Origin of the sequence: Butyrivibrio sp. NC3005, from assembly GCF_000424545.1 — a bacterium.
In the GTDB taxonomy this organism is placed as follows: Bacteria; Bacillota; Clostridia; order Lachnospirales; family Lachnospiraceae; genus Butyrivibrio.
Genome location: NZ_AUKC01000005.1, coordinates 57,672 through 158,754, shown reverse-complemented (window position 1 = coordinate 158,754; position 101,083 = coordinate 57,672). Strand labels below are relative to the sequence as shown.

At 35.7% G+C, this 101,083-nt stretch carries 92 protein-coding genes, 1 tRNA gene and 2 pseudogenes (1 of these 95 running past the window's edge); 75 read left to right on the top strand and 20 right to left on the bottom strand.

Annotated features, from left to right (window positions below; genetic code table 11):
• Positions 1 to 66: 66 nt before the first annotated feature.
• The 18 genes and pseudogenes from G634_RS17680 to G634_RS0102360 all read left to right on the top strand — a co-directional run.
• Positions 67 to 381: pseudogene (locus G634_RS17680) on the top strand (transposase); the annotation flags it as partial.
• A gap of 160 nt (positions 382 to 541) precedes the next feature.
• Positions 542 to 1,597, top strand: coding sequence for a Fic family protein (locus tag G634_RS0102440; protein WP_026503966.1), 1,056 nt, complete (start codon positions 542 to 544; stop codon positions 1,595 to 1,597).
• A 381-nt stretch (positions 1,598 to 1,978) separates the two neighbouring features.
• Positions 1,979 to 2,209 carry a hypothetical protein gene (locus tag G634_RS0102435; RefSeq protein ID WP_026503965.1) on the top strand — a complete coding sequence of 77 codons (231 nt, stop codon included), beginning with the start codon at positions 1,979 to 1,981 and terminating at the stop codon, positions 2,207 to 2,209.
• Positions 2,210 to 2,216: 7 nt separating this feature from the next.
• Positions 2,217 to 3,557 (top strand): ATP-binding protein, encoded by a 1,341-nt coding sequence (locus G634_RS0102430; RefSeq protein ID WP_026503964.1) that lies wholly within the window; start codon positions 2,217 to 2,219, stop codon positions 3,555 to 3,557.
• 291 nt (positions 3,558 to 3,848) lie between these two features.
• A complete protein-coding gene (locus tag G634_RS0102425; protein WP_026503963.1) occupies positions 3,849 to 4,382 on the top strand; it encodes an RNA 2'-phosphotransferase in 534 nt (177 codons plus the stop codon).
• Positions 4,383 to 5,108: 726 nt separating this feature from the next.
• The gene (locus G634_RS0102420; protein ID WP_026503962.1) at positions 5,109 to 6,572 is read left to right on the top strand and encodes an ATP-binding protein; all 1,464 of its coding nucleotides are present in this window, start codon (positions 5,109 to 5,111) and stop codon (positions 6,570 to 6,572) included.
• A gap of 600 nt (positions 6,573 to 7,172) precedes the next feature.
• A pseudogene (locus G634_RS20685) lies at positions 7,173 to 7,463 on the top strand (group II intron maturase-specific domain-containing protein); the annotation flags it as partial.
• Between the two features lie 188 nt (positions 7,464 to 7,651).
• Positions 7,652 to 7,825 (top strand): hypothetical protein, encoded by a 174-nt coding sequence (locus tag G634_RS21085; RefSeq protein ID WP_155830490.1) that lies wholly within the window; start codon positions 7,652 to 7,654, stop codon positions 7,823 to 7,825.
• Positions 7,806 to 8,126, top strand: coding sequence for a nucleotide pyrophosphohydrolase (locus G634_RS0102410; protein WP_026503961.1), 321 nt, complete (start codon positions 7,806 to 7,808; stop codon positions 8,124 to 8,126). The genes G634_RS21085 and G634_RS0102410 overlap by 20 nt, the downstream gene beginning before the upstream one ends.
• Positions 8,127 to 8,146: 20 nt before the next feature.
• On the top strand, positions 8,147 to 11,290 hold the full coding sequence (locus G634_RS0102405; protein WP_242826749.1) for a DEAD/DEAH box helicase: 3,144 nt from the start codon (positions 8,147 to 8,149) through the stop codon (positions 11,288 to 11,290).
• A 12-nt stretch (positions 11,291 to 11,302) separates the two neighbouring features.
• Positions 11,303 to 11,704, top strand: coding sequence for a (deoxy)nucleoside triphosphate pyrophosphohydrolase (locus G634_RS0102400; RefSeq protein ID WP_026503959.1), 402 nt, complete (start codon positions 11,303 to 11,305; stop codon positions 11,702 to 11,704).
• Between the two features lie 11 nt (positions 11,705 to 11,715).
• Positions 11,716 to 12,849, top strand: coding sequence for an HNH endonuclease domain-containing protein (locus tag G634_RS20075; protein ID WP_026503958.1), 1,134 nt, complete (start codon positions 11,716 to 11,718; stop codon positions 12,847 to 12,849).
• Entirely contained in the window at positions 12,830 to 13,147 is a 318-nt protein-coding gene (locus tag G634_RS0102390; RefSeq protein ID WP_330364735.1) for a nucleoside triphosphate pyrophosphohydrolase, read from the top strand. Before G634_RS20075 ends, G634_RS0102390 begins: the two co-directional genes overlap by 20 nt.
• A gap of 302 nt (positions 13,148 to 13,449) precedes the next feature.
• The gene (locus tag G634_RS0102380; RefSeq protein ID WP_026503956.1) at positions 13,450 to 14,298 is read left to right on the top strand and encodes a hypothetical protein; all 849 of its coding nucleotides are present in this window, start codon (positions 13,450 to 13,452) and stop codon (positions 14,296 to 14,298) included.
• A gap of 198 nt (positions 14,299 to 14,496) precedes the next feature.
• On the top strand, positions 14,497 to 16,053 hold the full coding sequence (locus G634_RS0102375; protein WP_026503955.1) for an SIR2 family protein: 1,557 nt from the start codon (positions 14,497 to 14,499) through the stop codon (positions 16,051 to 16,053).
• A gap of 315 nt (positions 16,054 to 16,368) precedes the next feature.
• Positions 16,369 to 16,587, top strand: a complete 219-nt coding sequence (locus tag G634_RS17670; protein ID WP_026503954.1) for a hypothetical protein — start codon at positions 16,369 to 16,371, stop codon at positions 16,585 to 16,587.
• A gap of 205 nt (positions 16,588 to 16,792) precedes the next feature.
• Complete coding sequence (locus tag G634_RS0102365) at positions 16,793 to 19,297, top strand: DUF262 domain-containing protein (protein ID WP_026503953.1); 2,505 nt, start codon at positions 16,793 to 16,795, stop codon at positions 19,295 to 19,297.
• A gap of 4 nt (positions 19,298 to 19,301) precedes the next feature.
• Positions 19,302 to 22,064 (top strand): DUF262 domain-containing protein, encoded by a 2,763-nt coding sequence (locus G634_RS0102360; RefSeq protein ID WP_026503952.1) that lies wholly within the window; start codon positions 19,302 to 19,304, stop codon positions 22,062 to 22,064.
• Positions 22,065 to 22,633: 569 nt separating this feature from the next.
• Here G634_RS0102360 and G634_RS0102350 read toward each other — a convergent pair.
• Together G634_RS0102350 and G634_RS0102345 are read right to left on the bottom strand one after the other, a co-directional pair.
• Positions 22,634 to 22,837 (bottom strand): helix-turn-helix transcriptional regulator, encoded by a 204-nt coding sequence (locus tag G634_RS0102350; RefSeq protein WP_026503950.1) that lies wholly within the window; start codon positions 22,835 to 22,837, stop codon positions 22,634 to 22,636.
• A gap of 36 nt (positions 22,838 to 22,873) precedes the next feature.
• Entirely contained in the window at positions 22,874 to 23,626 is a 753-nt protein-coding gene (locus tag G634_RS0102345; RefSeq protein ID WP_026503949.1) for an XRE family transcriptional regulator, read from the bottom strand.
• Between the two features lie 411 nt (positions 23,627 to 24,037).
• Here G634_RS0102345 and G634_RS0102340 point away from each other — a divergent pair, with 411 nt between their 5' ends.
• The 27 genes from G634_RS0102340 to G634_RS0102210 all read left to right on the top strand — a co-directional run bounded on the left by G634_RS0102340 (position 24,038) and on the right by G634_RS0102210 (position 51,542).
• Entirely contained in the window at positions 24,038 to 24,244 is a 207-nt protein-coding gene (locus G634_RS0102340) for a hypothetical protein (protein ID WP_026503948.1), read from the top strand.
• 174 nt (positions 24,245 to 24,418) lie between these two features.
• A complete protein-coding gene (locus G634_RS20070; protein ID WP_051233632.1) occupies positions 24,419 to 24,748 on the top strand; it encodes a helix-turn-helix domain-containing protein in 330 nt (109 codons plus the stop codon).
• A 312-nt stretch (positions 24,749 to 25,060) separates the two neighbouring features.
• The gene (locus G634_RS0102330; RefSeq protein WP_026503947.1) at positions 25,061 to 25,528 is read left to right on the top strand and encodes a sigma-70 family RNA polymerase sigma factor; all 468 of its coding nucleotides are present in this window, start codon (positions 25,061 to 25,063) and stop codon (positions 25,526 to 25,528) included.
• Between the two features lie 102 nt (positions 25,529 to 25,630).
• The gene (locus G634_RS0102325; RefSeq protein ID WP_026503946.1) at positions 25,631 to 26,011 is read left to right on the top strand and encodes a type II toxin-antitoxin system PemK/MazF family toxin; all 381 of its coding nucleotides are present in this window, start codon (positions 25,631 to 25,633) and stop codon (positions 26,009 to 26,011) included.
• The gene (locus G634_RS0102320) at positions 26,008 to 26,244 is read left to right on the top strand and encodes an excisionase (RefSeq protein WP_330364734.1); all 237 of its coding nucleotides are present in this window, start codon (positions 26,008 to 26,010) and stop codon (positions 26,242 to 26,244) included. Before G634_RS0102325 ends, G634_RS0102320 begins: the two co-directional genes overlap by 4 nt.
• Before the next feature lie 82 nt (positions 26,245 to 26,326).
• Positions 26,327 to 27,457: a tyrosine-type recombinase/integrase gene (locus tag G634_RS0102315; RefSeq protein WP_026503944.1), complete on the top strand. Its 1,131-nt coding sequence runs from the start codon at positions 26,327 to 26,329 to the stop codon at positions 27,455 to 27,457.
• A 115-nt stretch (positions 27,458 to 27,572) separates the two neighbouring features.
• On the top strand, positions 27,573 to 28,667 hold the full coding sequence (gene ychF, locus G634_RS0102310) for a redox-regulated ATPase YchF (RefSeq protein WP_026503943.1): 1,095 nt from the start codon (positions 27,573 to 27,575) through the stop codon (positions 28,665 to 28,667).
• A 72-nt stretch (positions 28,668 to 28,739) separates the two neighbouring features.
• Positions 28,740 to 29,630 carry a prolipoprotein diacylglyceryl transferase gene (gene lgt / locus G634_RS0102305; RefSeq protein WP_242826748.1) on the top strand — a complete coding sequence of 297 codons (891 nt, stop codon included), beginning with the start codon at positions 28,740 to 28,742 and terminating at the stop codon, positions 29,628 to 29,630.
• Positions 29,631 to 29,891: 261 nt separating this feature from the next.
• Complete coding sequence (mraZ, locus tag G634_RS0102300; protein ID WP_026503941.1) at positions 29,892 to 30,317, top strand: division/cell wall cluster transcriptional repressor MraZ; 426 nt, start codon at positions 29,892 to 29,894, stop codon at positions 30,315 to 30,317.
• A gap of 45 nt (positions 30,318 to 30,362) precedes the next feature.
• Positions 30,363 to 31,298 carry a 16S rRNA (cytosine(1402)-N(4))-methyltransferase RsmH gene (gene rsmH / locus G634_RS0102295; protein WP_026503940.1) on the top strand — a complete coding sequence of 312 codons (936 nt, stop codon included), beginning with the start codon at positions 30,363 to 30,365 and terminating at the stop codon, positions 31,296 to 31,298.
• Between the two features lie 103 nt (positions 31,299 to 31,401).
• Complete coding sequence (locus tag G634_RS17660; RefSeq protein ID WP_051233631.1) at positions 31,402 to 31,872, top strand: hypothetical protein; 471 nt, start codon at positions 31,402 to 31,404, stop codon at positions 31,870 to 31,872.
• 112 nt (positions 31,873 to 31,984) lie between these two features.
• A complete protein-coding gene (locus tag G634_RS17655) occupies positions 31,985 to 34,330 on the top strand; it encodes a penicillin-binding transpeptidase domain-containing protein (RefSeq protein WP_081676424.1) in 2,346 nt (781 codons plus the stop codon).
• A 155-nt stretch (positions 34,331 to 34,485) separates the two neighbouring features.
• Complete coding sequence (gene mraY / locus G634_RS21325; RefSeq protein ID WP_026503939.1) at positions 34,486 to 35,451, top strand: phospho-N-acetylmuramoyl-pentapeptide-transferase; 966 nt, start codon at positions 34,486 to 34,488, stop codon at positions 35,449 to 35,451.
• A gap of 12 nt (positions 35,452 to 35,463) precedes the next feature.
• Positions 35,464 to 36,825, top strand: a complete 1,362-nt coding sequence (gene murD / locus G634_RS21320) for a UDP-N-acetylmuramoyl-L-alanine--D-glutamate ligase (RefSeq protein ID WP_026503938.1) — start codon at positions 35,464 to 35,466, stop codon at positions 36,823 to 36,825.
• Between the two features lie 37 nt (positions 36,826 to 36,862).
• Positions 36,863 to 38,038 (top strand): FtsW/RodA/SpoVE family cell cycle protein, encoded by a 1,176-nt coding sequence (locus tag G634_RS0102270; protein WP_242826747.1) that lies wholly within the window; start codon positions 36,863 to 36,865, stop codon positions 38,036 to 38,038.
• Between the two features lie 5 nt (positions 38,039 to 38,043).
• Entirely contained in the window at positions 38,044 to 39,141 is a 1,098-nt protein-coding gene (locus G634_RS20065) for a cell division protein FtsQ/DivIB (RefSeq protein ID WP_051233630.1), read from the top strand.
• A 78-nt stretch (positions 39,142 to 39,219) separates the two neighbouring features.
• Positions 39,220 to 40,461: a cell division protein FtsZ gene (gene ftsZ, locus G634_RS0102260; RefSeq protein WP_026503936.1), complete on the top strand. Its 1,242-nt coding sequence runs from the start codon at positions 39,220 to 39,222 to the stop codon at positions 40,459 to 40,461.
• A 236-nt stretch (positions 40,462 to 40,697) separates the two neighbouring features.
• A complete protein-coding gene (nrdR, locus tag G634_RS0102255; RefSeq protein ID WP_026503935.1) occupies positions 40,698 to 41,153 on the top strand; it encodes a transcriptional regulator NrdR in 456 nt (151 codons plus the stop codon).
• A 104-nt stretch (positions 41,154 to 41,257) separates the two neighbouring features.
• A complete protein-coding gene (locus G634_RS0102250) occupies positions 41,258 to 42,853 on the top strand; it encodes an ABC transporter substrate-binding protein (RefSeq protein WP_026503934.1) in 1,596 nt (531 codons plus the stop codon).
• A gap of 151 nt (positions 42,854 to 43,004) precedes the next feature.
• Positions 43,005 to 43,943 carry an ABC transporter permease gene (locus G634_RS0102245; RefSeq protein WP_026503933.1) on the top strand — a complete coding sequence of 313 codons (939 nt, stop codon included), beginning with the start codon at positions 43,005 to 43,007 and terminating at the stop codon, positions 43,941 to 43,943.
• A 274-nt stretch (positions 43,944 to 44,217) separates the two neighbouring features.
• Positions 44,218 to 45,330: an endonuclease/exonuclease/phosphatase family protein gene (locus tag G634_RS0102240; protein ID WP_026503932.1), complete on the top strand. Its 1,113-nt coding sequence runs from the start codon at positions 44,218 to 44,220 to the stop codon at positions 45,328 to 45,330.
• A 22-nt stretch (positions 45,331 to 45,352) separates the two neighbouring features.
• A complete protein-coding gene (locus G634_RS0102235; RefSeq protein ID WP_026503931.1) occupies positions 45,353 to 46,171 on the top strand; it encodes an ABC transporter permease in 819 nt (272 codons plus the stop codon).
• Positions 46,172 to 46,212: 41 nt separating this feature from the next.
• Entirely contained in the window at positions 46,213 to 47,817 is a 1,605-nt protein-coding gene (locus tag G634_RS0102230) for a dipeptide ABC transporter ATP-binding protein (protein ID WP_026503930.1), read from the top strand.
• Between the two features lie 22 nt (positions 47,818 to 47,839).
• Positions 47,840 to 49,255 carry a shikimate dehydrogenase gene (gene aroE / locus G634_RS0102225; RefSeq protein ID WP_026503929.1) on the top strand — a complete coding sequence of 472 codons (1,416 nt, stop codon included), beginning with the start codon at positions 47,840 to 47,842 and terminating at the stop codon, positions 49,253 to 49,255.
• On the top strand, positions 49,252 to 49,683 hold the full coding sequence (locus G634_RS0102220; RefSeq protein WP_026503928.1) for a type II 3-dehydroquinate dehydratase: 432 nt from the start codon (positions 49,252 to 49,254) through the stop codon (positions 49,681 to 49,683). The genes aroE and G634_RS0102220 overlap by 4 nt, the downstream gene beginning before the upstream one ends.
• A 163-nt stretch (positions 49,684 to 49,846) precedes the next feature.
• The gene (efp, locus tag G634_RS0102215) at positions 49,847 to 50,404 is read left to right on the top strand and encodes an elongation factor P (RefSeq protein WP_026503927.1); all 558 of its coding nucleotides are present in this window, start codon (positions 49,847 to 49,849) and stop codon (positions 50,402 to 50,404) included.
• 142 nt (positions 50,405 to 50,546) lie between these two features.
• Positions 50,547 to 51,542, top strand: a complete 996-nt coding sequence (locus G634_RS0102210; RefSeq protein WP_026503926.1) for a DUF5688 family protein — start codon at positions 50,547 to 50,549, stop codon at positions 51,540 to 51,542.
• 80 nt (positions 51,543 to 51,622) lie between these two features.
• Here G634_RS0102210 and G634_RS0102205 read toward each other — a convergent pair.
• Positions 51,623 to 51,694, bottom strand: a tRNA-Arg gene (locus G634_RS0102205).
• Between the two features lie 267 nt (positions 51,695 to 51,961).
• Between G634_RS0102205 and G634_RS0102200 the strand changes: the two genes are divergently transcribed.
• From G634_RS0102200 to G634_RS0102180, 5 genes are all read left to right on the top strand, one after another.
• Entirely contained in the window at positions 51,962 to 53,491 is a 1,530-nt protein-coding gene (locus tag G634_RS0102200) for an SH3 domain-containing protein (RefSeq protein WP_026503925.1), read from the top strand.
• An 886-nt stretch (positions 53,492 to 54,377) separates the two neighbouring features.
• The gene (gene gdhA / locus G634_RS0102195; RefSeq protein WP_026503924.1) at positions 54,378 to 55,712 is read left to right on the top strand and encodes an NADP-specific glutamate dehydrogenase; all 1,335 of its coding nucleotides are present in this window, start codon (positions 54,378 to 54,380) and stop codon (positions 55,710 to 55,712) included.
• A gap of 292 nt (positions 55,713 to 56,004) precedes the next feature.
• The gene (locus tag G634_RS17645) at positions 56,005 to 57,093 is read left to right on the top strand and encodes a DUF4422 domain-containing protein (protein WP_051233629.1); all 1,089 of its coding nucleotides are present in this window, start codon (positions 56,005 to 56,007) and stop codon (positions 57,091 to 57,093) included.
• A 43-nt stretch (positions 57,094 to 57,136) separates the two neighbouring features.
• Positions 57,137 to 57,688 carry a hypothetical protein gene (locus G634_RS0102185; RefSeq protein ID WP_026503923.1) on the top strand — a complete coding sequence of 184 codons (552 nt, stop codon included), beginning with the start codon at positions 57,137 to 57,139 and terminating at the stop codon, positions 57,686 to 57,688.
• A 25-nt stretch (positions 57,689 to 57,713) separates the two neighbouring features.
• Positions 57,714 to 59,741 (top strand): methyl-accepting chemotaxis protein, encoded by a 2,028-nt coding sequence (locus tag G634_RS0102180; RefSeq protein WP_026503922.1) that lies wholly within the window; start codon positions 57,714 to 57,716, stop codon positions 59,739 to 59,741.
• Positions 59,742 to 59,812: 71 nt separating this feature from the next.
• On the opposite strand, the gene ptsP is transcribed toward G634_RS0102180, so the two are convergent.
• The 5 genes from ptsP to G634_RS0102155 form a co-directional block, all read right to left on the bottom strand.
• On the bottom strand, positions 59,813 to 61,519 hold the full coding sequence (gene ptsP / locus G634_RS0102175) for a phosphoenolpyruvate--protein phosphotransferase (protein ID WP_026503921.1): 1,707 nt from the start codon (positions 61,517 to 61,519) through the stop codon (positions 59,813 to 59,815).
• 81 nt (positions 61,520 to 61,600) lie between these two features.
• A complete protein-coding gene (locus G634_RS0102170; protein WP_026503920.1) occupies positions 61,601 to 61,864 on the bottom strand; it encodes an HPr family phosphocarrier protein in 264 nt (87 codons plus the stop codon).
• 196 nt (positions 61,865 to 62,060) lie between these two features.
• A complete protein-coding gene (locus tag G634_RS0102165; RefSeq protein ID WP_026503919.1) occupies positions 62,061 to 64,088 on the bottom strand; it encodes a PTS fructose transporter subunit IIABC in 2,028 nt (675 codons plus the stop codon).
• 123 nt (positions 64,089 to 64,211) lie between these two features.
• On the bottom strand, positions 64,212 to 65,120 hold the full coding sequence (gene pfkB, locus G634_RS0102160) for a 1-phosphofructokinase (RefSeq protein WP_026503918.1): 909 nt from the start codon (positions 65,118 to 65,120) through the stop codon (positions 64,212 to 64,214).
• Between the two features lie 36 nt (positions 65,121 to 65,156).
• Positions 65,157 to 65,897: a DeoR/GlpR family DNA-binding transcription regulator gene (locus tag G634_RS0102155; protein WP_026503917.1), complete on the bottom strand. Its 741-nt coding sequence runs from the start codon at positions 65,895 to 65,897 to the stop codon at positions 65,157 to 65,159.
• 566 nt (positions 65,898 to 66,463) lie between these two features.
• Here G634_RS0102155 and fliY point away from each other — a divergent pair.
• The 6 genes from fliY to G634_RS0102125 all read left to right on the top strand — a co-directional run bounded on the left by fliY (position 66,464) and on the right by G634_RS0102125 (position 73,579).
• Entirely contained in the window at positions 66,464 to 67,093 is a 630-nt protein-coding gene (gene fliY, locus G634_RS17640) for a flagellar motor switch phosphatase FliY (RefSeq protein ID WP_035798587.1), read from the top strand.
• Between the two features lie 149 nt (positions 67,094 to 67,242).
• Positions 67,243 to 68,379: a DUF4317 domain-containing protein gene (locus G634_RS0102145; RefSeq protein WP_026503916.1), complete on the top strand. Its 1,137-nt coding sequence runs from the start codon at positions 67,243 to 67,245 to the stop codon at positions 68,377 to 68,379.
• 120 nt (positions 68,380 to 68,499) lie between these two features.
• Positions 68,500 to 68,997, top strand: a complete 498-nt coding sequence (locus G634_RS0102140) for a MarR family winged helix-turn-helix transcriptional regulator (protein WP_026503915.1) — start codon at positions 68,500 to 68,502, stop codon at positions 68,995 to 68,997.
• A 67-nt stretch (positions 68,998 to 69,064) separates the two neighbouring features.
• Entirely contained in the window at positions 69,065 to 70,819 is a 1,755-nt protein-coding gene (locus G634_RS0102135) for an ABC transporter ATP-binding protein (protein ID WP_026503914.1), read from the top strand.
• A gap of 18 nt (positions 70,820 to 70,837) precedes the next feature.
• Entirely contained in the window at positions 70,838 to 72,823 is a 1,986-nt protein-coding gene (locus G634_RS0102130) for an ABC transporter ATP-binding protein (RefSeq protein WP_026503913.1), read from the top strand.
• A gap of 21 nt (positions 72,824 to 72,844) precedes the next feature.
• Positions 72,845 to 73,579 (top strand): hypothetical protein, encoded by a 735-nt coding sequence (locus tag G634_RS0102125; protein ID WP_026503912.1) that lies wholly within the window; start codon positions 72,845 to 72,847, stop codon positions 73,577 to 73,579.
• A gap of 41 nt (positions 73,580 to 73,620) precedes the next feature.
• Here the strand turns inward: G634_RS0102125 and G634_RS0102120 are convergent, their stop codons facing one another.
• From G634_RS0102120 to G634_RS0102080, 9 genes are all read right to left on the bottom strand, one after another.
• Positions 73,621 to 74,109 carry a hypothetical protein gene (locus tag G634_RS0102120; protein ID WP_026503911.1) on the bottom strand — a complete coding sequence of 163 codons (489 nt, stop codon included), beginning with the start codon at positions 74,107 to 74,109 and terminating at the stop codon, positions 73,621 to 73,623.
• A gap of 11 nt (positions 74,110 to 74,120) precedes the next feature.
• Positions 74,121 to 74,672 carry a hypothetical protein gene (locus G634_RS0102115; protein ID WP_026503910.1) on the bottom strand — a complete coding sequence of 184 codons (552 nt, stop codon included), beginning with the start codon at positions 74,670 to 74,672 and terminating at the stop codon, positions 74,121 to 74,123.
• 27 nt (positions 74,673 to 74,699) lie between these two features.
• Positions 74,700 to 75,218, bottom strand: coding sequence for a DUF4860 domain-containing protein (locus G634_RS0102110; protein ID WP_026503909.1), 519 nt, complete (start codon positions 75,216 to 75,218; stop codon positions 74,700 to 74,702).
• 50 nt (positions 75,219 to 75,268) lie between these two features.
• On the bottom strand, positions 75,269 to 75,568 hold the full coding sequence (locus G634_RS20060) for a hypothetical protein (RefSeq protein ID WP_242826746.1): 300 nt from the start codon (positions 75,566 to 75,568) through the stop codon (positions 75,269 to 75,271).
• Positions 75,569 to 75,639: 71 nt separating this feature from the next.
• Positions 75,640 to 76,701, bottom strand: a complete 1,062-nt coding sequence (locus G634_RS0102100) for a type II secretion system F family protein (RefSeq protein WP_242826745.1) — start codon at positions 76,699 to 76,701, stop codon at positions 75,640 to 75,642.
• A gap of 62 nt (positions 76,702 to 76,763) precedes the next feature.
• Positions 76,764 to 77,945: a transglutaminase-like domain-containing protein gene (locus G634_RS17630; protein ID WP_051233627.1), complete on the bottom strand. Its 1,182-nt coding sequence runs from the start codon at positions 77,943 to 77,945 to the stop codon at positions 76,764 to 76,766.
• A gap of 19 nt (positions 77,946 to 77,964) precedes the next feature.
• Positions 77,965 to 78,528, bottom strand: coding sequence for an RNA polymerase sigma factor (locus tag G634_RS0102090; protein ID WP_026503907.1), 564 nt, complete (start codon positions 78,526 to 78,528; stop codon positions 77,965 to 77,967).
• On the bottom strand, positions 78,525 to 79,253 hold the full coding sequence (locus G634_RS20055) for a GGDEF domain-containing protein (RefSeq protein ID WP_026503906.1): 729 nt from the start codon (positions 79,251 to 79,253) through the stop codon (positions 78,525 to 78,527). Before G634_RS20055 ends, G634_RS0102090 begins: the two co-directional genes overlap by 4 nt.
• Before the next feature lie 146 nt (positions 79,254 to 79,399).
• Positions 79,400 to 80,230 carry a histidinol-phosphatase HisJ family protein gene (locus tag G634_RS0102080; RefSeq protein ID WP_026503905.1) on the bottom strand — a complete coding sequence of 277 codons (831 nt, stop codon included), beginning with the start codon at positions 80,228 to 80,230 and terminating at the stop codon, positions 79,400 to 79,402.
• 332 nt (positions 80,231 to 80,562) lie between these two features.
• Between G634_RS0102080 and gap the strand changes: the two genes are divergently transcribed.
• From gap to G634_RS0102020, 12 genes are all read left to right on the top strand, one after another.
• Entirely contained in the window at positions 80,563 to 81,591 is a 1,029-nt protein-coding gene (gene gap / locus G634_RS0102075) for a type I glyceraldehyde-3-phosphate dehydrogenase (RefSeq protein ID WP_026503904.1), read from the top strand.
• A 133-nt stretch (positions 81,592 to 81,724) separates the two neighbouring features.
• Positions 81,725 to 82,960, top strand: coding sequence for a phosphoglycerate kinase (locus tag G634_RS0102070; RefSeq protein WP_026503903.1), 1,236 nt, complete (start codon positions 81,725 to 81,727; stop codon positions 82,958 to 82,960).
• 53 nt (positions 82,961 to 83,013) lie between these two features.
• Positions 83,014 to 83,760, top strand: coding sequence for a triose-phosphate isomerase (gene tpiA / locus G634_RS0102065; RefSeq protein ID WP_026503902.1), 747 nt, complete (start codon positions 83,014 to 83,016; stop codon positions 83,758 to 83,760).
• 149 nt (positions 83,761 to 83,909) lie between these two features.
• On the top strand, positions 83,910 to 84,350 hold the full coding sequence (locus tag G634_RS17620; RefSeq protein WP_051233626.1) for a GNAT family N-acetyltransferase: 441 nt from the start codon (positions 83,910 to 83,912) through the stop codon (positions 84,348 to 84,350).
• A gap of 130 nt (positions 84,351 to 84,480) precedes the next feature.
• Positions 84,481 to 84,978 carry a metallophosphoesterase family protein gene (locus tag G634_RS0102055; protein ID WP_026503901.1) on the top strand — a complete coding sequence of 166 codons (498 nt, stop codon included), beginning with the start codon at positions 84,481 to 84,483 and terminating at the stop codon, positions 84,976 to 84,978.
• 12 nt (positions 84,979 to 84,990) lie between these two features.
• Positions 84,991 to 85,506, top strand: a complete 516-nt coding sequence (locus tag G634_RS0102050) for a shikimate kinase (RefSeq protein WP_026503900.1) — start codon at positions 84,991 to 84,993, stop codon at positions 85,504 to 85,506.
• Between the two features lie 47 nt (positions 85,507 to 85,553).
• Positions 85,554 to 86,102 carry a TetR/AcrR family transcriptional regulator gene (locus G634_RS0102045; protein WP_026503899.1) on the top strand — a complete coding sequence of 183 codons (549 nt, stop codon included), beginning with the start codon at positions 85,554 to 85,556 and terminating at the stop codon, positions 86,100 to 86,102.
• A 102-nt stretch (positions 86,103 to 86,204) separates the two neighbouring features.
• Complete coding sequence (locus G634_RS0102040) at positions 86,205 to 87,509, top strand: NAD(P)/FAD-dependent oxidoreductase (RefSeq protein WP_026503898.1); 1,305 nt, start codon at positions 86,205 to 86,207, stop codon at positions 87,507 to 87,509.
• Positions 87,510 to 87,529: 20 nt separating this feature from the next.
• Positions 87,530 to 88,189 (top strand): (d)CMP kinase, encoded by a 660-nt coding sequence (gene cmk, locus G634_RS0102035; RefSeq protein ID WP_026503897.1) that lies wholly within the window; start codon positions 87,530 to 87,532, stop codon positions 88,187 to 88,189.
• Between the two features lie 16 nt (positions 88,190 to 88,205).
• Positions 88,206 to 89,060, top strand: coding sequence for a 4-hydroxy-3-methylbut-2-enyl diphosphate reductase (ispH, locus tag G634_RS0102030; RefSeq protein ID WP_026503896.1), 855 nt, complete (start codon positions 88,206 to 88,208; stop codon positions 89,058 to 89,060).
• On the top strand, positions 89,035 to 90,156 hold the full coding sequence (rpsA, locus tag G634_RS0102025; RefSeq protein ID WP_026503895.1) for a 30S ribosomal protein S1: 1,122 nt from the start codon (positions 89,035 to 89,037) through the stop codon (positions 90,154 to 90,156). The genes ispH and rpsA overlap by 26 nt, the downstream gene beginning before the upstream one ends.
• 165 nt (positions 90,157 to 90,321) lie before the next feature.
• Positions 90,322 to 91,104 (top strand): CheR family methyltransferase, encoded by a 783-nt coding sequence (locus G634_RS0102020; RefSeq protein ID WP_026503894.1) that lies wholly within the window; start codon positions 90,322 to 90,324, stop codon positions 91,102 to 91,104.
• Between the two features lie 152 nt (positions 91,105 to 91,256).
• Here G634_RS0102020 and G634_RS0102015 read toward each other — a convergent pair whose 3' ends face one another.
• A complete protein-coding gene (locus G634_RS0102015) occupies positions 91,257 to 92,438 on the bottom strand; it encodes a ribonuclease H-like domain-containing protein (RefSeq protein ID WP_026503893.1) in 1,182 nt (393 codons plus the stop codon).
• A 339-nt stretch (positions 92,439 to 92,777) separates the two neighbouring features.
• Between G634_RS0102015 and rsxC the strand changes: the two genes are divergently transcribed.
• Genes rsxC through G634_RS0101985 form a run of 6 tightly spaced genes read left to right on the top strand, consistent with a single transcriptional unit; the run spans position 92,778 to position 97,924 of the window.
• A complete protein-coding gene (gene rsxC, locus G634_RS0102010; RefSeq protein ID WP_026503892.1) occupies positions 92,778 to 94,094 on the top strand; it encodes an electron transport complex subunit RsxC in 1,317 nt (438 codons plus the stop codon).
• A 22-nt stretch (positions 94,095 to 94,116) separates the two neighbouring features.
• Complete coding sequence (locus G634_RS0102005; RefSeq protein WP_026503891.1) at positions 94,117 to 95,064, top strand: RnfABCDGE type electron transport complex subunit D; 948 nt, start codon at positions 94,117 to 94,119, stop codon at positions 95,062 to 95,064.
• Positions 95,061 to 95,717: an FMN-binding protein gene (locus G634_RS0102000; protein ID WP_081676420.1), complete on the top strand. Its 657-nt coding sequence runs from the start codon at positions 95,061 to 95,063 to the stop codon at positions 95,715 to 95,717. The genes G634_RS0102005 and G634_RS0102000 overlap by 4 nt, the downstream gene beginning before the upstream one ends.
• An 8-nt stretch (positions 95,718 to 95,725) precedes the next feature.
• On the top strand, positions 95,726 to 96,511 hold the full coding sequence (gene rsxE / locus G634_RS0101995; RefSeq protein WP_035798611.1) for an electron transport complex subunit RsxE: 786 nt from the start codon (positions 95,726 to 95,728) through the stop codon (positions 96,509 to 96,511).
• Positions 96,511 to 97,095, top strand: coding sequence for an RnfABCDGE type electron transport complex subunit A (locus G634_RS0101990; protein ID WP_026503888.1), 585 nt, complete (start codon positions 96,511 to 96,513; stop codon positions 97,093 to 97,095). Before rsxE ends, G634_RS0101990 begins: the two co-directional genes overlap by 1 nt.
• Positions 97,096 to 97,120: 25 nt before the next feature.
• Entirely contained in the window at positions 97,121 to 97,924 is an 804-nt protein-coding gene (locus tag G634_RS0101985; RefSeq protein ID WP_330364733.1) for an RnfABCDGE type electron transport complex subunit B, read from the top strand.
• A gap of 48 nt (positions 97,925 to 97,972) precedes the next feature.
• Here G634_RS0101985 and G634_RS0101980 read toward each other — a convergent pair whose 3' ends face one another.
• Together G634_RS0101980 and G634_RS0101975 are read right to left on the bottom strand one after the other, a co-directional pair.
• Positions 97,973 to 99,040, bottom strand: coding sequence for an FAD:protein FMN transferase (locus G634_RS0101980; RefSeq protein WP_035798582.1), 1,068 nt, complete (start codon positions 99,038 to 99,040; stop codon positions 97,973 to 97,975).
• 5 nt (positions 99,041 to 99,045) lie between these two features.
• Complete coding sequence (locus G634_RS0101975; protein ID WP_051233625.1) at positions 99,046 to 99,867, bottom strand: hypothetical protein; 822 nt, start codon at positions 99,865 to 99,867, stop codon at positions 99,046 to 99,048.
• Between the two features lie 223 nt (positions 99,868 to 100,090).
• On the opposite strand from G634_RS0101975, the gene thrC reads away from it, so the two are divergent.
• Positions 100,091 to 101,083 carry the 5' portion of a threonine synthase gene (thrC, locus tag G634_RS0101970; protein WP_026503884.1) on the top strand. It continues 504 nt past the right edge of the window, so only the first 993 of its 1,497 coding nucleotides appear in the window; it begins with the start codon at positions 100,091 to 100,093; the stop codon falls past the right edge of the window.

Sequence of the window (101,083 nt, the reverse complement as noted above, 5' to 3'; positions counted from 1 at the left end):
TTCATGGTAAAATTGAGTTGTCGAAAAACAATCAACCACGCCCCAAAGAAAGGAGTTGTCACCCATATGATACCATATCATCAGATGACTTTGGCCGATGTTTTTACAGAAACTCAAAAACTTTTTGAATCTGATAAACCCGAGTTTCTGAAGCTGCTCAAATCTTCCATAGATCTCAGTGAATTAATACCGTTTTCTTTCGTAAACCATTTCTATTCTTCTACGGGAAGACCACGTGCATACTCATTGACGTCTTTGCTTTGGGCTCTAATTATTCAACGGATTTTCTCCATCCCAACAGACTCTCTTCTCCTGACTTTTCTTGAATACTCCAGGGATCTTCGCGAATTCTGCGGTTTTTCCAAGGTTCCGGACGCATCCCCACTGGACCAAAAGTTGAATAACCCTATTAAAGGTACCAAAGATTAACGCCTAAGCATGCATTTATCGCCTAAAACAAGAAAGAAATAGGCGAATAATCGCCTAAACTGTTGATTATCGCCTAATATGTGATATAATTTAGGTGAAAAGGAGTGGCGCTATGCGAGAATTTAATTACGGTAAGTATAAAAATTACAAATGGGATAGTGAAATATTAGGTTTAGTCTCAGGTATACATGAATACAGAGGAAAGCAAGAGTTGTATTTAACTCAGAAACCAGCTGTTTTAGATAAGCTTGTTGAGGTTGCAAAAGTTCAAAGTACTGAGAGTTCAAATGCTATTGAGGGAATTTTTACTTCGAATACAAGATTGAATCAATTGATGCAGTCAAAAACTACACCAAGGAATCGTGATGAAGAGGAGATTGCTGGCTATCGATTTGTATTGGATATGATTCATGAAAGTTATGAGTATATTCCAATTTCTTCAAATTATATTCTTCAGTTACATCAGAATCTTTATCGTTTTACCAACAGAAGTATAGGGGGTCATTTTAAAAACAGTGATAATCACATTGTTGCCAGGGATGAGAATGGCATTGAACATGTTATATTTGAACCACTTAGTCCCTTAGAGACACCTATTGCTATTGATAGAATATGTGAAGAGTTTAATAGAGTGTCTGCTACCGAAGAAGTAGATACATTACTTTTAATACCAATATTCATTCATGATTTTTTATGTGTGCATCCTTTTAATGATGGCAATGGACGAATGAGTAGATTGTTGACAACATTGCTACTCTATAGAGCTGGTTATGTTGTGGGTAGATATGTATCTTTGGAAAAAAAGATAGCTGACTTAAAAGATTTGTATTATGACTCGCTTAACATGAGCCAAAATGGTTGGCATGAAGGAGAAGATGATCCGACTCCTTTTATCAAGTATATACTAAAGACCATAATTGCAGCTTATAAAGATTTTGAGGAGCGAATTGAAATTATTGATATAAAGGAACCTGCAATTGAACAGGTAAGAGCTGCCGTTTATAAAAAAATTGGCAAGTTTACAAAAAGTGAAATAATGGAAATGTGCCCAAAGCTAGGGCGTGCATCGGTGGAAAACTCGTTAACAGCACTTGTAAATGAGGAAGTGCTTGAACGTCGAGGACGTGGCAGGGGCACTTATTACGTAAGAAAAGATGCGCTTGTTTGATTATTGAACTTATTTGCAGTAGTAGAGATTCACTTCAAATATGCTGTGACTGAGAATTGCGAGAAATTTCTAAATGAAGTCCAAAATTAGATTAGGCAATTTTAAAAAATTCTTTCCTTACATATCGTTACGTAAAATCACGTGAAGTGGTTTTTAATGGCAAAAAATGGCACATATTAATCAATTTGGAAACGTTTCATGCAAAATAGAATAGGTAAACCTAGGAGGGGAAGATACGAGCTTGGTTTCATATATTTTTATAAATCCCCATAAAAGTTTATATATGCCGATAGCTAGGGCATTTATGATTCAGGTGTTTTCTATATAAGTTCATATAAATTCTTATATCTTTCAAAAAATTGGTACACTAAATGGTATACCTTGAAAGATTGTAACTGTTGGCATGAAGCTCTGAAACAGTATCAAAAATATAACGAAAAAGAACCTGCCGAAGAAGTTAATTCCTCGACAGGTTTTCTTTATGGAAAAATCTACGGTTATATAATCGATAAAAAGCAGAAAACTTTGAAAAAAATCGATTTTAATCATGGCATTTATTCTGATATGTGCTATAATGTAATCGATAAAAGTCAAAGTTCTTTGGAAAAATGAGGTTTGTATGGAGTATTCTAGAGAAATATATGTTAATAGATTGATTGCGCGTAAGGAGAATGGGTTAATAAAGGTAATAACAGGAGCTAGACGTTCTGGTAAATCGTATTTGATGAACGAATTGTTTTTTAAACATTTGCTGAATACAGGTATTCCAAGCAAAAATATAATTAAGTTTGCATTTGATTCGGACGAAGATATAGATTTACTTGATGCATACTTTCCTGAAGAGCCGACAAGGATTGTTATTAATCCAGATGTGTTTTATGTGAATGCTAAGAAATTTAGGGCATACATGAAGGATAGAACAAACGATGCAGAAAAATACTATTTACTATTAGATGAAGTGCAATTGCTTGATAATTTTGTTGGAACCCTTAATGGCTTATTAAGACATACTAATTACGATGTCTATGTTACAGGCTCTAATTCAAAGTTTCTATCTTCTGATATAGCAACTGAATTTAAAGGCAGGGGTTCAGTAGTCCATGTGTTGCCGTTAGCTTTTTCGGAGTATATGCAAGGGGCAGACCTTTCTCCAGAAAAGGCTTGGAGGGAATATGTTGTAACTGGTGGCATACCTCTTGTGGCACAAATGAAAAGCGAAGAAGAAAAAGCCTCATATCTGAAAGGTTTATGTGAAGAAACATATTTAAAGGATATCATTACTCACAACAAGATTAAGAAAAAAGTTGAACTTGGAGATACATTTGATATTTTGGCGTCTATGATCGGTAGTCCTGTGAATGCAAGGAAAATTACAGATACCTTTAGAAGTGTTTTGGATAAGAGTATCACTGCTGATACAATTGGTGATTATGTTGACTACTTCCAAGATGCATTTGTTGTGTCGAAGGCTAAAAAATATAATATTAAAGGCAGAAAATATATTGGTTCCCCATTCAAAATCTATTTTGAGGATATTGGTGTGAGAAATGCTAGACTCAACTTTAGGCAGATAGAAGAAACGCATATCATGGAGAACATCTTATACAATGAATTGCGTTTTAGAGGATTTAATGTTGATGTGGGAGAGCTGAACGTTAGTGAAAAAACAGACAGAGTGGATGTAAATGGTAAGGCTATATATGCACAGAAATCGCTTGAGGTCGATTTTGTAGCATCAAAAGGAAGTCAAAAAATATATATTCAATCAGCTTTGTCAATGGAATCTCCTGAAAAACAGGCACAAGAAAAAAGAAGTTTGTATTATATTAATGATTCTTTTAAGAAAATAGTCGTTGCAAAAACAGGGTTGAATCCGACGTATGATGACGATGGCGTAATGACAGTTGATTTATTCGACTTTTTGCTTAGTGATAAAATATTGGAAACAGAGGCGTTTTAACTGTTTTTTAGAAATATGTCTGGATAGTTGGTGTTTATTGACAGTAGATTATTGAGTGTTGGTCTGCTGTCTTTTTGTCTTACATTGTCTTGTTTTGTCTCGTTTTGACTTATAAAAGATATTTACACAGAAAAGCAGCTTAGATAGTATAATGTTACGGAATGTTATCTTCGCGTTATAGATTGTAAATTACAATCTGATTTCTGAACTGGTATTATTGACCATTTGCGATAGATTAAATTGTGAAATAGGCGATATAGTCGAAATTGTCGAAAGGAGAAATGAAAAAGCATGAGTAATAATGAAGTGAGTAAGTTTATTGCACTTATTCTCCGGCATAAACCAGAGACTATTGGAATATCGCTGGATGAACATGGCTGGGCAAATGTTGATGAATTGGTAGCTGGAATAAATAGAACTACGCCATTTGATTTGGAAATGCTTGAAGAAATTGTTAGTACAGATAATAAGCAAAGATATTCTTTTAATGAAGATAAAACGCTTATTAGAGCAAATCAAGGACATTCAATTCCTGTTGATGTGGAATTGGAAGGGTGTATGCCACCAGAATATTTATGGCATGGGACTGGAGAAAAATATGTTCAGTCAATTGATAAAGAGGGATTGATTCCAAAAAGCAGGCTGTATGTGCATTTATCTGTGAATATTGATACTGCGACTAAAGTAGGACAGCGACATGGAAGACCGGTAATATATAAAGTAAATGCGTTAAAAATGCATGAAGAAGGATATAAGTTTTATCTTTCTAAGAATGGAGTATGGTTAACGAAATGTGTACCAATCCAGTATTTAGAGCATATATAGTAAGGTAATAAAACAGGTTTCAAGCGTATTGATTTTGTGTTTTAGAGGTGGAGATATTCCTATTAATGTGATAATATACTTTAGGCTTTTGGTGGTTTACACCAGCCATACACCAATTCTACACCAATAATGAATGGCTATTGTTCCTTGAAAAATTAGGCTTTTTGCTTGAACGTGTTCTTTTAAGGTACACATAGTGGTGTAAAAAATGCTGATGAAATTAGTAAGCCCGTACATACGGCGGAATGGAGAAATGATATGAAACTAGGAATCGAGGCAACTAGCTCATTTCACGTGTTGTCACGCCTGGTTACATATCTTCATTTTTCCTAACAATTCCCAAATCTTAATTTTACATAATTTCACGTAAATTCACGTGAAGTAGGAAATGCTGGTACATAGCTGGCACAAATTTGGTACATAGAAGCGTCCCTACGCCATTAAAGCTTGGTAAGCCTAGGAGTGATAATTTCACCCGGGTTTTTTACATAGAACTTACATAAAAGGGCAGTTGTTCTTAATAGAATGACTGCTCTTTTTTGCCACTTGCTAATAAACGTGGGGGAGATGTTTGACGATTATTATCGGTAAACAAATACGTAATGAATTAAGTGAAGTATGCAGTGAAGCATAATGAAGTTTGCAATGAAGTGCAGTGAAGTTTTTGTTTACAACTTCATTTCCTTTTTCTATAATTCATATTATAGAGAGAATAGGAGGCTTTGTATGCGAATTGAAGAAATGTTTCCACAATATGGACTGGAAGATAAAAAGACTGAGTACAAAGGAATCATAAAAGAGGGGAAAAGCGATAATGGTAAGAGTCTTGAAGTTGGCTGGCTTAAAACAATTGTTGCTTTTGCTAATACGGATGGCGGACGTCTTTTGGTTGGAGTAGAGGATAATACGCATAAAATTGTTGCTTTAGATAAGAAAACAGCTGATAAAACAATCTTAATGATTCATCGACAAATTAAAGAGCGGGTGGAGCCTGAGATTTCATATGATATAAATGGAATTGATGTGAATGTAGGAGATGGAATCAGATACATTATCGAAGTTATCGTGAAAAAAAGTAAGAATCTGCCTGTTACTTTGCATGAGGACGGATTACTTGGAATCTATGTGAGAAACTTCGGACGTACGGATATTGCGTCATCAGAGCAGATTAAAGATCTTATTTTGCTTAGTGATAATATTCCTTTTGATACTGCTAAAACTGATATTCTGTACAGTGAGAATAATTATAAAAAACTGCATGTAGTTGCAGAGGAAAGAAAAACAAAGATAACTGAAAAGGAATTGATTTCAAAAAGTGCGATTACTGAAGATAAATTGGTTACAAAGGGTATGCAATTATTTGCGGATGATTATGATGGTCTAAGAACAAAGGTTGTTGCTACTGTTTGGCCGGGATTAACAAAAGGAGGATCAATTGTTACAGCGTCAGAAGAGTATACCGGAAATCTGTTATCGGTTTTAGAAAAAACAATTAGTTTTATAAGTGCACATTCTGCAAATGGTTTCAAAAAAATGGATACAAAAACTGTACCATATATCTCGTTTCCAGCTCGTGCTGTGACTGAAGGTGTTGTGAATGCTATAGGCCATAGAAACTATTACATGTATGGGACTCAAATAGAAGTAAACATATTTCCAGATCGCTTAGAAATTACATCTCCTGGAGCTCTTCTTGGTGTAAGAGAATTATATAAAGAAAAGAACATTGCATCTATTATTCCGCGTAGAAGAAATGAAGTAATATGCAATATTCTTGAAATGTGTAAGTACATGGAGAAAAAAGGTTCTGGATTTGATTTTATAGAAGAAGATTATGCAAAAGCTGGCGAGGAATTTGCACCATTTATTACTGCTGATGCCAATTCGTTTACATTAACGCTTCCGGATTTGACGTTTGAAAAAGGAGTAATAGATATTACAGCAGATTCTCCGAATGTGTATGTTGAGGAAATACTGGAAGGAAAGAATGATTTAAGAATTCTTTCATATTGCTACAACAATAAACGTACAGTGAAAGAAATAGCATCCAATATAGGTGTTACTCCTTCAACTTATTTTAGAAGTAGGGTTATTGATAGATTGGTTGCAAAGGGAATGCTATTAGAGATAAAGCAAGCGCCAGCTAATCTGTACACATCTAATTTGGAAAAAGTGAAAATTAAACTTTGATAGATACATCCAGATGTGGAAGATTTTAGCAAACTTAAATTGCTTCCAACAATTGATACAATTGTTGGAGAGGTGGAATTTGATGAGCTGAGAAAAAATATGATTCATTTGATAAATTGTTAAAGTTTCTGGAAAGATAAACTTCCCAAAATCTCATGATTCATCAAAAAAATGCTTATTTCTTTCATACAGTCTCCATAGCAAAAAAATGGTGTGGGACACCCACACCGTATCGTTGGACCCGGGTCTTACGACCAGCCCCAGTAGTATCATGTACTACCTTGTACATGTATATTAACGTGTTTCGCCGATAAAAACAATGGATTTAACATATATTTAAGTATTTTGAATATTACATAGAGCAGTTATCTCAAACGAGGTAGCTGCTTTTTTTGCGCTCATTTTGAGCCTGAAACTATTTACTTTCAGAAGGAGGTAGGCGATGAACTACGAAGAATTCAAAGACAAGGTAGTAGGGTGTCCCCGATAAACCATTTATCCTCTCATTTTAGCTTAATAATGAGGTTGGAAAACTGAATGATAAATATTTTTATATATCCAACAATTACATTGTAGTAGGCGTCTGCTAAGACATTCAGAGACAAGGTCAAAGCATTAGAAATCCATAAGAGAACGGGCTGTAAAATCAACATGATTGCGGAACTTCTTAACCCCATGCTAAGAGGCTGGACTAATTACTTTGGGAAGTTTAATCCCTCAGCTATGAAATATACGTTACAATGCGTAGAGCGTAGATTGGTTAAATGGGCAATGTGCAAATATAAGAATTTCCGTGGGCATAGACGTAGAGCTGAAAAATGGCTCTCGTCTGTGAGAAAACGAGAGCCTAGGTTATTTGCTCATTGGAGCTATATGTATTCGTATTGTTAAATGATAAGAGCCGTATGAAGGGAGATCTTCACGTACGGTTCCGTGAGAAGTTTGGGGTGAAACTCCCCTTACTTACTCGACTGAGAGGTCGGGAAAATGTATTTAATTTTCCCTCCTACTCGATTACCCATTATCCGTTACTGATGTGTTAAAATATGTATAATAAGCATATTTGGAGATTATGATGTATGGGGCTTTTGGACAAACTATTTGGAAATAGACAACAGGATATCGATTACCAGATAGGTGATGCTGTCTTAAGAAACGATGCTCGAAATGAAAGAGCAAATCGTTTGCTTGAGTACGGTAAGTTTCTTTATGCCCTAAATGCCGAGGATACTAATGAATCAGGAAACAATTAATCGAATTAGAAAATTTACAGAAGATCGAGACTGGAACCAGTTCCATTCACCGGCTAATCTGGCAAAGTCTATAGTGATTGAAGCGGCAGAATTATTGGAGTGTTTTCAGTGGTCTGAAGAAGAATATGACTTGGAGCATGTTAAAGAGGAGCTTGCTGATGTCATGGTTTACTGTCAGAATCTTGCAGATAAGCTTGGACTCGATCCAGATGAAATCGTAAATATGAAGATGGCGCAGAACGAGGCGAAGTATCCGGTAGAAAAAGCAAAAGGAAGTGCAGCGAAGTACGATCAATTATAAAAGATTCATGTGGAGGCATTATGAAACCTGGGTTATATGAGCAAATTATAAATGGACAACTTAATAGTGAGCTTGAGCTGCTTCCAGAAGAATGTAAGTATAAGGAAAAAGTTGATTCAGCCGAAGCTTCAAGAGTTTTGTCTACATATGTTGCTGAACTCTTAAAGAAAAAAATGGATGAAATATATGAGAATTCAGGGGATGATGCGCTCAGTAACCAGATTGAGTATATTAATAGTGTTATTGGGATGGTTGATTCGGAATCAAAAAATCAGCTTATGATTGGATCGGAAGGCGACCAGTTATTGACCTTGCTAAATGAGAATGATGAGAGAATATTGCTGGGAAAGAAAGCAAAAGATATTAATCGACCTGAGACATCTATAGCATATAGTAGTTTATTTACCGGTGCAGTAAGAGAACCTCAAATGCTTACCGAACTGAAAAAAGAAATAGTATCGGCAAATAAAATTGATATGTTGGTTTCATTTATTAAGTGGAGTGGCCTGAGAGAACTTCTTGAAGAATTAAAAGAGTTTACAAGTAACGGGGGACAGTTGCGAGTTATCTGTACCTCATACATGGGGGCAACTGATGTAAAAGCGGTTGAGGAACTATCCAAATTAATCAACACTGAGATTAAAATTTCATATGATACAAAGAGAACTCGTCTTCATGCTAAGTCATATATGTTTTACAGAGACACTGGATTTACAACCGCGTATATTGGATCGTCAAATATGTCTAATGCTGCCCTTACAAGTGGCTTAGAATGGAATGTAAAAGCGGCAGAAAAGGATATGGCGGCAACAATAGAAAAGGTTGCAGCTACATTTGAGAGTTATTGGAATGATAGAGAATTTGAGACTTATGACGAATCTCAAAAAACTAGGTTAATCCAAGCTTTGAAAAATGAAAAATATATTGGGGAAGGTGAGGGACGAAGATTTGTATTTGATATCAGGCCGTATTCTTATCAGCAGGAAATTCTAGATAAGCTTGATGCCGAAAGAAAAATATTAGGCTATACAAGAAACTTGGTAGTTGCGGCGACTGGATGTGGTAAGACGGTTATATCAGCATTTGACTATGCAAGATTTTGTCAGGAAAATCCCGGCAAGAAGAATAGACTGCTATTTGTTGCACATAGAGAAGAAATTCTAGAGCAGAGTATAGAAACTTTCAGAGGAGTTTTAAAGGATTTAAATTTTGGCGATTTATGGGTTGGTAATCATAAGCCTGAAACATTGGATTATTTGTTTGTATCAATACAGACATTGAATTCAAGAAAAATATATGATGAATTGGTAGAAGACTATTATGATTTCATAGTGGTTGATGAATTTCATCATGCCACAGCACCAATTTATAAAGAACCATTAGCTAAGTTTAACCCTCAAATACTATTAGGGCTAACTGCAACGCCAGAACGCATGGATGGGGAAGATATTCTTCAATATTTTAGTGGTCGAATTGCAGCAGAAATACGTTTGCCTGAGGCAATTGATAGAAAATTGTTGTGTCCGTTTCAGTATTTTGGAGTATCAGATACTGTAGATTTATCGGATGTAAAATGGGCTCGAGGAGGATATGACAGGCATGAGTTAAGTGATATTCTTTCTTTGAGTGGTGCAATTGCGACCAAAAGAGCAAAACATGTAGTTGAAAATGTTGTGAAATATACAGCATCTATTGATGAAATGAAAGCTTTGGGATTCTGCGTATCGAAAGAACATGCAAAATTCATGGCAAATTTCTTTAATGATAATGGAATTTCATCTTTAGAATTAGATTCAGATTCGAGTAAGGAAGCTAGAGCTACAGCTAAGAAACGATTGGAGGCAGGAGAACTAAAAGTAATTTTTGTGGTTGATTTGTACAACGAGGGTGTTGATATTACGTCTGTAAATACTGTCTTGTTTTTGCGCCCGACAGAATCGCTTACTATCTTTTTACAACAGTTGGGAAGAGGTTTACGATTAGACGATAGCAAAGATTGCTTGACAGTTCTTGATTTTATTGGACAGGCTAATAAAAAATATAATTACGAAGAAAAATTTAATGCACTATTATCGAACACAAAGCATAGCGTAGAATATGAATTAAAGAAAGGCTTTGTATCTGTCCCAAAGGGATGCTATATACATCTAGAAAAGAAGGCAAGAGAATATGTTCTTCAGAATATAAAATGTTCAATTGAAACTAGAAACGGTATTGTAAGTAAAATAGCTACATTTACTGATGACACTGGGAAAGAACTCACAATGGCCAATTTCCTTAAACATTATCGAATGGATCCAAGGGCCATATATAAAAAGGATAATTTCTCTAGACTTTGTGTAAATGCCGGCGTGATGGAGGATTTTAATGAGTCCTCAGAAAAAGATATAACAAAGGCATTATCAAGATTAGCATCAATTGATTCAAGACGACTAATTAGTTTTGTGATTGGTTTGTTGGAAGATATTGATAATATGGACTTTAGCAAGTTAACAGAGATCGAGAAACGAATGCTTCAAATGTTTTATGTAACAGTTTGGATGGATGTGATTGATTTTGTATCTCCAGAAAAAGCTTATGCAAACATTGGGAATCTGGCTTCAAGTCCTGTGTTGCTGAAAGAAATGAAAGAGCTACTTAGCTATCTATATGAAAATATTGATTTTATTGATAAGAGTATGGACTTCAAATTTGATTGCCCAATAGATTTGCATTGTACATATTCAAGAGATCAGTTATTGGTAGCACTTGATTATTTGAAACCGACGACTGTTAGAGAAGGTGTCAAGTGGTTACCGGAAAAGAAAATAGATGTGTTATTTGTTACGTTGAATAAGTCGGATAAGGATTACTCTCCAACTACAATGTACAACGATTTTTCTATTAATGAGACATTGTTCCATTGGCAGAGCCAGAGCACTACAAGTGGTCATTCATCTACAGGCCAACGATATATTCATCATAGATCAATGGGAAGTAAGGTTCTTTTATGTGTTAGAGAGGCAAAAAAAGATGCTTGGGGGAATACTGCGTCCTATTGCGTCTTAGGATTCGTTGATTATGTAAAGCATACAGGTAGTAATCCTATGAATATTACCTGGGAATTAGAAGAAGCAATTCCAGCAAAATATATTAAGCAAACGAAGAAGCTAATTGTAAGCTAAAGGGTGTTTTGTATGAAGATAATAAGAGTTGTTGCTGCTGTAATTAAATCAATAAATGACGCTGGTGAACCTATCATCTTTGCAACACAAAGAGGTTATGGAGAATATAAAGATGGATGGGAATTCCCAGGAGGAAAAATTGAAGCTGGAGAGACACTACAAGAGGCTTTAAAACGTGAGATTTTAGAAGAACTTGAGACCGTGATTGCTGTCGAAGGATTAATCGATACGATTGAATATGATTATCCAACTTTTCATTTGTCTATGGATTGTTTTTGGTGTGAGGTTAAATCCGGAGAACTAAATCTACTTGAAGCTGAGGCAGCTAAGTGGCTTACAAAAGATGAACTTGATTCAGTTGAATGGCTTCCAGCAGATATCACATTGATTGATAAGATTCGAAGGGAAATGTAAGAGTGAAAAATATGCAGTTACCATATTCAGAAGAACTAAATATTGGTTATTTGAGTAGACTGTTTGATAATACCACAAACTGCTATAAGTTCTTTTGGTTTCAGGCCATTCTTCACAAGTTAGATGGACAAAAGAACCGCTTTACATTTGAGAAATTGATTAATGAAATGATAGCAGACGCTTGGTATATGGTGACCGAGTATCATCTTCGTCTTGGTCCGCTTGGAATAACAGATAATCTGGAAGAAGTTGTTAAATATATTCATACAGAGTATGGATTCCGTTCATCAGAGAAAAGAGAAAAGATTATAGCTTTTCTTCAAGATACAGATGATAAAGTTATTAAAAAGTATAAAATAGATTTGACGCTTAATGTGCCTTATCGTCTTCAAGTGCCATTTTATGATGAGATTTCTATCGAAAGAAATATGTGGAATGGTTCGAAAAAGAATCTTACAGATGAAATAAATCGTCAGCGAAGACTTATGTATTATTTTATTGCCATTAGTGGACTTGGCACGGTGATTGAAGTAGATGCATTATGGGCAGAATACTTATTTAAGCATAAGGACATTCTGAAAGGATGGACGCAGCTGAAGTTGATTCAATATCTGCAAAACAAAAACCCTAGTGTGCCTGGTATAGCGGATAAGATTGAGGCGCCGATTGCAAGAGATATTGAGCGTGTGAGAAAGTACTGGAACCTTATTGCACAGATAGATCCGTCAATAAGAGATATCTATGGCGATGTTGTGTTAAATGACGTAATTATATCAGTTGATCATTTTGTTCCTTGGCAGTATGTGGCACATGATGAATTGTGGAATCTTCACCCTACGACAAGGTCAATTAATAGCAGTAAAAGCAATTCGTTACCTTCGTGGAAAATGTATTTTGAACCGCTTGGAGAATTAGAATACAGAGCATATAGAATGAGGTTGGAGAATGAAGTGATTGCTCATGAATTTAACAAAATAGCACCATATCATTTAAATAATCAAGAGATTCGCAATCAGCTTTATGCAGATGGATTGGATAGAAATGCTTTTATAGCACGGTTGGAGCATGTATTGAAGCCGGTATATGAATCGGCACAGACGTTAGGATTTAAGGAGTGGGTTTACAATGGCGATAATAACATATAACAAACTTGTAAGAGATAAGATTCCGGAGATAATTGAAGCGGACGGAAAAAATTGTGAAACTGAGATTCTTTCAGATGAGGATTATCTAAAGGCGCTAGATGCCAAATTAGATGAAGAACTTGCTGAGTATCATAAGGACCAGAATGTTGAGGAACTAGCTGATTTGCTTGAAGTGATTTATGCCTGTGCTGTGGCGAGGGGGTATTCGAAGGAAGAACTTGAAATGACGCGAATAAGGAAGGCTGAAAAGCGCGGGGGGTTTAAGAAGAAGTTATTATTAAATACGGTTGTTGATTAGGATTATAAGATTGCATTAAATATTTCGGTTGATGATAAAGATAAAAAAATATATTTAACATATTTTCCAGAACAGATAGGAGCTGATGCGTATTTAGAACTTATAAAATCCCAGGAAAGTCGAAGAATATATAATACATTTTTGGTGACAGAGCGTGATTATTATAAAACGGATTTGGATGATTTGTTCTTTGTAATGGGAGAGGAACAGGGTGACTAAGCGTATATTTGTAGTCTTTGAAACAATTAGTGAATTGGGGAAAGAATTAAGGAAAAATGATTTACGTGTCTTTCTGGAGAATAATGATAATTAAAGAAACCTACTGTTGGCTTCTAGTACCATTTATAGATCAGTATGTAGATATGAAGACTATTCAGTGGGAACCTAGCAATATTGGCGGAAGCGATGAAAGCATTGTTGCCAAAGCAGCCAAGAAGATGGTTCAGAATGAACAGGTGATTACAAACTGGGCTCCAGCACTTCTGCAGATGTCACTTGATGAACTGCTTTGGAAAGACAGCAATGATATTCAGGTAAAGAAATTATGGGAGTATCTGAGCACTTATTGTTACCTGCCTCGACTTGCAAATTATAGTGTTTTGGAAGATGCAATTCTTCGAGGTGTAGCATCAGATGAGTATTTTGCACTGGCCGGAGCATATAGCCAGGAACGATACGTTGATTTGAAATATAACAAATCAGTATTTTCTCTTAATCAGTCAGATCTTCTTGTTAAGATAAATGTTGCTTTAAAGCAGATTGCAGCAGAAAAGAAAGATGAACCTAGGAATTCAGGGGATGATATGTCCAATTCAGGAGAAGGAGATTCTGCTACAGGTGGTGGAAGTACTGATACTCCTACAGGAAGTCAAAGTTCCACAGGAAGTCATACTGGTAGTGGTTCTTCTGAAACGCCGCAGAATACAAGATTCTTTATGAGTGCCAAACTGGATAATACCAGAGTAAATCGTGATATGAACAATTATGTCCAGGAAATCATTCAGCACTTGATGGCTGTTGAAGGAAGTGAAGTTGAATTGACACTGGAAGTGAATGTAAATGCACCGAAAGGTATCCCTTCTTCAACTGTAAGAACTGTATCTGAGAACTGTCGTACTCTGAAAATTACCAACTTTGGATTTGAGGATTAATAGGTATCACAAAGAGAATATATTATTTGATAGAAGCAAATCATAAGGATATCAGATTAAATTCATTCGATATAGTAATAGGTTATGTGCAGTAATTTCTAGGATGACTCATATATTTGTGGTGAGTCATCCTATGCAAGGCAATGTTATCCGACGTTTTCATAGGAAAAACTTAATATGCGTGGAGGAGACGTAAAAGTGACTTTAGAAGAGCTAGTAGAAAATTTTAATACAACTCCCTTTTTATTTGTGGGCTCAGGTATGTCAAGACGGTATCTGAACTTACCTGATTGGAAGGGGTTATTAAAACACTTTGTTGATGTGATCGGCAAGGATGAATTTGCATATAATGCATTTGAAAACAAGGCAAAAGCCCTGGAATGTAAGGCTGGGATCATGCCTAAGATTGCAGAACTGATTCAACATGAATACGATGAAAAATGGTTCGCAGATCCAAGCATAAGAACTGTTGAAGAAGCTGGTTTGCAGGAGATTCAAAATGGAGTATCTCCTTTTAAGGCAGAAATCGCAGAGTTCATTCGCAAAAACTGCTTAGTACAAGGTGCTTATAAGGATGAATTAGATGAGCTAAGATTCCTATCAGAAAAAAGCATTTCTGGTGTTATAACGACTAACTATGATAAGCTTCTAGAAAATGTATTTAGCGGATATTCAACATATATTGGACAAAGTGAACTTATTTTTTCTGCATTGCAGGGAGTAGCGGAAATATATAAGATTCATGGCGATATAGATAAACCTAATAGTATTGTTATAAATGAGGAAGATTATTCTGAATTTGATTCAAAAAGTGCGTACCTTGCCGCAAAACTGCTTACTATTTTTATGGAGTATCCTATAATTTTCATGGGATATTCTATAAGTGATGCCAATATTATTAAGATTATAAGATCGATAGTTCAGTGCTTGAATGATGAGCAGCTTAAAATGCTGGAAGACAGATTCATTTTTGTAGAATATAAAGAAAACTTTGTTGGGGCGGAAATTACACCTTATGTAATTATGGCAGGTGACAAACCACTTTCTATGAAAAGGGTTACTTTGTCAGATTTTATGCAATTATATAAAGCCTTGGAAAATAAAAGGGCAAAACTTCCGGTTAAGATTCTTAGAAGATTTAAGCAGGAAATATATGATTACACTCTCACCAGTGTTCCAACAGGTCATTTGCGTGTAGCGGCGCTTGATGATAAAAGGGTTGGCGATGAGGAACTCGTGCTGTCAATTGGTAAGATGTCAGACTTTGGCTTAAAAGGTCTTAGTGGCTTAAAGCCAAACGAATGGTATAGAAGTATAATACTTGATGATTTAGATGTTGCTGCCGACGATCTTTTGGAATACGCTTTTCCTTCAGTGATAAAACAAAACTCTGGTAGGCTTCCGCTCAATAAATACTTAAGTAAGGCAACAAGGGTATTTAAAAATTGCGAAGAGTTAGCTAAAAAACTAGATTTTGATCATATTATTTCGAACTCTATTAAGAAAAACAGACAATGTCTTGGAGAGTATACATCGGTTATTCAGATTTGGAATCAGGAAAAGTCATCTTTGGAAAGAGCAACGAGATTGATTTCACATCTCACTGAGGACCAAATAGATGTCAATGAGTTAGAAAAAGTTCTTCTAGAGATTTTTACTAATGATGTAAATGTCTTGGAAACAGCATCAAGTGGAACAAGAACCAATATAAGAAGGCTTATCATGTTTTATGATTATTTGAAATGGGGAAAATAAAAAGAACTTCACGACTAAAGCATTTGTAAACAAACACCGTTCGTGAAGCCCTTATAATTTCAAGATCACCGCTTTTGAATTAAGCATTTATAAATAAACACCGAATTCAAAAACGCTTAAACTTCTAGTTCTTGCTAATTATACAATCATATAAGTCAGTTGTAAATGATTTTTTTATTAACATATTTTGAAATAAATATAAGACGAGTATGAAAAAATGTTTTGGGAGATGTACTGTATATGATTAAATGATTCAAAGAATTAAATGGCTTTTGCATAGAGAAAATATACGGTCAGGACCGACTCGCTTATGCCATGTCAGATTCAAGTGATTTATATGACCTGATAGAGTATGCAGATTGTGGTGGATACCCGGGTTCCATCATAAAATTTTATGATCTCAAGAGCGGAGCGGTCTATACGCCCTTTGATAAGAAAAGGGATATTATGTACGGAAGACCGGTATTTTCAGAAGGATTTTATTATTTCCTTCAGGCAGATTATGCCCTGTTGAGATTATCTGCTTGTAAATGATACTAAAAAGAATGCTTACTATATCAAACTAAAAGTCAGGATATTAGAAAAGATGTAAATCAAGTAATCGCTGCAGGGCAGATTTGTAAACTTGAGTTAGCTGGATATAATTCGTTTTACAGGATAATACTAGGAAAAGTACAGGCTGAATAACTATCGAATAGATATTGGAGTTTTTTAAAGAAATGGTAGGAGAGGTATTCTTATGGATGAAAATTATAAATTACTAAAGGATGTAGTTGGTTTTTCATATGTTATCGGAAGTTATCAGCGTGGTTATCGTTGGGATGAAGTAAATGTACGAGAATTACTTGAAGATATTTTTGAAGATAGACTGGTTGAAGATCATAGATTCTTAAAGAATGATTATATGGATGAAAATGAAGTAATTACAGAACTCAATTCTTGTGTTCGTGATACTGAATATTGTCTCCAGCCATTGGTATTAAAAAAGACTGAAAATGGATATAGCGTAATTGACGGTCAGCAGAGATTAACAACGTTGTATATTATTATGAAAGCACTATGTTCTCTTTCAGATAAAAAATTCCCATTGAAATTCTCAATTGAATATGAGTCGAGAAAAAAATCGAGGGAATTTTTACAAACATTGTCTGATGATTCAGAGAGTACAAATATAGATGCTGCATATATTCTACAGGCTTATTATTTTGTGAAAAAATGGCTCTTGAAAAGGAACAATGCATTTATAGAGCTACTTGATGAAAATTATGTAGAATACGATGAGAATAGATTAGTAAGTGCATTTGCTACATATCTTTATAAAATATTGCTTGAAAAGACCAAGTTCATTTGGGACGAAATTGATGAGTCCTCTGCGGATATGAATAAAAAGGAGCAGAAGATTTTTGCAGATAGAAATACAGGAAGACTGGAACTTACAGATTCGGAGCTTATAAAATCACTCTTTATGAATCCGGAGTATTATGGAAAAGGAGAGATTAACCTTAAGGATCGACAGACGCTTATTTCAGAAATATGGGATATTTACGAGAATGAATTACACAATGATGAACTTTGGAAATTCCTGCCAATAGGTTCATCTGTAAAAACAGAATATGAGCAGTTGACAAGGATTGATGCTATTTTTCTTTTGTTAATAAAGAAGAACAATATTGAACGAAATCAATATGAAGAGAATTCTTTATTTAAGGCTGTTAAACAGTGGATTGATAGTGAACTTAGAGATGCTAAATATTCGGATGAAAATGTTGATGAAGTATCTGCTTCAGTAATGATAGCAGCTTGGAGGGAAGTGTGTGATCTTTTTGACGGAATAAAAGAACTCTATGACAATAATGAAATTTATAATTTACTTTCTTTGTACAAAATGATCGAGCTAGATGATGGAAAGGTCTTGGACAAGTATTTGGAGGTGCTGGCATCTTCTAAAAATACAAGAACTGAGATTATTAAGAATGCTGTTTGTGAATTACTGTTTGCTGATGGTATTGCTGATACAGTAAAGAAGGTAAGGTATCCGAATGATACTATTAGAAATATTCTTGTTGCTCATAATGTTGCAATTACTAATTCTTCAAATCCGATTAATAGATTTGGATTCAGCTTTTTTGATAAAATCACTGGTAAATGGGATATAGAGCATATCTATTCTACGAATGAGGGTTACATTGAAAAAGCACCCTTAGAAGAAAAAGTTAGACTATTGGAGATTTTCAGCAATCCTAACAATAATATATATAAGGGGTATATTGAAGCTTTGTATGAGATAGATATCGATGAGATGCAAGGAGAGACTGAAGAAAAGGAATATACGGATCAGTGCTTTAAGAATGCTAAGAATCGTTATGATATGTATTTTGATATTTGGAGATATTTCAAGATTAAGGAATTTACAAGAGATTTATTGTTTAAATATAACGTGAGTGTGAGAATAGCTGAAATCCTTGCAAGCGAACATTTTGATACGGAAGCAAATGAATTCTTTCATGATGAAAAATATTATGATCAAGAAGTTTGCATGCTTTTTAGAAGCGACTATTTATTCTGGGATAACAAGATTGATACTGAATATCAACGTTTGAAAAAAACATCTCCTTTGCCAAGTTTAATCTCATGGCATGGCATTGACATTAAAGTTGCGGACCCATCTGGATTTTGGGCAGAAGACGCAGAAGAAAAAAATGTTAAATCAAATTTTATCAGAAATTATTACAGAGACTTATTGAATATAGTATATGATAATTCTGGTATACCTGCCCAGGATATATCTTTTGGTAATCATGGAACGAAGAGAGCACAAATCGTAGATGATACTTCACGAGAGAAAATAAGATCTTTCTTAGTAGGAACAAAGTACCGTATTGAAGATCAGATTCGTGCTTTTTTTAAGAAAGATGAAAGTATTAATCCATCGGATTATAGTCTGGGTGTTCAGACAGACTATGTGACTCTTGCTGCGTTTATGAATGATAATTCGATGGGAAACATGATGTTACTTCCGGTTTCTATTAACAGAGCAGGTAAATATAGAGATGTAAATTTTAGTGGAAAGAGAAAGTATGTTGTTGATAAGGGAACTGTATTTTTACCGATTGCCACTTCAAATGTTTTAATGGGTAAATATATTGATTTAGAAACTTCTACTGAACAGTGGCTTATGAATGAACGAAAAGAATACATTATGGATATGATTAGTTCAATGAGTAAGTATTACGGAAGGGAATAGGACTATGAGAAGAGAAGATAATTTTCAAGAATTAGTTAAAAATAAAAAAATCATTATTCCTATTATTCAACGTGATTATGCTCAGGGAAGAAATGATCCTAAAGCTATTAGCGTGAGAACACGATTAATCGATGAATGGATTGATATTTTGCAGAATCCTAATCTTAGAATGGATTTTAATTATATTTATGGTAATGAAACAGACAAGATTTTCTATCCTGTTGATGGGCAGCAAAGATTAACATCTTTATATTTATTACATTGGTATTTGGCTATGGCAACAGATAATACCGGTGAGATAGATGAGTGGAAATTTGATTATAAGACAAGAAATTCCGCATCAGAGTTTTTTGCATTTTTACATAACGTAGAGAAGTCGGATGAGTTATTTGAAATCCTGCATTCAGATAAATCAGAAGCAGATAAGCAAGCAGATATAAGAAATGAAAGCTGGTTTAAGAATAAGTGGGAAAACGATCCTACAGTAGTATCATGTGTGAATTTTTTATGCATGTTATCCGGAAAACTCTCAGATTATGAAGAAAAGTTTGGGACGTTTTGGGCAAGTTTAAATAATACGTCTTGTCCTGCAGTTTATTTTACGTGCTTAAGTGATTGTGATGATAAGTATGCGGAGATAGATGCTGCAAAAAAGTACACACGAATGAATGCACGTGGTAAGCGTTTAACAAATTTTGAGAATCTCAAGGCTATGATAGATGAGATTGAGACGAAGCATATTAAGGATTTAGCATACTGTGCAGATGATGAGCAGGAAGCATTAGCAGATACAATTTCTTGGTCATATGATAGAGCTTATATTGATTGTCTTTATAACAGTATGCAAGAAAACTCACTACTAGAGAAGACTAATGCAATTAATGAAGAGAGCGAGAAATGGTTTAGACTAGTTTATTATGTATATTCATTAGTGAATGAGCGCAATATTCCTTCTGACCTGAGTGTTTCTACTATCAATTCTAATGAGTCGTATGAGGATGTTATTTATAAGATAAGCCAGGAACGAGTTAGCGATGATAAAATTTCAAAGTATCTTTATATGTTAAAATCAGTATTTGAAGTTCTTTGTAACAGTGGGACGGAATTATCCTTTAAGTATAAAGACTTTAATATTAGAGAAGAATATACTAGGATACATGCAATTGCATTTGTGCTGTTTGTTTCAAGATTATGGAATAGGAATAACAACAAAGATGATAATTCGCTTATTGCTACTAAGTGGGAACAATTTAGAAGTGCTTTGGGCGATTTGGGGTTTGATAGTTGGAAGACAGCCGGTGAAAAGGCGCTTGCAGATATTATCACGAGGATGATAGAAGGAATAGCTAACACCAGCAATACATCTGTAGATGAATATTTTGTGAAAACCGACTTTGAAATTGATTCTCCATTTGTATCATTTGAAATAATGGATGATCTGAAGTGTAGAGTTATAGAACGAAAAATAAAGTCAAAGATTATCTTAGATGGAGCTGCATCAGAAGTAGATATTGATGAAGTTCCAATAGGCAGATGGAGATGGGGTTACTTATATTATATATGTGGGTTCTTGGGAAAATGGGACTTGGGAGACTGGAGTGGAAGAGCAAAATGGGATGGTGCCAAACTTAAAGCGTATATAAGCCTCATAAAAGAAACTGATTCGTTCAAAGAACTTATGCGTACTAGAGAGGCAAAAGCGGTATTTGCGTATGCTTCACAATTTGATTCAGTAAAGAAAAGTCTTTTAGATGCTATTAATATTAACGCATGTAATAATGAGCATGTCTGGAATCATTCATTCCTTGAATGGGATGATGATGAGTATGGCAATGTTGCAGAAGAAAAAATCAAACAGTTAAATCATATGAAGATAATGTTTGATCTTCTCCTTGATTTTAAGACAAATAATAATGTAACTGATGAAAAAATAATCGAGAAATTCTTAGATAATATTAACAAATTTTTTGATACCACCAAGGGATATGAAAAATGTTGGCTTAGGTTTGCTACCAAATATGCTGTTGGCGGAAAGGAACTTCTGGATTATGAACTGGAAAATGATAAAGGCATTGTTACATTGAAATCTGTACCTGTTATCATAAAAACTTATTTGGTCGAAAACGGACACACCTATATCGATAGAATACCGAAATTAAAAGATTTCAATAAAAAGAGTAACTATTTTACTGGTGATGAAAATAGAATATTATTTTCTTCTACTGATAGTACATATACATTTGCACCTGACGCGGAAAATTCCGGTAAGTATCAGCATTCAAAAAAAACTTCATGGGGATGGGATTTGTCAGGAAATACTGTCAATCGTAACATGGATTTGAGTTATAGGGTTTATTTTAATCTGTCAGGAATTGGTAGAAAAATTAAGAATAATTTCTGGACAATTGATATCGATGATGGGAAATACAGTATTAGAGTGTATGAGTTTGGCGGAATTAAAAATTGTAAGTTTGCGGTAAATGTGAGTGAAGCACAAATTGATACTAATTCAATTGCTCTTTCAGAAAAGAATGTTTTACAGTGGAAGAGCAAGTTTGAAAGCTTAGAAAAAGAACCAAAGAAAATAGGTAATTATGACCATTGGATTGAATTGTGGAATAATGAGTATCAGACTGCCTTTGGATCTTCATTTGTTCCAGGAAATGTTACGTATGATAAATACGGTGGTCAGAGACCGAGAAAAATTTGGAGTGAGGTTATTGTGGTTCCTGCACTAAGCTGGAAAGATTATACTGTTGAAATATAATGTATGTTGCTTATGGTGTCATGCTATTGATTTTTGATAGCTGTGATGCAATTGACGGGACATAGAATCAGTCGGGAAAGATGTACCGTGTTACTTTATAAAAAATTAAGCATATAATAGGTTCTTAAAGTAACACGGTTCCTAAATTTAAGTTTTTTTGACATATAACTTTTGAGAGATTAGAAGAAAATTTCGTAGAATCGGAATAAAAATGTAATGGGTTTGATCCTTCAATCAAACCCCAGCTTCCATTGAGACCTATCGACGAAGTAATATAGCCGCACGAATTTCTTATATCCCAGCACATCTATCTTGCATTCATATATATTTGTGCCGCGTGAGACGTAGAGACAGTCTTTGGTTGTGTAGGCTCCGTCTACTTCATTTAGTTTATATCCTTTTATGTTGAATCGCTGATAGGCTCCGTCTTCATCGAGAATCTGAAATCTCAGAGGAATGATGGAACCATCGGATTTGTGTTCGCATATTACATCAACTTTATTTATAACCATAACAACACCTAAGCTTTTGGAAAAATGATCTTGCATTAACTATGACACTGCCGGAATTTAATCGGCAGCAACGTCATATAGAATTTCCATTGAAACTTCTAAATATTTACTGAGTCTGATCGCAACATCAAGCCTTGGATCCTGCTTTCCGGTTTCGTACCGGGATAGGGAGTCCTTGCTGATAGAAAGTGCATCAGCTACTTCTTTTTGGGTGAGCCCTTTACCTGTACGTATTTCTCGAAGATGATTTATGACTGACATATCTATAACCTCCCCGATTGAAATAAAATAAAAATGTTAGCTGAGTACGCGTCCAAAAGTCCGGAAGAAATCACCTTCTTTGACTGTTATGGGAGCGTATTCTTTATTTATGGATATGAGCTGAGCCTGTTGGTTTTCATAATGAAGCTGCTTACAGTAGCAGTCTCCATTCAGCTCAAAAATACCTATTTGCCCTTCTTCAAGTGTTTCCTGCTGATGAACCCATACGATTTGACCGTTTATATATATTGGCTGCATACTGTCGCCGGTGATACGGACACCGAAATCGGCATCTGCCGGAACATTGTGGTCTTTGCGGCTTAATTCATCATAAGAATCACTTTCTAGGAAATTTCCAAGACCGGCGGATACACGATTATCATAAACACGGATAAAAGAAACCGTAGATGTCGGGAATTCTACTACGTGTAAGTGCTCATCATCTTCTAAACTTTCTTCAACAGTTTTTTCCTTCAGGTATTCGCCATTATTATATCCTTCTAGAAGCGCTATATATTCCATAGCCTTTTTTCGTCCAGCTTCATTCAGGTTATTGAATGGATTACTGGTATTTTCTCCAAAGTACGCTTCCATCACATCGGAGATATTCAGGATCTTGCATATATTCAAAAATACTGTGACTGTTGGCTCGCAGACGTTTTTCTCCCAACTGGATACGGAACGGTATCCTATCTTTACTCCGTTTTTCTCTAATTCCTGAGCAAGTTTAAGCTGTGTAAGACCCGACTTCTTACGAAAATGGCTCAGGAGCTCTCCAACATCTTTCATGGCATACCTCTTTCTAAAAAATGAGAATTATTTTCCTATATAGTACCACTTTTTTAAATCATCGGCAAATAATTTGGTATAAGTAGACTAAAGTGACTATTGATTTGCCAAATATTTGGTATTAAAATAAGTACATCAGTTCGATATAGTGGATGTGACAACTGAAGAAAGATATTAGTAGGGAGGCAACATACAGGCAGCACAACCTCAGTGCATTCGGAACTTGTCTGTATAGATCAGGGAATATGGAGGGAAGAGGCTAATGATGAATGATGTTTACATGCGTAGGGGGCAATGAAACATCTACCCTCTGCGCATTCTGTACCAAATCAACAACTTGCAAAGGTGACTTTCCCTTTCCTTTTCAAGCTTCGGATTACAACCATACTGAATCGGAGGTGAGGAGTCAGAATGCAGGAGATAGAATTTTATTGTAAGAAGTGCAAAAAGTCTATGAAGATGGCTTATGCAGTTACCGGAGACATGGATACTCCGGCAATGAATGGAATCATCATAAGATGTCATACCCACAAATGCACCAGGGCTGTGACTCTTAAGAATTTTACTGAAAGAGATATTCTTAAGAGAGCAGATTTACATGGTAAATGTTACTTGTAAGAAAGACCTGTAACTGGCACAGTATATGTGCTGCACAAAAATGAATTAGGGCTTCATGATATGGGGGCTTGACCCACCGCGGACGCATGAAAAGATAATCGGCATTAAGCTGACTCTTTTCATGCGTCTTTTATTTTGTCCTTTTTTCCGGTTATCACCCGGAAAGAGGAAGAGATGAAAAACGTTAAGGAAGAGACATTGGGGCAGCGTATCAGAGCAGCAAGGATCAGAAAAGGTATTACACAAGAACAGCTTGCGGAAGCAATGCTTACCAAGAAAAGCATGATTTCCTATTACGAAAATGATCACGGAGATATGAAACAGAGCATGATCGCGGAACTTGCGAAGACTCTTGGAACTACTGTGGAATATCTGGTTTGTGGTACGCAGAAGACGCCTAATCTTGATGCTGACTCCGCAGAATTATTGAAATTGTTTGCTTCTCTCGATGAAAGCACGAGGCAGATCATGCTTCTCCAGATGAGAGCAGTTGCAAAAAGATAAGTTCGATTTTTTCGAACTAAAAGTTTGATTTTTGGGGGAACGTATTATTTCTCCATTTTTCTTAGAATTACATATGTAAACAAGATTTACACCGCAATCTACAGAGTCGATTCCCAAGCGCTTTAAGGAATTCTTCATCCCTCTGCAGGTAACGGCAACTAAATAGCAAGCGACACGAATGAAGACGGGTCACTGCAATCTGAAGTGGAGAGCACCAGCTCTCGCACCTGATAGTCAGTGTGTCCGTCTTTCTTTGTTTTTATGGGGTTCTCCGCTTCGTAACCATCAATTTTTACGAAATGGAGGTCCTGTATGTGCTTCAATCATGGTTTAGAGAAAAAGAGATTTGAGAAGGAGTGGGGAAAATTACGTGCTGAATATGCAGCTGCAGGAATGAGCGAAGATGCAATCCAGAAAATGTATGAATATGACTGCAAAGTCTTCAACAGAGACAGATCCTTCTATGAACATTCTCAACCGTTAGATGTTGGCGGGAATGATGATGAAAGCGAAAGTCCTTTAATAGCTATTTCCGCTAATATGTTCACTCCGGCAGCAGAATCAGATCCTGATCGTCGGGGGAGCTGGATAGATGAGATTGAAAATGAGGTTTTGTATGGAGTTCTCGTTAAGCTTCCAAAAGATGAAATCGAACTTCTTACCCTCTATGTGATGGAAGGCTTTAATCAAGCTGAAATTGCAGTGATTATGAATATTTCACAGCAGGCAGTAGCGAAGAGATTCCGAAAGATAAAGACAAAATTTAGTGCAGCTAAGTGAAATTCTGCATCGTTTAACAAAAGGTTGTAAAAATGTTTTTCTTACCGGCTACCAAGTGAAAGGGGCATCTCTTTGAAAAAATTGTATAAGGAGTATTCGCATATGAATAATTACAAAGATGTAAGACGTGGCGATGTTTGTATCGCAGATCTTGGGATGGATGGTATCGGATGTGAACAGCAGGGAAAAAGACCGGTGCTTATTCTTCAGAATGATGTCGGAAATTTCTTTTCTCCGACAGTAACCATTGTTCCTATAACCTCTTCTTTGAAAAAGAAAGATCTTCCAACCCATTATGTACTTCAACATGCGGATTTTATGAACAGGACATCAATGCTTCTTGCAGAATCTGTCAGAACTATTGATAAACGCAGGCTGGGAAGAGTAATTGGTCATCTTGATGATATGGACATGAACGGAGCTGAGAAAGCAATTGAAAAACAGTTGGGATTCACTATTCCTGACGCAGTGGAGGCACCATGATGAATAATGAATCTTATGAAAGAAATGCTGAGATGGAAAAAGAAGTTCCTATCTGGGAAAAGTATTTACTAACCATTGAAGAAGCTGCTTTGTATACCAATGTAGGACAGAATCGTTTGGCTGCGATGCTTAGAAAACCTTCCTGCAGCTTTGTGCTTTATTGTGGGAGGAAAAAGCTGGTTAAGCGCAAAGAATTAGAGAAATTCTTAGATGAAAACATCAAATTAGATTAAAGAAATATAAGACAAAGAAGCCTATGTATGGTATTATATAAGATACTGTATTTAGGCTTCTTTTAATTTAAAGGAGCTTATTATGGGAAAAGACTTAAAAGGAAAAGAACTGGGTGTAGGCATCACCCAGCAGAAAGATGGTCTTTATAATGCTGGCTTTGTTGATAAGCTGGGAGTAAGGCGGGTAAAGCGCTTTAAAAAGCTGCAAGAATGCAGAAAGTGGCTTGATCAGGCAAGGTATATAAATGAGCATAGCAGTATAACAGAAGCGAATTCTATGATGGTAGATGCCTTTTTTGAATACTGGATCTCTATAAAAGAAAAAACAGAAAGACCCAATACTGTTCGAAATTATAGAGAACGTTATCGTCATAATATTAGCAAAGTTATAGGGAAGATGCTATTGGTTGAAGTTGGACATATTCATTGTCAAAATATATTTACTATTATGGCAGATGAAGGTTATAAGACATCAACCATGTATCAGACAAGAATTGCTCTATATAACATGCTGGAGTTTGCAAAGGAAAATGATATCATTACGTCTAATCCTTGCAAAAGATCGGTACGAAGCGATATTGGAAAGCCTTCGGAGGAGAAAAGGGCTTTGAAAATTAATGAGCAGAAGAAATTTTTAGAGTATGCTCGTGATCAAAGCTATGAAAATCAATATAAGTTTATTTTACAGACTGGGTTGAGAACAGGGGAACTTGTTGGATTAAAATGGTCTGATATTGATTTTGAAGAGAGGATTCTCAAAGTTAGCCGTTCCATGGAGTATAGACACTCAACAAAAGAATGGCGGGTTGGACCACCCAAAAGCAAGTCTGGATATAGAGTTATTCCGCTTACGGATGAAGCCATAAGGATTTTGAAAGACCAAAAACTTAAGAACAGTACGATCAAAGTGATTCCTATGGAATGGAGAGAATTTGTTTTTCTCTGTCGAAAAGGTACTCCTATTAAGAACAGTACTTACGATACAGGATTGTATAAAATATGTGGCAAGGCATCAATTAGGCCGTTTTCTATGCACATTTTGAGGCATACGTTTGCTACTCGTTGCATTGAAGCAGGAATGAAGCCTAAGACACTTCAAAAGATTCTGGGTCATTCAAACATTGGGATAACAATGAATTTGTACGTTACAACTACAGAGGATGAAAAGCAAAAAGAAATCGAGCTGGTTGCAGAAGCATTGATGGTTATGTAAATTTATAAAAGTCCTTATAATTATCAAAAAAATGTAACACTAATTGTAACACCAAGTAATTGGAATGCTCGAAAAAGCTTATAAAATCAATACTTTTAAAGGAGATATATGAGATATGAAACTAGGAATCGTCGGACTTCCAAACGTTGGAAAGTCAACACTTTTTAATTCACTTACAAAGGCAGGAGCACTTGCAGCAAACTATCCATTTGCTACAATCGAGCCGAATGTTGGTGTTGTTGCAGTTCCGGATGACAGATTGAAGGATCTGGGAAAACTGTATAATACAAAGAAAGTTACGCCGGCAACAATTGAATTTGTTGATATCGCTGGTCTTGTAAAGGGAGCTTCAAAGGGTGAAGGTCTTGGAAACCAGTTCCTTGCAAACATCCGAGAATGTGATGCAATTGTTCATGTCGTTAGATGCTTTGAAGATACAAATGTAGTACATGTTGATGGAAGTGTTGATCCTGTAAGAGATATTGAGACTATTAATCTTGAACTTATTTTTGCAGATCTAGAAGTATTAGAGAGAAGAATTGCCAAAGTTACAAAGACTGCAAGAATGGATAAGGATGCAGCAAAAGAACTTGAACTTTTAAAGAGAATTAAAGAAGTTCTTGAAGCAAATAAGCCTGCCAGCGCTCTTGAAGTTGATGATGAAGATGAGAAGAAGCTTGTTAGCTCTTATGATCTTCTTACATGGAAACCTGTTATTTTCGCTGCTAATGTTAAGGATGACGACCTTGCAGATGATGGAGCATCTAATCAGTATGTACAAAAAGTTCGTGACTGGGCAGAAGGCAGATCTGAAGTGTTTGTAATCAGTGCTCAGATTGAAGAAGAAATTTCAGAACTCGATGATGATGAGAAGGCAGAATTTTTGGAAGGACTGGGACTTACAAAGTCTGGTCTTGATAAGCTTATTGAAGCTAGCTATCGTACTCTTGGTCTTATGAGTTTCCTTACTGCAGGTGAAGATGAGTGTAGAGCATGGACTATTAAGATTGGTACAAAGGCACCTCAGGCAGCAGGTAAAATTCATACTGATTTCGAACGTGGATTCATTAAGGCAGAAGTTATTAACTATGCAGATCTCCTTCGTGAAGGTTCTTTATCTAATGCAAGAGAAAAAGGACTTGTTCGTATGGAAGGAAAAGAGTATGTCGTTCAGGATGGCGATGTTATTTTATTCCGCTTTAACGTTTAATATAATTAAATAGCGCACAATAATTACTGCTTGCAAAAAAATCTGCAAGCAGTAACTGATGGGAGAGAATTTATGCCTGATACAATGAACGACATGTCGATAGCTTTTCCTCATCTACATTTGTATTTGCCATATGTTCCAAAAGATTTTACTATTTTTGGATTTAGAATAGCGATGTATGGAGTGATTATCGGCATTGGGATGATGTTGGCTGTTTCTCTGGCTGCATATGTAGCCAAAAAAACTGGTCAGAAACCTGATGATTACTGGGATTTATCAATCTATCTGGTTATCTTTTCTGTTATGGGTGCCAGATTGTATTATGTTATTTTTTCCTGGGATTTATACAAAAATGATTTGCTGCAGATTTTGAATATCCGAAATGGCGGACTTGCAATATATGGAGGAGTCATTGTGGGATTTATAACTTTGTTTGTATATGTCAAAAAGAAAAAACAAAGTTATTTTTTAATGGCAGATACTGGCGTATATGGACTTATCCTTGGGCAAATAATCGGAAGATGGGGGAACTTTTGCAACAGAGAGGCTTTTGGAGATTATACTGATAATCTTTTTGCAATGAGACTTCCGCTTTCTATGATTCGTCCAAATGAGATTACTACTTTGATGCGAGAGCATATCGTAGAAGGAACCAACTATATTCAAGTTCATCCGACTTTTCTATATGAGAGTCTTTGGAATCTTATGATTCTGATACTTATGCTTTTGTATCTTCACCATAAGAAATTTGATGGTGAGCTTATGCTGTTTTATCTTGGAGGATATGGACTAGGGAGAGGTTTGATTGAGACGCTTCGTACAGATCAGCTTCATTTATGGAATACTAATATTCCGGTTTCACAGATGCTTGGATTTTCTCTGTTTGTGCTTGCAGTTGTTGCTGATGTTGTCGTCCGATATAGAATGCATGCAAAAATAATCGAAAAACAGAATAAAAAATAAAAAATTTCAGTTTATTTTTTGTGGATGCAAAGAGTTGTTTTTAGATAATGAAATGGAATATATTGTGTTTTGTGATATTTTTGAATACAATATGCTGTAAAAAGGCGTTTGGCATTAATTTGCGGAGCGCCTTTTTTTATGCGGCTTTGAGGCTGATTTGAGGTTGTCAATTAAAAAAAACTGTTATAAAATTAGTTTAAGTGGTGAAGAGTGGTAGTAAGTGGTGACAAATGCCAGTTTTTATTTTTAAGGAGAATGTGAATGCTTACGGGTGAGTACAGTCACTCAATTGATGCTAAGAGCAGACTCATCATCCCAGCTAAGATACGCGATGAGATAGGAGACAGATTCGCGCTCACGAGGGGACAGGATGGGTGTCTTTTGCTGTACCCCGAAAGCGAATGGGAAGAATTTGTAATGAAACTGCAGAAACTTCCAAGCTCCAAACCACAGGTCAGAACAATTCGAAGATTTTATATTGGTGGTGCTATGGAATCTGAATTTGACAAACAGGGAAGAATTCTTATTCCGGCTAATCTATTGGAATACGCAGGTATTGGTAAAGAAGAGGAAGCAATTGTTGTGGGTGTCGGCTCGCATGTTGAAATCTGGAGTGCAAAGAAATGGAGCGAGGATTCCTTTGATGACATTGGAGCTATAGCAGAAGAGTTGGATTTGGACTTTTAGAGTTGGAAGCTGACAACGATTATTAAATGAAAGAGAAGAAATAAAATGGAGTTTAAACATATTTCTGTCCTTTTAAATGAAGTGATAGAAAATTTAAATATAAAACCTGATGGAATATATCTTGATGGAACTTTAGGGGGAGCAGGTCACTCTAGTTGCATTGCTGAAAAGCTTTCCGAAAAAGGTCATCTCTATGGAATTGATCAGGATGCAGATGCTATTAATGCTGCTAGTAAGAGGCTTGAACCGTTCTCTAATAGAGTTACTATTATTAGAGATAATTATGAAAATGCAGTGAAACGCCTCAAAGAGTTGGGAGTAAAGGGCGTAGATGGAATTTTGCTTGATCTTGGAGTTTCATCTTATCAGCTGGATGAAGCTGATAGAGGATTTAGCTACAAGGAAGATAGGCCACTTGATATGCGCATGGATCAGCGTCAGAGTCTTACTGCAAGGGATATTGTTAACGAGTGGTCTGAGATGGAACTTTATCATATTATAAGAGATTATGGAGAAGATAAGTTTGCTAAAAATATAGCAAAGCATATCTGCATTGAGAGAGCAAAAAAAGAAATTGAAACAACCGGAGAACTTGACAGAATTGTTCATGAGTCTATTCCGGCTAAGCTTCGAACAAAAGGTGGTAATCCGAGTAAGAGAACATTTCAGGCAATACGTATTGCCTGCAACAGAGAACTGGATGTTCTTCAGGATTCACTGGATGAAATGATTGATTTTTTGAATCCTGGCGGAAGAATATGCATCATTACTTTCCATTCTTTGGAAGACCGCATTACAAAAGTTAATTTTAAGAGAAATGAAAATCCTTGCACTTGTCCTCCGGAATTTCCGGTATGCGTATGTGGCAAGAAGTCAAAGGGAAAAGTAATTACAAGAAAACCAATTTTACCTTCACAGGAAGAACTTGATAATAATAAAAGATCAGCTAGTGCTAAGTTGAGAGTTTTCGAGAAAATATAGATTTTTTAGTCTTATTGATGAAACTTATATACAATGCGAATTTAGTTAGAGAACAAGCTTAGAAGCAAACTGGATGGGGTAAAAACGAAAAAGGAGAAATGCGATGAAGGATTCAAAAAGAAATGCATCTTTTCGTAAAACTGGATATACGCATGGAAGTGTTGCATACTCTACTTCAGTTAGACAGAAGCAGAGGCGTGAAAGTGACCGTTTTCGCGAAATACAGACCCAGTACAGACCAAGAAAAGACAGCCATCCGTATGGACATATGTTCATTTTGATGATGGGTATTGGCATATTTGTAGCAATTACTGTAAGTTTTGTATCACTTCGTTCTAAAGTTACTAATAGTGTAAATGAAATTTCGCAGCTTCAGAGTCAGCTTCATGAGCTTAAACAAAGTAATGATGAAGCTTATAATAAAGCAAACAGTAATGTGGATCTTGAAGTGATAAAAAAGATAGCAATTGAAGAATACGGAATGACTTATGCAAATCAGGATCAGGTTATCACATATTCTGACGAAGGCGGCGATGATTTTGTAAGACAAAAGCATGCAATTCCGGAGAATTGATAAATGTTATATTTCCTATAAAAAGTGCCGGAGGGGTAGTTGGTTCCGGCATTTTTCTATGTTTTTTTCTAGCACTAATTTTAAAAAGTGCACGTAAGGTAGAGGTCTATATATGGCAAGAAAAAAGAAAAAAGTTCAAAGATTCAACAAAAGAATGAAAAGGAGACTTAGCGAGGTTTTCATAATAGTTTTTTTGATATTTGTTTTTTTGGGCGCACAGGTTGTTAGCATTACTAAGCATGATGGAAAAGATTATGAGAAAGTAGTTCTTTCTCAGAGAAAATATGATTCTAAGACCTTGCCCTATAGACGAGGGGAAATATTAGATAAAAATGGCACAGTTCTAGCAGTAAGTGAGAAAGTATATAATGTTATTCTGGACGTACGCCAGCTTGTGTCATCTAAGAGTACTAATAAAAAGGATCCAGATGAAATAGTAAATACTACTGTTGATAATCTTGTGAAATATTTCGGATTTAATGGAGATGAAATAAAACAGTACATCAAAGATAATAAGACATCGGCATATCATATACTAGCAAAGGAGCTTCCGTATGATAAGGTTGAAGAATTTGAAAAAGTCATAACTCCAGGAGCAGACAAATATAATGCTAAGGTAAAAGGTGTCTGGCTGGAACCAACCTATATCAGAAAATATCCCAATAATATAATGGCATGTGATATCCTTGGATTCACTAACAAGGATAATGATGGACAGTTTGGTCTTGAGGAATATTATAGCAATACTCTTAATGGTATCGCGGGAAGAGAATACGGATATCTTGATGATAATAGCGATTTAGAGAGAACAACAATACCTGCTCAAGATGGTAACAGTATTGTTACAACAATAGATGGTAATATTCAGGGAATTGTAGAAAAGTATCTTCAGGAGTTTAATGATACTTATGCAAATGCTGTACATGAAGGTAATGCGGCAGAAAATGTCGGATGCATAGTTATGAATGTTAACAATGGTAATATTTTGGCTATGTCAAGTTATCCGTTTTATAATCCCAATACACCAAAAGATACTTCCAGACTTCTAGGAATGAGAATGGTGGATATGGATGGCAAGAAAGTAAGTATTGATGCTGAAACAGGCGGATATATAAATGAAGCTAATCTTGCAGGAATGTCTGATGAACTGGTACTTAAGAATCTTAATGCATTATGGAAGAATTTCTGTGTATCAGCTACCTATGAACCTGGATCAGTTGCGAAACCTTTTACTGTAGCAGCAGCTATTGACTCGGGAAAGATAACAGGAAACGAAGTCTATACATGTAATGGTGGTCTTGATGTTGCAGGTACTACCATTAGATGTCATAACAGATTTGGTGATGGACAGGTTTCTGTTGAAAGATCAATTGAGATTTCTTGTAACGTAGCACTTATGCAGATGGCTCAGGCTTGTGGACCGGAAATATTCGCACAATATCAGCATACATTTGGTTTTGGCTTAAAAACAAATGCTGATATTGTGGGTGAGGCCAGAACTGCAGGGCTTGTTTATCCAGCAGATAAGACTGGTCCAACAGAACTTGCAACCGGAAGCTTTGGTCAGGGCTTCAATGTGACTATGATTGAAACTATTGCAGCTTTTTCGTCTTTGATAAACGGAGGCTATTATTATCAACCTCATTTTGTAAGTGAGATTTTGTCGCCTAATGGTGCTACTGTAAAGAATATAGAGCCGCGTATCATAAGGCAGACAATATCAGAATCGACTTCAAAGAAAATCGTTCAATATTGTAATGCAGTAGTTTCTGGTGAAGAAGGTACTGGTAAAACGGCAAGACCAGCTGGATATATGATAGGTGGAAAAACAGGTACGGCAGAAACTATACCAAGAGATAAAAAGAACTATGTAGTTTCTTTTATGGGATATGCACCGGCCAATAATCCACAAATCGCAATTTATGTTGTTGTAGATAGACCAAATGCTGCTTTTCAGGCTGACGCAAAGTTTGCAACCCGTATTGTTAGAAAAGTATTGACAGAAGTTATGCCATATCTTCATTTTCCTATGACGGAAGAACTTAGTGATGAGGAAAAGCAGGAACTTGAAAGCATGAAAGTTAAGCAGACACCTTCAAATGAAGCTTCGTCTAATAGTTCCTCTGACGGCTCGTCTAGTGAAAGTGGTGAAAACTCAAGTACTTCGAAGGCTTCTAACGAAGATAATGCAGCAAAGTCAGCTACAAGGGTATGGGAATCATTTAAAAAAGATCCTAATACAGGATATTATATTGACCCTGAAAATGGAAATTTAATAAATCCTGAAACAGGAGAAGAAACAGGAGGAGAATCCTCACTTCCAAATTCAACAGCTGGCTCAGCTGAGGGATTGGATGATGGAGATACAGGAAATAATGCATCGCAGAAAAGCTCCAATGAAAATGTAGAATCTGTACCTACTTCTTCCGAAGGTAATAGCGTTGCTGGAAACCCATAAATGACTACTATGATAAAAGTTTTTATGAAAAGGCTTTGACTTTATTCAAATAAAATCATAATATGGAGCGTAGGGTTAATTCTTATTGGCAAAATGCGCACCTTATATGTATTTTGCCAATAATAAAAATACACATGTAATAAAAGAGGTTTGAAATGGAAAACGTAGTTTCGCAGGTAATAATTCCTGTATTACTCAGCTGGATTTTGGCTCTGGCTGCCGGAAAAATTATTATTCCATGGCTTAAGAGACTTGGAATTAAAGATTCAGAAAGAGAAGAAGGGCTTGAATCGCATAAGAAGAAAGCTGGAACACCGCTTATGGGCGGAATTATCTTTTTGCTTCCTATGTTCATAGTGTCAATTCCTTCCGCTTTTAAGAATAGGTCTATTCTACTTGTACTTATTCTTACATTGGGATTTTACCTTGTTGGAGTAACTGATGATTATATCAAGGTTGTAATGAAGAGGAACCTGGGTCTTAGAGTTTGGCAGAAATTATTATTCCAGTTTGTGATAATGGTTATTTTTACTGTTTATTTTACTAAATTTACTGACCTTTCTTTTGCAATGAAAGTACCATTTACAGGTATTGTTTTTGATTTGGGAATTTTTAATATACCGTTTTTGTTCATTGTGGCGCTGGCTACAACCAATGGAACCAATTTTACTGATGGTGTTGATGGTCTTTGCGGAAGTGTTACAGCAGTAGTAGCAGCGTTTTTTGTATTTGCATCATTTTATCTTAATGGAAACATTTCTCTTGTTTGTGCAGCTATGTTTGGCGGACTTTTGGGATATTTGTTCTATAATGTTTATCCGGGAAAGGTGTACATGGGTGATGGTGGCTCACTTGCTATTGGCGGATTTGTTACAGCTGCAAGTCTTGTGATGGGAATACAGTTGTGGATTCCTATTATTGGTATTATTTATGCTGTAGAAGTAATATCTGTTGTTTTACAGGTTGGATACTTTAAACTTACTCATGGTAAGAGGATTTTTAGAATGGCACCGATTCATCATCATTATGAAAAAGGTGGATGGTCTGAGACTAAGGTTGTTAATGCGTTTACTACAGTGACAATTATTGGCTGTCTTATTGGTGCTTGGGCTCTTTTGTAATTGGAGGATCAGATGGATTTAGTAGGAAAAAAGGTTCTTGTTATTGGAACAGGTGTATCAGGTATAGGATCAGCTCATTTACTTTGCCAAAATGGAGCAATTCCGGTTCTTCTTGATGAAAACATAAAAGTTAAAGAAGATGATGTTAGAAATAAACTTGATGAAGCAGACAGAGATAAAGCTATTATTGTTATTGGAGCTTTGAGTGATGAACTTATAAAGGAACTTGTGCTTGTAGTACCAAGTCCTGCAGTTCCGCTTGATTCTCCGACTATAATGAGATTAAAAGAAAAGTCTCTTCCGATTTGGAGTGAGATAGAACTTGCTTATAATTTTGCAAAAGGTAGTCTTATAGCTATTACAGGTACAAATGGAAAGACAACTACAACGACGCTTGTAGGTGAGATAATGAAAGCTTTCTATGAAGAAGTCTATGTCGTTGGTAATATTGGAAAGTCTTATGCTCTTGAAGCTATGAAGATGACTGATAAAAGCGTTTCTGTTGCAGAAGTAAGTTCATTCCAGATGGAAGCTGTCGAGAATTTTCATGCAAAAGTATCTGCTGTACTTAATGTAACACCTGACCATCTTAATCGTCATCATACAATGCAAGAGTATGCAAGATGCAAATTTAATGTTACAAGTAATCAGACAAAAGATGATACATGTGTGCTCAATTATGATAATGAGTATACGAGACAGTTTGCATCAAGATGTCCTGCAAAGGTTGTTTTCTTTTCATCAAAAGAAAAGCTTGAAAATGGTTTTTATGTTGATGGAGATGTGATTGTTTATGCAATAAATGGCGAGAAGATGCCTGTTATGAACATTCATGACATGAATCTTGTAGGTACCTGTAATGTTGAAAATGTTATGGCGGCTATTGCGATGTCACTTGCAATGGGTGTTACTCTTTCTACAATTCTTCGTGTAGTAAGAAAGTTCAAAGCTGTAGAACATAGAATAGAGTTCTCTGGAACAAAGAATGGTGTAGACTACTATAATGATTCAAAGGGAACAAATCCAGACGCTGCTATACAGGGAATTAAAGCTATGAGTAAGCCAACTTACCTTATTGGCGGAGGATATGACAAAGGAAACGAATATGACGAGTGGATTGAAGCTTTTGATGGAAAAGTAAAGGAACTCGTTTTAATAGGTGCAACCGCACAAAAAATTGATGAATGTGCAAGAAAACATGGTTTTAATAATATTCATCACGAAGAAACTTTTGAAGGGGCTCTTAGATACTGCTCTTCAAATGCACAGGAGGGAGAAGCGGTTCTTCTTTCTCCAGCCTGCGCAAGCTGGGATATGTTCCCTAGTTATGAGGTTAGAGGAAAGATTTTCAAGGAGTATGTAGCCTCCTTATAATTATTTAACCTGACAAGTATGGAAAGTAGGTGGAAGTATGGCAATGGATGCAAAGCAAAGAGTAAAAGCTAGATTTAAGAAAAGATATTATTTTGATTTTGAGCTATTGACAATAGTTTGTTTTTTGCTTGCATTTGGTCTTGTCATGCTTCTTTCTACCAGTAATTATGAAGCTACAATAACTTTTCATAATCCATATTATTATTTTAAAAAACAAGTTATATCCATGGCGTTTGGACTTGTGTTGTTCTTTATTTTGACATTTACCAAAGATTATCATATCTTATATAAAAAGTTCATTTTATTATCGTATGTTGCTTCAAATGCAGTTCTGTTTTTGGTTAAAACAAGTTTGGCGTATTCGGCTAATGGTGCTACCAGATGGATTAGAATTTTCGGTCTTTCTGTTCAGCCTTCTGAGCTTACTAAATTTGGAATGATAGTTTTTTTGGCAGGTTTTATCAGTAAGATTGGTAAAAAGATTTCTACCAGAAATGGTCTTATGCTCACGAGTGTTTTGGTTTTGATCCCAGTTTTTTTGGTTTATAAAGTAACTAGAAACCTTAGTACTGCTATTATTATCGCAGGAATTGCGTATGTCATGCTTTTTATTGCCTGTGAAAAGAAATTTCCATTTATTGCTCTCGTTGTTATTGTGGTTGTCATGGCTGTTGGTCTGGTAGTGTATGCAAAGGCAAACATAAACGGAAATTTGGATTTCCGAATGTTAAGAATTTTGGCATGGCTTGATCCACAAGCATATGCAAGCACAAAAGGTCAGCAGATATTACAAAGTCTATATGCAATTGGTTCAGGAGGCTTGTTTGGAAAGGGGCTAGGTGAGAGCGTTCAGAAGTTAGGTCCCCTTCCGGAAGCACAAAACGATATGATTTTTGCAATTATCTGCGAGGAACTTGGATTCTTTGGAGCAGCAGTAGTGCTTATAATGTTCATGATACTTATCTGGAGATTAAAAAAAATTGCTGATAGTGCACCTGATATGTTTGGAGCACTTCTTGTAATTGGAGTAATGGCACATATATCGATTCAGGTTATGCTGAATCTTGCTGTTGTCACAAATACGATTCCGAATACTGGAATCACACTTCCGTTTATCAGTTATGGTGGCTCAGCTATAGCTATTCAGTTAGCTGAACTTGGGATTGCATCCAATGTTGCAAGATTTACACCAGTCTATGATGATAGAAGGTGATAGAAATGAATAGGGCAGTTAAAAAGCGGCATAACGTCAAGAAAAAGCCAATTGGGACAAGGAAAACAAAAAAGAAAGTCTCGTCCAAAAAAACAGTGAAAGTCGAATCGTTCCCTAAAAAAGGAAAGACTTTAGAAGAACGTTTTGGACCATTGCCGGAAAAAGATACTAATGCTTATTCTATTCTTTTTAAAAGAATAAAAAGAACAATAAAAGAAAAGCTTTTGGCAAAAAATAAATATTTTAAAAGTGTCCGAGGGAGCCCGGATAGTGTAGGTAGATATATAACTAAGAATGGAAAAATAATAAGGACTAAAAAGAAAGTAAGAAAGAAAGTAAGAAAGAAAAGAGAACCTTTTTCTCTTAAGAAATTTATGCACTTGCATAAAAGTCTTGTGGTACTGGGATTTACAATACTTGCTGTTTTTCTGATATTTGTAAGCATAGTTTTATTTATCAGAATGAAATATAGAGTGACAAATGTATATGTAGATGGAAATTCCTACTATTCAGATAAAGAAATTTCTGATATTGTAATGAAAGGGAGTTTTTCACATAATTCACTTTATCTATCCTTGAAATATATGGACAAGGATATTGAGAATATTCCGTTTATTCAGAAAATTACAGTCAATATTGAATCTGCAAATACCGTACGTATTAACGTTTATGAAAAGGCTTTGGCAGGGTGCATTTTCTACATGGATCGATATATGTATTTTGACCGTGAAGGAATAGTTGTAGATTCTTCTGTTGAACAGCTTAAAAGTGTGCCACTGGTCATGGGACTTAAATTTGACAGTGTTGTCATGTATGAAGCATTACCGGTTGAACGAGCAAAAGTGTTCGATGAAGTATTGGATATTACACAGCTTTTGACCAAACACAAACTTAGTGCTGACAAAATTTATTTCGATAAAAATTATAACGTTTATTTGTTTTTTAAAAATGTTAAAGTTGCTATTGGAACAGAAGAAAATATTGACGAAAAAGTGACACAATTAGAGTATATTCTTAAGAGATTGAGTGGCAAAAAAGGCACGCTGCATCTAGAGGATTATGACGAAAATAAGGAAACAATCAGGTTTGAGGAAACATATTAGTTTTGTATTGCTAAATCGTCAAAAAAATCGTATCATATATTAAGGAAAAGAGTGATTACTCGTGAAGGAGGAGCCGTTTTGCTGGAAATCAAGTCAAATGAGGCTGAGTCTGCTTGCAAGATTATCGTTGTGGGAGTCGGTGGAGCAGGCAATAACGCTGTAAATAGAATGGTAGCTGAAAGTATTACAGGAGTTGAGTTTATCGGAATGAATACCGATAAGCAGGCTTTGCAGTTGTGCAGAGCACCAAAACTTCTTCAGATTGGTGAGAAGCTCACTAAAGGTCTTGGCGCTGGAGCTAAGCCTGAAGTTGGTGAGAAAGCAGCAGAAGAGAGCGTAGAAGATATTTCTGCATCTATTGAAGGCGCAGACATGGTATTCGTTACCTGCGGAATGGGTGGCGGAACCGGAACAGGTGCAGCGCCTGTAGTTGCACGCTGTGCAAAAGAAAAAGGCATTTTGACAGTTGGAATTGTTACAAAGCCTTTTAGTTTTGAGTCGCGTGCTAGAATGCAGAATGCATTGATGGGAATTGAGAATCTTAAGAGTAGTGTAGATACTCTTATCGTTATTCCAAATGATAAATTGTTACAGATAGTTGATCGTCGTACATCTATGCCTGATGCACTTAAGAAGGCTGATGAAGTTCTTCAGCAGGCAGTTAGAGGTATTACTGATCTTATTAATGTGCCTGGTCTTATTAACCTGGATTTTGCTGATGTTCAGACTGCAATGAAGGATAAAGGAATCGCACATATTGGTATCGGTGCTGGAACAGGCGACCATAAAGCTTCTGATGCTGTTAAGCAGGCTGTAGAAAGTCCTCTTCTTGATACAACAATTGCTGGTGCGTCTGATGTTATTATCAATGTATCCGGTGATATTGCACTTACAGATGCTTCTGAAGCTGCAAGCTATGTTCAGGAGATGGCAGGAGACAGAGCTAATATCATTTTCGGTTCTGTTTATGATGAAACTCAGGCAGACAGCTGTAAAGTTACAGTTATTGCTACCGGTATTGAGGATAATAGTAATAGCATGGCAGCACCACATATGGCAACTGTAGCACAGCCTGTAAATAGGCCTATTCAGACAAATGCACAGCCTAGACCACAGGCACAGCAGGTATTTGGTCGTCCTACTACAAGTGCAGTTCCTCAACCAAAGCCTTTTGTATCTCCGCAGCCAAATGGAATGCAGCAGATACAACCTGAGACAACTACAAATGATAATCAGCAAAGAACATCGTTTTTAAATGGAAATGTGGGCTCTAAAGTTGAACCTAAAACATTAAAAATTCCGGATTTTCTTAGAAAATAATTGGAAATTCGTTACTGTTTAGGAAAAGTAAACAGTAACGAATATAAGAATCGAGTAGGAGCATATATTGCAGCGAATTATTCTATATATAGGTTATTACTAATTATAAGTTATAACTTATATATATAACTTATGGCGGGTAGTTTGTGGCATATATTTTCTACTCGATTAGTTATTTATAATATTTTTTATGTCAGATGTAACTTACTGTTCATTTGAAAGGAGTTTTAGCAGTTATGAAATGCCCTTTTTGTGGTTTGGATAATTCAAGAGTAATCGATTCCCGCCCAGCTGATGATAATACATCTATCCGAAGGAGAAGGGTATGTGATTCATGCGGTAAAAGATTTACTACATATGAAAAGGTCGAGACAATACCTCTTATAGTAATTAAGAAAGATAATAATCGTGAATCTTTCGATAGATCAAAAATTGAGGCCGGAGTTCTTAGAGCGTGCCATAAAAGACCTGTTAGTGCAGAGCAGATTACAAAGCTTGTAGATGAAGTAGAGAGCGAAATATATAATCTTGAAAAGAAAGAAATCTATAGTATGACAATTGGAGAAATGGTAATGGATAAGATAAAAGATCTTGATCCTGTTGCATATGTTAGATTTGCGTCTGTATATCGTGAATTCAAAGATGTTAACACATTTATGGATGAATTAAAGAATGTAATTAATAATAAATAAAAAATATATGAGTCAAGATTTGTCTTGACAATCTTTTAACAAAAGCGTAATATCCTCTTGTTACGAAAAAAATTTGCGCTTATGCGCTGAAGAGGAGTGAAAACATGAGAAAGAAAAATATTGCTATTCTTACTGTGCTTTCAACATTGGCTATTGCACTGAGTGGATGTTCAGGCGACAAGACAGCGAATCCTTCTTCTACATCAGAACAAACAACCGGTGCAGAAGCAAATGGTGCTGATTCTAAAGCTGATGCTAGTAAAGACAGCAAGGCTAGAACAGACGAAGAAAAAAATGCTACACTTACGGTTGGTATACCTCAGGATCTTGACGGATTAGATCCTCATATTGTCAAGGCTGCAGGTACTAGGGAAGTATTGTTTAACGTTTATGAAGGTCTTGTAAAGCCAGACAGTGAGGGAAATATAAATCCAGCAGTTGCAAGTGAATATAAAGTATCAGAAGATGGCAAAACATATACATTTACAATTCGTGATGGAGTAAAGTTTCACAATGATGCTGTAGTAACAGCTGACGATGTCGTATTTTCTCTTAATCGTTATAAAGAAACTGGAGCATCTATATTTGAGAATGTAAAATCAATTGAAAAAGCGGATGATAAGACTGTTAAGATTGAATTAAACGAAGCTAATTCTGAATTTATTACATATATGACAGTTGCTATCATGCCAAAGGATTATAAGCTTGCTGATAGCATGCCTGTTGGAACTGGACCATATAAATATGTATCTCGTTCACCACAGGAGAATGTTGTATTAGAGAAATTTGATGATTATTGGGATGCAGATAACGCAGCTCATATTGGGCATGTTGTTTTCAAAATTGAATCTAATCCAGATTCTGTTGTAATGGATCTTGAAGGTGGTTCAATAGATATGTTTGCTCGTGTTACTAGTACGCAGGAAGCGCAGCTTTCAAAAGAAAATTTTGAAACTTACAAGGGTAGTATGAACCTAGTTCAAGCGCTTTATCTGAATAATGAGTCTAAGCCTTTTAATGATGTTAAAGTTCGTCAGGCTCTTTGCTATGCAGTTGATCCTTCTGAGATTATGAGCTTTGTATCAGACGGAGAAGGATATGAAGTGGGAAGTGCTATGTTCCCGGCATTTAAGAAGTATTTCATGGAAGAGCTTAATGATGTATATAAAAAGGATACAGATAAAGCTAAGAAACTTCTTAAGGAAGCTGGATATCCAAATGGATTCAGTTTCACAATTACAGTTCCATCCAATTATACGCAACATGTTGATACTGCAGAAGTAATTGCTGAAGAACTTAAAGAAATTGGTGTAACAGCCAAGATTCAGCAGGTAGAATGGAATACGTGGCTAGAGAATGTTTATAATGGAAGAAAATTTGAGTCAACTGTAGTTGGTATTGATGCTTCTACACTTAATGCATCATCACTTCTTGCCCGTTATCAGTCAGATTCTAGTGGTAACTTTATAAACTTTAAAAATGATGATTTTGATAAGAAGTTTAAAGAAGCACTTGCAACAGTTGATGACGATAAGCAGACAAGTGCCTATAAGGAATGTGAAAAGATTTTGGCGCAGCAGGCAGCAAGCGTTTATATTCAGGATCTCCCTTCTTTTGTTGTTTTGAACAAGAAATTTACTGGATATCAGTTCTATCCGTTATATGCTCAGGATATTGCCAAGATTCGCCTTGCAAATTAATGTTTATTTTTTATAAGGTGTAAATTATAAGCGTTTTCGAAACTTGAATTCTAGGTAATATTTAAATGTAATTTATGTAAATAAAAAGGGGTCTGACCGAAAGGCCGGACTCTTTTTTTAAATAATTCTACGAAAAGAAAAAGGTATTTTCATGAAATATATTCTGAAAAAAACTTTAATGATGTTAATAACACTAATTGTCGTTTCAATGTTAGTATTTCTAGCGTTCAATATTATTCCGGGAGATCCCGCAGCTAGAAGACTTGGAACGGAGGCTACACCACAGCAACTTGCTGCGTTAAGAAAGGAAATGGGATTGACAGATCCGTTGTTTGTCCGTTATATACGTTGGGCAACTGGCTTTATTCATGGTGACTTGGGGCAGTCATACTCGTATGGATCAGTATCAAAACTTCTTATAGATAAGATCCCTATTACTATTTCTATGGCACTTATGGCTTTTTTGATAATGGTGGTAGTGTCTATTCCGCTTGGAATATTTACAGCCAGACATCAAGGAAGTGTAGTAGATCATGTCCTTCTTGTAGTTGATCAGGTAGTAATGGCAATACCTCCTTTTTTTTCAGGAATATTACTTACACTTATATTTGGTCTGACATTCAGACTTTTTGTGCCTGGAAGCTTTGTGTCATGGAAGACAGATATGAGAGGATTTATAAGTTATCTTATATTTCCTGCAATTGCTGTAGCGCTTCCTAAGATTGCTATGAGTGTAAAACTTCTTCGAGGAAGTGTAATTGAGGAAATGCGCAAAGATTATACCAGAACTGCTTATAGCAGAGGTAACACTGTTAGAGGTGTGTTATATCTTCATGTTCTTAAAAATGCTTTAATACCAGTAATAACTTTTATGGGAATGGCATTAGCAGATATGGTTAGTGGAAGTATAGTAATCGAGCAGGTTTTCAGTATCCCAGGGCTTGGAAGAATGCTACTTGTGTCGATTAACAATAGGGATTATCCGGTTGTACAAGCTATAATTATGGGAGTAGCTATTCTAGTAATGATTGTTAATTGGATGGTGGATATAATTTATCGAATAATTGACCCTCGAATTGAAAGTCTATAAGAATAAAATGAACATAAAAAGAAGGTATGACTTCTTGTCACTTATATTCAGAAACTCGCATTTACTGCGAGTTTCGTGAGAACAAAAGTCAAGCGGCAAACTGGTCCAAGGCGAAGCCTTTTTAAATGGCCAGTTTGCGTAGTTTTTGGAGCGTAGTGACAAAAATCTATAGGTTATTGTTTTCATCAGGAAAAACAAGAACCTATAACAAAGATAATAAAATTAGTAGTTGCCCCAAAATGGCTTTCTAAAAGAAAAATGAAAGGAAAATGCTATGAAAAAAGACAATGTTCTAAAAAAACTTATCAAGATTTTAGTTGGAATTGTTTTATTTTTTGTGGCCAGTTTTTCTGCATTGATTCTTTTTTTGACTATCTTTGAATATCGACCACAAGAAACTACATTTCTTGAAATCTTTTCTACTTTGGAGGATGAGAATTATCCAAAAGTTGGAAAAACTTTTTCTATATTAAGTTGGAATATTGGTTATGGAGCTTTAGGAGATAATGCTGATTTCTTTATGGATGGAGGAAAAAGTGTTAATACTTCAGATAAAGAAAGAGTGGAATTGAATGTTCAGAAAATTTCAGAAGTTGTAAATAAACATAATCCCGACATTTGCCTAATGCAAGAAATGGATAGAAATTCGACACGTTCTTACAAAACAGATGAATACAGGGAAATATTGAACAATTTGAGTGGGAATTTTGATTCATCATTTGCATATAATTACAAAACTTTTTTTGTACCTTATCCTATTCCGCCAATTGGTAAAGTTAATGCCGGACTTGGGACTTTCTCAAAGTTTACTATAGGACAGGCAGTTAGGACATCACTTCCATGCCCGTTTAAGTGGCCATCTAGAGTTGTGAATTTGAAAAGATGTTTAATGACAGATAGAATGAAGGTTGTGGATGAAAATGGTCAGGATACAGGGAAAGAGCTGGTTGTTATAAACCTTCATCTCGAAGCTTATGACAGTGGTGAAGGAAAAATTGCTCAGGCTAACCTTTTAAAAAACTATTTAAAAGAGGAGTATCAGAAGGGAAATTATGTCATAGCCGGTGGAGATTTCAATCAAAGTTTTTCTAATATTAATATTAGTAAGTTTCCTGTAATGGAAGGAATATGGGTATCAGGTGTGTTTGATATAAATGAGTTTGAAAAAAATTGGCAGTTTGTGATGGATAAAGATACACCCTCTTGTCGTTCATTAGATAGACCTTACAAAGGAGCAGATACATCTGTTGATAAATTTCAGTACTATGTTATTGATGGTTTTATTGTTTCACCTAATATCAAAGTTGAGTATATGAAGGTGCAGGATTATTCATTTGAAAATTCTGATCATAATCCGGTAATTTTAAAAGCAGTTTTATTAAAATAAACTTAGAAAAAGAGTGTTTGATATGAAAAGTTCGAAGCGCAGAATTAAATGGAATGCATATTTAATAACAGGATCAATACTTATGGGAGTATGCCTTATTGTTGTTCTTGTTGGTGTTTTCTGGACACCATATGATCCAACTAAAATGAGTGCATCAGAGAAACTACAGGGGTTGTCTGTAAGGCATATCATGGGAACAGATAATAAAGGAAGAGACATATTCAGTAGAGTTATGTACGGCAGTAGAATAACACTTCTTATTGCATCTGGAACTATGATTATAGGAGCTGGAATAGGTTCTGTTATTGGAGCATTGGCAGGATATTTTGGAGGTTTTTTTGATGAGATAGTTATGCGCATAATTGATGCGATGTTGGCGTTTCCATCAATTCTTCTTTCTCTTATTATTGTAAGTCTATACAGAACCGGAAATATTGAAGTAATGATTGCTCTTGGAATAGCATTTATTCCGTCATTTGCCAGAATAGTTCGTTCTGAAGTATTGAGGTGTCGTGATACTGACTATGTTAGAAGTGCAAGATTACAGGGTGTTTCTAATCTTAGAATTATCTTTTGGCATATCATGCCAAATATTCATGGTGTTTTATTGTCATCTATACTTATTGGTTTTAATAATGCAGTTCTTGCAGAGGCAGGATTGTCATACCTTGGAATAGGTTCACAACCACCTTATGATAGCCTTGGAAGCATGCTTTCAAGCGCACAGCAGTATATGCTGACAAATCCAGCTTGTGTTATAGGACCTGGATTTGCAATTGTCTGGATTGTTCTTGGCTTTTCTTTTCTTGGAGAAGGCATAAGAATGGATAAAGAAAACTAATAGTATTTTTGAAGGTAACCTTCTGAAAGGCAAACAAGAAAATGGGAAATAAATCAAATAGAGAGCCTATTTTATCAGTTGAAAATTTAAAAATCGAATTTCATGACCATGCATCTCCAGAAACAGCGGTTGAGGATTTTGATCTTGAACTGTTTCCAGGAGAAATAGTTGGATTTGTTGGTGAATCCGGTTCTGGCAAAAGTCTTAGCGCAATGGCTATTGCAGGTCTTTTAAATAGAAAAAGCTTGACCAAAAGCGGAAGGATAATGTTCCAAGGTAAAGAACTGCTTACTTGTTCAAGAAGTGTTCTTAGAACTTTTCAGGGTGATGAAATCTCTATGATATTTCAGGAACCTAACACTTCTTTAAACCCAGTAAAAAAGATTGGATGGCAAATTGAGGAAAGTTTAAGAATACATCACTTGGATGTATCACCTGCTAAAAGGAAAGAACGTGCAGTAAAGATGCTGGCAGATGTAGGAATGTATAATCCTGAGAAAATATATGAAATGTATCCACATGAGCTTTCGGGGGGAATGCGTCAGAGAGTTATGATAGCCGCTGCTATGATTGGAAATCCGCAAATTTTAATTGCTGATGAACCAACAACTGCGCTCGATGTTACAGTTCAGGCTCAGATTGTAGAACTGCTTAGAAAAATAAACAGAGAAAAAGGAACTGCTATTATTTTTATATCACATGATCTTAGCCTTGTTAGACAATTATGTTCTAGGGTATTGGTGATGCAGAAAGGAAAAGTTGTAGAATCAGGCGATACCGAGCAGATTTTTAATTCTCCAAAAAACAGTTATACAAAGGAATTAATAGCTGCTATTCCGGTAGTAGATATAGCAAATGATACAGAATATATCGACGAGTTTAAGTACAGTGAGGATGTTCTTAAGGTAAAGGATTTGAATGTTTATTATAGAAATCATAAGACAGGTCTTTTTTCTAAATCAAATCGACAGCAAATACTTAAGAGTGTGTCACTTTCAATGAAAAAAGGTGAAATTCTGGGATTGGTTGGTGAAAGTGGAAGTGGAAAGTCTACTCTGGCCAAAACTATTGTGGGAATAAATAAGGATTTTGAAGGAACTATCCAAAAGACAGATGATTATCCTCAGATGATTTTTCAGGATCCATATGGAAGCCTTAATCCGGGAAGAAGTGTTAGGTGGATTCTTAGAGAGTCGCTTAGAGCAGATAGAAAAAAGAAGTGGACGGAAGAGGAGATTGATAAGAGAATGAAGGATGTCTTAACTCAAGTTGAGCTTCCGTTAGAATATCTTGATAGAATGCCTTCTCAATTGTCAGGAGGTCAGAGACAGAGGGTTAGTATAGCACTAAGTTTAATGCAAAGGCCAGATATTCTGATAGCAGATGAACCAGTTTCAGCTTTAGACGTTACTATTCAGGCTCAGATTTTGAAACTGTTAGAGCATCTTCATGAGAAATTGGGTATTTCTATTCTGTTTATCTCACATGATTTGAGAGTTGTATATCATTTATGTGATCATGTGGCTATAATGAAAAAAGGTAAAATTGTTGAATTTGGTCAAACCAGGGATATATACAAAAACCCACAGGCTGACTATACCAAAGAATTGCTGCAAAGTGCTGGAATTGTAGATTTAGGCATTTAAAGCTTTAGTTAGGGAGAAATATATGAATGAGACAGATGGGAGAACAAAAACTTGTGGCTTGATTGCGCATCCGGCAGGACATACTTTATCACCTATGATACATAATAGTCTTGCGGAATATACAGGAGATAATCTAGTATATGTCCCTTTTGATGTTGAAGAGGATGAACTTGGAAATGCTATTAATGGAGCCTATGCACTTGGAGTACTAGGACTAAACGTAACAGTTCCGTATAAGGAGCAGGTTATTAAGCAATTGATAGAGATTGATCCGCTTGCAAAGAAAATTGGTGCAGTAAATACTCTTGTTCGTTGCAAAGATAAGAAAGGGTATAAAGGATATAACACCGATATGACTGGACTTGCTAGAAGTTTAAAAAATAATGATGTCTCTATTGAAAATCAAAATGTCATTATTCTTGGGGCGGGCGGAGTAGCAAGAGCGGTTGCACTTTTAATGAGTGCGAAAAAAGCTGCAAATATTTATATTCTAAATAGAAGTGTAAATAGAGCAAGAGAAATCGAAAGCGAATTAAAAAGTCAAGATGATAATTGCTCTAAGGTATTTGCATTATCACTTGATGAATGGAAAATAATTCCGCAAAAAGATGATAACGGCGATAAAATAGCATATCTTTGCTTTCAGAGTACTTCAGTTGGTATGTACCCAAATAACGATAAAGTTATTATAGATGATCCAAAGTTTTATGAAATGATTCATACTGGTTATGACATAGTATATAGACCTATGGAAACAACTTTCATTAAAATGTGCAAAGAACATGGGGCAAGAACTTTGAGTGGACTTGAAATGCTTCTTTTTCAGGGGATAGATGCTTATGAACTTTGGACAGGAAAAGTGATTGAGAAAAAGTGGTCAGCTGAAATTTATCAGAAGATGGTTGACTTTTTTAATAAGCCAAAGAATATAGTGCTGGTAGGTTTTATGGGGAGTGGTAAATCAACGGTTTCCAAAAATCTTGCCTCTAATCTGTGTTGTACAAGGCTTGATACAGATTTTTTGATTGAAAAAAGCATGGAATGTTCCATTTCTTCTATCTTCAGTGAAAAGGGCGAAGAGTATTTTAGAAATTTAGAGACCAAGACTTTAAGAAATATTAATAAAGACAATGATGATAGAATTGTTCTTGCTACAGGAGGGGGAATTGTTCTTCGAGCAGAGAATAGGAGACTTTTAAAGAAAATAGGAATGGTAGTTTATTTAAAAGCCTCTCCAGAAAGCATCTATAAACGAGTATCAGGTAATGCTTCAAGACCTCTTTTACAGGTTGATGATCCGATGAAGAAAATAAAAGATTTGATGCAACAAAGAGAAGCACTTTATGAACTTGCAGCTGATATTGTAATAGATACAGATGGGAAAACTCAAAGTCAGGTAGCAGAAGAGATTGTAAAAGCATATGAGGGGGAAGGATGAAGATACTAGTAATAAATGGTCCTAATCTGAATTTTTTAGGAATAAGAGAAAAGAATATTTATGGTACGCAAGATTATAATTATCTTGTAGAAATGATAACTAAAAAGGCAAAAGAAACAGGGACTGACATTGAAATATGGCAGTCAAATCATGAGGGAGCAATAATAGATAAGCTCCAGGAAGCATATTATAATAATATAGATGGAATAGTAATAAATCCGGGTGCGTACACACATTATTCATATGCTATACATGATGCACTAAAAAGTCTTGAAAAGATATATAAAGTTGAAGTTCACATATCCGATATAAGTCAGAGAGAAGATTTCAGGCACCATTCAGTAACTAGTGCTGCGTGTGACAGACAGATTGTAGGACATGGACTTGAAGGTTATCTTGAAGCGATAGATATGATTTTACATAAATAATAGAGTATTGACAAAAATACGTTTCATAGTATAAACTATGTTGAGTTGTTTGTTAATTTGAAGGTTTATTTATTCAGAATAAGGCCTTATTTTCTTTCGAAAAAGATTGTTGATAATATCAGCAGTTAGATTTTATAATTGATATGTTTTTCAGGAGGTTTCTATGGTTACAGCCAGCGATTTTAGAAATGGTGTTACGATTGAAGTAGATGGAAAGGTTTGCCAGGTTGTTGAATTCCAGCATGTAAAGCCAGGTAAGGGCGCAGCTTTCGTTCGTACAAAGCTTAAGGATATCATCAACGGTGGTGTTATCGAAACAACTTTCCGTCCAACAGAGAAATTCCCACAGGCAAGAATTGAAAGAAGAGATATGCAGTATCTTTACAATGATGGTGATCTCTACAATTTCATGGATACAGAAAGCTACGAGCAGATTGCAGTTGGCAGCGATGTTGTTGGTGATGCAATGAAGTTCGTTAAGGAAGAAGAGATGTGCAAGGTTAGCTCCTACAACGGAAGCGTATTTGCTGTTGAAGCTCCTTTATTCGTAGAGCTTGAGATTACAGAGACAGAGCCTGGTTTCAAGGGTGATACAGCTACAGGTGCTTCTAAGCCTGCTACTGTTGAGACTGGTGCTACAATCAACGTTCCATTGTTTGTTAACCAGGGTGATAAGATTAAGATCGATACAAGAACTGGTGAATATCTCAGCCGTGTTTAATTCAGTATTATAAATTGAATTTTCACGTATTCTTTCATATTTTAAGTTTAGAGTATAATGCTCTAGTGATAGAATCTGTAAGGCAATAGAGTTCGATTAATTTCGAATGTCTATTGCCTTTTTTGTTTTTTAGGAGTTTGGTATGAAATTTGATTTGTTTATCGAGAAAGTTAGAGAATATGTGGAAGGATACTGCATGGGCAATGGCAGTATTTCTAAAAAAGGGGAAGACAATAATAATTCGGCTGTTATAATTAATGTGGTTGAAAAAAATAATGGGGTTAAACTTCATGGTCTTAGTATAAAAGAAAAGACACAGAATATTTCTGCAACTGTATACTTGGAAGAGTATTACGAGGAATATCAGAAAAATGGTGATTTTGAAGGCATATGTAGGGATATAGTCAGTAAGCTTAATCAGAATAATCTTCATAGGTGTGTAAATGTTGATTTTTTGAAAGAATTTGAAAAAATAAAGAATAGAGTATTTCCTAAAGTAATAAACTATGAGAAGAACAAAGAGGGGCTTTTGAATATGCCTTATAGAAAGGTTCATGATTTAGCTGTGATATATTATGTATCTTGTGATAATATTATAGATGGCGGTGTTATAGTAATAAAGAATGACTTGTTTTCAAGATGGCAGATATCTGAGGATAAGCTTTATGAAATAGCAATAAATAATATTGAATTGCTGGAACCAAAGATGATTTCTATCGAGAAGATGATTTTGAATATTGAGCTTGGACGAGGTATAGGAAAAGATTGGATTGATATAAGATCTGATGTAGATGATGAAAACATGGAGAAAATAAAAAGCTATTTTCGAAATGATACATCTCATATGTTCGTGGTATCCAATGCTGCAAGGCGGTTTGGGTCATCACTTATTCTAAGTGGTAAACTTATGAAATTTTTTGCTGACTGTTTGGGCAAGAGTTTTTATATATTGCCGTCATCTGTTCATGAGCTTATAATCTTAGCTGTAGCAGATTCTGCTGACTGTTATGAAATAATGAATTTAAAGGAAATAGTTAAAAGTGTAAATCAGACTTCAGTAGATGAAATCGATTTCTTATCTGATGAAGTTTACTTATATAATTTCCAAAGGGATGAAATAACAATTTGCAAAAATTAAAATTATATTAGCTTTTTATTTAAAAAAATAAAGAGATATTGTTTGAAAAAACTTAATCAAACAATATCTCTTTATACGAATGCGCACGACAGGAATCGAACCTGCAATTAAGGCGTCGGAGGCCTTTGTTTTATCCGTTAGACTACGAGCGCAAAACTAATGATGTTTTTTGACATCTATATTATGATATCATAGTAAAGTTACAACGTCAAAACAAAAAAGCCTTATTTCTTCCTGAAAAACCTTGACTAATTGTTAAGAAAAATGTAAAATTGTCATATTGCTTGTTTTATTTATATGTATGGATACAATTGTTATATAGAGCATTTTTTATATGTTCTAGAAAATGTGTGTTTTTAGGACTAAGTTTCTAAAATACATGAATTATTAAAGCAGGAAAAGAGGATTAGTTTTAAAGCATGATGGGTAAGAAAGATAAAAGAAAATGGGAGCCTTTTCGTTCGAATGAGAATTCCATTGGTACGTACATTGCTGATCATAAGCGAATTATTATGCCGGCATTTTTAGTTATCTGTTTATTGATTACACTATTTATTGCTGGACGAGCTGGAAAGAAACCTGGTAACAAGGAAGTTAGTGTAAATGCTACAAATTCAGGAACAAATGCTGCAGGAAGCTCAGAAAGCGGGGCTACAAATGGAGCATCTGTAAAAGCTGAAGATGTCGTAATGGAACAGGATGCTCACCAAGATGTCGTAAATCTGGTAAATATGTTTTACGAAGCACAGAAAACAGGCGATGTTGATAAAATCAAGTCGATGTCTCAGGGAATTACTCAGGCAGCGCTTATACGTTATCAGGCAGCTTCTGAGTATATTGACTCTTTTAATAATATTACTGTTTATACAAAACAGGGACCAGAGCCAAATTCATATGTTGCATATGTCTATTTTGAAGAAAAGTTCAAGGGTTATGATACAAGTTCAATTCCAGGACTTAATTCATATTATATAAGAACAGGCGATAATGGACAGCTTTATCTGTATTTTGGTGATGTTGATGAAAAGGTATCTGATTATCTTGCACAGTTGAGTTTGCAGGATGATTATGTAGATTTATCAAATAAAGTTTCCGTTGCATATAATGGTATGATGGAAGCAGCTCCAGAACTTGAACAGTTTTTGACTAAGCTTTCAGCTGAACTTAATCAGAATGTTGGAAAGCTTCTTGCTGAACAGGGAATTTCTGAGTCTAATGAATCTGAAAGTGGAGAGAGTGTTGAAGTTGCAAATGCAAATAATGCAGCATCAGCTTCTTCAAATGCAAGTGTATCATCTTCTTCAAGTAATGATGCAGGCGAAGCTAAGAGCACAGAAGTAGCATCTGCTTCTGGCAGCACTGAAGCATCAACGCCTAAAGAAGAAAATAAAGAAGAGTCGAAGAAAGAAACTAAGGTTGTAATTAAACTCAAAGCTAATGATGTAATAAATATCCGTAAGAAGCCTGATCAGACATCTGAAGTATTAGGAAAGACGGAGAAAGATAAGGTTTATAATCTTATAAGTCAGACCGACAATGGTTGGAGTGTTATTGAATATAATGGTTCAAAGGGATATGTTGCTACAATGTATTTCTCTGAAGTTAAGACAGAAGTTGCTGTAAATTCTAATGATACTCAGGCTAAGAAGACTGACGACAAAAAATCAGAAACAAAGGCTGATAGTAGTAATGCTTCTAATAGCAAAAAAACTGAAGAAAAGGCTGATTCATCTAAAGAGACTAAGAAAGCAATCAATCTTTCAGCAGGAAAGTATCATGTAAAAGAAACTGTTCGTATTCGTGAAAAAGCAAGTACTGATGCTAGCGTTGTGACAAATGCTTATAAGGGTGAAGAAATAACCGTTAAGAAGTGCTTTGCAGACGGATGGTGTGAAATCGAATACAATGGTAAAGCTGGTTATATAAAGACTGAATTTGTTGAGAAATAATAGATTTTTGTCACTTCGTTCCAAAAACAACGCAAACTGGTCATTTAAAAAGGCTTCGCCTTGGGCCAGTTTGCCACTTGACTTTTGTTCTCACGAAACTCGCAGTAAATGCGAGTTTCTGAATGTAAGTGACAAGAAGTCATAGTTTTTTGTCACTGCGTTCCAAAAACTACGCAAACTGGTCATTTAAAAAGGCTTCGCCTTGGGCCAGTTTGCCGCTTGACTTTTGTTCTCACGAAACTCGCAGTAAATGCGAGTTTCTGAATAAAGTTGACAAGAAGTCATACTTTTTAGTTAAAAAAACGGTAGTTCGATTTTTGAACTACTGTTTTTTTAAATTAATCAGTAAATATTAGCCATATTATAAAAATATATATTTTTTTGTTATTTGAACTAATTAGATGAGTTCTGATGGCTTGTAATATTTCATGAGCAGAACTGTTTATAAACGTTGGTTCTTATTGGGTTTTTTTTAGCGCATTACGAACCATTACGTTTATAATCAAGCGAAAGCGTGTCTGCGACGAAATATACAAACATCAGAACAGATTATATAAAACAAAAAAGAATAGGTTCTTGTTTTCATTAGGAAAATCAATAACCGTACCAGACCAAAATCTGTCGTTAAAACAAATTTTGTCCTGCGAAGCAGGATTCTTGCTGATGATTATCCTAAATCTCAGCAAGAAGTCATATTATTTTTTTGATTTAATGTGATAAAGTATCTTGCGAAATTTGACTCTTTGTTCTATACTAGACAAAGGTTACATGTCTACACAATGGAGCGTAGAGATCGAAGGGTCTTTTATGCTCTTTTTTAGTAGAATATTAAATTTTTTTATACTGCATTATGCAGTATCGCGTTTATTCGCGGGAAGGAGTCAAGATGTCATACGTTGATGAGATTTATGAGAGAGTGGTTGCACAAAATCCTGCACAGCCAGAGTTCCATCAGGCAGCAAAAGAGGTTTTACAGACATTAAAGCCTGTTATTGATGCTAACGAGGTTAAGTATCGTAGTGAGGCTCTTCTTGAGAGACTTACAACACCTGAGAGACAGATTCTTTTCAGAGTACCATGGGTAGATGATAAGGGACAGGTGCAGGTTAACAATGGTTTCCGTGTACAGTTTAATTCTGCTATTGGACCGTATAAGGGAGGACTTCGTTTCCATCCTTCAGTAAATCTTGGTATCATCAAGTTTCTTGGCTTCGAACAGATTTTCAAGAATTCTCTTACAGGCCTTCCAATTGGCGGTGGTAAGGGTGGTTCTGACTTCGATCCTAAGGGTAAGTCAGACCGTGAAGTAATGGCATTTTGTCAGAGCTTCATGACAGAGCTTTACCGTCACGTTGGAGCTGATACAGATGTTCCTGCTGGTGATATCGGTGTTGGTGGACGTGAAATTGGTTTCATGTATGGTCAGTACAAGAGAATCACAGGACTTTATGAAGGGGTTCTTACAGGTAAGGGTCTTACATATGGCGGATCTCTTGCTCGTACAGAAGCTACAGGTTATGGTCTTGTTTACTTTGTAGAAGAAATGCTCAATGATCACGGTGATTCTTTCAAGGATAAGACGGTTGTTGTATCTGGTTCTGGTAACGTTGCTATTTACGCTATTCAGAAAGCTCAGCAGCTTGGTGCCAAGGTTGTTACTTGCTGCGATTCTACTGGTTGGATTTATGATCCAGAAGGAATTGATGTTGCTGTTCTTAAGGATGTAAAAGAGGTTAAGAGAGCACGTCTTACAGAGTATGCTGCACAGCGTCCAAGCGCTCAGTATCACGAAGGAAAAGGTGTATGGACAGTTAAGTGTGATATCGCTCTTCCTTGCGCTACTCAGAATGAGCTTAATCTTGACGATGCTAAGACACTTGTAAACAACGGCTGTAAGGTAGTTGGTGAAGGTGCAAACATGCCTACAACTCTTGAAGCTACAACATTCCTTCAGGAGAATGGTGTACTCTTCACACCTGGTAAGGCTTCTAATGCAGGTGGTGTTGCAACATCAGCTCTTGAGATGAGCCAGAATTCTGAGAGACTTTCTTGGACTTTTGATGAAGTAGATGCTAAGCTTCAGGGAATTATGAAGAATATTTATCACAACTGCGCAAGCGCTGCTAAGGAATATGGTATGGAAGGCAACTATGTTGCTGGTGCTAATATCGCAGGATTTAAGAAGGTTGCAGAAGCAATGGAAGCTCAGGGTATTGTTTAATCAGGACCTAACAGCTTTATAAGATAGCGAAGAGCTTTTATGTCATAATGATAAGATATTAAGAAACTCAATAGTAATAAACTAAAATAAAGAGACTGACGCTTTAATGTGTACAAACATTAGAGGTCAGTCTTTTTGTTCTATTAAAAAAATATCAGCAAAAACTAAAAATAAACTGAATAATTATTCAATTTTGACCGAAATAAAAGTATGAAAAACAGTAATGCTAGTATAAAATTTACCACTAAGTAAAGTTCTACGAAAAGAATATTCATAAAATCGGGGAGGAAAGATGGTCAAAATATATGTGATGACACACAAAAAGTGTGATTCGCCCCGCGATAACATGTACGTTTTGATGCAGGTTGGGAAGGCGATTCATGAAAGTTTGGGGTATTTGGGTGATGATACTTATGACAATATTTCGAATCTAAATCCATTTTTTTCTGAATTAACAGGAATGTATTGGATTTGGAAAAACGATAAAGAATCGGATATTGTTGGATTGTGTCATTACAGACGCTATTTGCTTGATGATAATAATAAACTTTTTACAGGTAAAGAAATTGAAAAGCTTCTTGGAGATTTTGATATAATCACCACAAAGCTTTTAACATTAAATTATAGCTACTATGAAGGCTTTTCTGCAAATCATAATAGAAGAGATTTGGATATAGTAGAAAATATTATTCGTATTCATTATCCAATGTATTATGATATTTATATAAGTTGTGTTAATGATATTCATACATATTTTGGAAATATGATAATTTGCAGCAAAAGAATTTTTGATAGCTATTGTAAATGGCTTTTTGATATTTTGTTTTTGACAATGAAAGAAGTAGATATGACAGGGTATGATGATTATCAAAAAAGGTTGTACGGGTTTATATCTGAAATACTTCTTTTAGTTTATATAAAATATAACAATCTAACAGTTAAAGAATGCAAAGTAGCGATGTTTGGCGAAAAAAAAGAGACAATTGAGATGAAAGACAGGCTGGAACGTTTTTTTAGAGAAAAAGATATGGCAGGCGCTAAAGAATACTTTATGGATTGTTTGTCAAAAAGGCCAGATGTTCTAATGGAAGCTTCAGACATTAACGGTGAACTTAAAACCTGTATGCAGCTAATAATAACAGCACAGTATGAACAGGAAATTTATGATAGTTCTGGTAATAATAAATGTTATTTAGATGAGTGTAATGATCTTCGCATCCTTATTCCTCTTTATCAAAGGCTAAATGACGTTATGGAGAGGAATTTAAATAATAAACCGCAGCAAGAAGATGCTGGATTCTTGGCTGCAAATAACTTTAGTCAAACTGCTTTAGGTATTGCAAGAGAAGTTGTACGTGCGAAAAAGCGAATTTCAATATAGATACGCTAAAATTACAGTAAGCGAACGAAAGGAGGGTAGTTCTATGGCGGTAAACAGGGTTACACGTATAGATACTTCTGGAGAACGTTGGTATGCTAAACCCAATGACAAAGTTCGTATCGTTACTGGACTTTCTGATGATGAAAAATCTCAGTTACAGAGAACACAGCTGGAATTTAACGTAAAAACCAATTCCTTGACTCAGAATACAGAAGAATTAGGAGCTGTTTTTGAAATAGTGTCTGATGAAGATAAAAAAGTTATGAAAACGTCTTCATTGCAGGAAAAGGTTAGAAAGAATAAAAAGTCTATACATGATGGAGATGAATCAACAGGAAGTAGGATTACGATTACTCCAGATGATTTAAATGTTGAAAAGGCAAAGATAATACACAGTCCCTATGTTAAAGATGAAGGAGATAGAAAGAAGAATAAAGGAAATGCTATTTTTGTTCGAGATGATAGCGAACTAAAAAAGAGTACTCTTGTTGAAGATGAGTATTCAGATATAATTGTTGAAGGCGATAGGACGTATTTGGAAACTACTAGAGTTGTAAATGGTAAAAAAACCGTATCAAGGTTGGAAATTCGTTAAGAGTTAAGAGACGGAGGTCATAGCAATGGCAAAACTAAAGGATCAGTCAGCACACAACGCACCAATAAAATCAATCAGTGGAAAACTGCTTAAGATGGTTCTTCCGCTTATTGCTATTTCTATTATTGGAATAATATTGTTTATGACAGTAAGGGCAAGAAGTATAGTTGTAAACATGGCGGAAGACTTACTTAAATATCAGACACTCTCAAATTCGAATAAATATAGCGCAGAAGTAATGTCTTTTATTTGTAAAGCAGATACTTTTTCTCTCACGCTTGAGAATCGTGAATTTACGGATGATGATGATTTATTCCAATTCTTGGAATATTCCAAGTCGTTTAGTACCAATGCACCTAATGGTATTTATTTGGGATTAGACAATGGTGATTTTTTCGACTTAAGTGGTTGGAAGCCAGGAGATGACTATGTTCTTGCCGATAGAAAATGGTATCAGGACGGTGTGAAGAATAGTTCGTTTACAGTTGGTGCTCCGTATATGGATCAGGTAACTAATAATCTGGTTGTACCTATAGCAAGGGCTATTAAACTGAAAGATGGTCGAACAGGTGTTGCTGCATCGGATATGCTTTTAAGTAATATTATGGAAGAAATATCAGCAATGAAGCCTCTTGGAAAAGGAAGTTCAATGCTTCTTGAAGATAATGTTATTATTTCCTATCCGGTAGATGGTTTTAATGGTACAGCTGTGACTGATCATCCAGATGATGAGTTTGTCAACAATGTTTATAAAGAGATGACCTCCAATCCAACTAGTGTAGTTAAAATGTCAGCAAATGGAAAAAGATTTTTTGTAGATTATGAAAAAATAGATGGAACACCTTGGACTTTGATTTCGACCATCGAAGAAAATGATATTGTTAATGAAATTAATGAATTTATGATTATCAGCTGGATTGTAGCTGCTGTAATGCTCGTAGTTATAGCATTTATAGTTCAAAGACTAATTAAGTCTATAGTATCAAATCCTGTTAAGCAGCTTACAGAGAATATCATGAGTGTTACCAATAATGATTTTTCAATTGATATTCCTAGTAGAGGAAATGATGAAATAGGCGTAATGAATCACAACATGAGAAAATTTGTGAATCATATGCGTGAAACACTGGCAAATATGAGAGATGTTACGCAGCAACTTTCAAGTGAAGCTGGAAATAGTAGGGAAGCTTCAGATACAATGTTAAGTGAAGCTACAGCTCAGGCAGAATCTATGAATCAGATTAGAGAAACTATGGATGGAATGTCACAGGCTGTATCTGAATTAGCTACTGATGCAACTGATCTTGCTGGAAAAGTTAATGATCTTACAAGTCAGGGTAGCGAAACAAATGACGTAATGAAGAAACTAGTTGAAAAAGCTGGCGAAGGTCAGAAAGACATGAAGCTTGTAACTGAAAGCATGGATGAAATTTCTAAGTCTATGTCGGAAGTAAATGATGCAGTAGAAAGTGTTGATGAATCTGCAAAGAAAATTACTGATATTATAGAAATGATTAATTCCATTGCAAGTCAGACAAATCTGTTATCGCTTAATGCTTCAATTGAAGCAGCTAGAGCCGGTGAAGCAGGAAAAGGATTTGCAGTAGTAGCTGATGAAATTGGTAAACTTGCAAATGATAGTGCAAATGCAACGACAGAGATTGCGTCTATTATCGGTGATATTGCTAATCAGATATCGTCACTTGCAAAGAAATCTACTCAGAATGTTGAGGCTATTAGAAAGAGTGCAGAATCTGTAGGAGTAGCAGAGAAGACTTTTGAAGAAATCTTCCAGAGTCTGGATATTACAGGTGATACGATGCATGAAATGATTAGAACAATGGGTGATGTTAACGAGATTGCTACAAATGTAGCAGCTATTGCCCAGGAACAGTCAGCTAGCTCACAGGAAGTTACTGGTACGCTTGATACACTTGCAAGTAGCGCTGATGAAGTAGCTCATAAGAGTCAAAAGGTTAAAGAGAGTGCAGACGGTGTAGCTCAGGGAGCAGACTCTATAAATGGTTCAGTTAGCATGTTCAGAATAGGATAATAGGTTTAATAAAAAAGAATAAAAAAACTCCTGCGTTACTTAAAAAGGTAATGCAGGAGTTTTTATTTAAATCAATCTTTAGCAGCTTTCTTTAAAGCTTCAACTATTTCTTTTTCTGTATCCATAGCCATAACTTTATCAGCTAGCTTATCGGCTTCTTCCTTAGTCCATTTGCTAATGATGCAACGAGCAGTGAGAACCAAAACCGGATTAACACTATACTCATCAAGTCCAAATGACATAAGAAGAGGAATCATAAGAGGATCTGCAGCGGCTTCTCCACACATACCAACTGGAATACCAGCTTCATTAGCACACTGAATAATGTGTCTAATAGAACGGAGGACAGATGGTTGAAATGCAGAATAAAGGTAAGCAACTTTTGGATTGCCTCGGTCAACGCTCATAGTATACTGAGTAAGATCGTTTGTTCCAATTGAGAAGAAAGCAGCTTCCTTTGCAAGTAAATCAGCTATAAGAGATGCAGAAGCAGTTTCAATCATACATCCTACTTCGATGTTTTTATCAAAAGGAATTCCTTCGTTCTCCAAGTCTTTCTTTATATCTTCAACAAGAGCTTTTGCTTGTCTAACTTCATCTACACAAGTAACAAGCGGAAGCATAATCTTTATCTTACCAAATGCACTTGCTCTAATAATTGAACGTAACTGAGTCTTGAACATGTCTGCGTTATCAAGACAATAACGTACAGCACGATAACCAAGGAATGGGTTGTCTTCTTTTGTAAGATTGAGATAAGGAATATCCTTGTCACCACCAATATCAAGTGTTCTTACAATAACAGTTTTACCACCCATAGTTTCAACAGCTTCTTTATATGCGTTGAACTGTTCTTCTTCTGATGGAAGGTGTGAATTGTTCATAAACAGGAACTCTGAACGGAAGAGACCAATACCCTCACCATCACATTCAACAGCCTTCTTTGCATCTTTTGGAGTTCCGATATTACAGAACAAATCAAGTTTTTTACCATCAGCAGTAAGAGTTTCTTTGCCAAGAAATTTCTTAAGTTCTTCCTGCTTGCGAATGAAATCTTCACGCTTACGAATATATGTTGAGAGCACATCTCCAGCAGGATTGATGAATATTTCACCTTCTGTGCCATCTACTATAGCTGTGTCATTATCTTTTACAAGATTAAGAGCATCAGGAACAGATAAAACAGCTGGAATTTCAAGAGCTCTTGCTAAAATAGCAGAGTGAGAAGTCTTACCACCAATTTCTGTGATAATTCCGGCAACGTTTTCTTTTACTATTTGAGAAGTCATGGAAGGTGTAAGGTCTTTTGCAACCAATACAGTTCCAGGAGCAACTTTACTGATTTCGATATCATGAATATTCAAAAGAATTTTTAAAAGACTTGTTTTTATATCGCTGATATCTGAAGCTCTCTGTTTCATCATTTCATCATCCATTGATGAAAACATGTTAATAAACATGTCACAAACAGCAGTAACAGCTGCTTCTGCACACTGCTTATTATCAATCATCTTATCCATTTCGCCGACCATGGCAGGATCTGAGATCATTACAAGATGGCCTTCGAGAATCTCAGCTTCCTTTTTGCCGATACGCTGTCTTATATCTTCGGCCATCTCAGTAGTTTCAGCTTTGAATTTTTCAACAGCTTCCTGTAATCGGTTTTTTTCTGCTGCTGTATCTTCTATTTTCTTATTTTCAAACTTCAATTCGTGCTCAATGATACGACAGACAGAACCGATTCCGATGCCGCGTGAAGCAGCAATACCCTGTGGCATATACACCTCCTGTGAGAAATATATTCTAAATTCATGCTGATGCAAAAAATGCATCAGCAAACAAGTTTATGTATCAAAAAATTAGTCACCAAGACCGCTCTTTACAAGATCAACAGCTTTAGCAAGAGCTTCCTTTTCGTCTGGTCCATCAGCTTTGATTTCGATTTCAGCACCGCATTTAATGCATGCACTCATAAGCATCATAACTGACTTTGCATCGAACTCTGTTCCATTGAAAACAACCTTTACATCAGCAGTGAAAGGTGTAAGAGTCTGGCTTAAAAGGCTAGCCGGACGCATGTGCATACCCTCTGCATTTACTACTGTAACTTTTTCTGAAACCATGGATTAAATCCTCCTTTAAATTAAAAAAATATGAATTATTATTTGACTTATTGTATTAAGTACTAAATACCCAGTGTACCTTTGACAGTACACTAGGCGCTAATGTATAAAACATTATTAAAATAAATTATATATTTTTTATCGGCTTATTATAGAAATATCTTTCTAGCACTAGTCGATAAACAGAAAGAACTTATTATTTCTGTCTGTCCTTTCTGAGCATTCCGATAAGTACACATGTAATTACAGAACCAATAGCCCATGCAATGATGTAAAGAAGTGGATTGCCTACTGTAGCAAATACGAATACACCGCCATGAGGAGCTTTAAGTGTGCACTTAAAGAGTGCGGAAAGAAGACCTGCTACACCAGAACCAACAAGTGTTGCTGGAATAATGTGAATAGGATCACCTGCTGCAAATGGGATAGCGCCTTCAGTAATGAAGGAAGCACCCATTATAATGTTTGTAATCCATGTTTCCTGTTCTTCGTTTGTGAACTTCTTAGGGAACAACTTACATGCAAGTGCGATACCTACTGGAGGAACCATACCACCTACCATGATAGCTGCCATTGAAATCCATGCAACCTGCTCAACAGAAGGATCAAGTGCTGCCTGTGCAAGCATACCTGTACCGAATACGTAAGCAGCCTTATTAATAGGACCACCCATATCAATTGCCATCATTGCTCCAAGAACAAGTCCGAGAACAGCAATAGCATTTGCTTCGTACAGAGAATTAAGCATTGTAGAAAGGCTTGTATTTACAAATCCGATGAAAGGATTAAGAACGAAGCACATTACAATACCCATAAGGAAAATACCACATAATGGGTAGATGAGGATTGACTTAATTCCTTCAAGTGATTTAGGGAATCCTGAACAAAGCTTTCTAAGTAAAATAATGATAGCTCCAGCTAGGAAACCAGCGGCAATACCGCCAAGGAAACCAGATACTGTGTTACCTTTGCCCTGGAAACCGAACTTGGAAATAAATTCACTAAAACCTGAAAGGCTTCCTTCGCCGCCCCATCTTTCAATGTAATCAGCAAATAATGCATTACCATTAGCTGCAAGAAGACCACCTGCAAAACCAACAGCAAGACCTGGACGATCTGCAATTGATTCACCGATGAAACCTGCAAGTACAGGTACCATAAGACCCATAGCAAGTCCGCCGATGTACTTAAGAAGTGCAGAAGCAGGAGTCATGCTACCAAAGTTTCCGCCACCTGTTTCACCAAATCCGCAGATAGTATCAATAAGGAATGCAATTGCAACAAGGATACCACCGCCGATAACGAATGGAAGCATATGTGTAACACCATTCATAAGGTGCTTATAGAACTTTCTTCCAAGTGTTTCGTCATCACCAAAACTTGCACTTTCAGTGCTGCCGCCTTCATGATGGTATACTGGAGCGTCACCTTTAACAGCTTTATCAATAAGATTAGCTGCGCCATGAATAGCATCCTTTGTAGAAGCTTTTATAACTTTCTTGCCATCGAATCTTGCCATTTCAACGTTACGGTCAACAGCAACGATAACAACGTCAGCATTTGAGATGTCAGAAGCAGTAAGAACATTTTTTGCACCACCCTGACCATCTGTCTCTACTTTGATAGTGATGTTCTTTTCTTTTGCGGCCTGTTCAAGAGCTTCAGCTGCCATGAATGTATGAGCGATACCTGTAGGACAAGCTGTTACACCAACAATCTTTATAGAAGAGGAATTCTGAGCCTGTGCACCTGCTTTTTCTTTATCCTTTTCAGCTTCTTTATCATCAATTATTTTCATAAATTCATCAACAGAGTTAGCTGCAATGAGTTTCTGAGTAAAATTTGCATCCATAAGCATTGTCATAAGCTTGGACAACACTTCAAGATGAGTATCAGCACCACCTTCTGGAGCTGCTATCATGAAAAGAAGTTTTGCAGGTTTGCCGTCAAGAGATTTGTAATCAACACCGTCAGGACATGTGATTGCTGCTAAACCAGCCTTTTTAACAGAAGCTGATTTGCCATGAGGAACAGCAATACCCATGCCAATTGCTGTAGAACCTTTGGCTTCACGGGCTAAAATCGCGTCCTTGAATACTGCCGCATTATTTAAATTACCGCATGATTCATGGAGAGCGATTAGTTCATCAATAGCTGAATTTTGATCAGCTAATGACATTTTGAGTTTGATACCCTGAGGATTAAGAAACTCTGAAATTTTCATACTAATACCTACCCTTTCGTTTGCTTTATATAAATATTGATTAACAATATTACAAACACATATGTCCGAAGCGAAAAAAATGTTTTGATTTGAATTAAAAAGTTTTATGATACTTGTATCATATTAGATAAGAGTTTTATAAAGTTTATCAATCAGCTCTGCTGTTGCAAGTCCGTCAGAAAATGCTGTAGCCCCACCTGCAGCGGTTCCGGTATTAAGTGCTACCTGATAATCTTTACTCTTCTCATAGCCGGCAATAAAACCTGCCACCATGGAATCACCTGCGCCAACGGAATTTTTAACTTTTCCTTTGCAAACGCCTTGGCGAAGTCTTTGTCCGTCTTCTGTGATTAACATAGAACCTTCACCAGCCATGCTTATAAGAACATTTCTTGCACCTTTTTCCTGAAGCTTCTTGGCATATTTTTCAATGTCATCATCAGTGTCTATTTCGACATTAAACATTTCACCAAGTTCCTGCTTATTAGGCTTAATAAGGAATGGATGATACTTAAGAACATTAAGAAGCAAATCTCTTGTAGCATCAACCACAAAATTAACACCTCTTTTGTCAAGCCTTTCAAGGATTTTTTCATAAATATTATCTGGTAAAGAGGATGGAATACTTCCTGCCAAAACAAGTGTATCTCCATTTACAAGTGTATCAAGTTTAGCAAAAAGCATATCAAGACATTCCTTCGGAATTGCCGGTCCCTGACAGTTAACCTCAGTTTCGTCAGATGCTTTGATTTTTACGTTTATACGTGAATTTCCTTCCGGAAGATGAATAAAGTCAGCATTAATTCCAGATTTATTAACTCCATCTTCAATAGCTCTTCCTGTAAAGCCTGCAACAAAGCCAAGTGCTGTGCTGTTAAGACCAAGTTCACTTAAAACTGTAGAAACATTTATGCCCTTTCCGCCGAAATAAATCTCCTCGGAATCTGAACGGTTAGTGATTCCTGGAACAAGGTCTTTTGACATATGAACTACATAATCAAGAGCTGGATTGAATGTTACAGTATAGATCATAAAAAGACTCCTTTCTTACTATATAGAAATCAAATATTAAAAATACTTGATTACTGTTTCATTTATAAATTTTTTCTCAGGTTCCTTATTTGTGATGATGCAACAGGAAGGAAGTTCAGCAAATGTAACAGAGCTGACTTTGTCAAATTTTGAGCTGTCAGCCAGAATATAAGTCATATAAGTATGACGAATTGCCTCTGACTTAACCATTGCTTCATCAACGTCTGGTGTAGTGAAACCTGCAGATGTCGAGATTCCATTTGTGCCCATGAACGCTTTAGTAAAGTGATATCTTCTGATGTATTCGACGCAGTCAGGACCAACAATAGCTTCTGTTGATTCCTTGACTCTTCCGCCTATTATCATTGTAGGAAGATGGCGTTCAATCAGTTTTTTGGCATGCACGATACCATTTGTAATATAACGGGCATTTCGATTTTCAATGTAATCAATAAGCTTGAGAGTAGTGGTGCCGGAATCTATATACACAAAATCACCATCTTGTATAAGGGAAGCAGCATAGCGGCTTATCTTATCTTTGGCTTGCACATTTTTTTGTAATTTTTCATTCACGGCATCTTCGTGAGTTGTTATGTCACTGATGCTGGTTGCTCCACCAAAAACTTTTTGGATTTTATGCATTCTAGCAAGTTCGGTAAGGTCGCGTCGTATAGTTGCAGCAGATGTATCGAGTTCGTCAACAAGCTCTGCAACAGTAACGGCCTTGCGTTCATTAATGATATTGGTGATAATGTCACGTCTTTCTTGTGTCAACATAATTAATCCTCTATCAGTTCTCTTTATATATCGAAAAAATGCTGAAAAAAATATAGGTTTCCATTAATTTAGTTCAGAAATTCGTATTTACTGCGAGTTTCGTGAGAACAAAAGTCAAGCGGAAAACTGATCCAAGGCGAAGTCTTTTTAAATGGCCAGTTTGCGTGGTTTTTGGAACGCAGTGACAAAAATCTATGATTTTTATAAAAGTATAAAAAAACATAGATATCTATTCAGCATTCATAGCATTTTTCCGATATATCTAGTGTAAACTTGTGATTACTTGAAATAACATTTACGAAGGTACTATCCTACCTCATAATTATCGTAACACTATAAATAATCAAAATCAATCAAAAATAATCATAAAAAGTCATGCATTTTTTAGTATAAAATGCATGAAAATTAGCAATATTGATTGTTTTTGACTATGTATAGTTTGCGCGGTTGTTAAATATCGTTTAAGTAAAATGATATAGTTTAAAAATTGAGCATTATTTACAAAGACTTATATTTCTTATTGACAAATATTTGTTCATTTTTCATCTTCGAAAGGAGTTCGTTTCATGGAAAAAAAGATATTAACACCAGAGCAGATTGATATTCTGGGCGAGGTTGCGAATATCAGCATGGGAAATGCTGCAACTGCTCTAGGTATGATGGTCAATCGTGAAGTTGATATTACTACGCCTAGAGTTGAAGTTATAAAACGAAGCCAGTCTCTTGATGATTATGAAAATGTGTGTGTATTTGTCCAAATTCATTACATAGTCGGGCTTGAAGGGAATAATGTCCTTATTTTAAAAGATCAAGATATAAAATGTATGACTGATTTGATGATGGGTGGTTCAGGTAATGTTGAAGAAGGCGAACTCACAGAAATACAGCTTTCAGCTGCATCAGAGGCAATGAATCAAATGATGGGTTCTAGCGCTACATCTTTATCATCAATGCTTGGAATACCTATTGATATTAGCACTCCTGAAGTTAGAAGAATTGATGTTGAGTCTGTAAAGACGTTTGAAAAGATGTTTGAGTCCAGCGTAGAAAAATTTGTCAAAGTCAACTTTAGAATGAAGATTGGTGATCTTATTGATTCATCGATGGTCCAGCTTTATCCGGTTGATTTTGCATATGAAATGTGTGAGAAATTCCGTGAATCCAAACTTCAGGCAAAAAAACTGCAGGAAGTATAATTTTAGCGTACTATAAGAGTTTAGTGTCAGGTTTATTAGGTCTTTATTTTTTTACAAGTGTTTCCTATAATAATATGTAGGTTTAATCACTACAAAACCGCGATGTATTCCACCGCGGTTTTTCCTATTATATATATTGGAGGCGCGTTTTGAATAAGGCTGAGATAGTAGAAATTAAGAAACAGTTTTCACCTGATCGATGCACGATTGATCGAATTTGTGGATGTTATGTAGATCACGAAAAGAATAAGGTAATGGTTGATAAAAGAAATTTTGGAACCATTCCGGAAGAGGAGATGTACAAATATCTTGATATTTTTAAGCATACTCTTACAGGAACTATCGGAAAGAATTTGATTCCTCTGGAATTTCCACTTGATCAGGAAGAAGAGGGTGGTACTCAGAATTTTCTTCTTCATCTTCGTGATACTCATCTTGAGGATGATTCTTTTGTTGATGAGTTTTACGATAGAGTAATCGCTAATTATGTCAATCCTGAGAATTATCTGATTATTTTAGTGCATGCTGTTTATGATATTCCAGGAGTTACTTCTGATCATTTGGAAAATGAAGATGCTTCAAATGATGTTTATGACTATGTTGTATGCAGTATTTGTCCAGTTAAGTTATCAAAAGCGGCACTTGGATATAATGAAGAAAAGAATTCAATAGAAGACAGATTCCGTGATTGGATTGTTGATGGACCTGTAAAAGGAATGCTTTTTCCGGCTTTTATTGATAGAAATACAGATATCCATAATATGCTTTATTTTACGAAGAAACCAGATGATCTTCAGCCTGAATTTGTTGAGGCACTTTTTGGAGGGCGACCTCCAATGTCTGCTCCTGAGCAAAAGGATACTTTTGAAGCAATTATTTCAGATACAATAGGAGATAATGGTAGCTATCAGACGATAAAGAATATTCATAATAATCTTGAGCAGTTAATTGAAGATCATGAGAATGATGAGACACCTCTTACTATAGGAAAGGAAGATATGAAAGATCTTCTTACAAGAAGCGGTGTTGCTGCAGAAAAGATGGAAAACTTTGAGAAGAATTATGAAAATGTAACAGGAACAAATGAAGATTACCCGCTTCTTGCAAGTAATGTTGCAAATGCAAAGAAATTTCAGATTGTTACACCGGATGTGGAGATTAAGGTTAATCCTGAAAGAACAGATCTTGTTGAGACAAGAATAATAGATGGACAGAAATGTTTAGTGATTAAAGTTGATGACAGAGTTGAAGTAAATGGTTTCAATGTGGATGTGCTTGATAAATAATATATTTATAAATATATTTTTCTTTTTTTAATAATTAAGTCTTGACAATGCGTAGCAAGCTACATATCATGAATATGTAACATGCTACGTATTTTTTTAAACTATAGAAAGGGCTTTTTTATGGATAATAGCGCTAATGAAAAATCTTCAAAAGAAGCATCTTTAAGGGCGAAATGGCCAAAGCGTGATCCAAGTAAAGAACCACTTGGGCATAAGTTTAAGCATATTCAAGAGAAAATTATCAAACATCTAAATGAGCAGCTTAGTAAAGACGACATAACTTTTTCGCAGATGTCAGCGCTTTTGTATTTATACTTCAATAATCAGCATCCTGTTAGTATGAAAGAACTTAGTTTCGCTCTTCAGATAAAACATCCAACTGCTGTAGGTCTGATTAACAGACTAGAAGATAAACAGATGGTTAGACGTTATCAAAATCCTGACGATAATAGGTCTTCATTTTTGGAATTAACTGATAAATCACGTGAACTTTTAGCAAGAAATAAAGAGTATCATGACCATATGGATGAAGATTTGATTAAAGGATTTTCAAAAGAGGAGATTTTTAAACTAAGAGAATATTTAGATAGAGTTTATGAGAATATGAAAGATTATTAAATCTATCATATAAATTAAATGTTTTCGTTTGAAACACAATATTAGAGGGTTAAAGGAGAAATTTGCAATGTCAGAATTACTATCACCACTAGCACAGCTAAAAGAATTTAAGAAAACTGCAATTGTATCGCCTTTGTGGATGATTGGAGAGGTTATCTGCGAAATGATTATTCCTATATTAATGGGAAAAATTGTTGACGAGGGAATTGGTAATAAGGACATGGGATATATAGCATCAACCGGTATTCTCATGCTTGGGATAGCACTTCTTGGTCTTTTTTGTGGATGCATGGGAGGCCTTACAAGATCAAAGGCTTCAGCAGGACTTTCAAGAAATCTTAGAAAGGCTATGCATGATAATATCCAGACTTTTTCTTTTGCTAACATAGATAAGTTTTCTACATCAGGTCTTGTAACAAGACTTACGACGGATGTTTCCAATATTCAGAATGCATTTATGATGGTTTTGAGTATGGCTGTTAGAGCGCCTATGTCCATGATAGTTGCTATGATTTTGGCTTTTTATCTTAATGCTAGAATTGCCAGTATCTATCTTATTGCTGTAATTATTCTTTCTATTATCATGGGCACTTTGATGATTACTACTACAAGATATTTTAAAAAAGTATTTGAACGTTATGATCAGCTAAATGAAAGTGTTCAGGAAAATGTTTCTGCAATAAGAGTAGTAAAGGCATATGTTCGTGAAGATTATGAGAATAATAAGTTCAAAAAAGCTGCGGGCAATATCTATGAAATGTTTTTGAAGGCAGAAATGAGACTTGCCTGCATAGGTCCTGTAATGACAACTACAATTAATGTATGCATTCTTCTTATTTCATGGATTGGTGCGCACATGATAGTATCAGGAAGTCTTACAACAGGTCAGCTTATGAGTCTTCTTGCATATTGTATGAATATTCTTATGAGCCTTATGATGGTGTCAATGATTTTTGTAATGCTCACGATGTCAGAAGCCAGTGTAAGACGTATAGCAGAAGTTATTAACGAAAAAAGCTTGCTTACAAATCCTGAAAATCCTGTTATGGATGTAAAAGATGGAGCAATTGAATTTAAGAATGTAGATTTTGCTTATAAAAAAGAGGCAAAAGAGCCTGTTCTTAAGAATATTAACCTGAGTATCAAATCGGGTGAAAGTGTTGGAATAATAGGTGCTACAGGTTCTGCAAAGTCATCTTTGGTCAATCTTATTAGCAGACTTTATGATGTAACAAGTGGTAGTGTTACTGTTGGAGGAGTTGACGTAAGAGACTATGATATCGAGACTCTACGTAATCAGGTTTCTGTTGTTTTGCAGAAAAACGAGCTTTTTTCCGGAACAATTCTCGATAATCTTCGTTGGGGTGATCCTAATGCTACGCAAGAAGAATGTATAAGAGCATGCCAAATGGCGTGTGCAGATGAATTTATCGAGCGTATGCCAGAAAGATATAACACACATATTGAACAGGGTGGTTCTAATGTTTCTGGTGGACAAAAGCAGCGTATATGTATTGCAAGAGCTCTTTTGAAGAAACCCAAAATACTTATTCTTGACGATTCAACATCTGCTGTTGATACAGCTACAGATGCAAAGATTCGCAAGGCTTTTAATGACGAAATACCTAATACTACAAAGCTTATAATCGCTCAGCGAATATCAAGTGTAGAGAATTGTGACAGGATTATCATTATGGATAATGGTCAGATTAATGATTTTGGTACTCCAAATGAACTGCTCGAGCGAAATGAAATCTATCGTGAAATTTATGAATCACAGACAGGCAGCAGTGCTGATGCAGACTTTGATGAAAAGAATTGACGAAAGGATGAAAGAAAAATGGCAGAGAAGGTTAAAGAAGTCAAAGCTTTTGGTGGAAGAGGCGCAAGAGGAGCTCCTCGTCCTAAGGTGAAAAATCCTGGTGTGCTTTTTATGCGCGTTATGCGATATATTTTCAAAAACTATGGTGTATCTATGATTGTAGTTTTTGCATGTATCATCATTACAGTTTTTGCGAATATTCAGGGAACTCTTTTTACTAAAACACTTATTGATAAGTATATTGAACCAATGATAGGTCAGGATAATCCTGATTTTGGGCCACTTGCAGGAGCGATGGCTAGGGTTGCGCTTTTCTATTTGACTGGTATTGTTGCAAGCTATGTTCAGGCGAGAACAATGGCGAAGATTACTCAGGGTACTTTGAAGAATCTTAGAATAGAATTGTTCGAACATATGGAAAGCCTTCCTATTAAATATTTCGATACTAATGCTCATGGAGACATAATGTCTGTCTATACTAACGATATAGATACACTTCGTCAGATGATAAGTCAGAGTATTCCACAGCTTTTGAACAGTGCTATAACCATTATAAGTGTACTTGGTTCGATGATTGTTTTGAATGTTCCACTTACTATTGTTACTATTATCATGGTATTTGTAATGCTGTTTGCTTCAGGAGCAGCAACAAAAGCATCAGGAAAAAATTTCGTGGCACAACAAAAGAACCTTGGTAAGCTAAATGGTTATATCGAAGAGATGATGACAGGCGAAAAGGTCGTAAAAGTGTTCTGCCATGAAGCCAAAACAATAGAGGATTTCGATAAATACAATAATGAATTGTTTGAAGCTTCATTTAAAGCAAACGCCTTTTCATCAATTCTTGGACCGATCAATGCACAGCTGGGTAATGTCAGTTATGTAATCTGTGCAATAGTTGGTGGAGCGCTTGCACTCACGACTGCAAGCTCAACAGGGGCAGGAGTTGCATTTTTCCTTGCGCTGACACATTTATTTGGAAGCCTTAGTATCGGAGGTCTTGCAAGTTTCCTGACCTTCAATAAAAACTTCAGTATGCCGATAAACCAAGTGTCTATGCAGTTTAATAGTATTATTATGGCTCTTGCAGGTGCGGAACGTATTTTTAGACTTCTTGATGAAAAATCTGAAACAGATGATGGATATGTTACACTTGTTAATTCCAAGATGGAAAATGGAAAAATTGTTGAGGCATCTGAACATACAGGCCATTGGGCATGGAAGCATTATCATCAGGCGGATAATACAACAACCTATCAGCCTCTGGAAGGTGATGTCACTTTCAATGATGTGGATTTTGGATATGATGATGATAAAATTGTACTTCACAATATTGTACTTCATGCCAATCCAGGTCAGAAGATTGCGCTTGTTGGATCTACAGGTGCTGGAAAAACTACCATTACAAATCTAATAAATCGTTTTTATGATATTCAGGATGGAAAGATTCGGTACGATAATATAAATATAAATAAGATTTCCAAAAAAGATCTTAGAAAATCACTTGGTATAGTTTTGCAGGATACACATCTGTTTACAGGAACTGTAGCTGAGAATATTAGATATGGAAAGCTTGATGCTACTGATGAAGAAGTAAAAGCAGCTGCAAAACTTGCCAATGCTGATGGCTTTATTAGAAGACTGCCGGAAGGATATGATACTATGCTTACAGGTGATGGTGCAAACCTTTCACAGGGACAGCGTCAGCTTTTGGCAATTGCGAGAGCTGCAATTGCAGATCCTCCGGTTCTTATTCTGGATGAAGCTACAAGTTCAATTGATACGAGGACTGAAAAGATTGTTCAGGATGGTATGGATAAACTTATGATGGGACGTACAACATTTGTAATTGCTCATAGACTTTCTACTATCCGCAATAGTGACTGTATTTTAGTTATGGAACAAGGACGTATTATTGAACAGGGCAATCATAAAGAATTGTTAGAGAAAAAGGGTAAGTATTATCAGCTCTATACTGGTAATAAAACTGATATTACAGCCTAAGTTTAGTGGAGGCCTTACAGAGTGGATAATTCTCCAAAGGTTATTCGTTCAACAATGGCATATGTAGGAAAAGAAAAGGCGATGGTACAGATATGCGAAGACCGTCTTATATTCTTGCGCTCTGGGACAAATGCGATAGTAATTCCTTATATAGGAATACTTGCTTGCAACTATAATGCAGGTGAGATTAAGATTGCACCAAAGTCACCTGCTAATAGCAATGGAGTTTTGACCCAGTTTGTACCTGTTCGCTTTGATTCTGTGCAAACAGCTGAAGTGTTCTTTAAGTTTATTACTGCAAAAGTTAATAGTCTTAAAGGACAGGCAATACAAGGACAATCCACAAATAATCAGCCTCAAGCGGGTAAATCTTTGCAGCAGCCTAATACATTTGGTACAAAAGACAGTGTTCATGGAGTCACATTTCAGACACCATCAGCATCTGTTATGCAGAAGAAGAAAGTGGAGCTTCCAGTTCAGGAAAAACCTCGTTTTGAGATTCCAACTCAGCTTGCATTTACAGATGGAACCTTATATGTCTTTTCGGGACATTTGAATTTTAAGGCCAATAATCAAGGGCAGAGTATTAAAACTGGATATGAGAATATTAAAAGTGTTGTTAAGAGCTTTGGAGCTATAAAAATCCAGACTTTTAATAATGAAAGCTATACATTTCAAATACCAAAACAGTACTTTGTTGAGTTGTACAGCTATTTGGAAACTCAGATTCAGCAGGTTCAAAGTGGTCAGGCATAACTATAAAACTTTTAATGAAATTGTTGAAAAAAGATAAGAAACTACTTGGATTTTTGGGACGTGTTAGAGACAGGAACCTGAAGATCTTCGTATTCAAGAAGTTCATCTCTTGTCATAACTTTATAGGAGATAACTTTATAAAAATCATTAGAAAAAGAATCTGTAGGGTAGTTTATTTGTAATTCAACATGAAGAAATTGAAATTCAGTTATTTCAAAATCTTTTGAAATAACTGGATTTTTTTTATCTATAGAGAGAGTTTTATAAAAATAGTCTATATCTTTAGAAGAATTATGTATATGCATGCACTTTGTATTAGTGATTGCAATAAAAGATTGAGCTTTGTGAAAGGCGTCATAATAGTCTTTTGTATGAGAAACAACTTTTTGAGTTAGTCTATAATCAAGGATACTGCTTTGCATAGAAAGGATAGCAAAGGAAATAAGGCTTAACGTAAGAAAAGTCAAAAGTATAGAGGCTGTTCCAAGAGGAAGACTAAAGCGAACTTTCTTATTTGAATTGTTATTCATTGTTCATCCTTTCAGTTTATGTATTTATCAAAGCTTAGATGATAAATTGCTTCTTGAATATTGTCTTTAGGAAGAGTGTTTAATAAATCATTTTTTTCGAAGACATAAATATTATAAACAACACTTTTTCCTTCTATGACAGGATTGTCAGCTGTTTTATAGGTCTTATTTGCGTCTTGTATGTTTTGAGTTACCAAAAGTTGATAACGGATGTTGGTAGAGTTTTTTAAATCATTTTCTAGAATGAGGTTGAAGTTTTCATCGAAATAAAAATATACACATTCTGAATTATCATTACTATTATCAGGTTTTATAATATAACCTTTGAACTTTTCGTCTAAGATGCCTAGATTGCCGCTTTCGCTTAATAAAAGCTGTGATATATTTTCTGCAAATGTGTTTGAATTGCTAAGTTCTATAGATTTTTTTTGAGTTTTAAAAGAGTGAACAAACACAATTGCACATATAGTACATGTCAAAGAAAAGAAAAAAGTGGCAACAATCATTTCCATTAAGAAAAGAGAAGATTTATTTGAACTATTACTTTCAAAATCTTTTTTCACGAAAGAAATCCTTTCTTATTAAGCTTTTTATGTTTCAGAAAAAAAGGTTGCAAAAACAGTTTGATTTTCTCCATCTTCAAAAGTAAGAATTATTTCAAGATTGTTGTATAAATTGCTTTTTAAAGTCATATTTTGAAGTTTTGTTATTTTTTGTCCAGATGATTTTGTTATTTCAAAATCTCTGGAATTTTTATCTTTTTTAATTAATGCAGTTTCACTTGCCAAAAGTTCCATAAGATAACCTTCATGGACGTATAGGCATGTATAATATTTTTGGCCGTTTATATTATTGTCTATAATTATTGCGGGTGTATCTGAAACGCTTCCGATAAAAATTCCGCCATTTTCATCACCTTGTCGTATTTTTTGGAGAACATACGAGCTAGCAACTCTTTTTTGACTGTTATTAAGAGCTACTTTAATACTGCGTTTATATACACTTCCTCCTAAAGCAATGAGTAGGATGGCAGAAAAAACAAAGAGAAACAAAAGCGATATAATGAAAAGAGAATCAACTATATGTCTTCTTGGTTTTGTATTGTTCATGGTTCACGCTTTCTTTTGGGATTCTTACATTGGAGATTTATATAACTTTGCTATTTTATAGATTCAATTTTATTGTCACTTATGCTTATTATGGTAACATCAGGATACATATTTGAACCAAAAGCATTGTAATCTATGAAAAAAAGGTTTTTGTCATAGACAAGACCATAATGACTTTCTATGTAGCTTAGGTTTGGAGGATAGAATCCTTCTATTGCGTAACATTCTGCAATATCGTGTCTTAGTGCGCTTTCTAATGATTCTTGTTGGTGGACTTTATTTTCTTTCCCAAAACCTATAAGATAAATGAAAAATCCTGCTATAAGTGCCAGGCAAATAAGAATATACATAATTCTGCTGGCAAAGGTAAAAAAATTTGTATTTTTTGAAAAACGGTTCTTCATTTTTTAAATCCCTTATGCTAACCTATAGTGCTCATGATGCCCATAAGAGGCAAAATAACAGCAAGAAGAATCATACCTACAACAATGGATAGAAATATTACAAGTGTTGGCTCTAAAATAGATAGAGTATTACTGATTTTTCTTGCAACTGCGGTTTCATACCTGTCTGCAATCTGGTCTAGAACTTGGTCCATAGAACCTGATCTAAAACCAACTAATACCATTTGGTTATATAGTTTTGAAAAGATATTAGTCTTTTCGACAGCTTCGGGAAAACTGTCTCCTTCAAGAATTTTTTTACGACAAAGTTTGATACTTTCCTCAATTTCTTTACTTTCCACTATCTGCGAAACAATATTTAGAGCATTATATGTGTCCATTCCACTGGAAATAGCAAGTGACATAGTTCCTGCAAATCTTGCTGCTGCCAAATCATGATATATTTGTTTGAAAGGTCTTATATTACCAGAAACTTTCTTGAAGAGCTTATGACCGTTTGTTGTCTGAGTGGAATAGACAAATAAAATTCCTAGAATAATCAGTATAAAGGCTATGAATAGTGCCCAGTTGTTTAATGCCTGCCCGATATTAAGCAAAGTGTTGGAAAAAGAGTTGAGACTTGTTCCAAGCTGTGCAAAAACCTGGCCAAATATCGGCATGACTTTTGTGACAAGGATTAGAATTACCATAAACATCATTGTTACCATAATAAGAGGATATAATACAGCACTTCTAATATCTTCAGACAAATTGTATTCTCTTTCATAATAGTCGGAAAGAGATGACAGTACTACATCAAGGTTTCCGGATTCTTCACCCATCTTAATCATTGAATAGACATAAGGAGGGAAGACTTTTGAATCGTTTATAGCTTCTGACAAAGGCATTCCCTGATGCAGAATTTCCTGCATTCTTTTCAGAATTATTTGTGCGGAATTATCTTTGGTGTCGATTAGAAGAATATCAATGGCAGAAGAAGGAGTAATACCGCTTTTGATAAGCATGGAAAGCTCATTACAGAAATCGGATATTTCTGCAAAAGAGAGATTTTTTTGTTTTCTGGATATTCTCTGAATCATATTTGTTTTTCCTCATGGTTGTATGGTTTTCTTCAACTAAAAAGTCAATTTTTTTGATGTATTTAATATATGTATTTGACGTTGTAATTAGATGAATTTGCAATATAGCTTCTGAGAGTTTTTTCGGGGGTAGTGCTTCCGAAAGTTGGATCCATTAGCTGCCAGGTTGAACCGTTAAATTGAACGATACCATTAACCCATCCGCTGTCATCAACATAACAGCTAATCCAGGCATGATATTGAGTTCCTGCATAGCCAACTTCCATGTGTGTTGGGATTCTCTGACTTCTAAGTATTGATGCCATAAGACAGGCGTAATCCAGGCAGATTCCGGTTTTAGAATCTAATATAATATCGATATCAGGAACATATCCGCTTTTTACATTTTCGGCTTTGTCATAATCATAAGTGATATTTGAAATCATATAATTATAAACGTTTCTTATAACGTCTAAATCACTATTTGCTGAAAAGGCAAGTTCTTTTCCTTTGTCAATAGATTTGAAATTGTCTTCGAACCACACATATTGATTTGGATATAAATAAGGTAAAAAAGGATCACGAAGGGTGGCTGTTATATTAGTTGTAAAGCCAACTGAATACTGGTTGCCTGATATATTTTCATAAACAACCAGAAGATATTCGCCATCACCTGCAGAAAGAGGAAAAACTTCAAACGCGCCTCCACCTGTTTTCATATTGTATGTGTAAGTAACAGTATCAGGACCTGTTATTTGAAGCTTTACTTTTGGATTTGGTCCGGTGTATCTGGCATAAATATAACCTTCATTAGCGTTACTGGCATCTATAACGCATATATCACTTTTGAAAGATACTTTTCCATTCATGGATGGCTTTAGTACTACAGGGGTGTTATCTCTACTTCCCTTGATTGTTGAAATTGAATATCCAGATGCACTTGCAGCTGTAGGCCCATCTTCAAGTTCTTCACTAGTTTTAACAGAAGAATAACTGGTAGTGTCCTTGTAAGGGACTTTGAAAATAAATCTAACCACTGAACCTTTCAAGAAGGCAAGAGGCATAAGTATTGTTATAATCAGCACTATTATACCGATTGCTATGGCGTTAAAATAAGCAGCGCTGGTAGATTGTTTTGATTTCTTTATCGCTTCGAAATCAACTTTGACCGGCTTCTTGTTACATGCTTTTAAAATGTTATCGAGTGTCTTGGTGGCATCCTCGTTTTTCATTGTATAAATTTTATTTTTTTTAAAAATAGACATAAAAAACCTCAAAGATTTCTTAAGATGAAGCGGTTAGTAATTTTTTTAAATTTTTCTGAGCACTCGAAAGATGACGCTTAATAGTGGAAAGAGATAGACCCATGGCATTGGCGATATCTTTTAGTTTCATGGACTGCATGTAATGCATTACGATAATTTGCTTTTCATTAAAGCAAAGTGAATCAATCGCAGCCTTTAAAAGTTCGTCATTTACCTTGGTATCAAGCGCTTCTTCCGGATTCAGATAAAAATGATTGTCCTGCAGAAAGTCGAAAACGTCTGAATCATACGATTCATTGTCTTTTTTGCTTTTCATAGTCATGTCATAACAGGTATGGAAACTTATTTGATTAAGCCATGCTACAAACAATGACGGATCTTTAAGTTTGCGAATGTTCTGCAGAGCAGTAATGTAAATGTCCTGCACAGCATCTTGTGCTAGATATGAATCATGCAGATAATGATAACAGTAATTATAAACTCGATCCTGAGTAAGTGCATATAATTCTGCAAAAGCCTTACTGTCATCATTCCAACATGCAACTACAAGATCTGCTATGTAGGAATAATCAAGCTGACTCATAGGCTAAGTAATTGTCCTTTTTCTCTGAAAGCTACATAGGTTTGTGAAATAAGAAGAGTATACAGTTCGTCATTTGTGGCATCACCGCTTGAAAAAGCGTATCGAATTGTCATAGGGGTATCGGGGTGTAAAATGTTGTGATCCTTGATTCTAAGTGCCAGTTTTTTTAAAAAAAGTTCTCGTTTATTGTCGGTTACATCTTCTATTGCTAAAAGAAACTCGTTCCCTCCGTTTCTGCCAATGAAACCAAAATCCTCACTAATATCCATCAGCATTTCACAAAAGAAACCGATAAGTTCGTCGCCTTTCTCATGCCCAAGGTTTGTATTAACAAGTGCAAGAGAGTCAATACTCATTAGAATCATTCCAAGGTTACTGAGTTTTTTTCTAGTGTCGAATTTTCTGAAATACATATCGAAGGAAGATCTGTTGGGAAGTCCGGTAAGAGCATCCAAATATGCCATCCTTTGAAGATTGTATCCTTTTTGAGAATATGATCTAAGCAGGACGAGGTCGGCTAGAACATATACTAATCCGAATACCAGAACAAGATAAAGGATAAGGCATAAAATCTTCAAATCATTATCGATAAAGATTCTATCTCTTAAGCTTTGTCTTTTGAAAAGAATGATAAAGGATGCAACTGCGGCACCGAAAATAACTAAAATGCTACAGAGCTTGTGGCGGCGGAGTCCACGCAAAAAGTCACTTCGTTTTTTATCCATATAAGTACCTGTTTCCTTAAAAATTTAAACAAAAACATTTGTTTTTAGCATATAAGCAAGTAATTATCAAAACATGACGAGAAACAAACTTACATTGTGAAATGCAAATTTTACACCATACACTTTGTATTTCGGCAGATAAACTATTAAGTGAATGGATGAAATGTTTTTTCTCTTTTTTCAAAGGTATAATAACCGTTAAAACCGCACTTTCTGGCTATGGCAACAGCTTTATCAAAATAAAGCGCAGTATCTTCTGAAATATGAGCATCAGAGCCAAAAGTTATTATTTTCCCTCCAAGCCTGCCATATTTTTCTAAAATATAGCTGTGTGGATTAGGTTGATTGGTATTAGGGTATTTGAGTGCCTTGGTGTTTAAATCAAGTCCTTTACCCTTGGAAATAAGAGTCTTAAGAATTTTGGTTATAATATCATCAAAATCTCGTGGAGAATAGTTGTAAAGGCCTTTGTCAGGGATGTATCTTACTATATAATCTAAATGTCCTAAGACGTCAAAGTTATCAAAAACTTCGATGTTTTTAAGCGTATCCTCAAAGAAAAGTCTTAGAGTATCCTGAACGCTTCTTCCTTTCCAAAAATCAGGATAATATGGATCGTCATGCTCACAAAGATGAATAGAACCAATTACAAAATCAAAAGGATAAGAAGAAACGAAATCTTTGTTTTTATTTACTATTTGAGGCTGAAGCCCGATTTCAATTCCAAATTTTATTGTGATTTTATCTTTGTATTTTTGAGAAAGATTATTGTATAAGGAAATATATTTAGGCATGTCCGGCTCAAAACAGCCTTTTGGTATATCTGGAAGGATTTCTGGATAGTCATAATCCAAATGTTCTGTAAAACATATTTCTTTTATCCCTTTTGAAATTGAAGATAAAATCATCTGTTCCATAAAAGCAGTGCAGTCTCCGGATATTTCTGAGTGCATGTGATAGTCAGCAGGAAGTTTCATGTGTATTCCTTTCTTATGATGTTGAAATATTTTATAATAAGTTTGTGCTGGTTACTATAAATAGTTAGAAAGATTAGTATTTGTTATTGTATTATATCTTTCGCATAATTTATATTATCACCAAAAAAATAAGATTTTATCAACACTAATTATAAAAAATTTATAGAATTATAGAAATAGAGACTATAGGACTTGAATTATTGCAATAACTTTTGTAAAATAGAAATTGCTGATAAAAATTTGTCAATCATAGGCAAGGAAAAAATCCACCTTTGATATTGTAAAGATTAGTAACAGCAACAATTAAATATTCATTTTAGGAGGAACTTAAAATGGCAGTAAGAGTAGCAATTAATGGTTTCGGTCGTATCGGTCGTCTTGCATTCAGACAGATGTTCCAGGCAGAGGGTTATGAAGTTGTAGCAATCAATGATTTGACAACACCTCACATGCTTGCACACCTTTTGAAGTATGATTCTTCACAGGGTCGTTATGTTGATTTCGGTCATGAAGATGATGTAACAGCTGATGACGAGGCTGGAACAATCACAGTAAAGGGTCAGACAATCAAGATCTACAAAGAGCCTGATGCAAACAATTGTCCATGGGGCGAAATCGGTGTAGACGTTGTTCTTGAGTGCTCTGGTTTCTATACATCCAAGGCAAAGGCTCAGGCACACATCAATGCTGGAGCTAAGAAGGTTGTTATTTCTGCTCCTGCTGGAAATGATCTTCCTACAATCGTTTACAATGTAAACCACAAGACACTTACAAAGGATGATAAGATTATCTCTGCTGCATCCTGCACAACAAACTGCCTTGCACCTATGGCTAAGGCTCTTAATGACCTTGCTCCAATCGAGTCTGGTATCATGTGCACAATCCATGCATACACAGGTGATCAGATGATCCTTGATGGTCCTCAGAGAAAGGGTGACCTTAGAAGATCAAGAGCAGGTGCTTGCAATATCGTTCCTAACAGCACAGGTGCTGCTAAGGCAATCGGTCTTGTTATCCCTGAACTGAACGGCAAGCTTATCGGTGCTGCTCAGCGTGTTCCTACTCCTACAGGTTCTACAACACTCCTGTTCGCAGTAGTAGATAAGGCTGTAACAAAGGAAGAAATCAATGCTGCTATGAAGGCTGCACAGACAGAGTCCTTTGGTTACACAGAAGAAGAAATCGTATCTAGCGATATCGTTGGTATGAGATTCGGTTCTTTGTTCGATGCTACACAGACAATGGTTAGCCCTCTGGAAGGTGGCAAGACTCAGGTTGAGGTTGTTTCTTGGTATGATAACGAGAACTCCTACACAAGCCAGATGGTTCGTACAATCAAGTACTTCGCAGAGCTTAACTAATTTAAATCTGCAATAAAAGTATTCGGTCTTAGACCGTGCTTGTTGTTCGAATAAGAGCAAAATGACGAGGTCCGGAGCCTACATAAGGGCCCGGCCCTCGTTTTTTCATTTTAAAATATATTAGGAGGCTGTTATGGCATTAAATAAAAAATCAGTTGATGATTTTAACGCAAAGGGAAGAAGAGTTCTCGTAAGATGTGATTTCAACGTTCCACTTAAAGAAGGCAAGATTACAGATGAGACTCGTGTAGTTGCTGCACTTCCTACAATCAAAAAGCTCATCGATGACGGAGCTAAGGTTATTCTTTGCTCCCACCTTGGAAAAGTTAAGAATGGCCCTAATGAAGGAGAGTCTCTTGCACCAGTTGCAGAGCGTCTTTCTGAGAAGCTTGGTAAAAATGTAACATTCGTATCTGATTATAATGTTACAGGCGAGGCTGCTACAAAGGCTGTTGAAGCTATGCAGGAAGGTGATGTAGTTCTTCTTCAGAATACTCGTTTCAGAGGAAAAGAAGAGACAAAGCCACAGGATGCTGGTGAGAACTTTGCAAAAGAACTTGCTGATCTTTGCGATGATTATGTATGTGACGCATTTGGTTCTGCTCATAGAGCACATGCTTCTGTAGCTGTAGTTACAAAGTATGTTCGTGAAAAAGGTGGAAATTGTGCAGTTGGATACCTTATGCAGAAGGAAATTGATTTCCTTGGAAATGCTGTCGAGAATCCAGTTCGTCCTTTTGTTGCAATTCTTGGTGGTGCTAAGGTTGCTGATAAGCTTAACGTTATCAATAACCTTCTTGAGAAGTGCGATACACTCATCATCGGTGGTGGTATGGCATATACATTTGTTAAAGCTCAGGGTGGAAAAGTTGGTAAGTCACTTGTTGATGATACAAAGCTTGACTATTGTAAGGAAATGATGGAAAAGGCTGAGAAGATGGGCAAGAAGCTTCTTCTGCCTATCGATACAGTTTGTGCTGATGGATTCCCAAATCCTATTGATGATGCAAACCTTAAGGTTGAGACTGTTGCAACAGATTCTATCCCTGATGACAAGGAAGGTCTTGATATCGGTGAGAAGACAAGAGAACTCTATGCTGATGCTGTAAAGACAGCTAAAACAGTTGTATGGAACGGACCTATGGGTGTATTTGAGAACCCAGTACTTGCTGAAGGTACAAAGGCTGTTGCTAAAGCATTAGCTGAGACAGATGCTACAACAATCATCGGTGGTGGTGATAGTGCAGCTGCTGTTAACCAGCTTGGCTATGCTGATAAGATGAGCCACATCTCAACAGGTGGTGGAGCTTCTCTTGAGTTCCTTGAGGGTAAGGAACTTCCAGGCGTTTACGCTGCAGACGATAAGTAATTTTGAATATAATAATTCAGTTCTTGGGGAATTGATATTAAAAGGAGTAAAAAATGGCAAGAAGAAGAATTATTGCCGGCAACTGGAAGATGAACATGACACCTTCTGAGGCTGTAAAGCTTGTTGCTGAGCTTAAAGATTTAGTAGTAAATGATAATGTTGATGTAGTATACTGTGTTCCGGCAATCGACATTGTTCCTGTAGTAGAGGCTGTAAAAGGCACAAATGTCAGCATTGGTGCTGAGAACTTCTACATTGAAGATAAGGGTGCTTTCACTGGTGAAATTTCTGCTCCTATGCTTGTTGATGCAGGTGTAAAGTATGTTATCATGGGACATTCTGAGAGAAGAGATATCTTCGGTGAAAATGATATTCTTATCAATGCAAAGGTTAAGAAGGCATTTGCTGCTGGTCTTATACCTATTCTTTGCTGTGGTGAGTCTCTTGCACTTCGTAAGGCAGGAACTTACAAAGAGTGGATTGAAAGACAGATTACTTGGGATCTTTCTGGCGTAACAGCAGATCAGGTTAAGAATCTTGTTATTGCATATGAGCCAATCTGGGCTATTGGTACAGGTGAGACTGCTACAGCTGATCAGGCTGAGGAAGTTTGCGGATTCATTCGTGAGCTTATCGGAAAGCTTTATGATAGTGAAACAGCAGAGTCTGTTCGTATTCAGTACGGCGGATCTATGAATGCTGGCAATGCAGCAGAGCTTCTTTCTAAGCCTAATATCGATGGCGGACTTATTGGCGGTGCAAGCCTTAAGCCTGATTTCGGTAAAATTGTTAACGCTTGATGATGCTTTTATAATGCTTTAAATAAGGTATTAGAGAAAAAGCGGATTCTGTTTGGTTTTTCATTCTTATCACACGGCTATTATATGCCTCATAGTGATATGAATATGGTTCCAACAGAATCCGTTTTTTATTTTAAAAAGGGAAAAATATGAGTATGAACTTAAAAAAAGCAACGATAAATGATGCCAGAGATATTCTTGATTGGCGAAATGACAAGGATACAAGAGAAAATTCTTTTTCAAATGAAATTATAGACTATGAATCACATATAAAATGGTTTGAAAAAAAACTTTCAGACAATAATTGTAGAATGTTTATATTAATAGATAATAATGAAAAAATTGGACAGATAAGAGTAGATATAAATAATAAAATTGGAGAAATCAGCTATATGATATCTCCAAAATATCGTGGAAAAGGATATGGAAGTAAAATAGTAGATTTGATAGAAAAAGAATTAATAGGCGAAGTTAAAGTTTTGACCGCACTTGTCAAATCAACAAATAAGTCTTCTCAAAAAATCTTTTTAAAAAATGAATATGTAGAATTTGATGGACAGACGGTGAAAAGTTACATAAAAATCATTTGAAGGTTTCTTTTACACTGTGCAAGAATAAAGATGTATGCTAAAATCATTTTTGATTCTATGAAAAATGATTTAGGCATTAAAATATTTTTGGCATTTTTTATAATTAGAGCCGAATTAATTGGAGAGTAAAATGAAGGTCTTGGTAGTAAGTGATACCCATAGGAAAAATGCGTGGCTTAGACAGATAATGGAAGATGAAGCCCCATTTGATATTCTTATTCATGCAGGCGACATGGAGGCAGATGCTCAAATAGAACTTGTTCAGGGAAACTATGAACTTAGAATAGTTAGCGGAAATTGTGATTATGGTAATCTATATCCACTTTATCAAATCGTGAAAATGGAAGAAAGAACAGCTCTGGTTCTTCACGGGCATACATATGAGAACCATTATTTACCGATAAACAATATGGAATGGTTGGTTGCTCAGGCCAAAAATAAAAAATGTGATATGATAATTTACGGTCATACACACGTTCCGGATTATCGGGTTTTAGATGATGGATTTATTATTCTTAATCCTGGTAGTCTAACACTTCCTAGGCAAAGTGGTTTTGAGAAAACCTATGCTGTACTGGAAGTAAACGGAAAAGAAGTTACAGTAACACGTAAAAATATAGAAGAGTAGGATTTTGGGGAAATGGAAAAAAATAACATTGTTTTAATTGGTATGCCTGCTTCCGGGAAAAGTACAGTGGGAGTTATACTAGCAAAGGTTTTAGGATATTCTTTTTTGGATTGCGATATTGTTATTCAGAACGAAGTAAAAAAGAAGCTTCATGAAATTATTTCAGAGAATGGAATTGATGGTTTTATAGCTATTGAAGATAAAATAAACTCTTCTATCAATGTTTCTAATACTGTCATAGCAACAGGTGGCAGCGCAGTTTATGGTGAAAATGAAATGAAGCATTTCAAAGAAATCGGAACTGTGATATATTTAAAAGTTGATTATGATCGTCTTGTTAAGAGACTTGGCAATATTCAGCAAAGAGGCGTGGTTATTAGAGAAAATCAGACCTTTGAACAGCTCTATGAAGAACGCTGCAGTTTGTATGAGAAATATGCTGACGTGACAATTGAAGAAACAGCTGAAGATGCTGAAATTGTACTTCGTAGTATTGTTGACAGAATTTCACCAAAAAGTGTAAAATAATAACAAACGTTACGCTAAAACTATTTAGAGGTTGATGGGAGGGGGATATGTCACGTAAAGCAAATATTACTAAGGCTGAAATCGTAAATGCAGCTTTTAAGATTACTAAAAAAGATGGATTTGATTCTATTACTTCTAGAAGGCTTGCAGCAGCTGCGGGATGTTCAACACAGCCGATTTTTCGTATTTACGAAAATATGGCAGCATTAAAGCAAGATGTTTTTCTTAAAGCTAGTTCATTTTATGAAGACTACTTTACGGGATATCGCAAATCTCATAATATACCTTTTGTGGATTTGGGACTTGCGTATATAGAATTTGCACAGAAATATCCTCACTTGTTCAGGTTGCTTTTTTTGACAAGTCATGAAACAAGCGGTAAGAGTATGTATGATATATTAAATGGAGCTGGAGAACATATTTCTAAGGAAGTGGTGCGAGCTAAAGAACTTGGAGTCAGCAATCCTGATATGTTGTTTATGAAAATGTGGATCTTTATACATGGAAGTGGATGCATGGCTGTGACAGGTGATTATGATCTAGATTATGATGATTCAGTAGTTATGTTAGAGTCAGCGTTTAATTCTATGAAATGATTAAAGCCAAATAGATTATTAAGTGATATTTGGCAAGGCTAGGTTGTCTTGTTTTTTAATCAGGCAAATAGTTGAGTAATAAGAAATAGAAATGGATTTTTAATGAAAAATATAGCAGTAATTGGTGCAGGTGCAGCAGGAATGATGGCTGCAATAACTGCAGCAGATAACGGTGCCAAGGTAACCGTCTATGAAAAGAACGAAAAAGCAGGAAAAAAGATTTACATTACAGGAAAAGGAAGATGTAATGTCACTACTAATGTAGATACGAATGACTTTTTCGGAAATGTTAGAAGAGGCGAAAAGTTTCTGTATAGTGCGGTTTATGGATATGATCACACAAGTGTTATGGAGTTTTTTGAAAAGAATGGATGTGCACTAAAGGTTGAACGTGGAGAACGTGTCTTTCCTGTGTCTGATCATTCATCAGATATTATCAAAACACTTGTTTTTGCCATGCAGAAAAGACATATCAGGGTAAAATATGGTAGCGAAGTAACTTCAATTGGTTTTGATGAGGATAAGGTTTGCAGTATCACAGTAAATGATAAGGATGTAATAAATGTTGATGCTGTAATTGTTTGTACTGGTGGATTATCATATGAAAGTACAGGGTGTAGTGGAGATGGATACAGATTCGCCAAAAAAGCCGGACACAAAGTTGAAAAATGCTATCCAAGTCTTGTTCCATTAACTATAAAAGAGAATTGGTGCATGAGTCTTCAGGGACTGTCATTGAAAAATGTGGCTGTTAAGATGGAAGAGGAAGCATTAGTTAAATCAGAAGAAACATCAAATGCCGAAATTTCTTCAGAAAAGTCTTCCAAAAAGAAAAAGAAAAAAAAGCCTGCATATGAAGGCTTTGGAGAAATGCTATTTACACATTTTGGAATAAGCGGACCACTAATTCTGACAGCAAGTACTTTCTATGAAGAAGGAAAAAAGTATATTCTGCACCTTGATTTGAAACCAGCTCTTTCAAAAGAGCAGCTTGATAAGCGTATTATCAGAGATTTTGAAAAAGGTAACAGAAAAGAGTATCAAAGCATATTAAGAGGTCTTTTTCCTGCTAAACTTGTACCGGTTATGATAGAACTTACAGGTATAAGTGCTGATAAAAAGGTTAGTGAGATTTCTCAAAAAGACAGGCAAAGATTAGTTGATACTACCAAAGACATGGTTATGCATGTAACAGGAACAAGAGGTTTTAAAGAGGCAATTGTTACTAGAGGCGGTATCAATTTAAAAGAAATAAATCCTTCAACAATGGAGTCTCGTATCAAGAAAGGCTTATATTTTGCCGGTGAAGTTATGGATGTTGATGCTGTAACAGGTGGATATAATCTGCAGATTGCATGGTCAACAGGTCATCTTGCAGGAGAATCTGCGGCTGGCAATGAATATTAAATAAATTTTAGGAGTAGAAAATGAGTCAGAATATAGCTATCGATGGACCTGCAGGAGCAGGAAAGAGCACAATTGCGAAGATTGTTTCCAAAAAACTTGGATTTATTTATGTTGATACAGGAGCAATGTATAGAGCAATGGCTCTTTTCATGATTAGAAATAATATCGATGGAAATGATGAACAGGCAATTGGTGAAATGTCTCAAAAGGCAGATATTACTATTCGTCATGAAAATGGTGAACAGGTAGTATTTCTAAATGGAGAAAATGTAAACAGCCTTATTCGAACAGAGGAAGTTTCTGCGATGGCTTCAAAGTCAAGTGTAGTTCCAAGGTTAAGAGAAAAACTTGTTTCTCTTCAGCAAAAGCTTGCAAGTGAAGAAGACGTAGTAATGGATGGAAGAGACATAGGAACAGTTGTACTTCCAAATGCGGATTTGAAAATTTTTCTCACTGCTAGTGTTAAAGTTCGCGCTCTTAGACGATATAAAGAACAAACACAACGTGGAGAAGCATGTGATCTTAAGTCTATTGAAGAAGAGATTGCAAAAAGAGATTATAGAGATATGCATAGAGAAACATCACCTTTGAAACAGGCAGAGGATTCTGTTATGGTAGATTCTTCAGATATGACCATTGATGAAGTAGCAGATAAGATCATATCTCTTTTCAATAAATAAAAAGGAAGATTATTAAATGGAAATTATACTTGCCGAGCATGCAGGATTTTGCTTTGGTGTAAAAAAAGCTGTTGATACAGTTTATGATCAGATTGGAAAAAAAGAATCTATTTATACATATGGACCAATAATTCATAATGAAGAAGTAGTAAAAGATCTTGAACAAAAAGGTGTTCATGTGGTAAATTGTTTAGAGGAGCTTAAAGATATTCATGAGGGAACCATGATTATTCGCGCACATGGAATACCAAGAGCAACAGAAGAGAAAATTCAAAAACAGGGTATTGATTGTATTGATGCAACTTGTCCGTTTGTAAAGAGAATTCACAGAATTGTCGATGAAGAAAGTGCAAAGGGTCGGACAATTGTAATTACTGGAAACCAGGCACATCCAGAAGTCGAAGGAATAGTTTCCTGGGCTAATGGTCCAGTATATGTTATAGAAAAAATTGAAGATGCTGAAAACTTCGATATTTCAAGGGATACACCTATTACTTTAGTCTCTCAGACCACATTTAATTACAAAAAGTTTAAAGAGACGGTTGAAATTTTCCAAAATAAAGGCTACAATATTAATATTGTGAATACTATATGTAATGCTACACAGGAGAGGCAAACAGAAGCCGAGCAGATCGCTGTGGAAGTTGATGCGATGGTAGTCATAGGCGGAACCAATAGTTCGAATACGCGAAAATTGTATGAGATCTGCAAGAATAAGTGTGAGCATACATATTTCGTACAAACCGCTGATGATCTCCCTCAGAAATTTCCTGAGGGTGTAAATAAAGTGGGAATTACCGCTGGGGCGTCAACCCCAAAGAAAATCATTGAGGAGGTTCAGACACATGTCAGAACAGGATCAGACATTTGAGCAGATGCTCAACGAGTCATTCAAGACAATTCATACAGGGGAGGTCGTTGAAGGTACAATAATCGATGTTAAACCTGATGAAGCAATCCTCAACATTGGTTACAAATCCGACGGTATTCTTTCCAGAAATGAGTACAGCAACGAGAACGTTGATCTTACCACAAAGCTTAATGTTGGCGACAAGATGGATGTTAAAGTCCTCAAGACCAACGATGCTGATGGACAGGTTATTCTTTCCTATAAGAGACTTGCTCTTGATCGTGGCAATAAGAGAATCGAGGAAGCATTCAACAACAAAGAGACGCTTTCCGCTAAGGTTGTACAGGTTCTGGATGGTGGACTTGTAGTTGTTGTTGATGAGGTAAGAATTTTCATTCCAGCTAGCCTTGTATCCGATACATATGAGAAGGATCTTACAAAGTATCAGGATCAGGAGATTCAGTTTGTTGTAACTGAGTACAATCCTCGTAGAAGAAGATACATCGGTAACAGACGTATGCTTATCTCTGCAGAAAAAGCTGAGAAGGCTAAGGAGTTATTTGATAAGATTCAGGTTGGCGATATTGCTGAAGGAACAGTTAAGAATGTTACTGATTTCGGTGCATTCATCGATTTAGGTGGTGCTGATGGACTTCTCCACATTTCAGAGATGTCTTGGGGCAGAGTTGAGAATCCTAAGAAGGTATTCAAGGTTGGTGACAAGGTTAAAGTTCTTGTTAAGTCAATCGAAGGAAAGAAGATTGCTCTTTCTAGAAAATTTGATGACGAGAATCCTTGGAAGGATGCTTCTGAGAAGTACGCTGTTGGAACAGTTGTAACAGGTAGTGTTGCACGTATGACAGACTTTGGCGCATTCGTTGAACTTGAACCTGGTATTGATGCACTTCTTCATGTTTCTCAGATTTCTAAGGAGCATGTAGATAAGCCATCTGATGTACTTAAGGTTGGTCAGGAAGTTACAGCTAAGATCGTTGATTTCAACGGTGATGAGCACAAGATTAGTCTTAGTGTTAAGGCTATGCTTCAGGGCGACAAGGAAGAGAATGGTGATGTAGTATCTGTTGATATTGAGCAGACTATCGCTGATCAGGATTGATAAGTGATTGATATCATTTATTGATAATTAGATGTTTATAATTTGGACCGCTATGCATTTTATGCATAGCGGTCTTTTGTCATTAATAAATTGAAAAAGTATCCGATAATATAGATGGAGCTAATTATAGTTTGTAATATTGTATTCTGACACGGAGGGCGATACATGAGCGATTATGAATGGTTTAAAAAAGCTGTTTATGACCTGACTAAGATTGATTTGAATGCTTATAAAGAAAAACAGATGAAACGTAGAATAGATACACTCATTGGAAAATATGAGGCTAAAGGCTACGATGAATTTGCAGGGATGCTGAAAAAAGATAGAGAAGTATTAAATACTTTTGTCAACTATCTTACTATTAACGTGTCAGAATTTTTTAGAAATCCAGATCAATGGCGATTGATGGATCAGCAGATGGTTCCAGAACTTATGGGCAAATTTGGCAAGAATTTAAAAATTTGGAGTGCAGCATGTTCAACAGGAGATGAACCCTACACTATAGTAATGTTGTTGTCAAAACATGTTCCGCTTAATCAAATAAACATTCTGGCTACAGATTTGGATACTGTTGCAATCGCTAAGGCCAAGCTTGGAGTCTATAATGAGAAAGAAATTTCAGGGGTACCATCTGAGTTTAAGTCTAAGTATTTTACAAAAACACCAGATGGAATGTTTGCTGTTTCAAACGATATAAAAAGTAGAGTGACTTTTAAACAGGCGGATTTGTTAAGAGATCCATATCCTAAGAATTATCATCTGATAGTATGTAGAAATGTGCTTATATACTTTACTGAGGAAGCCAAGGATATCACATTTAGAAAGTATTACGAGGCATTAGCTCCTGGAGGAATACTGTTTATTGGTGCTACAGAACAGATAATAAATTATAAAGATATTGGATTTGAAAGAAAAAATTCGTTCTACTATGAACGGCCTTCCAAGTAAATGATTTGTTTAAAAGTAAACACTTATTAACAAGTAATAGATTAAATTAGATGCTTTTTTATTTTTTTTATAAAAATAAAGGTGTAAACTAGTCAAAGATAATTTCAAATGACTAGTTTGCGCCTTTTTTGATTTTTTATTATTGCATAGTCTTATATTTTGTCAAAAAATAAGTGTCTAAGTATGTGTAATGCATAAAGACTCATACCATTTCGGCTTTTCTTTAAAGAATCAGTTAATTCAAAGAAAAGACTGTGCTCATCATAACTTCTTTTGAAAAATGGTATAAAAGCTAAATCCCATTCTGGTAAATATTGAGCAGGTTTTCTAGTATAACAATTTCTAGCACTTGCTTGAACTCTATGTGATCTGTCAACAAATTTGGCAACAGATTTATGAATTGCCTGATCTTCGTCTGGAAGATAGTAGTAATCCTTATAATTGGTATAGAAGTACTTCATTTCTTCGTCATAAATTGGAATGCGAATATTTGCATAACCATTATCTGTTTCAAAGAACACTCCATCAGACTGTAATTTGAAGTCTACTGGTAATGAAAACGGAAGCAGAATTTTCATAAACAATTCTTCTTTTTGAATTCTGTTTATATCATCATAGTAGTTGGCTGCAACTTTGACAGCTTTAACCGGCAATTCATTGGGCATTTCCTGAAGGTCGTTATCGTTTTTTATTTGGATGAGAGGTGCATTTTTTATTTGTTCAAAAAGGTCGGGATAAAACAATATAGGCATAATGTTGAACATTCCATTTATGTCATCCGCATTATGGAGAATAAGCTTTTCAAATGATTCGGTGGACGGCTTTTGCTGATATTCTGCATATATTTCGATGAGTTCCTGACCAGAATACTTGTCTTCTCTATTTATTCCTAAAAATTTCTCAATTGTTTTTTGTTTGCAGTTTTCCAAACAAAGTAGATTTCTATAACCGGATATTTCTTTGTACAAATCAATAGATTCTTGACTTGTCAATGGATTATCTAATTCAAATTCTTTACATTTAGCGTCAATGAAAGGAAAATCAAATCTATTTCCGTTAAAAGTTATAAGAGTTGAATAATTAGCTGAAAAATTCAGGAAATCAGAAAGAATTTTATTGCTTTCATCAATGGTATCGGAAAACCATTGGCGTATATTCCAATTTCCGTTTTCAAAGAACGCACATCCTATAAGATAAATAGTAGATGATTTGACAAAAAGTCCAGTAGTCTCAATATCTACGAAAAGGATTTTGTTTATATCAGCTATTTTTTCTAATGGATATTTGAAGGCCAAATTATTGATATTATTTATTTTTTTATTTGTAATCTTCATGTTAACCTCACAAAAGTATTATCAGAGACTATTCTATCATTTTTTTAATTTAATAACAAAAGATAATGTAAAAATAGTTAGCATAGACTAAAAAATCGAAAACGCGTTCAGGATGATGAATAAAATTACCAAAATTTCGTCAATTTTAATGGCTCCATATGGCAATTTTTATGAAAATAGCGTAAAATATAAGAAGTGAATTAATTTGTAATTTTTTTGCTACATAACAACATTGCTACAAGAGTAGTGATAGTAACCAGAGCTGTACCAGAGTAAGTTACTGAAGAGTGCAAACAGTAACACCAAGTTACAAGGTACGTTCAGAAAGAAGGGTAGGAAATGGCAAGACTTACATTCGTAGGGGGAGTCCATCCATATGAAGGAAAAGAATTAACAATGGACAAACCCATAAAGACAGTTCTGCCAAAAGGGGATCTGGTATATCCGATATCACAGCATATCGGTGCTCCGGCTAAACCTATAGTGGCAGTAGGAGACCATGTTCTGACTGGACAGAAGATTGCAGAGGCTTCAGGTTTTGTATCTGCGCCGATTTATGCAACGGTTTCAGGTACTGTTAAAGCGATTGAGCCAAGAAGACTTGCAACAGGCGGAATGTGCGATAGTATCATTGTAGAAAATGATGGTAAGTACGAAGAAGTTGCATATCCCAAAATGAAACCTTGGGAAGAAATGACACCAGAAGAGATAGTGGCAGCTGTACGAGAAGCTGGTGTTGTAGGAATGGGTGGTGCAGGTTTTCCAACTGCCGTCAAATTATCCCCAAAAGAACCGGACAAAATTGAATACGTAATAGCAAACTGTTCAGAATGTGAACCGTATTTGACTTCTGATTACAGAAGAATGATTGAGGAACCAGAACTTCTTGTTCAAGGACTCAGGATTGCTGTCTCTATTTTCCCTAAGGCAAGAGGAATTATTGCAGTAGAAGATAATAAGCCAAAAGCTATAGAAAAGTTACAGGAACTGGTGAAAGATGATTCCAAAATAAGTGTCAAGACATTGCAGACAAAATATCCACAAGGTGCAGAGCGAATGCTCATCTATGCATGTACTGGAAGAGAAATTAATTCTTCTATGCTTCCGGCTGATGCGGGATGCATTGTTGATAATACCGATACTTTGTGTGCAATTTCACGTGCGGTTACAGAAGGTCGTCCGCTTATGGAACGAATTGTAACTATAACTGGTGATGCTGTCAAGGATCCGTGTAACTATAAAGTTAGAATTGGAACAAATTATCGTGAACTTGTTGAAGATGCAGGTGGATTTGTAAAGGAACCGGCAAAGATTATTTCTGGCGGACCTATGATGGGTTTTGCAATCTTTGATTTGGATATTCCGACAACAAAGACTGCATCTGCTCTTACTTGTCTGACAGTTGATGCAGTTTCTGCAACTGAGCCGACAGCATGTATTAATTGCGGACGATGTGTTGAAGCTTGTCCTGAAAAGTTAGTACCAAAGAATCTGGCAGATGCAGCAACTCATAATCAGACCGAAAGATTCCTTGCGGAATATGGTATGGAATGCTGCGAATGTGGTTGCTGCTCGTTCGTTTGCCCGGCACATCGTCATCTGACACAGCTAATTAAAGGCATGCGTAAGATTCAGTTGGCAGCACGAAAAAAATAATAAGACAAAATAGGAGGACATTATGGACGAATTAAGAAATGTCTCATCCAATCCACATGTAAGAAGTGGGGATACAACTCCCAGCATTATGATGTGGGTTGTCATAGCATTGTGTTTGCCGGCTGCGTATGGTATTTACAATTTTGGATGGGATGCATTTATAATAATGCTTTTAGCAGTTATATCTGCAGTGGCAACAGAGTTTATTTATGAAAAACTCATGAAGAAACCAGTTACAGTTAAGGATTATTCTGCGCTTGTAACAGGTCTTTTACTTGGAATGAACCTTCCTTGTACGGTTCCTTTCTGGGTGCCGATAATGGGAAGTATTTTTGCTATTCTTGTTGTAAAAATGTTGTTTGGCGGACTTGGCCAAAATTTCATGAACCCTGCACTTGCAGCAAGATGTTTTTTGATAATATCATTTCCAAAACTTATGACAACATATGTGACAGATACATACTCGGGCGCAACACCTCTTGCAGCTCTTAAAGCCGGAACAAGTGTTAATGTTACAGATATGATAATTGGTAAAGTTGGTGGCGTTATCGGCGAAACTTCAATGGTAGCAATTGTGGTTGGCGCATGTATTCTTATTCTTACAGGGGTTATAGACCTTAGAATTCCAGGATCATATATTGTCAGCTTTGCAGTCTTTGTTCTTATTTTCGGCGGTCATGGACTAAATTTGACATATCTTTCAGCACAGCTTGCAGGTGGTGGACTTATGCTTGGTGCTTTTTTTATGGCAACTGACTACACAACAAGTCCAATTACAAATGCCGGTAAATATGTTTATGGTATAGTGCTTGGAATTTTGACTGGAATATTCCGTATATTTGGTACAGGAGCAGAGGGAGTTTCCTATGCAATTATTATTGGAAACCTTTTAGTTCCACTTATCGAGAGATGGACACTTCCAAGAGCTTTCGGTATTCCTAAAAAGTCTAAAAAGGAGGCAAAAGCATGAGTAGTGAGGCTAAAACTCCGGTAAAAAGAAGTGAGACCGGCGAGATGATTCATAATGCGGCTATCCTTTTTGTAATCACTCTTATTGCCGGAATACTTCTTGGATTGGTTTATCAAATAACCAAAAATCCAATAAAAGAGCAGGAACTTAACAAAGTAAAGGGAGCTTATTTAGCAGTTTATCCTGATGCTAAAGAGTTTGGACTTGATAATATAGTTGATTCTGAAAAAGCTTCTGAATTGCTTGCTAAAAGTGATTTTGCAGGTGCAACAATTAATGAAGTCCGTGAAGCATATGATGAAAACAAAAATGTAATTGGATATGTAATGCAGGTAACTAATAAAGGATATAACGACAATGTTTCGTTTTCTTTAGGTGTTACAAAAGACGGCATTCTTAATGGGATTTCACTTATAAGCATTGCTGAAACTCCTGGTCTTGGTATGAATGCAGAGGTTGATATTGTTCCTCAGTATTCTGTCGATGGAGGTCTTCCTACAGATCAGGTATACGAGGTAGTAAAAGACGGTTCAGGTAAATCAGATGCAACTGATACGAAAATCGAGGCTATTTCAGGAGCGACTATTACATCCAAAGCAATTACAGCAGGTGTAAATGCAGGCCTTCTATACTATCAGCAGGTTCTGAAATGAGGTCAATAATGAGTAGTCAGAAAAAAGGTGCTCTTGGACTTACAGCTAATACTCCAGGAGAACGTTTGGCAAATGGTATAATTGTCGAGAATCCGACACTTGTTTTAGTACTTGGTATGTGTCCAACACTTGCAGTTACAACATCTGCGATAAATGGTTTGTCCATGGGACTTGCTACAACTTTCGTTCTTGCTTTGTCAAATGCAGTTATTTCACTTTTGAGAAAAGTTATTCCGGACACAGTAAGAATTCCAAGTTTTATCGTAGTTATAGCGTCTTTCGTAACGCTTGTTCAGCTTCTTATGCAGGCATATCTTCCAGCGTTGAATGAAGCACTTGGAGTTTATATTCCTCTTATCGTTGTTAACTGTATCATTTTTGGTCGTGCAGAGTCATATGCCAGCAAGCATGGCATAGTTCCTTCTTTTTTTGATGGAATAGGTATGGGACTTGGATTTACTGCTTCTATTACAATTATTGGTCTTGTTCGAGAACTTATTGGAGCAGGAACTGGATTTGGAGTACAGATTTTAGGCGAGGGAACAGTAGTAAAAGGCATAATCGGCAAGACTTTTGCTATGTACACACCAATTAGTATTTTCGTACTTCAGGCAGGTGCATTCCTTGTTTTGGGAACTTTAATGGCAGCTCGTAACAGAATGAAGAGAAAGCTTGAAGAGGAAGGTAAAGATACTTCTAAATTCAAAGAAGGCGGCACATGTATGGCTGGTGCTATTGCTGCCGATAAAGCTAAAAGAGAAGCTGCAAAGGCAGGAAAGGAGGAGAAGGAGTGATGCAGACTATAAGCGGACTTTTGGGCATTCTGATCATGTCCTCTCTCATAAATAACGTAGTATTATCACAGTTTTTGGGACTGTGTCCATTCTTAGGAGTTTCCAAGAAAGTTGAATCAGCTGTTGGAATGGGCGGTGCAATCGTATTTGTTATTACCATTGCATCTTTGGTATGCGGTCTTTTGTACAAGTTTATACTTGTTCCACTTGACCTTACTTATCTGAACACAATTGTATTTATTTTGATAATTGCTATGCTTGTTCAGTTTGTAGAGATGTTCTTGAAGAAGTTTGTAAAGCCATTGTATGAAAGCCTTGGCGTATATCTTCCTCTTATTACAACAAACTGTGCAGTACTTGGTGTAGCTTTATTGAATGTCACAAACGAGTACAGTATTCTTGAAGGTATCGTTAACGGTTTTGCAACAGCTGTTGGCTTTACAATTTCTATTACAATATTGGCAGGCATTCGTGAAAAGATAGAATATAATGATATTCCTGAATCATGGAAAGGAACACCAATAGTAGTAATTACAGCAGGTCTTATGGCTATAGCATTTACTGGATTTTCCGTTCTTCGCTAAAAGACGGTAAAAAAGGAGATAGATTATGATAGATGGATTAGGAGTACTAATCGCTGTAGCTGTGGTGGCAGGAACGGGAATACTAATAGGTGTCGTTCTCGGAGTAGCCAATATTAAGCTGCACGTCGATGTTGATGAAAAAGAAGCTGCAGTTCTTGGAGTTCTTCCTGGAAATAACTGTGGTGGATGTGGTTTCCCAGGATGTAGTGGTTGTGCGGCAGCAATTGCTAGTGGGAAAGCACCAGTTAATCAGTGTCCTGTAGGAGGAGCCCCAGTTGCAGCGCAAATAGCTGAAATTATGGGAACTGATGCAGGCTCTGAGGAGAAACAAGTTGCATATGTTCATTGTAATGGAACATGTGAGAATGCATCATCTCAGTATACATATTCTGGAGCTATGGATTGTCGGGTTATAAATCAGCTTCCGGGTAATGGTCCTAAAACATGTACCTATGGATGTCTTGGTGGAGGCAGTTGTGTAAGCGTATGTCAGTTCGATGCAATTCATATAGTAAATGGAGTTGCAGTCGTTGATAAAGAAGCTTGTAAAGCTTGTAAAAAGTGTATTGAGATTTGTCCTAGACATCTTATTGATTTAATACCTTACTCATCTACAGAAGTTGTAAGATGTAAATCTAATGACCCTGGTCAGAAGGTTAATAAGTATTGTAAAGTTGGATGTATTGCATGTCGAATCTGTGAAAAGAACTGTCCGGTAGGAGCTATTAAGGTTGAAAATAATGTAGCATCTATTGATCAGTCCAAGTGTACACATTGCGGATTATGCGCACAAAAGTGTCCTAAGAAAGCAATAGAGATTGTAGGATAATAAAAAGGGACTTTGTTTTACAAAAAAGTAAAGCAAAGTCCTATTTTTTTACTTTATTTTAGGAAATCCTGAACTGGTATGAAGCTTATAGTCGTTAGTTATAAAAACAGCTTCAACACCTTTAGTTTTTTCTATTAATTCCATTCCTTTATCAAGTCCTAGAACAAAACAGGCTGTTGAAAGAGCATCACCATCAACTGATTTGTCAGATATAATTGAAACACTGTATAGAGAGTTTTCTACAGGATATCCTGTTTTTGGGTCTAAAATATGATGATAAATCTTATCATCTTTTTCGAAATATCTTTCATATACTCCAGAAGTAACAATTGATTTATCACTTGCATTTACAACACAAGCATATGTTGAGGATCCTTCAAAAGGTTTTTCTATTCCAACTTTAAAATCACTGCCATTTGGTTTTGAACCAACTAAAAGGACATTTCCGCCAAGATTGATAATGGCGCTTTTTACTTTCTCCTTGCAAAGATAATCTTTTATTTTATCTGCAATAAAACCTTTGGCTATAGCGCCGAGGTTTATTTTGGTATCATTGTCGCTTATAATTATACTTGATTTGTCTTTATTTACAATTACATTGCAAAAATCTGTATGTTTTATATTCTTTTCTATGTCTTTTTTGTCTGGAATTATTTGATTATCATTTGATGTGAAATTCCATAATGAAATAATACTTCCGAGCGAGGGATTAAAAGCACCATTTGAAAGATTTGCATATTTTATCGATGTTTCAATCAGTTCAAAAGTATCTTTGGAAACAACAGTTTCTTTTTGGTTTGAGTTATTGATATTCCAAATATCAGAATTTTCTTTTTCAGCTGATAATAGTTTATCATATCTATCGGATATCTGCATGCATCCATCTAATATTTTATCGGCTCTTTCTTTGAAACTATAGTTTCCATCTTTTTCAAGAGAAAAAATAGAAATCGAAATAACAGTATCAAAATAGAATCCAGTTCTGCTCGCAACTTCATCACCGACTAAAACATCAGATAAGGTGGAAGAAGTATCCTTGCAGGATGTAAGGACTAAAATGATTGACGCAGCAATCAGGCAGGTGATTTTTTTGATGTTAAAAGAATTTGAGTACATTTTGTTTAACCTTTCCAATTGATTATTTTAGGGGAAATTTTAATACGTGTATAGATATCAGCATAATCCATTGGACGAAGATCTTCAATGTAATTAGGTTCGAATTTTTTTGTAATACCTTGTTTTATTAATAAATCAGCTGCTTTATTATATGCTATTGCAGCTTCTATTTCAGAATCATAAACTCCAACTACAAAGTTACTCTTAACATGAATTATAACTTTATATTTTTGGAATCCTTTTTCTGTGAAGAGACGAACACCACGATATCTGTTAATAATCTGAATGTTGGCATATCTTAGGTCAGTTGAATCACCATTTATAAAAATGTAATCTCTTCCGGCTACAGCATATGGAGGGATACCGTATCTTGTCATAATACTTATTTGACTTCCGTAGTCAGCAACAAATAGATGACTACCTCTTTTTTGGATAGTATGACTAGAATAATAGAATAAATCATCAATATCAAAAGTGTATACATCTCTATTTGATAAATAATACAAAAAATATCCTTTTTTTAGAATAATAGGAGTTGAAATATAAAATTTATTATCACGAAAATTGATCAGACTTACGTATTTAGAAAAAGACAATACCAGAACATGGGAATAATCTGAGAGTGTAATATCATTATTATCAAGTATTTTTCTTGCTTCGAGATAAGCTTTATGAGCTACAAATTCGCTTTTGTAATTTCCAAGAGCAATATGTTTTCCTTGATAGGTAATAGATGCGCGAAAAAAAGTGCTTCCATCTTTTTTGATTGAAGCATGTACACCTGTAAGTCTTTTTTCGGAATTTTGCGAGATTGTTTTTGGACTCATAATTACTCCCTTTGAAATGAATAATTATGTTACTGGTTATATTTTGATTATTCCTATATTTTATATCGGCAAAAACACTTGAATTATGTGGTAAAATATTAATATAAATCTATTTTTCTTATTGTTCTGGGTTTCGTAATAAATAAAAGTATGGTATAATGTTTCAAACTTTAAATCAATGAAGTGACACAGCATGAAAATGTTGTGCTTTTAGGAGGAAGTAATGAGAGACGTAATCTATTCAAGTACAAGGGGTGATGCATTAAAAGTTAAGGCATCAGAGGCAATTTTGCGTGGACTTGGACCAGATGGTGGACTTTTTGTTCCAGATCATGTTCCGCATCTTGAGCATTCATTAGAAGATATTTCAAAAATGAATTATCAGCAGACAGCATATGAAGTTATGAAGCTTCTGCTTACAGATTATACAGAAGATGAGCTAAAGTATTGCATTGAGCATGCATATGATTCCAAATTTGATACTAAGGAAATAGCACCGCTTACTAAGGCGGGAGATGCTTATTATCTTGAATTGTATCATGGAAAAACGATTGCATTTAAAGACATGGCTCTTTCAATACTTCCTTATCTCATGACAACAGCAGCTAAGAAGAACAATGTTAAAAATGAAATAGTTATTCTTACAGCTACAAGTGGAGATACCGGAAAAGCAGCTCTTGCAGGATTTGCAGATGTTGAGGGAACACGTATTATTGTATTTTATCCAAAGCATGGTGTATCTCCAATTCAGGAGAAGCAGATGGTAACCCAAAAGGGTGACAACACTTGCGTAATTGGTATTGAAGGTAATTTCGATGATGCTCAGTCTGGAGTGAAAAAGCTCTTTACAGATGAAAAACTTGCCGAGATTATGAATAATGCAGGATTCCAGTTTTCTTCAGCTAATTCTATCAACATCGGAAGACTCGTACCTCAAATAGTATATTATGTGTATGCATATACTAGACTTTTGGCACAGAAGAAAATTACAGATGGTCAGAAAATTAATGTTGTAGTACCTACAGGAAATTTCGGAAATATTCTTGCAGCATATTATGCAAAACAGATGGGGCTTCCAATAGCAAAGCTTATCTGCGCAAGTAACTCCAATAAAGTGCTTTATGATTTCTTTGAAAGTGGTTCTTATGATAGAAATCGTGAATTTGTGCTTACATCATCTCCGTCAATGGATATTTTGATTTCTTCTAACCTGGAG

Excerpts from the sequence above, each read along its gene's own strand:
- G634_RS0102440 (WP_026503966.1), top strand. The coding sequence starts at position 542 with ATGCGAGAATTTAATTACGGTAAGTATAAAAATTACAAATGGGATAGT.
- G634_RS0102430 (WP_026503964.1), top strand. The coding sequence starts at position 2,217 with ATGGAGTATTCTAGAGAAATATATGTTAATAGATTGATTGCGCGTAAG.
- G634_RS0102425 (WP_026503963.1), top strand. The coding sequence starts at position 3,849 with ATGAGTAATAATGAAGTGAGTAAGTTTATTGCACTTATTCTCCGGCAT.
- G634_RS0102420 (WP_026503962.1), top strand. The coding sequence starts at position 5,109 with ATGCGAATTGAAGAAATGTTTCCACAATATGGACTGGAAGATAAAAAG.
- G634_RS21085 (WP_155830490.1), top strand. The coding sequence starts at position 7,652 with ATGGGGCTTTTGGACAAACTATTTGGAAATAGACAACAGGATATCGAT.
- G634_RS0102410 (WP_026503961.1), top strand. The coding sequence starts at position 7,806 with ATGAATCAGGAAACAATTAATCGAATTAGAAAATTTACAGAAGATCGA.
- G634_RS0102405 (WP_242826749.1), top strand. The coding sequence starts at position 8,147 with ATGAAACCTGGGTTATATGAGCAAATTATAAATGGACAACTTAATAGT.
- G634_RS0102400 (WP_026503959.1), top strand. The coding sequence starts at position 11,303 with ATGAAGATAATAAGAGTTGTTGCTGCTGTAATTAAATCAATAAATGAC.
- G634_RS20075 (WP_026503958.1), top strand. The coding sequence starts at position 11,716 with ATGCAGTTACCATATTCAGAAGAACTAAATATTGGTTATTTGAGTAGA.
- G634_RS0102390 (WP_330364735.1), top strand. The coding sequence starts at position 12,830 with ATGGCGATAATAACATATAACAAACTTGTAAGAGATAAGATTCCGGAG.
- G634_RS0102380 (WP_026503956.1), top strand. The coding sequence starts at position 13,450 with ATGATAATTAAAGAAACCTACTGTTGGCTTCTAGTACCATTTATAGAT.
- G634_RS17670 (WP_026503954.1), top strand. The coding sequence starts at position 16,369 with ATGTCAGATTCAAGTGATTTATATGACCTGATAGAGTATGCAGATTGT.
- G634_RS0102365 (WP_026503953.1), top strand. The coding sequence starts at position 16,793 with ATGGATGAAAATTATAAATTACTAAAGGATGTAGTTGGTTTTTCATAT.
- G634_RS0102360 (WP_026503952.1), top strand. The coding sequence starts at position 19,302 with ATGAGAAGAGAAGATAATTTTCAAGAATTAGTTAAAAATAAAAAAATC.
- G634_RS0102350 (WP_026503950.1), bottom strand. The coding sequence starts at position 22,837 with ATGTCAGTCATAAATCATCTTCGAGAAATACGTACAGGTAAAGGGCTC.
- G634_RS0102345 (WP_026503949.1), bottom strand. The coding sequence starts at position 23,626 with ATGAAAGATGTTGGAGAGCTCCTGAGCCATTTTCGTAAGAAGTCGGGT.
- G634_RS0102340 (WP_026503948.1), top strand. The coding sequence starts at position 24,038 with ATGCAGGAGATAGAATTTTATTGTAAGAAGTGCAAAAAGTCTATGAAG.
- G634_RS20070 (WP_051233632.1), top strand. The coding sequence starts at position 24,419 with ATGAAAAACGTTAAGGAAGAGACATTGGGGCAGCGTATCAGAGCAGCA.
- G634_RS0102330 (WP_026503947.1), top strand. The coding sequence starts at position 25,061 with ATGTGCTTCAATCATGGTTTAGAGAAAAAGAGATTTGAGAAGGAGTGG.
- G634_RS0102325 (WP_026503946.1), top strand. The coding sequence starts at position 25,631 with ATGAATAATTACAAAGATGTAAGACGTGGCGATGTTTGTATCGCAGAT.
- G634_RS0102320 (WP_330364734.1), top strand. The coding sequence starts at position 26,008 with ATGATGAATAATGAATCTTATGAAAGAAATGCTGAGATGGAAAAAGAA.
- G634_RS0102315 (WP_026503944.1), top strand. The coding sequence starts at position 26,327 with ATGGGAAAAGACTTAAAAGGAAAAGAACTGGGTGTAGGCATCACCCAG.
- ychF (WP_026503943.1), top strand. The coding sequence starts at position 27,573 with ATGAAACTAGGAATCGTCGGACTTCCAAACGTTGGAAAGTCAACACTT.
- lgt (WP_242826748.1), top strand. The coding sequence starts at position 28,740 with ATGCCTGATACAATGAACGACATGTCGATAGCTTTTCCTCATCTACAT.
- mraZ (WP_026503941.1), top strand. The coding sequence starts at position 29,892 with ATGCTTACGGGTGAGTACAGTCACTCAATTGATGCTAAGAGCAGACTC.
- rsmH (WP_026503940.1), top strand. The coding sequence starts at position 30,363 with ATGGAGTTTAAACATATTTCTGTCCTTTTAAATGAAGTGATAGAAAAT.
- G634_RS17660 (WP_051233631.1), top strand. The coding sequence starts at position 31,402 with ATGAAGGATTCAAAAAGAAATGCATCTTTTCGTAAAACTGGATATACG.
- G634_RS17655 (WP_081676424.1), top strand. The coding sequence starts at position 31,985 with ATGGCAAGAAAAAAGAAAAAAGTTCAAAGATTCAACAAAAGAATGAAA.
- mraY (WP_026503939.1), top strand. The coding sequence starts at position 34,486 with ATGGAAAACGTAGTTTCGCAGGTAATAATTCCTGTATTACTCAGCTGG.
- murD (WP_026503938.1), top strand. The coding sequence starts at position 35,464 with ATGGATTTAGTAGGAAAAAAGGTTCTTGTTATTGGAACAGGTGTATCA.
- G634_RS0102270 (WP_242826747.1), top strand. The coding sequence starts at position 36,863 with ATGGCAATGGATGCAAAGCAAAGAGTAAAAGCTAGATTTAAGAAAAGA.
- G634_RS20065 (WP_051233630.1), top strand. The coding sequence starts at position 38,044 with ATGAATAGGGCAGTTAAAAAGCGGCATAACGTCAAGAAAAAGCCAATT.
- nrdR (WP_026503935.1), top strand. The coding sequence starts at position 40,698 with ATGAAATGCCCTTTTTGTGGTTTGGATAATTCAAGAGTAATCGATTCC.
- G634_RS0102250 (WP_026503934.1), top strand. The coding sequence starts at position 41,258 with ATGAGAAAGAAAAATATTGCTATTCTTACTGTGCTTTCAACATTGGCT.
- G634_RS0102245 (WP_026503933.1), top strand. The coding sequence starts at position 43,005 with ATGAAATATATTCTGAAAAAAACTTTAATGATGTTAATAACACTAATT.
- G634_RS0102240 (WP_026503932.1), top strand. The coding sequence starts at position 44,218 with ATGAAAAAAGACAATGTTCTAAAAAAACTTATCAAGATTTTAGTTGGA.
- G634_RS0102235 (WP_026503931.1), top strand. The coding sequence starts at position 45,353 with ATGAAAAGTTCGAAGCGCAGAATTAAATGGAATGCATATTTAATAACA.
- G634_RS0102230 (WP_026503930.1), top strand. The coding sequence starts at position 46,213 with ATGGGAAATAAATCAAATAGAGAGCCTATTTTATCAGTTGAAAATTTA.
- aroE (WP_026503929.1), top strand. The coding sequence starts at position 47,840 with ATGAATGAGACAGATGGGAGAACAAAAACTTGTGGCTTGATTGCGCAT.
- G634_RS0102220 (WP_026503928.1), top strand. The coding sequence starts at position 49,252 with ATGAAGATACTAGTAATAAATGGTCCTAATCTGAATTTTTTAGGAATA.
- efp (WP_026503927.1), top strand. The coding sequence starts at position 49,847 with ATGGTTACAGCCAGCGATTTTAGAAATGGTGTTACGATTGAAGTAGAT.
- G634_RS0102210 (WP_026503926.1), top strand. The coding sequence starts at position 50,547 with ATGAAATTTGATTTGTTTATCGAGAAAGTTAGAGAATATGTGGAAGGA.
- G634_RS0102200 (WP_026503925.1), top strand. The coding sequence starts at position 51,962 with ATGATGGGTAAGAAAGATAAAAGAAAATGGGAGCCTTTTCGTTCGAAT.
- gdhA (WP_026503924.1), top strand. The coding sequence starts at position 54,378 with ATGTCATACGTTGATGAGATTTATGAGAGAGTGGTTGCACAAAATCCT.
- G634_RS17645 (WP_051233629.1), top strand. The coding sequence starts at position 56,005 with ATGGTCAAAATATATGTGATGACACACAAAAAGTGTGATTCGCCCCGC.
- G634_RS0102185 (WP_026503923.1), top strand. The coding sequence starts at position 57,137 with ATGGCGGTAAACAGGGTTACACGTATAGATACTTCTGGAGAACGTTGG.
- G634_RS0102180 (WP_026503922.1), top strand. The coding sequence starts at position 57,714 with ATGGCAAAACTAAAGGATCAGTCAGCACACAACGCACCAATAAAATCA.
- ptsP (WP_026503921.1), bottom strand. The coding sequence starts at position 61,519 with ATGCCACAGGGTATTGCTGCTTCACGCGGCATCGGAATCGGTTCTGTC.
- G634_RS0102170 (WP_026503920.1), bottom strand. The coding sequence starts at position 61,864 with ATGGTTTCAGAAAAAGTTACAGTAGTAAATGCAGAGGGTATGCACATG.
- G634_RS0102165 (WP_026503919.1), bottom strand. The coding sequence starts at position 64,088 with ATGAAAATTTCAGAGTTTCTTAATCCTCAGGGTATCAAACTCAAAATG.
- pfkB (WP_026503918.1), bottom strand. The coding sequence starts at position 65,120 with ATGATCTATACTGTAACATTCAATCCAGCTCTTGATTATGTAGTTCAT.
- G634_RS0102155 (WP_026503917.1), bottom strand. The coding sequence starts at position 65,897 with ATGTTGACACAAGAAAGACGTGACATTATCACCAATATCATTAATGAA.
- fliY (WP_035798587.1), top strand. The coding sequence starts at position 66,464 with ATGGAAAAAAAGATATTAACACCAGAGCAGATTGATATTCTGGGCGAG.
- G634_RS0102140 (WP_026503915.1), top strand. The coding sequence starts at position 68,500 with ATGGATAATAGCGCTAATGAAAAATCTTCAAAAGAAGCATCTTTAAGG.
- G634_RS0102135 (WP_026503914.1), top strand. The coding sequence starts at position 69,065 with ATGTCAGAATTACTATCACCACTAGCACAGCTAAAAGAATTTAAGAAA.
- G634_RS0102130 (WP_026503913.1), top strand. The coding sequence starts at position 70,838 with ATGGCAGAGAAGGTTAAAGAAGTCAAAGCTTTTGGTGGAAGAGGCGCA.
- G634_RS0102120 (WP_026503911.1), bottom strand. The coding sequence starts at position 74,109 with ATGAATAACAATTCAAATAAGAAAGTTCGCTTTAGTCTTCCTCTTGGA.
- G634_RS0102110 (WP_026503909.1), bottom strand. The coding sequence starts at position 75,218 with ATGAACAATACAAAACCAAGAAGACATATAGTTGATTCTCTTTTCATT.
- G634_RS20060 (WP_242826746.1), bottom strand. The coding sequence starts at position 75,568 with ATGTATATTCTTATTTGCCTGGCACTTATAGCAGGATTTTTCATTTAT.
- G634_RS0102100 (WP_242826745.1), bottom strand. The coding sequence starts at position 76,701 with ATGATTCAGAGAATATCCAGAAAACAAAAAAATCTCTCTTTTGCAGAA.
- G634_RS17630 (WP_051233627.1), bottom strand. The coding sequence starts at position 77,945 with ATGTCTATTTTTAAAAAAAATAAAATTTATACAATGAAAAACGAGGAT.
- G634_RS0102090 (WP_026503907.1), bottom strand. The coding sequence starts at position 78,528 with ATGAGTCAGCTTGATTATTCCTACATAGCAGATCTTGTAGTTGCATGT.
- G634_RS20055 (WP_026503906.1), bottom strand. The coding sequence starts at position 79,253 with ATGGATAAAAAACGAAGTGACTTTTTGCGTGGACTCCGCCGCCACAAG.
- G634_RS0102080 (WP_026503905.1), bottom strand. The coding sequence starts at position 80,230 with ATGAAACTTCCTGCTGACTATCACATGCACTCAGAAATATCCGGAGAC.
- gap (WP_026503904.1), top strand. The coding sequence starts at position 80,563 with ATGGCAGTAAGAGTAGCAATTAATGGTTTCGGTCGTATCGGTCGTCTT.
- G634_RS0102070 (WP_026503903.1), top strand. The coding sequence starts at position 81,725 with ATGGCATTAAATAAAAAATCAGTTGATGATTTTAACGCAAAGGGAAGA.
- tpiA (WP_026503902.1), top strand. The coding sequence starts at position 83,014 with ATGGCAAGAAGAAGAATTATTGCCGGCAACTGGAAGATGAACATGACA.
- G634_RS17620 (WP_051233626.1), top strand. The coding sequence starts at position 83,910 with ATGAGTATGAACTTAAAAAAAGCAACGATAAATGATGCCAGAGATATT.
- G634_RS0102055 (WP_026503901.1), top strand. The coding sequence starts at position 84,481 with ATGAAGGTCTTGGTAGTAAGTGATACCCATAGGAAAAATGCGTGGCTT.
- G634_RS0102050 (WP_026503900.1), top strand. The coding sequence starts at position 84,991 with ATGGAAAAAAATAACATTGTTTTAATTGGTATGCCTGCTTCCGGGAAA.
- G634_RS0102045 (WP_026503899.1), top strand. The coding sequence starts at position 85,554 with ATGTCACGTAAAGCAAATATTACTAAGGCTGAAATCGTAAATGCAGCT.
- G634_RS0102040 (WP_026503898.1), top strand. The coding sequence starts at position 86,205 with ATGAAAAATATAGCAGTAATTGGTGCAGGTGCAGCAGGAATGATGGCT.
- cmk (WP_026503897.1), top strand. The coding sequence starts at position 87,530 with ATGAGTCAGAATATAGCTATCGATGGACCTGCAGGAGCAGGAAAGAGC.
- ispH (WP_026503896.1), top strand. The coding sequence starts at position 88,206 with ATGGAAATTATACTTGCCGAGCATGCAGGATTTTGCTTTGGTGTAAAA.
- rpsA (WP_026503895.1), top strand. The coding sequence starts at position 89,035 with ATGTCAGAACAGGATCAGACATTTGAGCAGATGCTCAACGAGTCATTC.
- G634_RS0102020 (WP_026503894.1), top strand. The coding sequence starts at position 90,322 with ATGAGCGATTATGAATGGTTTAAAAAAGCTGTTTATGACCTGACTAAG.
- G634_RS0102015 (WP_026503893.1), bottom strand. The coding sequence starts at position 92,438 with ATGAAGATTACAAATAAAAAAATAAATAATATCAATAATTTGGCCTTC.
- rsxC (WP_026503892.1), top strand. The coding sequence starts at position 92,778 with ATGGCAAGACTTACATTCGTAGGGGGAGTCCATCCATATGAAGGAAAA.
- G634_RS0102005 (WP_026503891.1), top strand. The coding sequence starts at position 94,117 with ATGGACGAATTAAGAAATGTCTCATCCAATCCACATGTAAGAAGTGGG.
- G634_RS0102000 (WP_081676420.1), top strand. The coding sequence starts at position 95,061 with ATGAGTAGTGAGGCTAAAACTCCGGTAAAAAGAAGTGAGACCGGCGAG.
- rsxE (WP_035798611.1), top strand. The coding sequence starts at position 95,726 with ATGAGTAGTCAGAAAAAAGGTGCTCTTGGACTTACAGCTAATACTCCA.
- G634_RS0101990 (WP_026503888.1), top strand. The coding sequence starts at position 96,511 with ATGCAGACTATAAGCGGACTTTTGGGCATTCTGATCATGTCCTCTCTC.
- G634_RS0101985 (WP_330364733.1), top strand. The coding sequence starts at position 97,121 with ATGATAGATGGATTAGGAGTACTAATCGCTGTAGCTGTGGTGGCAGGA.
- G634_RS0101980 (WP_035798582.1), bottom strand. The coding sequence starts at position 99,040 with ATGTACTCAAATTCTTTTAACATCAAAAAAATCACCTGCCTGATTGCT.
- G634_RS0101975 (WP_051233625.1), bottom strand. The coding sequence starts at position 99,867 with ATGAGTCCAAAAACAATCTCGCAAAATTCCGAAAAAAGACTTACAGGT.